General features: G+C 66.2%; 80 protein-coding genes, 1 tRNA gene and 1 pseudogene. 55 read left to right on the top strand and 27 right to left on the bottom strand.

Translation table 11 applies throughout. From position 1 onward, the window contains the following. Positions 1 to 1,756, bottom strand: a 1,756-nt coding sequence (locus HYG95_RS16665; protein WP_181698851.1) for a hypothetical protein, incomplete at its 3' end; no start/stop codon positions are given. A 254-nt stretch (positions 1,757 to 2,010) separates the two neighbouring features. On the opposite strand from HYG95_RS16665, the gene HYG95_RS16660 reads away from it, so the two are divergent. Further along, positions 2,011 to 3,192 (top strand): polysaccharide biosynthesis protein, encoded by a 1,182-nt coding sequence (locus HYG95_RS16660; RefSeq protein ID WP_255495430.1) that lies wholly within the window; start codon positions 2,011 to 2,013, stop codon positions 3,190 to 3,192. Between the two features lie 25 nt (positions 3,193 to 3,217). Here HYG95_RS16660 and HYG95_RS16655 read toward each other — a convergent pair whose 3' ends face one another. Beyond that, the gene (locus HYG95_RS16655; RefSeq protein ID WP_181698849.1) at positions 3,218 to 4,408 is read right to left on the bottom strand and encodes a DUF3068 domain-containing protein; all 1,191 of its coding nucleotides are present in this window, start codon (positions 4,406 to 4,408) and stop codon (positions 3,218 to 3,220) included. A 109-nt stretch (positions 4,409 to 4,517) separates the two neighbouring features. Between HYG95_RS16655 and HYG95_RS16650 the strand changes: the two genes are divergently transcribed. Continuing rightward, positions 4,518 to 5,681: an acyltransferase gene (locus tag HYG95_RS16650; RefSeq protein WP_181698848.1), complete on the top strand. Its 1,164-nt coding sequence runs from the start codon at positions 4,518 to 4,520 to the stop codon at positions 5,679 to 5,681. Positions 5,682 to 5,759: 78 nt separating this feature from the next. Here the strand turns inward: HYG95_RS16650 and HYG95_RS16645 are convergent, their stop codons facing one another. From HYG95_RS16645 to HYG95_RS16630, 4 genes are all read right to left on the bottom strand, one after another. After that, positions 5,760 to 10,358 (bottom strand): alpha-(1->3)-arabinofuranosyltransferase, encoded by a 4,599-nt coding sequence (locus HYG95_RS16645; protein ID WP_255495429.1) that lies wholly within the window; start codon positions 10,356 to 10,358, stop codon positions 5,760 to 5,762. Between the two features lie 34 nt (positions 10,359 to 10,392). Further along, the gene (locus HYG95_RS16640; RefSeq protein ID WP_181698846.1) at positions 10,393 to 10,563 is read right to left on the bottom strand and encodes a DUF2613 domain-containing protein; all 171 of its coding nucleotides are present in this window, start codon (positions 10,561 to 10,563) and stop codon (positions 10,393 to 10,395) included. A gap of 67 nt (positions 10,564 to 10,630) precedes the next feature. After that, positions 10,631 to 11,749 (bottom strand): isochorismate synthase MenF, encoded by a 1,119-nt coding sequence (locus HYG95_RS16635; RefSeq protein WP_181698845.1) that lies wholly within the window; start codon positions 11,747 to 11,749, stop codon positions 10,631 to 10,633. A 57-nt stretch (positions 11,750 to 11,806) separates the two neighbouring features. Then, positions 11,807 to 12,274, bottom strand: a complete 468-nt coding sequence (locus HYG95_RS16630; RefSeq protein ID WP_181698844.1) for a universal stress protein — start codon at positions 12,272 to 12,274, stop codon at positions 11,807 to 11,809. Positions 12,275 to 12,379: 105 nt separating this feature from the next. On the opposite strand from HYG95_RS16630, the gene HYG95_RS16625 reads away from it, so the two are divergent. The 3 genes from HYG95_RS16625 to HYG95_RS16615 all read left to right on the top strand — a co-directional run bounded on the left by HYG95_RS16625 (position 12,380) and on the right by HYG95_RS16615 (position 15,446). Then, on the top strand, positions 12,380 to 13,549 hold the full coding sequence (locus tag HYG95_RS16625; protein ID WP_181698843.1) for a glycoside hydrolase family 3 N-terminal domain-containing protein: 1,170 nt from the start codon (positions 12,380 to 12,382) through the stop codon (positions 13,547 to 13,549). An 85-nt stretch (positions 13,550 to 13,634) separates the two neighbouring features. After that, entirely contained in the window at positions 13,635 to 14,231 is a 597-nt protein-coding gene (locus HYG95_RS16620; RefSeq protein WP_067497168.1) for a TetR/AcrR family transcriptional regulator, read from the top strand. 66 nt (positions 14,232 to 14,297) lie between these two features. Then, positions 14,298 to 15,446 carry a DUF5685 family protein gene (locus HYG95_RS16615; protein ID WP_181698842.1) on the top strand — a complete coding sequence of 383 codons (1,149 nt, stop codon included), beginning with the start codon at positions 14,298 to 14,300 and terminating at the stop codon, positions 15,444 to 15,446. Positions 15,447 to 15,453: 7 nt separating this feature from the next. Here the strand turns inward: HYG95_RS16615 and HYG95_RS16610 are convergent, their stop codons facing one another. Next, positions 15,454 to 17,301: a VanW family protein gene (locus HYG95_RS16610; RefSeq protein WP_181698841.1), complete on the bottom strand. Its 1,848-nt coding sequence runs from the start codon at positions 17,299 to 17,301 to the stop codon at positions 15,454 to 15,456. 306 nt (positions 17,302 to 17,607) lie between these two features. Here HYG95_RS16610 and gnd point away from each other — a divergent pair, with 306 nt between their 5' ends. The 4 genes from gnd (at position 17,608) to HYG95_RS16590 (ending at position 20,894) form a co-directional block, all read left to right on the top strand. After that, positions 17,608 to 18,633 carry a phosphogluconate dehydrogenase (NAD(+)-dependent, decarboxylating) gene (gnd, locus tag HYG95_RS16605; protein WP_181698840.1) on the top strand — a complete coding sequence of 342 codons (1,026 nt, stop codon included), beginning with the start codon at positions 17,608 to 17,610 and terminating at the stop codon, positions 18,631 to 18,633. 234 nt (positions 18,634 to 18,867) lie between these two features. After that, positions 18,868 to 19,569, top strand: a complete 702-nt coding sequence (locus HYG95_RS16600; RefSeq protein ID WP_181698839.1) for a hypothetical protein — start codon at positions 18,868 to 18,870, stop codon at positions 19,567 to 19,569. Beyond that, a complete protein-coding gene (locus tag HYG95_RS16595) occupies positions 19,569 to 20,552 on the top strand; it encodes an alpha/beta hydrolase family protein (protein WP_181698838.1) in 984 nt (327 codons plus the stop codon). The genes HYG95_RS16600 and HYG95_RS16595 overlap by 1 nt, the downstream gene beginning before the upstream one ends. Positions 20,553 to 20,675: 123 nt before the next feature. Then, the gene (locus HYG95_RS16590; RefSeq protein ID WP_181698837.1) at positions 20,676 to 20,894 is read left to right on the top strand and encodes a hypothetical protein; all 219 of its coding nucleotides are present in this window, start codon (positions 20,676 to 20,678) and stop codon (positions 20,892 to 20,894) included. A gap of 67 nt (positions 20,895 to 20,961) precedes the next feature. On the opposite strand, the gene HYG95_RS16585 is transcribed toward HYG95_RS16590, so the two are convergent. After that, a complete protein-coding gene (locus HYG95_RS16585; protein WP_181698835.1) occupies positions 20,962 to 22,293 on the bottom strand; it encodes an acetyl-CoA C-acetyltransferase in 1,332 nt (443 codons plus the stop codon). Between the two features lie 101 nt (positions 22,294 to 22,394). Here HYG95_RS16585 and HYG95_RS16580 point away from each other — a divergent pair, with 101 nt between their 5' ends. The 4 genes from HYG95_RS16580 (at position 22,395) to HYG95_RS16565 (ending at position 26,164) form a co-directional block, all read left to right on the top strand. After that, a complete protein-coding gene (locus tag HYG95_RS16580) occupies positions 22,395 to 23,750 on the top strand; it encodes a 3-oxoacyl-ACP reductase (protein ID WP_181698833.1) in 1,356 nt (451 codons plus the stop codon). Beyond that, a complete protein-coding gene (locus HYG95_RS16575; protein ID WP_181698832.1) occupies positions 23,750 to 24,619 on the top strand; it encodes a MaoC/PaaZ C-terminal domain-containing protein in 870 nt (289 codons plus the stop codon). The genes HYG95_RS16580 and HYG95_RS16575 overlap by 1 nt, the downstream gene beginning before the upstream one ends. 489 nt (positions 24,620 to 25,108) lie before the next feature. Next, positions 25,109 to 25,564, top strand: coding sequence for a hypothetical protein (locus HYG95_RS16570; protein ID WP_181698830.1), 456 nt, complete (start codon positions 25,109 to 25,111; stop codon positions 25,562 to 25,564). A 111-nt stretch (positions 25,565 to 25,675) separates the two neighbouring features. Beyond that, a complete protein-coding gene (locus HYG95_RS16565) occupies positions 25,676 to 26,164 on the top strand; it encodes a hypothetical protein (RefSeq protein WP_181698828.1) in 489 nt (162 codons plus the stop codon). 68 nt (positions 26,165 to 26,232) lie between these two features. Here the strand turns inward: HYG95_RS16565 and HYG95_RS16560 are convergent, their stop codons facing one another. Further along, positions 26,233 to 26,574: a hypothetical protein gene (locus tag HYG95_RS16560; RefSeq protein ID WP_181698826.1), complete on the bottom strand. Its 342-nt coding sequence runs from the start codon at positions 26,572 to 26,574 to the stop codon at positions 26,233 to 26,235. A gap of 184 nt (positions 26,575 to 26,758) precedes the next feature. Between HYG95_RS16560 and HYG95_RS16555 the strand changes: the two genes are divergently transcribed. Both HYG95_RS16555 and HYG95_RS16550 read left to right on the top strand, forming a co-directional pair. After that, positions 26,759 to 26,914 (top strand): hypothetical protein, encoded by a 156-nt coding sequence (locus HYG95_RS16555; protein WP_181698824.1) that lies wholly within the window; start codon positions 26,759 to 26,761, stop codon positions 26,912 to 26,914. A 543-nt stretch (positions 26,915 to 27,457) separates the two neighbouring features. Next, on the top strand, positions 27,458 to 27,805 hold the full coding sequence (locus HYG95_RS16550) for a hypothetical protein (RefSeq protein WP_181698823.1): 348 nt from the start codon (positions 27,458 to 27,460) through the stop codon (positions 27,803 to 27,805). 51 nt (positions 27,806 to 27,856) lie between these two features. On the opposite strand, the gene HYG95_RS16545 is transcribed toward HYG95_RS16550, so the two are convergent. Further along, positions 27,857 to 28,024: a hypothetical protein gene (locus HYG95_RS16545; RefSeq protein WP_181698821.1), complete on the bottom strand. Its 168-nt coding sequence runs from the start codon at positions 28,022 to 28,024 to the stop codon at positions 27,857 to 27,859. A gap of 180 nt (positions 28,025 to 28,204) precedes the next feature. Next, positions 28,205 to 28,789 (bottom strand): cysteine hydrolase family protein, encoded by a 585-nt coding sequence (locus tag HYG95_RS16540; RefSeq protein WP_181698819.1) that lies wholly within the window; start codon positions 28,787 to 28,789, stop codon positions 28,205 to 28,207. 76 nt (positions 28,790 to 28,865) lie between these two features. Here HYG95_RS16540 and HYG95_RS16535 point away from each other — a divergent pair, with 76 nt between their 5' ends. The 3 genes from HYG95_RS16535 to HYG95_RS16530 all read left to right on the top strand — a co-directional run bounded on the left by HYG95_RS16535 (position 28,866) and on the right by HYG95_RS16530 (position 30,456). Then, positions 28,866 to 29,846 (top strand): helix-turn-helix domain-containing protein, encoded by a 981-nt coding sequence (locus HYG95_RS16535; RefSeq protein WP_181698817.1) that lies wholly within the window; start codon positions 28,866 to 28,868, stop codon positions 29,844 to 29,846. Positions 29,847 to 29,876: 30 nt separating this feature from the next. Further along, the gene (locus HYG95_RS24895; RefSeq protein ID WP_255495422.1) at positions 29,877 to 29,999 is read left to right on the top strand and encodes a hypothetical protein; all 123 of its coding nucleotides are present in this window, start codon (positions 29,877 to 29,879) and stop codon (positions 29,997 to 29,999) included. 118 nt (positions 30,000 to 30,117) lie between these two features. Next, on the top strand, positions 30,118 to 30,456 hold the full coding sequence (locus HYG95_RS16530) for a hypothetical protein (RefSeq protein ID WP_181698815.1): 339 nt from the start codon (positions 30,118 to 30,120) through the stop codon (positions 30,454 to 30,456). A 256-nt stretch (positions 30,457 to 30,712) separates the two neighbouring features. Here the strand turns inward: HYG95_RS16530 and HYG95_RS16525 are convergent, their stop codons facing one another. From HYG95_RS16525 to HYG95_RS16515, 3 genes are all read right to left on the bottom strand, one after another. Further along, positions 30,713 to 31,426 carry a helix-turn-helix domain-containing protein gene (locus tag HYG95_RS16525; RefSeq protein ID WP_181698813.1) on the bottom strand — a complete coding sequence of 238 codons (714 nt, stop codon included), beginning with the start codon at positions 31,424 to 31,426 and terminating at the stop codon, positions 30,713 to 30,715. 118 nt (positions 31,427 to 31,544) lie between these two features. Then, on the bottom strand, positions 31,545 to 32,786 hold the full coding sequence (locus HYG95_RS16520; protein WP_181698811.1) for an SGNH/GDSL hydrolase family protein: 1,242 nt from the start codon (positions 32,784 to 32,786) through the stop codon (positions 31,545 to 31,547). Between the two features lie 26 nt (positions 32,787 to 32,812). Next, the gene (locus tag HYG95_RS16515) at positions 32,813 to 34,003 is read right to left on the bottom strand and encodes an MFS transporter (protein WP_181698809.1); all 1,191 of its coding nucleotides are present in this window, start codon (positions 34,001 to 34,003) and stop codon (positions 32,813 to 32,815) included. Between the two features lie 153 nt (positions 34,004 to 34,156). Here HYG95_RS16515 and HYG95_RS16510 point away from each other — a divergent pair, with 153 nt between their 5' ends. Next, a complete protein-coding gene (locus HYG95_RS16510; protein WP_181698807.1) occupies positions 34,157 to 35,071 on the top strand; it encodes a LysR family transcriptional regulator in 915 nt (304 codons plus the stop codon). 50 nt (positions 35,072 to 35,121) lie between these two features. Here HYG95_RS16510 and HYG95_RS16505 read toward each other — a convergent pair whose 3' ends face one another. Next, positions 35,122 to 36,957 carry an acyl-CoA dehydrogenase gene (locus HYG95_RS16505; protein WP_067497127.1) on the bottom strand — a complete coding sequence of 612 codons (1,836 nt, stop codon included), beginning with the start codon at positions 36,955 to 36,957 and terminating at the stop codon, positions 35,122 to 35,124. 233 nt (positions 36,958 to 37,190) lie between these two features. Between HYG95_RS16505 and HYG95_RS16500 the strand changes: the two genes are divergently transcribed. Beyond that, a complete protein-coding gene (locus HYG95_RS16500; RefSeq protein WP_181698805.1) occupies positions 37,191 to 37,784 on the top strand; it encodes an alpha/beta family hydrolase in 594 nt (197 codons plus the stop codon). A 33-nt stretch (positions 37,785 to 37,817) separates the two neighbouring features. Next, positions 37,818 to 38,282, top strand: a complete 465-nt coding sequence (locus tag HYG95_RS16495) for a flavodoxin family protein (RefSeq protein ID WP_181698803.1) — start codon at positions 37,818 to 37,820, stop codon at positions 38,280 to 38,282. Here HYG95_RS16495 and HYG95_RS16490 read toward each other — a convergent pair. The 3 genes from HYG95_RS16490 to HYG95_RS16480 all read right to left on the bottom strand — a co-directional run bounded on the left by HYG95_RS16490 (position 38,262) and on the right by HYG95_RS16480 (position 41,038). After that, positions 38,262 to 38,918 carry a bifunctional 2-polyprenyl-6-hydroxyphenol methylase/3-demethylubiquinol 3-O-methyltransferase UbiG gene (locus HYG95_RS16490; protein WP_181698802.1) on the bottom strand — a complete coding sequence of 219 codons (657 nt, stop codon included), beginning with the start codon at positions 38,916 to 38,918 and terminating at the stop codon, positions 38,262 to 38,264. The genes HYG95_RS16495 and HYG95_RS16490 overlap by 21 nt on opposite strands. 134 nt (positions 38,919 to 39,052) lie before the next feature. Continuing rightward, entirely contained in the window at positions 39,053 to 40,132 is a 1,080-nt protein-coding gene (locus HYG95_RS16485) for a DUF4185 domain-containing protein (RefSeq protein ID WP_181698856.1), read from the bottom strand. A 162-nt stretch (positions 40,133 to 40,294) separates the two neighbouring features. Continuing rightward, positions 40,295 to 41,038, bottom strand: a complete 744-nt coding sequence (locus HYG95_RS16480; protein ID WP_181698800.1) for a crotonase/enoyl-CoA hydratase family protein — start codon at positions 41,036 to 41,038, stop codon at positions 40,295 to 40,297. A gap of 114 nt (positions 41,039 to 41,152) precedes the next feature. Here HYG95_RS16480 and HYG95_RS16475 point away from each other — a divergent pair, with 114 nt between their 5' ends. From HYG95_RS16475 to HYG95_RS16465, 3 genes are all read left to right on the top strand, one after another. Beyond that, on the top strand, positions 41,153 to 41,464 hold the full coding sequence (locus HYG95_RS16475) for a hypothetical protein (RefSeq protein ID WP_181698799.1): 312 nt from the start codon (positions 41,153 to 41,155) through the stop codon (positions 41,462 to 41,464). Between the two features lie 125 nt (positions 41,465 to 41,589). Beyond that, entirely contained in the window at positions 41,590 to 42,204 is a 615-nt protein-coding gene (locus HYG95_RS16470; protein ID WP_181698798.1) for an NADPH-dependent FMN reductase, read from the top strand. A 5-nt stretch (positions 42,205 to 42,209) separates the two neighbouring features. Beyond that, the gene (locus HYG95_RS16465) at positions 42,210 to 43,670 is read left to right on the top strand and encodes a DHA2 family efflux MFS transporter permease subunit (protein WP_370465822.1); all 1,461 of its coding nucleotides are present in this window, start codon (positions 42,210 to 42,212) and stop codon (positions 43,668 to 43,670) included. 74 nt (positions 43,671 to 43,744) lie between these two features. On the opposite strand, the gene HYG95_RS16460 is transcribed toward HYG95_RS16465, so the two are convergent. Further along, positions 43,745 to 44,245: a hypothetical protein gene (locus tag HYG95_RS16460; protein ID WP_181698797.1), complete on the bottom strand. Its 501-nt coding sequence runs from the start codon at positions 44,243 to 44,245 to the stop codon at positions 43,745 to 43,747. 107 nt (positions 44,246 to 44,352) lie between these two features. Between HYG95_RS16460 and HYG95_RS16455 the strand changes: the two genes are divergently transcribed. The 4 genes from HYG95_RS16455 to HYG95_RS16440 all read left to right on the top strand — a co-directional run bounded on the left by HYG95_RS16455 (position 44,353) and on the right by HYG95_RS16440 (position 51,085). Further along, on the top strand, positions 44,353 to 44,874 hold the full coding sequence (locus HYG95_RS16455; protein WP_181698796.1) for a hypothetical protein: 522 nt from the start codon (positions 44,353 to 44,355) through the stop codon (positions 44,872 to 44,874). Between the two features lie 239 nt (positions 44,875 to 45,113). After that, entirely contained in the window at positions 45,114 to 46,079 is a 966-nt protein-coding gene (locus HYG95_RS16450) for a hypothetical protein (RefSeq protein ID WP_181698795.1), read from the top strand. Between the two features lie 1,197 nt (positions 46,080 to 47,276). Beyond that, positions 47,277 to 48,695 (top strand): alpha/beta fold hydrolase, encoded by a 1,419-nt coding sequence (locus tag HYG95_RS16445; RefSeq protein ID WP_181698794.1) that lies wholly within the window; start codon positions 47,277 to 47,279, stop codon positions 48,693 to 48,695. Beyond that, positions 48,692 to 51,085, top strand: coding sequence for a hypothetical protein (locus tag HYG95_RS16440; RefSeq protein ID WP_181698793.1), 2,394 nt, complete (start codon positions 48,692 to 48,694; stop codon positions 51,083 to 51,085). The genes HYG95_RS16445 and HYG95_RS16440 overlap by 4 nt, the downstream gene beginning before the upstream one ends. A gap of 560 nt (positions 51,086 to 51,645) precedes the next feature. Here HYG95_RS16440 and HYG95_RS16435 read toward each other — a convergent pair. Continuing rightward, positions 51,646 to 52,305: a hypothetical protein gene (locus HYG95_RS16435; RefSeq protein WP_181698792.1), complete on the bottom strand. Its 660-nt coding sequence runs from the start codon at positions 52,303 to 52,305 to the stop codon at positions 51,646 to 51,648. 276 nt (positions 52,306 to 52,581) lie between these two features. Here HYG95_RS16435 and HYG95_RS16430 point away from each other — a divergent pair, with 276 nt between their 5' ends. The 7 genes and pseudogenes from HYG95_RS16430 to HYG95_RS16400 all read left to right on the top strand — a co-directional run bounded on the left by HYG95_RS16430 (position 52,582) and on the right by HYG95_RS16400 (position 58,155). Further along, on the top strand, positions 52,582 to 53,898 hold the full coding sequence (locus tag HYG95_RS16430) for an FtsK/SpoIIIE domain-containing protein (RefSeq protein ID WP_181698791.1): 1,317 nt from the start codon (positions 52,582 to 52,584) through the stop codon (positions 53,896 to 53,898). Then, positions 53,895 to 54,176, top strand: a complete 282-nt coding sequence (locus HYG95_RS16425; RefSeq protein ID WP_056823555.1) for a hypothetical protein — start codon at positions 53,895 to 53,897, stop codon at positions 54,174 to 54,176. Before HYG95_RS16430 ends, HYG95_RS16425 begins: the two co-directional genes overlap by 4 nt. Before the next feature lies 1 nt (position 54,177). Next, the gene (locus HYG95_RS16420) at positions 54,178 to 54,369 is read left to right on the top strand and encodes a hypothetical protein (RefSeq protein ID WP_181698790.1); all 192 of its coding nucleotides are present in this window, start codon (positions 54,178 to 54,180) and stop codon (positions 54,367 to 54,369) included. Next, positions 54,366 to 55,019: a hypothetical protein gene (locus tag HYG95_RS16415; protein ID WP_181698789.1), complete on the top strand. Its 654-nt coding sequence runs from the start codon at positions 54,366 to 54,368 to the stop codon at positions 55,017 to 55,019. Before HYG95_RS16420 ends, HYG95_RS16415 begins: the two co-directional genes overlap by 4 nt. Beyond that, positions 55,016 to 56,803 (top strand): annotated as a pseudogene (locus HYG95_RS25185) (replication initiator). The gene HYG95_RS16415 and the pseudogene HYG95_RS25185 overlap by 4 nt, the downstream one beginning before the upstream one ends. Positions 56,804 to 56,815: 12 nt before the next feature. Beyond that, positions 56,816 to 57,028, top strand: a complete 213-nt coding sequence (locus HYG95_RS16405; RefSeq protein WP_181698788.1) for an excisionase family DNA-binding protein — start codon at positions 56,816 to 56,818, stop codon at positions 57,026 to 57,028. Between the two features lie 80 nt (positions 57,029 to 57,108). Continuing rightward, positions 57,109 to 58,155, top strand: coding sequence for a tyrosine-type recombinase/integrase (locus tag HYG95_RS16400; RefSeq protein ID WP_255495419.1), 1,047 nt, complete (start codon positions 57,109 to 57,111; stop codon positions 58,153 to 58,155). A gap of 96 nt (positions 58,156 to 58,251) precedes the next feature. Here the strand turns inward: HYG95_RS16400 and HYG95_RS16395 are convergent. Continuing rightward, positions 58,252 to 58,322 (bottom strand) — tRNA-Gly (locus HYG95_RS16395). Between the two features lie 99 nt (positions 58,323 to 58,421). On the opposite strand from HYG95_RS16395, the gene dcd reads away from it, so the two are divergent. Continuing rightward, on the top strand, positions 58,422 to 59,021 hold the full coding sequence (dcd, locus tag HYG95_RS16390; RefSeq protein WP_067497111.1) for a dCTP deaminase: 600 nt from the start codon (positions 58,422 to 58,424) through the stop codon (positions 59,019 to 59,021). On the opposite strand, the gene HYG95_RS16385 is transcribed toward dcd, so the two are convergent. Continuing rightward, complete coding sequence (locus HYG95_RS16385; RefSeq protein ID WP_225281509.1) at positions 58,940 to 59,446, bottom strand: hypothetical protein; 507 nt, start codon at positions 59,444 to 59,446, stop codon at positions 58,940 to 58,942. The two genes, dcd and HYG95_RS16385, sit on opposite strands and share 82 nt — an antisense overlap. A gap of 203 nt (positions 59,447 to 59,649) precedes the next feature. Between HYG95_RS16385 and HYG95_RS16380 the strand changes: the two genes are divergently transcribed. The 3 genes from HYG95_RS16380 (at position 59,650) to HYG95_RS16370 (ending at position 63,913) form a co-directional block, all read left to right on the top strand. After that, on the top strand, positions 59,650 to 60,909 hold the full coding sequence (locus tag HYG95_RS16380) for an XRE family transcriptional regulator (protein WP_181698786.1): 1,260 nt from the start codon (positions 59,650 to 59,652) through the stop codon (positions 60,907 to 60,909). A gap of 24 nt (positions 60,910 to 60,933) precedes the next feature. Beyond that, entirely contained in the window at positions 60,934 to 62,187 is a 1,254-nt protein-coding gene (locus tag HYG95_RS16375) for a pyridoxal phosphate-dependent aminotransferase (protein WP_067643759.1), read from the top strand. A gap of 451 nt (positions 62,188 to 62,638) precedes the next feature. Then, positions 62,639 to 63,913 (top strand): YibE/F family protein, encoded by a 1,275-nt coding sequence (locus HYG95_RS16370; RefSeq protein WP_181698785.1) that lies wholly within the window; start codon positions 62,639 to 62,641, stop codon positions 63,911 to 63,913. A gap of 1 nt (position 63,914) precedes the next feature. Here HYG95_RS16370 and HYG95_RS16365 read toward each other — a convergent pair whose 3' ends face one another. From HYG95_RS16365 to HYG95_RS16355, 3 genes are all read right to left on the bottom strand, one after another. Then, positions 63,915 to 65,252 carry an Hsp70 family protein gene (locus HYG95_RS16365; protein WP_181698784.1) on the bottom strand — a complete coding sequence of 446 codons (1,338 nt, stop codon included), beginning with the start codon at positions 65,250 to 65,252 and terminating at the stop codon, positions 63,915 to 63,917. Between the two features lie 67 nt (positions 65,253 to 65,319). Continuing rightward, the gene (locus HYG95_RS16360) at positions 65,320 to 66,642 is read right to left on the bottom strand and encodes a UDP-glucose/GDP-mannose dehydrogenase family protein (protein ID WP_181698783.1); all 1,323 of its coding nucleotides are present in this window, start codon (positions 66,640 to 66,642) and stop codon (positions 65,320 to 65,322) included. Positions 66,643 to 66,820: 178 nt separating this feature from the next. After that, entirely contained in the window at positions 66,821 to 67,519 is a 699-nt protein-coding gene (locus HYG95_RS16355) for a hypothetical protein (protein WP_181698782.1), read from the bottom strand. A gap of 186 nt (positions 67,520 to 67,705) precedes the next feature. Between HYG95_RS16355 and HYG95_RS16350 the strand changes: the two genes are divergently transcribed. Beyond that, a complete protein-coding gene (locus HYG95_RS16350) occupies positions 67,706 to 68,224 on the top strand; it encodes a YdcF family protein (RefSeq protein WP_181698781.1) in 519 nt (172 codons plus the stop codon). Between the two features lie 241 nt (positions 68,225 to 68,465). Here the strand turns inward: HYG95_RS16350 and HYG95_RS16345 are convergent, their stop codons facing one another. Next, positions 68,466 to 71,534, bottom strand: coding sequence for a (Fe-S)-binding protein (locus HYG95_RS16345; protein ID WP_181698780.1), 3,069 nt, complete (start codon positions 71,532 to 71,534; stop codon positions 68,466 to 68,468). Between the two features lie 674 nt (positions 71,535 to 72,208). Between HYG95_RS16345 and HYG95_RS16340 the strand changes: the two genes are divergently transcribed. Genes HYG95_RS16340 through HYG95_RS16320 form a run of 5 tightly spaced genes read left to right on the top strand, consistent with a single transcriptional unit; the run spans position 72,209 to position 78,042 of the window. Further along, positions 72,209 to 73,198, top strand: a complete 990-nt coding sequence (locus HYG95_RS16340) for a ParB N-terminal domain-containing protein (RefSeq protein ID WP_181698779.1) — start codon at positions 72,209 to 72,211, stop codon at positions 73,196 to 73,198. Between the two features lie 42 nt (positions 73,199 to 73,240). Then, a complete protein-coding gene (locus HYG95_RS16335) occupies positions 73,241 to 73,825 on the top strand; it encodes a cysteine hydrolase (protein ID WP_181698778.1) in 585 nt (194 codons plus the stop codon). After that, positions 73,822 to 74,838 (top strand): hydrogenase expression/formation protein HypE, encoded by a 1,017-nt coding sequence (gene hypE / locus HYG95_RS16330; RefSeq protein ID WP_181698777.1) that lies wholly within the window; start codon positions 73,822 to 73,824, stop codon positions 74,836 to 74,838. The genes HYG95_RS16335 and hypE overlap by 4 nt, the downstream gene beginning before the upstream one ends. Positions 74,839 to 74,848: 10 nt before the next feature. Beyond that, positions 74,849 to 77,140: a carbamoyltransferase HypF gene (gene hypF, locus HYG95_RS16325; protein WP_181698776.1), complete on the top strand. Its 2,292-nt coding sequence runs from the start codon at positions 74,849 to 74,851 to the stop codon at positions 77,138 to 77,140. Positions 77,141 to 77,142: 2 nt separating this feature from the next. Continuing rightward, on the top strand, positions 77,143 to 78,042 hold the full coding sequence (locus HYG95_RS16320) for a bile acid:sodium symporter family protein (RefSeq protein WP_181698775.1): 900 nt from the start codon (positions 77,143 to 77,145) through the stop codon (positions 78,040 to 78,042). Here the strand turns inward: HYG95_RS16320 and HYG95_RS16315 are convergent. Beyond that, positions 78,039 to 78,899 carry a haloalkane dehalogenase gene (locus tag HYG95_RS16315; protein WP_181698774.1) on the bottom strand — a complete coding sequence of 287 codons (861 nt, stop codon included), beginning with the start codon at positions 78,897 to 78,899 and terminating at the stop codon, positions 78,039 to 78,041. The two genes, HYG95_RS16320 and HYG95_RS16315, sit on opposite strands and share 4 nt — an antisense overlap. A gap of 93 nt (positions 78,900 to 78,992) precedes the next feature. On the opposite strand from HYG95_RS16315, the gene HYG95_RS16310 reads away from it, so the two are divergent. The 10 genes from HYG95_RS16310 (at position 78,993) to HYG95_RS16265 (ending at position 90,963) form a co-directional block, all read left to right on the top strand. Continuing rightward, entirely contained in the window at positions 78,993 to 80,117 is a 1,125-nt protein-coding gene (locus HYG95_RS16310) for a UbiA family prenyltransferase (protein WP_181698773.1), read from the top strand. After that, positions 80,114 to 81,205 carry an aminotransferase class I/II-fold pyridoxal phosphate-dependent enzyme gene (locus HYG95_RS16305; protein WP_181698772.1) on the top strand — a complete coding sequence of 364 codons (1,092 nt, stop codon included), beginning with the start codon at positions 80,114 to 80,116 and terminating at the stop codon, positions 81,203 to 81,205. The genes HYG95_RS16310 and HYG95_RS16305 overlap by 4 nt, the downstream gene beginning before the upstream one ends. After that, on the top strand, positions 81,196 to 84,393 hold the full coding sequence (locus HYG95_RS16300) for a thiamine pyrophosphate-dependent enzyme (protein ID WP_220139506.1): 3,198 nt from the start codon (positions 81,196 to 81,198) through the stop codon (positions 84,391 to 84,393). The genes HYG95_RS16305 and HYG95_RS16300 overlap by 10 nt, the downstream gene beginning before the upstream one ends. Positions 84,394 to 84,410: 17 nt before the next feature. Then, the gene (locus HYG95_RS16295) at positions 84,411 to 85,127 is read left to right on the top strand and encodes a class I SAM-dependent methyltransferase (RefSeq protein WP_181698770.1); all 717 of its coding nucleotides are present in this window, start codon (positions 84,411 to 84,413) and stop codon (positions 85,125 to 85,127) included. Then, on the top strand, positions 85,127 to 86,551 hold the full coding sequence (locus HYG95_RS16290; RefSeq protein ID WP_181698769.1) for a cytochrome P450: 1,425 nt from the start codon (positions 85,127 to 85,129) through the stop codon (positions 86,549 to 86,551). Before HYG95_RS16295 ends, HYG95_RS16290 begins: the two co-directional genes overlap by 1 nt. A gap of 29 nt (positions 86,552 to 86,580) precedes the next feature. Beyond that, positions 86,581 to 87,210: a trans-aconitate 2-methyltransferase gene (locus HYG95_RS16285; RefSeq protein WP_181698768.1), complete on the top strand. Its 630-nt coding sequence runs from the start codon at positions 86,581 to 86,583 to the stop codon at positions 87,208 to 87,210. Positions 87,211 to 87,283: 73 nt separating this feature from the next. After that, entirely contained in the window at positions 87,284 to 88,000 is a 717-nt protein-coding gene (locus tag HYG95_RS16280) for an ABC transporter ATP-binding protein (protein ID WP_181698767.1), read from the top strand. Continuing rightward, positions 87,997 to 89,160: an ABC transporter substrate-binding protein gene (locus HYG95_RS16275; protein ID WP_181698766.1), complete on the top strand. Its 1,164-nt coding sequence runs from the start codon at positions 87,997 to 87,999 to the stop codon at positions 89,158 to 89,160. Before HYG95_RS16280 ends, HYG95_RS16275 begins: the two co-directional genes overlap by 4 nt. Next, positions 89,157 to 89,969: an ABC transporter permease gene (locus tag HYG95_RS16270; RefSeq protein WP_370465821.1), complete on the top strand. Its 813-nt coding sequence runs from the start codon at positions 89,157 to 89,159 to the stop codon at positions 89,967 to 89,969. Before HYG95_RS16275 ends, HYG95_RS16270 begins: the two co-directional genes overlap by 4 nt. Before the next feature lie 292 nt (positions 89,970 to 90,261). Then, positions 90,262 to 90,963: a hypothetical protein gene (locus tag HYG95_RS16265; protein WP_255495417.1), complete on the top strand. Its 702-nt coding sequence runs from the start codon at positions 90,262 to 90,264 to the stop codon at positions 90,961 to 90,963. The last annotated feature ends 221 nt before the right edge of the window (positions 90,964 to 91,184 follow it).

The following is a 91,184-nucleotide window of genomic DNA, read 5'->3' as shown; positions in this document are numbered from 1 at the left end:
CTTCGTAGGTGAGTTGGGTTGTGGTCAGGGTGGATTGGGAGGCGCCGAGGGGGCCGGGGGTGGTGCGTTCTATGAGGATCCAGCCGACGCCGAGGGCGGCTAGGTCGGTGGCGGGGGCGCCTTCGAGCAGGGCCGTTTCGACTGTGCGGGCGCGGTTTCCTTCGCCTGCTACTGCGTAGCCTCGGACGCGGAGTTCGCCTGTTTGGAGGACGTCGTTGGGGAGGATTCGGGGGGCGGGGTCGAGGACGGGAGCTGTTCCGCTGTAAGGGAATCGGCGGAACATGCCTGCGGGGAGCACGGCTACATCGCCCGGTGCGTCGATGTGTTCGACGACCTTTTCCCAGCCTGCGGGGTAGTGGACGGGGCGCATCTCGCCGCCGACGCCCCAGGCCAGGTCGGGGAGAGGGAGAATCAGCAGTCCGATGAAAAGGGTTGCGACAGCGGCAGTTCCGGTTCGTACGCCGTCTTGGCTCGTCGGCGCGAACCTGCGGGCGAAGGTGAGCACGGTGGTGCAGGCTGCCGCCGCACACAACACATACGCCGGCATCGCGAGCGCCACGTATTTCTGGCTGTCACGCAACAACCCCGCACCGGGCACGTGCACGACCAACCACTCACCGACCGCGATCCCCCCGATGGTCGCACCGAGCGCGGGCACGACCACGGCCACCACCGCGATGACCAACAGCGCCCGGTGCCCCCGCGCCCACACCGCCCGCACTCCGAGCGCGACTATCCCGAGCAACAACATCGTGGCGACGAACGCCACCGGGGTTGTCCGGCTGCCCGGAACCGCCTCCGCGTTCCAGATCCCACCGAGCCCGGCCAGGCTCCCCAACGTCCCCAACCACGGCTCCGCCCGCGCCGCGAACGCCGAAACACCCTCGGGATCCGACGGCTCGGCCCCGGCTCCCAATGCGGTCGCCGTCAACCACGGCGCACAGGTGAGCACCCACAGAACGCCCGCGGGCAGCATCTTCCGCCACCCGATCAGCGCCAGTCCGATGATGGCCGCTAGCAACGACCCGGTCGGCGTCAATCCGGCTGCCGCGAACGCCGCGACCAGCGCAGCCCACGCACCGACACGTGCTCCCGCCCGAGAACGGCGGGCCTGAACACCGCTCCGTGCGCGTCCGACGATCGACCCGGACGTACCACTCGCACGTGCCGAGTCGACCTCGCTGAAGCTGCCCGGTGATCCTCTGCCGCTGCCGGACTCGGCGGTCGACTCTGTACCACGGGCGAGGCTCGCCTCGGTGTGGCCGTGCCCGTACGACCCGACGCCGACTGACGAATCGGCATCCGGCTCGCGCAGACGCGTTGCCGCCAACGCCACCCAGGGCAATGCCGCATACCCCGCGAGCAGACTCCAATGCCCTTGGAGAAGGCGTTCGGCGACGAAGGGGTTCCAGAGGGCCAGGGTCGCGGCGACGAGTTGGGGGCCGGTGGTCGCGCCGACGAAGCGGCGGGCGAGGACGGCGGCGCCGTAGCCTGCCGACCACAGGGAAACGATCAGGATGGTTTTGACGAGGATGCCGCCGTCGACGGCAGGAGAGAGGAACGCGAGCAGGGCGTCTTGGGGCACCGCGCGAGGTGCGGCCGCGCCGAGACCGAGTGCGGAGTCGGTCAGGTAGGAGCGCGGGGTACTCACCGCGTCGCGCAGCAGCAGGTACCCGGAGCCTGCCAGCGGGCCGACGATCACAGCCGTGAGGAGCGCGCAGTACGCGGCAACCCAGAGCCTCGCGCTACCTGTCACATCAGAGCACCCTAGATGCTTGCGGTGAGCGCAGCGGGGCCCGCCCTGATCTGGACCGACCATGGAGTGCGACAACGCGAAGGGCCCGCCTCGAGCGCGCCGGCGCTCCAGAAGCGAAGCGCAGGGTGAGTCCGCTCGGACTCACATTTCGGGGTACCGCCCACCGCATGGGCGATGAGGTGCGACGATGGGGCGTGTCTTCGGTCCGCCGCCCCCCTGTTGTTGCCGATCTGACCTGGGTCACGGCCGGCGCGATGACCGCCAATGTCGCCGGTTACCTGCTGCAGATGTTGGCCGGTCGCTGGCTGGGTGTGGCCGGCTTCAGCGAGTTCGCGAGTCTGCTCGCGGTCCAGTTGTTGTGCGCGGTGCCCGCCTTGGCGATGCAGAACGTGGTGGCGCGCGAAGTGGTGCGCGGTGCCGGTCTGCGCGCGGTGCGGGCGATGCAGTGGCGGTGTGCGGCGCTGGTCGCGGCGGTCGCGGTGGTGCTGATCCCGGTCGTGGCGACGGTGCTGCACGTCAGTGTGCTGGCCTCGGCCGCTGCCCTCGGCGCCGCGCCCGCCCTGGTGATCCTGTCCGGTGAACAGGGAATCCTCCAGGGCGCCAACCAGTTCCGCGCCCTGGCGACGGTGCTCGCGCTGGCGGGAACCGCTCGCGTGGCACCCGCGCTGATCGCGCTCGCCCTCGGCGGCGGTTCGGCGGGCGCCCTGCTCGCCGCGGCGTGTGGACTCGTCGCCGCCGCGTTGGTCGCGGGCCGCATCGTTCGGTCGGCTACCGCGAGCGATTCAGCAGACCTGTCGATCGGTGGGCGAGCCGCTCCCGTCGAACCACACGCGCAGGCGATCGGTGTCCTCCCGGTCCTGCGTGCCGTCCAAGTGCAGGCCGCGCTGATGGCCCTGTCCTCGGCCGACCTGATCGTCGTGCGCATCGTCCTCGACGACGCCGACGCCAGCCGCTACTCCCTCGGCACCATCGCCACCAAGATCGCCTTCTGGCTCCCGCAGGCGGTGGGCGTTGTGCTGTACCCACGCATGGCCCAGCCGACGCATTCCGCCCGCGCCATCCGCGACGCCCTGTCGGTGCTGTCGCTGATCGGCATCGTCGCGGTTGTCGGCGCTGCCCTGGCCGCCCCGCTCGCGCCCCTGCTCGCGGGTCAGGACTACGCGCCCATCCAGGGCATGCTGTGGATTTTCGCGCTGCACGGCGCCATGCTCGCCGTCCTGCAGGGCGCGCTGCTGTCGGCGATCGCGGTGGAACGCACCGGCCTGGCGATGGTCACCTGGGTGGGTCTGGCCGTGGAGGTCGCCCTGATGCTCGCCTTTGCCGACAGCATCGGTTCGCTCATCGGCATCGCGGTCTGCGTTGCCGCCGTCACCACGACGATCGTCGCCTTGGTCGTGCTGCGCACCGCGCGAAACGACGACGGCCCCGGTCGGTGACCGGGGCCGTCGTGAACCGCTTGCCTCAGGGGCGTTTGTTCGTGTCGATCTGTTCGGTCGGCGAATCGTAGTCACCGCGCGGGAACTGGGTGGTCGGCGCTTCGTCGCCGTCCCAGCGGGTGGCACCGGTATCGGCGGCCGTGGGCGCAGGCGTCGGCCGGGTGCCACGCGGCGAGGCGTGGGCCGGGGCGCTACCACCACGCAGGCCGAGGAACAGGCCGGCCAGCAGCGCGATCACGCCGAGGATGCCGAGCACGATCGGCACGACGCGCCCGAACAGCGACAGCTTGTCGGTGTTCTCCTTGGCGATGGCCAGCTGCGACTCGACGGTCGACTCGTCGAACACGATGTGCGACTTGAGCGCGGTCACCTCGGGCTTGTCGGCCGTGCGCGCATAGAACAGGTGGATCGATTCGCCACCCTTGACGACGGTGCCGGTCTCCGGCTCGACCCACAGGTCACGCACGTTGGTGTAGTACCGGGTCATGGTGACCGGCGCGTCGGCGGGCACGTCGGTGACGCCCCACTTGGCGGCGGGCAGAGTGAGCCGGTTGGTCGGTGACTGCACCACGTCCCAGGTGCTGGTGACCGGCGCGATCATCTGGAACCGGTACACCTTGGTGCTGTTGATCTCGGTCTCTTCGATGAAGTTGGCGTCGAAGGACTTTCGCACGTTGATGTCGAAGTACGGGTACGTCTTCTTCTCGGTGCCGATCGGGAAGCGGTAGCCGATGCCGGTGTGCTGCACCGGTTCCATGACGCTGCCGTCCTTGTTGACGGTGACCGCGATGGAGCCGTTGGGCTCCTCGTCGACCGGCATGCCGGTGGTGCGCGAGATGGTGACGCGGTCGATGGCCGCGGTGAGCAGGCCCGTGTCACCCTGCACATCGGTGCGGCGCAGCGTCTGACCCGCCTGCAGCGTCATCTTGTCGGCGTCGGAGGGCTCCTCGACGGTGACGAAACGTTGCGAGATCAGCGGCACGTTCTTGTTGACAACGGCCGGACCGTCACCGGAGGTCAGCGACTTGGAGTCGAGGACGAGACTGTCCTCGCCCGGCTGGTTCTCCGCGATGGTGGTGATCTCGAGGTCGAGCGGAGTCTTGGCCACCTTGCTCACGGTGTAGGTGGGGATCATGAGCGCGGCAACGAGCAATGCCGCGCCCAGACCCACGAGCACGCAGGCGACCGTCCTTCTGGTACCGGCACTCAGTGCCATGCAAACTCTCCTCGTCGTTCGAACACGGATTGAGCCGACACTAACAGCCCATGACGACGGAAGGCGGCGCTGTGCCCGCTAAATCGCCGACACGGCAGACTGGACCCCGATGACGAGCCCGCACGCCCCCGTTCCGCCGCCGCGCACCTTCATCCCCGCCCTGGAAGGAATGCGTGGGATGGCGGCGCTCGGCGTGCTCGTCACCCATGTGGCTTTCCAGACCGCGGCATCCGGAACACCGGTGCTCGGGCCGATTCTGGAGCGCTTCGACATGGCGGTCGCGGTGTTCTTCGCGCTGTCGGGTTTCCTGCTGTGGCGTCCGCACGCCGCGGCCGCGCACGGGGTGGGTGCGGCGCCGTCGACGGGTCGGTACCTGCTGCATCGTTTCGCCAGGATCATGCCCGCGTACTGGGCCGTCGTGGTGTTCGTGCTCGTGCTGCTGCCCGGCGCCGCGCAGACGGCGAACCTGCGGGTGTGGGTGTCGAATCTGTTCCTGCTGCAGGTGTTCGTCCCCTTGACACTCACCGACGGCCTCACCCAGATGTGGAGCCTGTCGGTGGAGGTGGCCTTCTACCTGGTGCTTCCGGTGCTTGCGTTGGCGTTCGTCCGGCTGCGCGGTCCGTCGGCGCGGTGGCGGGTCCCCGTGCTGTGCGCGCTGGCCGCGGTGAGCCTGACGTGGAACCTGTGGCCGGTGCCGACACCCGACGCCATCCACGCCGACAACTGGCTGCCCGCCTACATCCCGTGGTTCGCGGCGGGCATGCTGCTCGCCGAACTGATCTACCGCTTGCGCACCGATGCCCGCTGGCCGAAGCTGCTGGCGAATCAGCCGCTGATGTGGGGCATCGCGCTGGTCGCGTTCCTGATCTCGGCGACGGAGTTCGGCGGACCGGCCGGTCTGGAACGTGCCGAGCCGTGGCAGTACGCGGTGAAAATGCTGCTCGGGGCGATCATCGGCTTCGGCCTGCTGGCACCGCTGGTGCTGCGCCCGGCCGACGCGCCACCGCATCGCTGGCTGGAATCGCGCACGGCGGCGGTGCTCGGCCGGTGGTCCTACGGTGTGTTCCTGTGGCACCTGGTCGTGCTCTCCATGGTGTTCCCGGTGTTCAGCCTGCTGCCGTTCAGCGGCAACTTCCTATACGTCCTCGTGCTCACCACCGCGCTGACATTGCCGCTGGCGGCCGCGAGCTACGCGCTGATCGAGGAACCCGCGCGCCGACTGGTCCGGCGCTGGGACAAGCGGAGGGCTGTGAAAGAAACCGCCCGCGTCTGAGCCGGTGAGCGGCATTGTCGGGCGACATCCCGCCTGTCGTACGGCCCGTCCGGCCCGATGGAGTCGGCCGGCCACAGGTCAGCGCCGGCGTGGAAGTGCGGCGACTCCCACCGCGACAACAGCGATGACCGCGGGTGCCTGCGCCCAGACCGAGCCACCCATATAGGTGGTGCCCGACCGCCACGTGCCGGTCGACAACGCCGCCACAGAGACCAACGTCCCGACACCGGCGACCCAGGGCAGCACCCGACTCGTCACCGCGGGCCGGAAGTGACTGCACGCCACCGCGATAACGGTGCACACCACCCCGAACGGGCCGGAAACCACCGCCACCGCACCGGTGAGCCCGAGTGCGGCCAGGGGGCGGGTACCCCATGTGGTCGGCGCCGGGCCGAGGTCGGGAACCGGTCGCCGACGTGGAATGGCAAGCAGCACAAGCGGAATCAGTAGCAGCAGGCCACCGAAGATCGCCAGCCGGTACCACCGGTCGTCCGGGAACGACACAGTGATCTCCCCGCTCGTCCCCGCCGGAACAAGCCAAGCCTGCTGCCAACCGTCGACCACGACGGGCTTCAACAGCTGCCCGTCGGCGGTGTGTGCTTCCCAGCCGACGTTGGTGCTCAACGGCAGTACCAGCAAGCCTGCCTTCGTCGGATCGGCTGCCGGCGAAGCGGGGCCTTCGTGGGTCGCATCGCGGGTGGGGGCTGAACCCCGAGCGCCTGATTCGCTGGTTGAGCTGTCGACGTCGGTCGGGCTCGCTGGCGCGTCAGCCGCACTGTTCTCGTCGATCGGCTCGCTGGGCCCGCCGGCAGTGCTGTTCTCTTCGGCCGGGCCGGCGGGATCGCCCCTACTGCTGTTCTCGCCGCCAGGGCTCGATTCGGAAGAATCGCTTGTCCCGCCGAGGACCGGGGCGGCCGCGAGATCGGTGCGCGGCAGCCGAATTCGGTCCACCGTGAACAGTTCCGTCGGCACGACGGTGAGGTCGGGCTTGCCGGGCAGCAATTCGATATCGGCCGCGTCCGATTCGCAGGGGCGTGCGGAAACCGGTGCACCCGAACGGAGTTCGTCGGCGGTCGCGGTGACGGTCGTGTGCACTGCGCGCCCGCCGATGGCGATCACCGGCCCGGCCTCGCAGCCGATGGTCACGAGCCGGTCGCCGGGGGCGCGGGCCGGGTAGTCGGGGCCGAGTACTTCCACTTCGGCGAGACCAGCCGGTTGGGTGAGGACGAAGCCGAGCGCGGTGCGGTCGAGCACCTCGTTCCACTGCTGAATGCTCACCTCGACCCGATCGGTGACGGTGGGGTGCAGCGAGATCCGTGCCGGTTCGCCGTGTTCGCGTTCGGGCAGCTCGCGCATCTGCGGCCCGTTGCCGAGGTTCACCAGCACGGAGGTGGCGGTGGCGGGCAGGCCGCCGAGGGCTGTGGTGATGTCGAGCCCGGTTACCAGCGCGGGTTCCGGAAGTTCCAGCACCAGTGTGGGTTTGGCGCCCGCGAGTCCACGGACGGTGGCTTCCGGTGCGGTCCAGGTGGTTCGGGGGTCGCCGTCGGTGGCGGCGAAGGCGGCGCCGCGCAGGTCGGCCACATCGGCCTTACCGCGCGCGATCGGCCTGGTCGGGTCGGTGAGCAGCGCTTCCAGGGCCGGTCCGGGGCGGGTGCGCACGGTCAGGTCGGTGCTCACCCGCATAGGTTCGGGCACCGAGAGTGTCCGCCCGAAGACGCCGGGTTCCTCGGCGGGCAGGCCGAGCCCCTTGCTGCAGTGCACCCGCAGAGGTCCATCGAAACACGCTGTGCGACCGGGGAATTCCTGCCCGAGGTCCCAGCCGGTCACCATGGTGCCCGCCGGAACATCGGGGAGCACGACTCGATGCCGGATATCGACGCGTACCGGCGACTCGCGTACCGAATAGTCGTCGAGGGTGAGCTCGCTGATCCCGAATTGCCCACCGCGGGTGCCGGTTTCGGTTCGCGCGGCGGTGATCATCACCCACTCGGTGCGGCCCGCGGGCAGGGCGACGGTGACCGGCGCACCGGGCTCGGTGATCCGGGCCGACACCGTGCCGCGCGACGTGCGCACCTCCACCCACTTCACCGGATCGCCGAGCGCGGCGGCGGTCGTGGTGAACTGCAGCGAACCGCTGGTGATCGGCTTGTCCAGATCCAGCCGGAGCCACTGTCCCAGTGCGGATTCCGCGCCGTTGCTGATCCATGCGGTGCTCGGATCGCCGTCCACGGCGGCGGCGGTGGAACTGCCGGGTGCCGCGCCGCCGATCTGGGTGGCGTCGGCCGCCGAACTCGAGGTGGTCACCTTCGCGCCGGACCACTGGCCACGGACGAGTTCGGTGCCGTCGACGGGGTAGTCGGGGACGAGGTTGTGGGTTCGGCGGGCGTCGTCCGGAGCGCGGACAGCGGAGTTGTGGTTGTCCACCCGCCCGAAATCCGATTCCCGGTCCATGGGTGTGTCGGTCAGCAGCACCGGTTCGGCCGGGAGTCCGGCGCGCGCGGCATCGGCTTCGAGAAGCACTGGGGCGCTTGCCCCGTCACGACGAACACGCTCGAGCACCTCGGGTCCGCCGCGCACGACGGGCACCGAGTCGAGCCCCACCGTGTAGGCGCCGGGGATCGAGTCGGGCGCGCCGGTGCCGCTGCGCACCTGCGTCGGCGTGCCCGGCGTCGCGGCGTCAACCCGGTATATCTCGATGGCCGGGTACGACGGCAGCAGGTCGTTGTCGACGACCAGCCCGGCGTCGTCAGCGCGCGGTCCGATGGGCGAGCCGAATTCGGCGACCTTGGTGAGCCCCGGCGAACCCTCGATGGCCTGGTGCGCCAGCATCGGCCGGGTGGAGCGGGAGGTCTCCGGGTCGAGGTCGTTGCGCAGCACCACGATTCCGATGCCTTGGTTCGCCAAGGTGGTGGCCAGCCCGGTCGACGGTCGTCCGTCGGCGATGAGCCGCTGCACCGAGTCCATGGCGCGGATGGTGCCCGGCGGATTCAGCGGCACCGAATCGCGCACGGCCCACGGGGTACTCGCCAGCGCCTGCAGTGGTTCGTCACGGGTGAGTCCCCAGATCTGGCTGCCGAAGGGCGCCCCGGGGACGACGAGTGCACGGGTGTCGGCGGCATTGTCGGCCAGCCATCGCGCGGTGTCGGTCCAGTAGGCGGGCACCCGGTCGTAGGCGCCGCGCGGGGCGAGCCTGCCGGTCCACGCCAGCGAAGTCGCGAGGGTGAGCGCGGCCAGGACGAGCGCCGCCACGGCCACGACACGATCGCGCTCGGGATGGGCGAAAGCATTGCGCCACACCGGCATCGGCACCGACGCGGGCAGCGGCACCCGGCCGAGCAGGTGCGCGAGCCCGACCACCAGCGGCAACCGGATCAGCGGCTCGAGCTTGTGTACATTGCGCAGCGGCGCACCACCGGAGTCGAGGAAGATCCGCACCGATTCCGCGAACGGCCCACCGAGCGTGCCGACATACCCGGCGCAGATCCCCGCCAATCCCACGCACAGGATCAGCACGAACCGCCCGCGATACGGCATCGACGACCGCGCGAGCCCCGCCATTCCCGCCGCCGCGAGCAGCCCGGTGGCGAGCACCGCGGCGGGCTGGGTCACCAGCACGGCCCCCGCGATCCGCTCGGGCGACACGAACGGCGTCCAGCTGTCGGTACCGCGCAGCACCTCGCTCAGCGCCGCCCACTGTGTGGTCACGCCCGACGACTCGATGTAGTCGAGGAACGGCGGACTCACCTTCCCGAGCAGCAGCAGCGGCACCACCCACCAGAAGGTGGCGAGCACCAGCAGCGGAATCCACGCCCGTGTGAACCGCCACCACTGCCGATTCGGCCGGTAGGAGGCCCACCACAGCGCGGCGGGCAGGAACGCCGCCACCGTCGCGACAGCATTCACCGACCCCATCAGCGCGAGCGCGAGCGCACTACCGGCGGGCGAGAGCATTCCGCCGCGCGTGGGTCCAGACGCAACCGACTCGCCGGCGCTCGAGCCGCGACCGGCCCGCACCCCTCGGCCACGCAGGCGACCGACTTCGCCGGACTCGGCATTCCCGACCGCGCTCCCCGAAGTGCCGGTGGTGGCAGCCTCGACGACGCTGTCGTCCGGCGCGTTGTCGCCCGGACTGTCGGGCCGCGGACTTTCCGGCGCCGTGTCGACCCGCGTGGACTTACCGCGCAGTGCGACGCCGAGCGCGGCGGGCGCGAGCAGCACCCACGGCGCCAGCATCATCGGCAGCGTTTCCGAGGAGATCGACCCGAGCGTGGTGAGCACCCGTGGCGACAACGCGAACGCGACACCCGCGATCACCCGCGACCCGCGCGCCCCGATGCCGAGCGTTTCGCAGAGCTTGACGATGCCCCAGAATCCGGCGAGCAGCAGCAGCGCCCACCAGACGCGCTGGGTCACCCACGCGGGCACATGCAGCAGGTGACCTGCGGAGAAGAACGCGCCGTGCGGGAAGAAGTAGCCGTAGGCCTGGTTCTGCACCTGACCCATGGGCGCCTGGCTGCTCCACAGGTGCGCGGCGCGCGCGAGGAAGCCGAGGGGGTTCTGGGCGAGGTCGTATTTGGTGTCGGCGACGGTGAGGCCGGGCGCCTGCGCGAAAGTCAGGACGAAGGCGGCTACGACCGAGCCGACGAACCAGCGCCAGCCCAGTGGCGCCTTGTTCAGGTGCCCCGAGGGGCGCGACGCACGGGCCTGCGCGTCAGCGGCTGCCGTATTCAGGAGCGTTGAGCAGCGAGGAGTCCTTGTCACCGCTGCGGTCGATCGAGGGAGCCGAGTTCTGCTGCACCGCTGCCGTGATGGCGAAGACGGCGATCGCGCTCAGCAGGGCGCCGCCGACCGCGCTGGCAACAGCCGGAACAGCAAACTTCATCGCGCACTCCAATACGTCGACGTCGGGGCCTGTCTGGTGGCCAACCTAGCAGGTGTGCGCCGGTAGGTCAGCGTTCGGGCAGTTCGCAACGCAGGGCGGCGAGCAGAGTGCGGAATTTGGCGGTGGTCTCGGCCAGTTCCTCGGCCGGATCGGAGTCGGCGACGATCCCGCCGCCCGCGCTCGCCCGCAGGACGCGCCGGTCGGCCGACAGTTCCCCGCCCCGGATGGCGACCACCCATTCACCGTCGCCGTGGCTGTCGCACCAACCCACGGCCCCGCCGTAGAAACCTCGCCGTTCGTCGGCGGTGACGGCGTCGAGCGCCGCGGCGAAGGGGGTGCCGTTCACGGCGGGCGTCGGATGCAGCAGCAGCGCCAGGTCGAGCGCGGTGGTCGACGGGTCACGCAACACCCCGCTGATGGGGGTGGCGAGGTGCCAGACCTGTTCGGTGCTCAGCAGTTCGGGCCCGTCAGGGATGTGCAGTTCAGCGCACACGGGCGCCAGCTGCTGCCGGATCCACTCGATGACGAATCCGTGCTCGTCGTTGTTCTTGCTGCTGGACAACAGCTTACGGGCCTGCGCCGCGTCGGCTTCGGCATCGGGCAGGCGCGGCAACGTGCCCGCGAGCGGATGCAGGCTCACGCGATCACTGTGGCGCGTGACCAGTACCTCGGGCGTGGCACCGAGCAGTGTCTCCGCCGCCCGGCCCGCCACCGACAGGTCGACCGCGTACACATTGGCCGTCGGATGCCTGGTCAGCAGATACCCCGCGAGCACTTCGGGATCGAGCGGCTCATCGGCTTCGACGACGACGCTGCGCGCGGCGACTACCTTGCGTAACTCGTCGGCCGGATCGGCCAGCCGTTCCACCAGCTTCCGAACACGCGCCACATGCTCTGCCGCACTGGGCGATCGGGCGACAACGCGCATCTGCGGCAACGGCGGCAGCGCGGCCGGACGCCATGGTCCGGTCGTGTGCAGGGCGGTCTCGGGCTGCCACAGCGCGGCGGGTTCACGGGGATCGAACGGCATCGCGCCGACGACCAACCCGGGCGACCCGTCGCGGGCCGATCCGCCGTCGCGCCACCCGCGCAGCGCCGCGACCGCCGCCGTGGGATCGGCGAAACTCGCGCGCACCCCCTCGGCGCGCAGCACCGCGTCCGGCCGGGCCAGCAGAAATCGGTTCATAGTGCTTCGACCATAACGCCGGCTACCCACCGCCGAACCGCGAGAGCGACGCAACTCTCAGTGCTCGGGCGGCACCAGGAACACCGGCCGGTGCCCGTGCTTGAGCACCGCCTCGGCCACACTGCTGTGCAGCAGTGCACGTAAGCCGGTAGTACCACGTGTACCTGCGACGATGATGTCCACATCGAGCTCGTCGGCACAGTCGACGATGGCGTTCCAGATGGTTGTCGTGCACTCCACGGTGCGCGCCTCGGCATCGATACCCGCCTGCTTGGCCAGCTGCACGCCCTCGGCATTGATCTTGCGGGCATCGGTGTAGGCGATGTCCTCGATCTCCTCGTCGGGCACCCATTCCGGTTGCATCACCCCGGCGAGCCCGGAGATGCGGGCGGCTTGGCGGACCATCGGTTCCCAGGCGGTGAGCAGAATGGCGCGTTCGGCGGAGAGGAACCGGCCCGCGTACTGCACGGCGCGCTTGGCATGTTCGGAACCGTCGTAGGCGATGAGCATCCGATCGCACGGCATGACGACCTCCTGCGCAGGGTCTTTCCCCCAGGTTACCCGGCCATTTGCCGCTTGAACCGAACCTGACGACGCCACCGGTTCCGGTCCGGGTCTACCGTGGAGTGCATGCGGAAATCGCCTGTGGTCGTGTTCGCAGTTGTCGCCGCCGTCGCCACCGCGTGTTCGGGAGGGTCGTCGACCGAGACGACCACCGCGGCGAGCAGCAGCGGCACGGCGCCGTCGTCGGAGGCCGGCGCCCCGGTCGCCACCACCGGAGCCCAAAAACCTTGCGGGGCCGACTATCTCGGTACCTTCTCGCAGCGCGAGAAGCTCGCCCAGCTGCTCACCGTCGGCATCACCGGCGCCGACGACGCCACGAATGTGGTGACCACCGAGCAGGTCGGCGGCATCTTCGTCGGTAGCTGGACCGATCCGGGCCTGCTCGATCGCGCCCAGCTCGACGCGGTGAAAGCCCTCGCCAAGGCGCCCCTGATGGTGACGATCGACGAGGAGGGCGGGCGTGTCTCGCGCGCGTCGGCCGTGATCGGTGAGGCGCCCTCGGCGCGGGTGGTCGCCCAGACCCAGACGCCCGAACAGCACTACCAGAACACGCTCACCCGCTCGAAGGCGTTGAAGGACCTCGGCATCACGGTCGATTTCGCGCCCGACACCGATGTGAGCGCCCAGCCCGACAACAGCGTCATCGGCGACCGCTCCTACAGCGACGACCCGCAGGTGGTCACCGAGTACGCCGACGCCTACATCCGTGCCTCCAACGAGGTGGGCCTCGGTTCGGTCATCAAGCATTTCCCCGGTCACGGCTCCGGTTCCGGCGATTCGCACACGGGTGCGGTGCGCACGCCGCCGTTCGACGAGCTGAAGACCAAGGACCTGGTGCCGTTCCGCAATCTGGTGAACTCCGGCGCCGCCGTGATGGTCGGCCACCTCGACGTGCCGGGCCTCACCGAACCCGACACCCCGGCCAGCATCAGCCCGGCCGTGATGTCGCTGCTGCGCCAGGGCACCGGCTACGGCGCCGCGCCGTTCAACGGCCCGATCTTCACCGACGATCTGGGTGGCATGGCCGCCATCACCGACCGCATGACGATCGCCGAAGCCGTCGAAGCCGCGCTTGTTGCCGGGGCCGACAATGCGCTCTGGATCACCACCGATGCGGTGCCGCAGGTACTCGACCGCTTGGAGCTGTCGGTGTCGAGTGGCAAACTGCCCGCTGATCGAGTCGATGCGTCGGTGCTGCGGATGGCCCGCTACAAGGGTGTCGCACTGGGCTGCTGAGCGGCGTGGCGACTGTGCGGCAAATGGGCACGGGTGGAACTTACCTTGCAGTAAGATGGAGTCTCACCCTGCGGTAGGAGAGTGGATGGCAGGCGGGACGAAGCGGCTTCCCCGGGCGGTTCGCGAGCAGCAGATGCTCGATGCCGCTGTCGAGGTATTCGCGCGCAAAGGCTTCCACGACACATCGATGGACGCGATCGCCGCCGAGGCGAAGATCTCCAAACCCATGCTCTACCTGTATTACGGCTCCAAGGACGAGCTTTTTCGCGCGTGCATCCAGCGCGAGGGACTTCGCCTGATCGAGGCCGTCGCGCCTGCGGGCAATCCCAAACTCAAGCCGCACGAGCAGGTGCGAACGGCGCTCGAGGGCTTCCTCGATTTCGTCGACCGCAACCGGCAGTCCTGGCAGGTTCTCTACCGGCAGGCAATCGGTCAGCAAGCATTCGCCGCCGAGATCGAGAACGCCCGCGAGCGCGTCATCGAACTCACCGCGAAGCTGCTGGAATCCAGTGCCAGGCACGCCGAGCCCGGCACCAATTTCGAGGTCGTCGCCGCCGCCGTGATCGGTGCGGGGGAGGCCATCGCCGACCGGGTCGCCGGTGGCCGGATCGAGGTGGCCGAGGCGGTCGACCTGCTCGACGATCTGGCCTGGCGCGGTCTGGCGGGTCGCAAACCCGAGTAGCGGTTGCCCCGGCCGTCGCGACCTGCGATCGTGCTTGTCTGGTAGTTCACGAACGACGGGGTGGCAGTGTTCGGAGTGTTGAAGCCGTGTGCGCACGGTGCGGCGAAGTGCGGCATCGATCCGGACCAGTGGCAGGCGCACATGTGCGGGCTGTGTCTCGGCCTGCGCGACGGTCACGGCCAGCTGGCCCGAGCGGCAACCAATACCGATGCGATCGTGCTCAGCGTGCTCACCGAGGCACAGGCAGGCACCGGTTCCCGGACGAACGCCGCCCCCTGTCCGTTGCGCGGCATGCGCCGGGCCTCGGTGGTCGCGGCCGACGCACCGGGTGTGCAGCTGGCGGCCACGGCGTCACTCCTGCTGGGCGCGGCCAAGATTCGCGATCACGTCGACGACGGTGACGCGGGAGCGTTCGCGCGCCGCCCGATGCGCAAGATCTCCGATTCGTGGGCGACCCGTGCACAACGCCAGGCCGACGCCATCGGCCTGGATGTGGCCCCGCTGCTGACCGCGATCGCCGCACAGCCTGGACTCGAAGCGCGTGCGGCGGAAGGGTGCCTCGAAGACCTCACCGGTCCCACCCAGCTGTGCGCGGCCACCCTGTTCGGTCATACCGCCACCCTGGCCGGCCGCCCGGAAAACGTTGCGGCCCTGCAGGAAATCGGCCGCCACGTCGGCCGCATCGCCCACCTCGCGGACGCGATCGAAGACCTCGAACGCGACCGCGCGCGTGGCCGCTTCAACCCGCTCGACGCGACCGGCACCGACATGCCGCGCGCCTACGAACTGGTCCGTGAGAGCGAGGCGAGCATCCGCCGGGCGGCGGTCGAGGCCGAACTCGACCAGGTGCCGACGGTGCGGTGGGCGCTACTCGATCCGCTCGCGGCGCTCCTGCGCAACCTGGGCCGCGGGCTCGGGCTCATCACCGGGCACACCTGTCGCGCCTCGGCGAATCACGAGCCCTACCGATTCCCTTCCGCGCCGGAGCAGAAGTCGTCCGGGCCCGGCCCGCTGAAGGCGATCGGCCAGATCTGCGGCGTCTACTGCACCGGTGCGGCGTGCTGCGTCGACCACAACAGTCCTTGCGACGGCAGGCGGAAGAAGGCCTGGCGCAAGAAATGCAAGGACTGCTGCGACGCGTGCGAGTGCTGCGGCAACTGCGGCGAGTGCGGCAAATGCTGCGGCGACGGTTGCTGCTGCGACTGCAACTGCTAGGAAAACCTCACTCGCACTTCACGATCGGGATGGGGTCGTACTTCACGGTCCGCGTGTGCCGCGAGATCTGTTGCCCCGTCTTGCGATCGGTGATCACCCGGGTGTCGGAGATGGTGAATCCGGGCGCGCCCTCGGAGGCGATGCAGTCCTTGCCCTTGGGCAGGGTGATCTCGGTCGGCTCCGTCGGCTTGGACTTCTCGCCCGTGATCGACTCCACATCAACGGTTTTCGTTCCCCACAGCCGCACCGTGATGTCGGACCCGGTGGCGACGGCCTGGATGAACACACCGTGTTCGGAGTTGTTGCGGAAGGCCAGGTCGATCGCGCCGTCGAACACCGTCGCCTCGCGCGCGGCGGGGTAGCGCGAGATGTAGTAGCTGTGCTCGGTGTGCCCGGCGTCTTCCATGCCGGCGAAGTAGGCGGCGTTGTACAGCGTGGTGGCGAACTGGCTGATGCCGCCGCCGACCGCCGTGCTCGGCCTGCCCTTGTCGATGATGCCGGACTCGACATACCCTTCCGCGGCGGTGCGCGGACCGGTGAAACCGTTGAGCGAGAACGTATCTCCGGGTTTCACGACGGCACCGTTCACCTTGGCGGCCACGGTACGGATGTTCACCCCGGAGGGTCCGCTGAACCCGCCGGTGGTGAATTCGCCGATGGTTTCGTTGATGCCGAGCTTCTCGGCGGCCTCGGTGGTGAGCTTCGGTTCGATGCGCTGATAGACCGCCTCGAACGCTCGCTCACCCGGCTGGGTGAGCAGCGCGGGCAGCTTCTCCAGCGTCTTCGCCCAGTCGATCTTTTCGCCGACCACGGCAGGTACCACCGTCGGCTTCCCGGCGCCGACGGTGAACGTGGCGTCCTTGGGTTCGATCTCGGTGGTCACCACCTGCGGGCCGAGCAGCCCGATCACGGCGTCGTTGTCGATCTGCGGGGCGAGCCCGCCCTTGCCGTCGGGTACGAAACTCAGCACGCTCGCGATCTGCTCGGGCGTCAGCGCCACCCGGGTGTCCTTGGCCGCCAACGTGATCGGCGAGGCGACAGCGGGCGTGGCGATATCGCGCAACGCCGCCTGCACCGCTTCGGTTCGCACCTCCACCGGCGCCGCGACGACGGGCAGGTCGAGCAGGCTCACCTCGGCCCAGCGCTCGGTGATGGTGCTGCGCGCACCGTCGATGTCGAGCACCCGGCCCGGGACCGGCGGCACCGCGACGGGTGCACCGTTCTCGAAGCGAACGGTGCCTTCCACGGTGGGGTTGTCGTGGGTGCGGAACGTGCTCAGCTGCTGATCGAGCGCCGCGTTGTCAACGGTGCTGGACACGGAGACCTCGCGCGTCCCGAACAGTGAGACCAATCGGCCGACCGGGTTCAGCGGCTGACCGCCGACGGCGTCCCAGGTGGCGTCCCAGTCGATGCCGAGACCGGCCGCCGAGGGCACCATGCTGGCCTGCACATCGCCGATGCGCACCGGCAGCGGTTGGTCGGCGCGCGGTCCGAGGACGCTGCGCAGCTTGGCGTCGGCCTCGCCCTGCTCCATCCCGCCGACCTCGACGCCGGCGATGACGATGCCGCGCGGCACCTCGCCCACGTTCAGCGCTAAGTCGGCCAGGTAGGCGGCGGTGCCGACCGCGAACACGGCACCGACGGCGATCCCGATCCGCTTGACCAGCTGCTGGTCGCCCGGCGGGGTCGGCTGGGGCGCCTGTGGGCGGTGGTCACGGGCGATGGTGCTGATGGGCTGGGTGGGCAGGGCGGTGGTGTCGGCATCGAAAGTGCGATTTGCTTCGAGCAGCTTGCGTAGTCCGACCTCGCCCCGCCCTCGGTCCGCCGGTCGTCCGGCGGTCGACTCGCTGGGCACGGAGGTCCTTCCGTTTCATGGGCCCCGTTGGGTTTACCGGGTGCTCGCCAAGGGTAACGGCCCGGCGCGCACTCGGCAGCCCGGCGAAGTGGGGCAGACAACAGGAAGGCCCCGTGTAGTTGCCGGGTCGGGGGTCTGGCAACTACACGGAGCCGATCTGTTTATCGGCGCCCTCACCGGGGCGTTACAGCCGATTTTCGGCTGATTTCGACCGGGCACACGATGCCGCCGGGCAGGTGGGCTCCGCCGCGCGCGACAATCAGGGGTGAGACTCGCCACCAGGGACCGGACAACGAGGGAGAACTGATGCAGTTGGGAATGATCGGCCTCGGCCGGATGGGCGCCAATATCGTGCGCCGCATCGTGCGTGACGGGCACAGCGCCGTCGGGCACGAGCGCCACCAGGGCCACATCGACGAGCTGGCCGCCGAGCTCGGCGACAGCTTCCGGGGCAGCACCGACCTGAAGGAATTCGTCGGGATGCTCGACGCGCCACGGGTGGTGTGGGTGATGATTCCCGCCGGTGCCACCGGCGCCGCGATCGACGAGCTCGCCGACCTGCTCGAGCCGGGCGACACCATCATCGACGGCGGCAACAGCCGCTACCACGAGGACATCAAGCGATCGAAGGCGCTGGCACCCAAGGGGATCCACTACCTCGATGTCGGTACCTCGGGCGGCGTCTTCGGTCTTGAGCGTGGCTTCTGCCTGATGATCGGCGGCGAGGACGAACAGGTGCGCGCGCTCGAGCCGCTGTTCAAGTCGATCGCGCCCGGCGTCGATGCCGCACCGCGCACCCCCGGCCGCACCGGTGAGCCGACCCCGTCCGAGCAGGGCTGGCTGCACTGCGGCCCCGCTGGCGCGGGCCATTTCGTGAAGATGGTGCACAACGGCATCGAGTACGGCGCGATGAGCGCCTACGCCGAGGGCCTCAACATCCTCAAGCACGCCGACATGGGCGCCGATCACGGCGGCGAGCACTCGGCCGAGGAGACCCCGCTCGAGCACCCGGAGTACTACCAGTACAAGCTCGACATCCCGGAGATCACCGAGGTGTGGCGGCGTGGCTCGGTGGTGGCCTCCTGGCTGCTCGACCTCACCGCGGGCGCGTTGTTCGCCGACCCCAACCTCGATTCCTTCAGCGGCCGGGTGTCCGATTCCGGCGAGGGTCGTTGGACCATCGACGCGGCCATCGACACCGCCGTCCCGGTTCCGGTGTTGTCGGCCGCGCTGTTCCAGCGCTTCTCCTCGCGCGGGGAGGCCGAATACGCCGACAAGATGCTCTCGGCCATGCGCAAGGCGTTCGGCGGCCACATCGAGCTGCCGAAGTAGTCGTCCGCACCCGGCCTCCCGTCACCACGGGAGGCCGGAGCGGGGCACAAACTTCCGGATATTACCTGGTCAAACCAGCCTTCAAGAGTAAAACAAGGATGTTCCACAAATAGTGGAACGTGTTCTTGTTTTCCAGGACAACTGTCCAATTCCACCGTTACCTTGTCGCCAGAGGGGGAGCACCACTCGATGAGGATTCGCCCCACCCGTCCAGGTGGGGCTTTGGAGGAAATCATGTTCCGGACTTCGCGCACCGCCGCGGGAATCGCCACGACCGCGCTGGTCGTCGCCTGCGTGGGCGTTGCCCTCGGCTCCGGCGTCGCCGCCGCCGACACCACCTGCTCGGTGCGTAGCCACGCCGAGAAGCGTGACGCGAGCACCGTCGGCGTCACCCACGTCTACGACAAGATCGCGAGCGCCGAGGAGATCGGCGTCGGCACCACGGTCACCTACAAGGTGGTCGTCGGGACCACCGGTATCGGCAATCCCTACGTCAACACCATCACCGACTTCCCGCCGAGCGGCTTCGGTGCCCCCGTCAAGACCACTGTCACCGCCTATCACGCCATCGGCGGCCAGGTCACCGAGGATGTGACGCCCGAACCGAACGCGGGCGGCTGGAAGGTCACCAGCACCGGCTGGTTCGTGAACTCGGGCAACCCCGTGACCCTCACCATCACCTACCCGGTCCCGTCCTCGTTGCAGCCCGGTCAGCAGGTGACCAGCGGTGGTGTCGGAGTCGCGGGCACGGTGGGCGTGAGCAACGAAATGCCCAACCTCACCGCGTGTTTCACCGCGCGGGGCGCCAATGCGGGCGAGACGGTGATCGGCAGTCTCGGCGAGAACGGCCTCGGGTCCTCCGACGGTCAGCTGAGCTCCACCGGTTCGGCCACCGACATCCTCTCCGACGTGCTGCGCAACCTGATCGGCAGCTGATGTTCGCCCGGCTGTGTTCGATCGTGGCAGCGATCTCGGCGTCGATCGTGCTCACGGTCGGCACCGCCGGGGCCGACGTCTCCCGCCTCGACAGCGTCGAGCGGCCCGGCCAGCGGCAGCAGACGCTGCACGTGTACTCCGCGTCGATGGACCAGGTGATCCCGCTGCGGGTCATCACACCCTTCGACACCAGCGAACCCCGCCCGACCCTGTATCTGCTGAACGGGGCGGGCGGGGGTGAGGACCTGGCGAACTGGTACGACCAGACCGACATCGTCGAGTTCTTCGCCGACAAGAACGTCAACGTCGTCACACCCGCCGCGGGCGCGTTCTCCTACTACACCGACTGGCAGCGCGACGATCCCAAGCTCGGCCGCAACAAATGGCAGACCTTCCTCACCGAGGAACTACCGCCTATCATCGACGCCACCCTCGGCACCACCGGGGTGAATGCCGTTGCGGGCCTGTCCATGTCGGCCACCGCTGCCCTGAACCTGGCCATCGCCGCGCCCGACCTCTACCGTGCCGTCGGTGCTTTCAGCGGCTGCGCCACGGTCGAAGATCCGATGAGTCGCGCGTTCATCGATCTGGTGCTGGCCCGAGCGGGTGCCGATCCGGTGAACATGTGGGGCCCGCCCGACCACCCCGACTGGCGCGCCAACGACGCCTACCTCCACGCGGATCGACTGCGCGGCAAGACAATCTACTTGTCCAGTGCCTCCGGGCTCCCCGGGCCGGCCGAAACCCTTCCGCCCGGCGCGACTCCCGGCAAAGCTCTCGGCCTGGCCAACCAGATCATGCTCGGCGGCGCCATCGAAGCGGCGGCAAACTTCTGCACTCAGCGGCTGGCCGCTCGCCTCACCGAGTTGAACATCCCCGCGCACACCGTCTTCCGGCCTGCGGGCGCGCACACCTGGCACTACTGGGAACAGGATCTGCACGCTTCCTGGCCGTTGCTCGCAGCCGCCATCGGCGCGGAATAGTCAGTTACACAATAAATTTCGGCGAGTCAAGCCCCCACAAGTTTCGGAAACGCTCTCGCTGAAACCCCCGATGTGACAGTTAGCTCTGCTCAGTTACCCGAGAGGTTCCCCATGCACCGTCGAATGATCCGAGTCCTCGTCACCACCGCTGCCGTCGCGGGCATCGCCGCGGGCGCCACCTCCCCGGCCCTCGCCGCCCCCGCGCAGCCTGCGGTCATCGCCGAGTCCGGCTCCGCGGGCACCGGTTCCGCCCTCATCGACTTCCCCCTCGGCATCATGAAGCTCATCATCTGCGGTCCCTGGGGCGCTGCCGAGCCGCACCCGAACCCGATGTGCCGCTGACAAAGGCCCGAAAACAACTGCGGCGGCCCCGGATTCCGGGTGCCGCCGCAGCTGTTTCAGCGTGTGACTACCGCTCGATGATCGCGACGACGCCCTGGCCGCCCGCGGCGCAGATGGAGACCAGCGCGCGGCCGGAACCCTTCTCCGCCAGCATCTTCGCCGTCGAGGCGACGATGCGGCCGCCGGTCGCGGCGAACGGGTGGCCCGCGGCGAGCGAGGAACCGTTCACGTTGAGCTTGCTGCGGTCGATCGAGCCGAGCGCGCCGTCGAGACCCAGGCGCTCCTTGCAGTAGGCGTCGGACTCCCACGCGGCGAGCGTGCACAGCACCACCGAGGCGAAGGCCTCGTGGATCTCGTAGTAGTCGAAGTCCTGCAGGGTAAGGCCGTTGCGGGCCAGCAGACGCGGCACCGCGTAGGTGGGCGCCATCAGCAGGCCGTCGGGACCGTGGATGTAGTCCACCGAGGCCACCTCGGAGTCCACCAGGTGCGCGAGCACCGGCAGCTTGCGCTCGGCGGCCCACTCGTCACTGGACAGCAGCACCGCCGACGCGCCGTCGGTGAGCGGCGTGGAGTTGCCCGCGGTCATGGTGGCGTCGCCCAGCTTGGTGCCGAACACCGGCTTCAGCGTGGCCAACTTCTCGACGGTCGAACCGGGACGCAGGTTGTCGTCGCGGGTCAGGCCGAGGAACGGGGTGATGAGGTCGTCGAAGAAGCCACGGTCGTAGGCGGCGGCCATGTTCTTGTGCGAGAGGTAGGCCAGCTCGTCCTGCGCCTCGCGGGAGACGCCGAATTCCTTGGCGGTGATGGCGGCGTGCTCACCCATCGACAGCCCGGTGCGCGGCTCGGCGTTGCGCGGGATCTCGATACCCAGCATCGAGGGCCGCAGCTGCCCGACCAGCTTGAGCCGGTCCTTGTTGGTCTTGGCGCGGTTGGCGTCGAGCATCCACTCGCGCATGTCCTCGCTCACGCCGATCGGCGCGTCGGAGGTGGTGTCGGTACCGCCGCCGATGCCCGCTTCGATGCGGCCCATCGCGATCGCGTCGCCGACGGTCGCCACGGCCTGCAGGCCGGTGCCACAGGCGAGCTGCAGGTCGTGTGCGGGGGTGTAGGGCGAGAGCTTGGAGCCGAGCACGCTCTCGCGGATCAGGCTGTGCTCGCCCACGCGCTTGAGCACGGCACCGCCGACGACCATGCCGAGGCGTTCGCCCTGCAGGCCGAAGCGGCTGACCAGCCCGTCGAGGGTGGCGGTGAACATGTCCTGGTTGGACGCGTGCGCGTAGGCCTTGTCGGAGCGCGCGAACGGAATTCGGTTACCGCCAACGATCGCGACCGGGCGCTGCGTCTTCGCGGTTTTGGCGGTACTTGCCTTGGCCGCCGTCGAGCGGGCTTTGCTTGTCACTCGAGTTCTCCATGGTCTCGTCGGGTGATCGGTTGTCATCCAACTTACTCTGGAGTAAGTTCGTTGTCGACACCGTACCCGCGAATGTGAAGGTAGGAACAGTGGCAGCCAAGAGCAAGGGCGCACCCAACCTCTACGGATCCTTCATCCACTCCGCCCCCGGCGCGTTCCTCGCGAGCAAGCTGGGCCTGCCCCAGCCCGCGGAGCTGCGCCGCTACAAGGCAGGCGAGCCCGCGCTTCCGGGCCCGGTGCTGCTCGGCGGCAAGGGTCGCCTCGCCGAGCCGATCCGTGCCCTGCTCACCGATTACACCATCGCCGACTCGCTCGAGTCCGGAACCAAGTACGGCGCGCTGGTCTTCGATGCCACCGGCATCGACTCCATCGAGAAGCTGTCGCAGCTGTTCGAGTTCTTCCAGCCCGCCATGCGCAGCCTCGCCCCGTCGGGCCGCGTCGTGGTGCTCGGCAGCACGCCGGAGCTGGTCGGCTCGGTCGACGAGCAGATCGCCCAGCGCGCGCTCGAGGGCTTCACCCGGTCCGTGGCCAAGGAACTGCTGCGCGGCGCCACCGCCCAGCTCGTCTACGTACACCCCGAAGCCGGCTCCTCGGCCACGGGTGTCGAGTCGACCCTGCGCTTCCTGCTCTCGGCCAAGTCGGCGTTCGTCGACGGTCAGGTCATCCGCGTCGGCAAGGCCGACTCCGTGGCCCCCGCCAGCTGGGACAAGCCCCTCGCAGGCAAGGTCGCCGTGGTCACCGGTGCCGCGCGCGGTATCGGCGCAACCATCGCCGAGGTGTTCGCCCGTGACGGTGCCACCGTGATCGTCGCCGACATCCCCGCCGCCGGTGAGGCGCTGTCGGAGACCGCCAACAAGGTGGGTGCCACCGCCCTGGCGCTCGACGTCACCGCGCCCGACGCCGCCGAGCGCCTCGCCGAGTTCGCCACCGAGCGTTTCGGCGGCATCGACATCGTCGTCCACAACGCCGGCATCACCCGCGACAAGCTGCTCGCCAACATGGACGAGGGTCGCTGGAGCTCGGTCATCAACGTCAATCTCGCCGCCCCGCACCGCATCACCTCCGGCCTCGTCGCCAAGGGTGTGCTCAAGGAAGGCGGCCGCGTGATCGACGTGTCCTCCATCGCGGGCATCGCGGGCAACCGCGGCCAGACCAACTACGGTGCGTCCAAGGCGGGCGTCATCGGCATGGTCGATGCCGAGGCGCCGCTGCTGTCGGAGAAGGGCATCACCATCAACGCGGTGGCCCCCGGCTTCATCGAAACCGCCATGACCGCCGCCATCCCCGTCGGCACCCGCGAGGCGGGCCGCCTGATGAGCTCGCTGCTGCAGGGCGGCCAGACCGTCGACGTCGCCGAGACCATAGCCTTCTTCGCCAGCCCGGCGTCGAACGCGGTGAGCGGCAACGTGGTTCGCGTCTGCGGGCAGAGCCTGATCGGCGCCTGATGACCCAGACCATCACGCTCACCGAGATCCCGAGCAACGGCGCGCTGTACGCGAAGGCGGCTCTCGGCGCCGTCCCGCTGCCCGCGCCGCTCTCGGGCCGCAAGCCCGCACTGCCCGACCGCCGGGTCGCCATCGAGGGTGTGCGGGTGGACCCCGACCACCTCGCCGCCTACTGCCACGCCACCGGCCTGCGCTTCGGCGACACCCTGCCGCTCACCTACCCGTTCGTCCTGGCTTTTCCGCTGATGATGGAACTGCTCGTGGCACGGGACTTCCCGTTCACCGCGGTGGGTTCTGTGCACTTCTCGAACGTCATCGAACGCACCCGGGAGATCTCGGCGGCCGAGCCGTTGGACTTCACCGTGCACACCGAGAACCTGCGCGAGCACCCGAAAGGCCTGCTGGTAGACGCGGTTACGGAGATCCGCGTCGGCCGCGAACTGGTGTGGCGTCAGGTGGCGACCATGCTGCACCAGCAGCGCACCTCGCTGTCCGGCGGTCCGAAGTCCGCACCCCCGCCGGAGGAGGTACCCCCGCCGCCGCTGCGCGTGCAGCGTGTCGATCAGAAGATCATCAACCGCTACGCCGCCGCTTCGGGCGACCGCAACCCGATCCACGTCTCCGGAATCGGCGCCAAGGCAATGGGTTTCCCCACCACCATCGCCCACGGCATGTGGTCGGCGGCCACCATCCTCGGCACCATCGAGGGCCGGGTGCCCGAAAAGGCCACGTACACGGTCAAATTCGGTAAGCCGATTCTCCTGCCCTCCTCGGTGAACATCTACGCAGAGAAGGCCGACACCGGCTGGGATCTGTCGATGCTGCACCCCAAGAAGGGTTTCCCCCACCTCACCGCCACCGTGCGCTGAGTTCTTCATTGCCGGAAGGCCGCGTATCCCATTCGGGATATGCGGCCTTTTCCGTTGCGCACGTGGTTATATGACGGGCAACCAGTAGCTATACAGTGTCAATCAAACCGGTTGCGCGACAATCGTTCTGGCTGATCGTTCTGTTACCGGCCCTGCGTGTGACATCAATCATGGTGTACGCCAGGTATTAGCTGGGTAACAAGATGAGTTCGGCGCCGTGACGAAAGATCGCGAGCGCGTGGTGCTTCGGGCCGAATCCGCCTCGGAGCCGCAACCGACCGCTTGTACTGCAGTGTTCAACTTTTCCAGCTGGCATCGAGTTCTGGATTCCGAACGATCGTTCTGAAACCCTCGCACCGCTCTCCGGTCACCTCTTCCTTGGCGGCAAATGTTCAGCATTACCCTGGCAAGTGCCCCGAAAACAAGTGTCTGCGGAACTGTCCGCCCCCCGTGTTAGAAACTTTCCAGTCGGCAACGCAGTCGGCAATCATGCTTAATACCAAGGGGTTCCACTTCATGAAGAAGATCCGCACGCTCGGTTTCGGCATCGCCCTCGCGGCCGGTATCGCCATGTTCGGCACCGGCGTGGCCTCCGCCGCCGAAGAGCCCGCAACCGGCTCCTCCGAAAGCCTGGCCGCCATCGTCGAGGCCCTGTCGTCCGGTTCGGCTGCTGCGGAGGACCCGACCGATCCGGCCGACATCGCCGAGGAGCCGGCGGAGACCCCGGACACCGGTTCGGCTGACAGCCTGGCCACCATCCTCGAGGCCCTGTCCTCGGGTTCGGCCGGCGCGGAAGAGCCGACCGATCCGGCCGACATCGCCGAGGAGCCGGCGGAGACTCCGGACACCGGTTCTGCTGACAGCCTGGCCACCATCCTCGAGGCCCTGTCCTCGGGCTCGGCCGGTGCCGAAGAGCCGACCGACCCGGGCACCACCACCCCCTGATTCATCAGCACGTAGAAAACAAATGCCCCGTCCCCCGACGGGGCATTTGCCATACCGGCACAGCATCGGCCGCTGCGTCAGCCGACTGCTCGATCCCGCAGGAGATGCTCGATGCCAGGAATGCCACTCGACCGCCTATCTCCCCATCCGCCGCCAGCGACCCGATGCGGGCCGACCGAGCGGCATGGCAATATCGAAGGGAGCCCGGAGATCGTGGGCAATGAAGCCACTCGAATCGGACCCAAACAGATGGGTTTCGTCCTCGGGTGTATTTTTGCTCAAGCTATAGACGATCGTGAGTTGAGCCAATGGGCACTCAATGTAGTCATGGCGAACGAGGTCGAGGACCTTCCTGAGTACATTTATGATCTCCTCAACTTTCAAGGTAACGCTGGTGCGGCTCTCGAGGTGGTCGGCATGTTCAATAGCACCGGGCCAGGCGAGGCGGTGTCAGATGCTCTGACCGGAATTGCCTACGCTCGCGGCGTGGAAGTTTACGATCCTTCGATAACCAGGAGTCAGGCTGCGGTGGCGCTGCGTAAACGGCCGGATATCCTCGACAAGTTCAAGAAGGTGTTTCCATTCATTTCGATGCACTAATGCAACTTCTGTAAGCGATGGGCAGGGGGTGTCGACGTCCGCCAGGAGGGGCGAAACCTGTGCTACGTCTACATATATGGAGGGATCATCGCGCTGAAGACTTCTTCCACAGCACCGCTCTGCTGATATCCCAAACATATGGACTGACATATACGGATGCCTGCAATCGTCTCGTTGACCGGTTTGTTGGTATGCGGATCGTCGGTGATCATGCAGTACATCAACTGACAGAAGACGAGTGGGCACGCGATATAATTTTCGGCCACCGCTTCGAAGTCGACAGTGCCCGTCCGATGCTGCCAGCGCCGAGCAGAATGCGAATCGTGCTTAATTCGTTGTGGCCGTGGCAGTGCTACTGCTGGCTCCAGCGATGGTGGCGCATCACCAGAATGCTGATGCGTGCGGGACATTTCCCGCTTATGTGGCCCAGACGCTTATGGCGCAAGCTACGCGATCCGTCGCACAGCTCAGATCTCGTAGAGCAGACGAAACGGGGCGAATGGTAGGCATCGGCTCACCACCTCGCAGCAGTAGCGAGTAGTGCTTGGCTGCAAGATAATTCGGCCCCGATGCCTTGCATATATCGTCGGGTCGGTGGAGGGCTTAGCCCTAGCGTCGCTGCTCGAGCTGCTGAGCAGCAGTACGAGTGAGGCCGAGACCGTCGCGAGGGAGCTGGAGGCCGGTTCGTCGGAAGGGCTGCACCTGGTCGCGCTGCTCGAGCAGCTCCGCAGCGGCTCGGGCGAGTCCTGAAAATTGGGCGCAGGGTAACCGGCACGCACAGGGCGCTCGTTGAACATTCGACGGCGCCCTGCCTTGTTTCGTTGTCGGCCATCATCGAACCGGGTTGCGGCCCGCGGCCAATGGCCTCAGATTGGTTCGTGGACGGAACAGGTTGATGTCAATCGATTTCGCTCACGCCACCGTTACGCAGTAATGATGTGACATCTATCATGGTGTGAATCAGGGGTAGCTGGGCATTCACAGGAGTTGCGCACCTTCCGGTGGAGCCCGAGAAAGCCCTTTCGCTCCCGGGTGGAACCGCATACACCGGTGTTCATCGATTGTTCAGCAGGTTCGGTGCGGATCCCCGCCAGCTCCACTGGTTCGACGGCGGGGATGCGATGCATCGATGTGAAAAACTCGTGCTAGCGGTACGGAAAAGGCTACTCCCTGGCTAACGCGCAACCGCTGATCTGAATTTCTGGGGGTTCGCAGCTGTCGGTGCACCGTGTTAGAAACTTTGAGGCTGGCGATGACGTCGGCAAAATTCTTTTCTCACAAGGGGTTCACTTCATGAAGCAGTTCCGCAAGGTTGGGTTCGGACTCATTGTTGCGGCCGGTCTGGTGATGTTCGGTTCGGGTGTGGCCACCGCACAGGACGCCAACACCCCGCCGGCCGACACCGAGGCGCCGACCACCGGTTCCGCCGAGAACCTTGCGAACTTCCTCGAGGCGCTGGTTGCCGGTTCGAGTGCGCCCGACCAGCCGGACACCGAGACCGACGCCGCCGCGATCGCCGAGGAGGAGACCGGCTCGGCCGACCAGTCCGCCGCGGGCTGGGCGAAGATCTTCGAGCAGCTTGCCAGCGGCTCGGGCGACGCGACCACCCCGAGCGCCGATGCCGGTGGCGACGCCGGCTGATAAATCGGGAGAAAGCCGCACACATCGAAAGGTGTGCGGCTTTTGCTTTTTTCAGTTGTTCAGCAATTCCCGAACGGACGGAACGATCACCCCGTACAGGTCGGAAATCGTCGCCAGCGCGCTCGCGTGCATCTCGTCGGCGGTGGCGCACGCGCCGGCGATCACGGTGGGCAGGTGGTCGAGCAGGAACGCTATGGCGGTGACGCACATGTAGGTCATGAACCCCGGCGACCACCAGCGATCCCTTGCCCGCGGCGGTGATTCGGTCGGCGAGTTCGGTGCCGTGGAAGGCGTCGGGTGCCTTTTCGGCGACACCGTTTCGTCGGCGGTGGGCGCGACGGCTGGGTGGATCCGGCCGATCTCGGTGGCCAGGTCGTCCTGGAAGCTGGGGTCCGCTGGTTATCCGGCGGTGAGGTCGGCCGGGGTCGGGACTACCACTCCGTAGATGTCGCCGATGGTGGCGAGGGCGGCGGCGTGGAGTTGAGAGGCGGTGACTTCGGCGAGGGGGCGGGTGGCGCAGGCGTTGGCTACGACGGTGGGTTTGTTGCCGCGGAGGAAGGCGCCTTCGGCGGTGAAGGTGACGCACATGTGGGTCATGAAGCCGGCGATGACGACGGATTCGTTGCCCGCGGCGTCGACCAGGTCGCCGAGTTCGGTGTCGACGAAGGAGTTGGGGAAGGACTTCACCACGACGGCTTCGTCGGCGGTGGGGGCGAGCTTGGGGTGGATCTGACCGATATCGGTGGTGATGTCGTAGGGGCTGCCCTCGCCGCTGTTGTGCATCACGTGGATGACGGTGGCGCCTGCTTGCCGGGCCTGCTCGAGCAGGTCGGCGGCGGCGTCGATCGCCTGCTCCCAGCCGGTCAGTTCCATGACACCGCGGGTGTAGGTGTTCTGGTAGTCGACCAGGATCAGGGTCGAGGTGGCGAGGGCGGCGGGGGTTTCGTCGAGGCCGCTGAGCTGGCGCAGGGTTGTGGAGGTCATGGGTTCCACGCTATGGCCGCGCGGAGATGTCTGCAATGTCATGTAACCTGCAGATTCGGACATGGGCAGGAGGTGGATGGTGGGACGACTCATTGTGGTGGTGCTGTTCGAGGGGGTCGACCTGCTGGACGTGACGGGGCCGCCCGAGGTGTTCTCGCTGTTGCAGCGGGAGATGGACGAGCCGACCGGCTACGAAGTGGTGCTGGCCGCCGAGACGCTGGATCCCGTCACGACCTCGGCGGGTGTCCGGGTGCTGCCCGACGTGACGTTCGACGGGTTGACCGGGCGGCGGATCGACACGATCGTCGTGCCGGGCGCGGTCGAGACCGATGAGCGGCGACAAGTCCGCGCAGTGGTGGAACCTGTTGTGGTCGAGGCAGTTTCGATGATGGCCGCCGGTGCCCGCCGGGTGGCTTCGGTGTGTGTGGGGGCGCATGTGCTCGCGGCGGCGGGGTTGCTCGACGGTAAGCGTGCCACCACGCACTGGTCGACCGCGCACCAACTCGCCGCAGAGCATCCGGCGGTGCGGGTAGACGCAGATCCGATCTATATCCGCGACGACAATGTGTGGACCGGTGCGGGGCTCACCGCCTGTCTCGACCTCACGCTGGCCCTGGTCGCCGACGATTTCGGTGAGGAACTCGCGCTGCGCGTCGCCCGCCAGCTGGTGATGTTCCTGAAGCGGCCGAGCGGGCAGAGTCAGTTCAGTGTTTCGCTCGAGCCGGTCTCCACCACCCGCCGCATCGACGAGCTGCGGCACTACATCGCGGGCAATATCGCGCGACCACTCACGGTGACCGAGTTGGCCGAACAAGCGCATGTGAGTGAACGCCAGCTCACGCGGATTTTCCGGACCGAGCTCGGGATGACGCCTGCCGCCTATATCGAGGCGGCGCGAGTGGAGGTCGCGCGGCAACGGCTCGAGACGAGCGACGAAACGCTGCAGCGCATCGCGGCCACCTGTGGATTCAATACCGTCGATACGTTGGCGCGCGCTTTCCGTCGAAGGCTCGACACCACCCCCGCGGAGTACCGGAATCGGTTCCGCATCGTGTGATCACTAAGCTGTCGACTTTACGGTGAATTGATGAGTAACAAGGGGTTTCGGGTGTTCGGTATCGCGGAAGAATGGCCGACGTGGCCGGTTACGACAATGCTGTGGGCGATGACGGGTCTGATACGCCTGCTGACCAGCGGTTCGGGCGCCTGAGCAAACCCTCGGCTGCTGTCTTGCCCCCCTTTCAGACGTCTGCCGAGCGGTCTGCCGTGGTGTTAGACATCTTGTGCGGCGGAAATTCGCCGCAAATCTGAAAGATGAGGGGTTCACAATGGCAAAGATTCGTGCATTCGGTGTGGCGATGGTCGCGGCGGCGAGCATGTCGATGATGGGCATGGGGGTCGCGGCCGCCGAAGAACCGGCCACCGGGTCGTCGGAACTGCTGAGCGGGCTCACCTCGGGCACCGCGGAGACCGAGCCGGTCGCGGAGGAGCCCACCGGCTCGCTCGAGGGCCTGGACCTGGCGGCTCTGCTCGCGCTGCTGAGCAGTGGTTCGGGCGAGGCCGAGACCGTGGCGGAGGAGCCCGCCACCGGTTCTGCCGAAGGGCTGGATCTGGCCGCGCTGCTCGCGCTGCTGAGCAGTGGCACCGCCGAGACGCCTGCCGAGTAACAACCGGGCCGGGTGCGAACGCACCGACGGGACCGGCCGTCGGTGACGATGAGTTCTTCTCACGTTCATCCGAATTATGTGCTGCGTAATTCGGCACTGATAAGAAGTGACTATTCGTCTAGAAGGAGAAGCATGTTCGACACCCTGGTCCAGATTCTGCCCCTGCTCGCCGCCTTCGCCTCCGGGTCGGCCGGCTGAGCATCGAGGTAGTTCAACGCGGCGCCCGTCGGATTTTGACGGGCGCCGTTTTGTGTGTTTACCGCGACGGGATCATCCGGTACAGCCACCACGGACGGGTGGGGAAGGCCGGGTCGTAGATGCGAAGCAGGTAGCGCCGTTCGACGCCGGTGGTTCGGTCGCGTACGCGGACGTGTCGGCGGGCGACGTCCTGCGGCCGGAGCTCGCTGGCCCACACCGCATCCCAATCGGGTGAGACCGCACAGGCGGTGGTGATCGCGGTGACGCGCTGAGTGGGAGCGAGCGGCGACAGCATGCGGAAGGCATGCACCAGCACCTGGGCTTCGGTGGTCCAGTCGAGCAGCGCCTTCTTGGCGGCCGGATTCAGGAACATCCATTCGAGCAGGTTCACCCCGGCGCCGGTGCCGGGGAAGATGCGCTGGTACTCGGCATTCGCGGCGAGCAGGTCCATGGTGGGGAAGCGCTGGTAGCAGGCCGGGTGAGTGAGACTGCCGAGGTCGGCGAGGTCCTCGGTCGACGGTGCCGTCGGCGCGGCGCCGGTATCGACCGACGGCAGACCGAGCACGAGAATGTGCTTCCGATACCACGGCGGCACATCGAGACTGTCGAAAAGCCGTTGCAGCATCGCGGTATTGGGCACCAGGGCCCCGGTCTCGATCTGCGTCACCAGCAGCGGCGCCATCTGCGCCCGAGCCGCCAGCTCCGCCCGCGCCAACCCCGCCGCCAACCGCCGCTCGCGCAAATACACACTGAGCGCAGAACTTTCAGCCATCCCAACCCCCGAGCCTCACCCCGACGACGGTTAAACCAAGAGTACGCCGCAAAGATCACCCGGAAACAACGAAACGGCCCGGAGCTCGAAAGCTCCGGGCCGTTCAGTAGAGATGAACCTAGAGGGTGTTCAGGTCGATTGCGGCGGCCATTGCTCGGTAACCTGCGGCGTTCGGGTGCTTGTGGTCGCCGGAGTCGAAGGCGGGGTTGAGGCGTTCCGGGTCGGCCGGGTCGGCGACAGCGGTGTTGAAGTCGGCGACGGCGTCGAATTCGCCGCTGGTGCGGATCCATTCGTTCAGTGCGCGCAGCTTCGCGGCGGAGGTGGGGGTGTAGTACTCGGCGCCCTTCATCGGCAGGAGGGTTCCGCCGATGACGCGCAGTCCGGCTCGGTGGGCGCGGGCGATCATGTCGCGGTAGCCCGCGATCAGCTGGTCCACGGTGACGACCGGGTTGGGCTTGTAGGTCGGCAGGTCGACCTCCGAGAAGCCGATATCGTTCAGTCCGCCGAGCATGACGACCGTGCGGGCACCGCCCTGGGCGAGGACGTCACGATCGAAGCGGCGCAACGCACTCTCGCCGTACCAGGGGGAATCGCTGATGATGGTGTTGCCGCCGATGCCCGCGTTGAGGACGGGGCGGGGGGTGCCGGCGGCGGCGAGGCGGTCGGCCAGGGCATCGGGGTAGCGGTTGTTGCCGTCGTTGTCGGAGCCGAAACCGTCGGTGATCGAGTCACCGAACGCGACGATCGCATCCGCGGAGGCGGCGCCGCTCATCTGCACGCTCGACAGGTAGTACCAGGAGTGCGTTGTCTCGGTGAAGGCGGTGGCGTCGGCGTCGGTGGCGTGGTTGCCTGGCGCGCGGTAGGACGTCGCATAGCCCTGGGCGTGGAAGGTGGCGGGCCCGGTGGGTTCGTCCAGATACAAAGTGACCGTGGCGAATTCGAGCGGAGCCAGATGCAGCTCGGCGGGGTCGCTGGTCAGGTCGGCGCCAGGAGCGATGGTGGCGGTTTCGCTGCCGTGGAAGCGGAGGGGGCGCAGTGTGTCCTGATGTACGCGCGCCCCGGAATCGGTGCGGGCGATCGTGGCCGAGGCGATGCGGAGATCGGTGCGGCCGAAGCGGTTGGAGAGGGTGATCCGGGCGGAATCACCACCGCTGGTGACCCGGACGACCTGCCGGAGTGTGTGCTGGGCGAATCCGTCGAGCGACCAGTTCGGCTCGAAACCGGTGCTCGGCTGCTGCATCGGCACCGACCATGCGGTGTTCGCGGTGTCGGCGGGAGCGGCCTCGGTGCTGGTGCAGGCCGCGGTGAGGGTGGCGGCGATCGCGATGGCGGCGGTCATCATCTTCTTCCAGACGTGCATGGGTTCGTCGATTCTCGGTAGTCGGTCTAGCCGCGGCGCTGGAGCGCACGGGCGAACAGGGTGGTGAGCAGGGCGGCGGCGGCCAGAGCCGCGCCGATCCAGGCGGGCGCGGTCAGGCCGAACCCGGAGTCGATGGCGGCGGCGCCGAGCCAGGAAGCCACCGCGATGCCGATATTGAAGGCGGAGATATTGGCGGCCGAGCCGAGCGCCGATTCGCCGCCCGCCGTGTCCAGTACGCGCATCTGGACAGCGGGGACGATGGCGAACCCGGTCGCGCCGAGCGCGAGAATGCTGACGACCGCGCCGACCGGGTGTCCGGCGACTACCGCGAAGATCATCAGCACCACGGTCAACGCGGCAAGCGCGCCGATCAGCGTAGGCAGCAGGGCGCGATCGGCCAGCCGGCCGCCGACGATATTGCCCGCGAACAGGCCGACGCCGAAAACGACGAGCAGCCACGGGACGGCAGCGTCGGGCAGGCCGGTCACCTCGGTCAGGATCGGTTCGAAGAAGGTGAACGCGGCGAAGACGGCACCGAAGCCGAGCGCGGTGATCGACAGCGCCAGCCACACCTGCGGGCGAGCGAAGACAGCCAATTGCTCTGTCAGAGAGTTGGATTCGCCGCGTGGCTGGTGTGGGACCAGCATGAGGACGGCGAGCAGCGCGGCCACACCGACGGCGGTCACTGCCCAGAACGTCGACCGCCAGCCGAATGCCTGGCCGAGCGCCGTGCCCAGCGGCACACCGGCGACATTGGCGAGGGTGAGCCCGGTGAACATGGTGGCGATGGCCGCGGCCCGGCGGTCGGGTGCTACCAGACCTGCTGCCACCACGGAGCCGATGCCGAAGAACGCGCCGTGGGTGAGGGCGGCGACGATCCGGCCGGTGAGCAGCAGTTCGTAGGTGGGCGCCAGGGCCGAGAGGAGATTGCCCGCGATGAAGAGGCCCATGAGTGTCGCGAGCATGGTCTTGCGTGGGACGCGCGAGCCAAGCGCGGTCATCAGCGGCGCGCCCACGGCGACGCCTGCGGCATAGCCGGAGACCAGCAGGCCAGCGGTCGGGACCGAGATGGACAGGTCGTCACCGATCACGCCGAGCAGTCCGACGATGACGAATTCGGTGAGGCCGATTCCGAAGGCGCCCAGCGCAAGCGCGCCGAGGGCGAGGGTGGGCCGGTCGGTCCCCGCCCGGGGCGGGGCGGTCAGTGTCGTGGTCATGTGAGTGTGCAACTCCCTTAGTGGGAAAAGTGTTCCGTTAACGCCATTTGTGTCGGTACCCGGACGTACGGTCTCGAATGGAGTGATTTCAGACTGCCGGTCGCGTTCACGTGCATCAACGGCCGTCGCCGACATGGTCGATTAGCGGGAGTTATGGAACGGCAGGAGATCGAGATCTTCCTGGCCCTGTGCGAGGAACTGCACTTCGGGCGGGCCGCCGAACGTCTGTATCTGACGCAGGCACGGGTCAGCCAGACGATCAAGAAGCTCGAAAGGCAGTTCGGCGCGCTACTTTTCGAACGAACCAGCAGGCAGGTGCGGCTCACGCCGGTCGGCCGGATGCTGCGCGACGATCTGATCCCGATCCGGACGCAACTGAACCGGGCCGTCGAACGCGCGCAAGCGGCGGCGCGAAGCGTGGAAGGGACACTGCGCGTGGGCTATCTGGGCGGGTTGGCGGCGAGCCTGCTGGTCGACACGGTCCAGGAGTTCCGGAACCGCCATCCCGAATGCGAGGTACACGCCCGCGAGGTCCACCTCGGCGATGTATTCGGCCCGCTGCGCCGCGACGAACTCGACCTGGTCATCAGCCACTCCCCGGTCGGCGAACACGACCTGGTCGCCGGACCGGAGCTACTCACCGAACCCACCGGCCTGGTTGTTCCGCGCGATCACGCCCTCGCCCGCAGCAGCTCGATCGACAGCACCACCACGGGCACCGAGGTGATCGCCATCGGCGGCCCCGCCGGCGCGTACTGGCACCGCTACCTCGACGAAACCTGGCACATCAGTCCGGCAGGCTCGAACGGCGCCCAAACCTTCGAAGACGTACTGACCGCCGTCGCTTTCGGAGCCGGGGTCCACCCGGCCGGCGCCCACGCCGAGCGGCACTACCCCCGCCGCGGAGCGGTATACGTCCCGTTCAGCGACGGACAGGGCCACGTGTGGTGCCCGGTATGGATGCCCGGCGCGGAGACGGCGCGCTTACGAGCCTTCGTGCAGATGCTCCTCGAGACGGTCGAGCAGCGCGGCGCGGACCATTACTTCGCACCGGACCGCACCGAATAGAAAAACGGCCCGGAGCAAAAGCTCCGGGCCGTTCGGTCGAGCTGTCAGGCTCAGAACGCAGCCTCGTCCAGCTCCATGATGTCGTTGTCCAGCGTGGTGAGGATCTGGCGGGTGGCGGTCAGCTCCGGCAGGACGTTGCGGGCGAAGAACTGCGCCGAGGCGACCTTGCCGGTGTAGAACGGCACGTCGGAGCCGGTGGCGCCGTTGTCGAGGGCGGCCAGGGCGATCTCGGCCTGGTTCAGCAGCATCCAGCCGATGAACAGGTCGCCGACGGCCATCAGGAAGCGGACCGAACCCAGGCCGACCTTGTACAGCTCGGACGGCTGCTCCTGGGCACCCATCAGGTGGCCGGTCAGGGTGGCGGCCATGGCCTGCACGTCCTCGAGCGCGGTGGCGAGCAGCTTGCGCTCACCCTTGAGACGCTCGTTGGCGTTGTCGGCGTCCAGGAACTTCTGGATCTGGCCGGCCACGTGGGCCAGGGCCACACCGCGGTCGCGGGCGATCTTGCGGAAGAAGAAGTCCTGCGCCTGGATGGCGGTGGTGCCCTCGTACAGCGAGTCGATCTTCGCGTCGCGGATGTACTGCTCGATCGGGTAGTCCTGCAGGAAGCCCGAGCCACCGAAGGTCTGCAGCGAATCGGTCAGGTACTGGTAGGCGCGCTCGGAACCGACACCCTTGACGATCGGGAGCAGCAGGTCGTTCACGCGGAACGCGACGTCCTTGTCGGCACCCGAGACGGCCTCGGCGATCTCCGGGTTCTGGTGCGCGGCGGTGTAGAGGTAGATGGCACGCAGGCCCTCGGCGTAGGCCTTCTGCATGGCCAGCGCGCGACGCACGTCCGGGTGGTGGGTGATGGTCACACGCGGCGCGGTCTTGTCGGTCATCTGGGTGAGGTCGGCACCCTGCACGCGGGTCTTGGCGTACTCGAGCGCGTTCAGGTAACCGGTCGACAGGGTCGCGATGGCCTTGGTGCCCACCATCATTCGCGCGTTCTCGATGACGTCGAACATCTGGGCGATGCCGTTGTGCACCTCGCCGACCAGCCAGCCCTTGGCGGGGACGCCGTGGCCACCGAAGGTGAGCTCACAGGTGGCCGAGGCCTTGATGCCCATCTTGTGCTCGACGTTGGTGACGAACACACCGTTGCGGTCGCCGAAGGTCTCGGTCTCGAAGTCGAAGTGGGTCTTCGGGACGTAGAACAGCGACAGCCCCTTGGTGCCCGGTCCGGCGCCCTCGGGGCGGGCCAGCACCAGGTGCATGATGTTCTCGAACATGTCGTCGGAGTCGGCCGAGGTGATGAAGCGCTTCACGCCCTCGATGTGCCAGGAGCCGTCCTCCTGCTTGATCGCCTTGGTGCGGCCGGCGCCGACGTCGGACCCCGCGTCGGGCTCGGTCAGCACCATGGTGGCGCCCCAGTTGCGGTCGGCGATCTTCTTCGCCCATTCCTTCTGCTCATCGGTGCCGTTGTTGTAGAACACCTGAGCGAAGCCCGCGCCTGCGGCGTACATCTGGATCGGCGGGTTGGCGCCGAGCACCATCTCGGCAAGGGCCCAGCCGATGACGGATGGGGCACCGAGGCCACCGAGCTCCTCGCGCAGCGGAACCTTGACCCATTCGCCGTCCTCGAGCGCCTTGTAGGACTTCTTGAAGGACTCGGGGATGGTGACGGTGTGGGTGTTCGGGTCGAAGACCGGCGGGTTGCGGTCCGCGTCGGCGAACGAGTCGGCCAGCGGGCCCTCGGCCAGGCGGCGGACCTCGGAGAGCATTTCCTTGACAGTGTCGGTGTCGAGGTCGCCGAAGGCGCCCGCGTCCAGCACCTTGCCGACGCCGAGAACCTCGAAGAGGTTGAACTCGAGGTCGCGAACGTTTGCCTTGTAGTGGCCCATGTGAGTACTCACTCTCCGTTGAGTTCTGGTGCGGTCGGTTGTGTGCCGTTCCCGCCCGTCAGGTCGTCCACCGGGTAGCTGTCCGGTTTTCCGCATGCTACTCGCGGGTAACTTATCGACCATATTACCGATGGGTAAGGCTCTCGGCAAAGGGGTTCGCCAGCAATGTGACGTGAAAAACACGCGCGCGTGCCGAGACGTTGCTCGCGGCGACCACGGGGCTACCGTGAGGTGTGCGCATCGAGACGTCAGCCGGACCGGCCGAGATCGAGCTCGACGAGGTGGCCGACCCGGCATTCCTGCTGGTGATGACCCATGGATCGGGCGGCGGCGTCGATGCGAAAGACATTCTCACCGTGCGCGATTCGGCCCTCGCCGCCGGTGCCGCGGTAGCCCGTGTGGTGCAGCCGTACCGGGTTGCCGGTCGGCGAGCGCCGGGCAATGCGGTGACCCAGGACCAGGCCTGGGTCGAGATCGTCACGGCGTTGCGCGAGCGATTCCCCGGTGTGTCGCTCGTGCAGGGTGGCCGGAGCAACGGTGCGCGGGTGGCGTGCCGCACGGCCGTCGAACTGGGTGCGCGCGGGGTGATCGCCCTGTCTTTCCCGCTGCATCCGCCCGGAAAGCCCGAGAAGTCCCGGCGCGACGAGCTGGTGTCGGTGGGCGACGCGCAGGTGGTCGTCATCAACGGTGGCAGCGACCCGTTCGGGATCCCCGATCCCGCCGATGCCGCAGAGGTGCGCGTCATTCCGAAGCAACCTCACTCGTTCCGCACCGGATTCGACGTGATCGCGGCGACAGTGCAACCGTGGTTCGGCCGGTGGAGTTAGGCTTTCGGCACATCGGACCAGGTAGGGGGAGTAATGAAAGCGCTCATCGTGTGCACGTCCAAGGCGCTCGGCAATACCAGGAAGGTCGCCGACGCCATCGGCTCGGTGCTCGACGCGCGAGTGGTTGATCCGGCCGAGATCACCGCCGCCGAGCTGGGTGACTACGACCTGATCGGGTTCGGGTCGGGGGTGTACTGGATGTCGCTCGACGCCCGGCTGCGCGCCTTCGTCGACGCGCTGCCCGCCGGACAGAACCGCGACGCCTTCATCTTCGCGACCAGCGGGCTGCCCGAGCTGCGAGTACGTCCGTACCTGCGCAACCTCGGCGATCAGCTCGAAGACAAAGGTTTCGAGCTGGTCGGTGGGTTCTCCTGCCGTGGGCTCGACACGATGGGACCGCTCGCGCTGGTCGGTGGGCTCAACAAGGGGCGGCCGAGCGCGGACGATCTGGCCTCGGCCAGGGCTTTCGCCGAGCAGCTACGCGGTCGGTTCGACTGACTCGGCAACGACAAGGGCGTCGATGGCGTCGGCGCCCTCGGTGGGGCGGAACACCTCGCGGGCGGTGGTGACGGTGACGCCGGTGCCGTCGAGATCGGCGCGGATGTCGTCGGGAGCGAACAGGATCGTCGGATCCTGGGGGCCGCCGTAACCGTCGGTGATGTTGCGGGTGGCGTGGCCCAGGACCAGCAACATGCCGCCGGGGGCGAGCATCGACGCGAGTTGGTGGAGGAGCGCGCGGCGCTCCTGCGGTGGCAGGTGGACGAAGACCATCAGGATCAGTTCGAACGGACCGCTGACGCCCGCCGCATCGAGGTCGGTGATATCGGCGCAGGTCCACTCGACGCGCGAACGAACCGAACGCGACAGGCGCGCGGCGACCGTTCGCCCCTTGTCGATGCCCACCTGGGCGAAGTCGACGGCCTGCACCTGCCAGCCGTGAGTGGCCAGCCACAGCGCGTGACGGCCTTCGCCGCAGGCCAGGTCGAGGGCGCGCATCGGGGCGGCGGTGCCGTCGGCTTGCAGCGGCAGCCTTCGGTCGAGGCCGTGGACGTATTCGACGACCGTGCTGTTGGGTGGTGCGCCCCAGACCAATTCGCTGCGGGCATAGCGTGCGTCCCACTCCGCCGCGTCCATGCTGTTCCGCCTCCCCGCGAATTCTGGCCAGGCTCAGGTGCGTTCTCGGTTGCGACGCGGCTGGCGGTGTGTCGCTGTCATGTTAGCCCGTGCCCGGTGAGTTACCCATGTGCTTACTTGCGGTGGTCGAACTGTCAGAGGGATGTGCGCATCAGGATGACGTTGTACTGGGTATGGACGGTTGTGAGGAAATAGAGGTCACGGCCGGTCTGGTACGGGAAGATCTGCGGGGCGTAGGCGGTGGGCAGTTCGCGGGCATCGATGAGGATCTCGGGCGGGCTCCACGGGCCTTCCGGTGACGGTGCGCGGCGCAGCACCACCGAATTGGCGGGGTCGGTGGTGAGGGAGACGAACTGGCCGAGGTGCTCGTTGTACATCACCGACAGTTCGGCTGCCCCGGCCATGACGGGGGCCGCGGCGTTCGCGTCGCCGCGCGTCCAGCCGCCGCCGTCCCAGTACTCGTAGGCGGCCAGATTCTCGATCTCGCTCTCGGGCACGCGGGCGAGGAAGGCTTCGTTGTCGCGGCCCGGCGGGGTGCCGAATTCGTAGACGTAGCCGCCGTCTTTCAGGAAGGCGTTCATCTGGAACTTGTTGTGGCCGTTGTCGTTCGGCCTGCGTGTATGGGCAAGGTCCGCCCATGTCTCGCCGTTGTCCGACGACGCGGCCAACCCCGAATAGTTCGTGGTCCACTCGCCGGGCGCGTCCCAGCTGCGCACCGACATCAACGACATGTATTGCACGCCGCCGACCGACACGCCCGCCGTGGGGATCCGGCTGATCTCCTCGCCGTCCTTCGGGCTGAAAACGAGTTCGCGGGCCTGGCCGATACCGTCGCGCACCACGCTGTGGAAATGGATGCCCTCGGCCGGATTGCGGCTGAAACTGCGGGCCAGGAAGTTCGAGCGCCAAGCCCACTTGCTGTCGCGCAGCAGGTTCGGGAGGCCGACGCCCGCGGTGTCGCCGAACGCGGTGAGCATCTCGCCGTGCCCGTTGTCCCACATGATCCCCAGGTCGGTGCCGAGGACGTTGTAGGTGTGCGTGGCGTTCGGGCTCGCCATGCCGGTCACCTGGAACACGGCCTGCGCCCGGCCGTGCAGGACCGGCAGGCCGTAGGTGCCGTTGAGGACCGGGATCGGGTTGATCGCGTTCGGGTCGGCCGCGGCGGGCGCCGTCCCGACGAGCAGCAATGCGGTGGCCCCCGCCAATACGGTCATCGCGAGCGAGTTCACGTCAGCCTCCGGGCACACGGGAATAAGCACACCCAGTTGAATCGGGTGTACTTTTTCCGTCGGATTAGTGAACTGAAACTAACAGCCGGAAGCGCGAGAAAGTACTGTGACGCGGCCTAGAGTTGAGGTTGCGTTTATTTGTCCGCGTCAGCGAAAAATCGCCTTACGCAGCAGCAGAGGGATTTGTGCCGCCCGTTCCGCGGCGAAACTGCCGCGTGCGGGCCGGTGCCAGGAGCGGTCGAACAGGCGCTTGGCGGCGGCGACCGCGCGTGGATCACGGGCCGCGATCCGGTCGGCGAGAGACTCCGCCGCAGCCACCGGATCGTCGGCGATATCGGTGACCAGACCGATCCTTCTGGCGTGATCGGCGTCGACGCGCTCCGCGGTCATGGTGAGCAGCAGAGCCTGATCGATGCCGATGAGCTGCGACAACGACGCGGTGCCCGACATGTCGGGAATGAGGCCGTGCGCGGCTTCCATCACCGAGAACTCGGCAGCCGGGGCGGCGATGCGGAAGTCGGCGGCGAGGGCGAGTTGCAGTCCGCCGCCGAAGCAGCGGCCGTGCACCGCGGCGATCACCGGGACGTCCAGGCGACGCCATGCCCAGCAGGCTTCCTGAAAAGTGTTGGTGCCCCGCCACGGTCGCGGCAGGAATTCACGCACAATAGCGATCGGGTCGCGGGTCGCGGCGGCGATATCCAGACCGCTACTGAAACTCGGGCCGTTACCTGTCACGATGACCGCGCGAATTTCCTTGTGCCCGGACACCGCATCTGCCGCAGCGACTAGGTCACGCAACATTTCCAGAGTCAGTCCATTGTGTTTCGCCGGACGATTCAGCGTGACATAAGCGCGTGCGTTCTCGAACCGCAGATCGATGTGCTCTCCCATGACCCGATCTTACTCGTGAGTCAGTTCGGGGGTGTGGCCCATCCGCCGCCGTTCGGGCATGATCCAACTCGGCCACGCATCGGCCGATGCGTGTCGACCGGGAGGACACACAGAGTGCGGATCTGTCTGATCGCCGCAGCGCTCATCGCGCTGCCGGCACTGTCGGCCTGCGGCAGCGATGAGCCTGCGGTAACCCAGGCGGAACTGTCGAAATCCCTGCAGGACAAGGGCCTCAAGGACGTATCGCTCGCCGACTGCGCCGCCCAGGTCTTCCTCGACTCGGGCATGTCCCAAGACGGCCTGCGCGTGATGGTCGCCAACGGCCAAGCCGGCGAGCAGGCCAAGGAGCTCAACGAGGAAGACGCGGCCAAAGTGGGTGCGGCCCAAGCGAAGATCGCCGCCGAGTGCGTGAAGCTGGGTGGCTGAACAACCCGAGCAAGGCGGGGTGGTCGGGTATGGCCCCGATCACACAGGGTTGACCTGAATTTTGGTTGAGGTTGGAGGCTGTGGGCAGCGCCAAGGCTGGTGCGATAGTCCAGAGGAGGGGCCTCATGAGCAACCACGTCGATATCGAAGGGTCGCAGGGCGGGGCGGTCCCGGTTCCGCTGCGGGTTGCGGTAGTCATCGGCAGTACACGGGAGGGTCGTTTCGGCACGACCATTGCGGACTGGTTTGTCGGTCGGCTGCGGCGACACGACACTCTCGAGGTCGAGATCGTCGATACCCGGGAGGTCGCACTGTCGCACGCGTTCGGTGCGGTCACCGATCACCCGTCGCGGGCCGAGGCCACCGAAACGCTCACCCGTGCTGACGCTTTCGTGGTGGTGACGCCGGAGTACAACCACAGCTACCCGGGCGCGCTGAAGAATCTGATCGACGAACATCATGTCGAATGGCAGGCCAAGCCGGTGGGATTCGTTTCCTACGGTGGGATCTCCGGTGGGCTGCGGGCGGTGGAACATCTGCGGCCGGTCTTCGCCGAACTGCACGCGGTCACCATTCGCGACACCGTCAGCTTCGCGAATCCGTGGCGTCGATTCGATGACGCGGGTGAGCTGGCCGATTCGTCCGACGCGGTTACCGCCACCAAGGCGATGCTGAAGCAATTGACCTGGTGGGGTGAGGCATTGCGTGCCGCCCGTGCCGCCAACCCGTACGGGGCGTGAGGGCCGTGACCACTACCGCGAAGGCTGCCGCGTCGTCCGTCGTCGCTCGCAACCCGATGACGATCGCCCTGGTGCTGGTGCTCGGCACCATCATGGCCACGCTGGACCAGACCATCGTCAATGTCTCGATCAACACGTTGTCCGCGGAATTCGACGCGGGCCTGAACACCATCCAGTGGGTGGCGACCGGCTATTCGCTCGCGCTCGGTGCCGTGGTGCCCGCCTCGGCGTGGCTGGTCGGCCGGTTCGGCGCCAAACGGCTGTACCTGACTGCGGTAGCCGCCTTCGCGATCGGTTCCGTGCTGGCCGGGCTGGCCTGGAACATGGAGTCGCTCATCGCTTTCCGGGTCGTGCAGGGCGCCAGTGGCGGGCTGCTCATGCCGGTCGCGATGACGATCCTGCTGCGCGCGGCCGGGCCGGATGGGCTCGGCCGGTTGATGAGCACCCTTGGTCTGGCCATTCTGGTCGGCCCGCTGCTCGGGCCCGTGATCGGCGGCTACCTGATCGATGAGGTGTCGTGGCGGTGGATGTTCTTCATCAATCTGCCGATGGGCGTGTTGGTGCTGGTCTTGGCCGCTCGGATCGTGCCCGACGATGTGCCGGAACCGCGGCACGCACTCGACCTACCTGGACTCCTGTTGATGTCACCAGGTCTGGCCCTGCTGATCTACGGGGTGACCGCGGCTGGTGAGCAGGCCGGATTCGCCACGCCCGCTGTGCTTGTCCCGCTGCTGGCCGGGGCCGTGCTGATCGCCGCCTTCGTGCGCCGGTCCCTGACCATCGAGGATCCGCTGCTGAACCTGCGGGTCCTCGGCAACCGGATCAGCGGACCCGCCGCGCTGCTGCTCGCCCTGTTCGCAGCCGGCTACTTCGGTTCGATGCTGTTGCTGCCCTTGTATTTCCAAGTGGTCCGTGGCGAATCCGCACTGGTGGCAGGCGCCCTGGGTATCCCGTTCGCGCTTGCCTCCGGTCTCACCATGCAGGCGGCGGGCCGATTGATCGATCGGATTCCGCCCGGCCGCTACCTACCGCTATCGATCACGGTGGCGCTCATCGGTTTCGTGTCGTTCATCGTCCAACTGGACGCGGACGCGCCGTACTGGGCACTCGGCGCGAGCATGCTGCTCATGGGCGCCGGTGGCGGCGGCACCATGATGCCGGTCATGACCACCGCGACCCGGTCGCTGAGCCGCGCCGACCAGCCCGCGGGATCGACGGTGCTGAACATGATCAGCACCACCGCCCTTGCGGTCGGCACCGCGGTCTCCTCGGTGACCCTCGGCGCACTCCTCCCGGTGACCGGCGGCTTGCAAGCCCTGCACGACATGGCTCCGGCCCAACGCAGCGACCTCGCTCCCGCCCTGGCCGAAGCGTTCCAGCACACCTACCTGCTCGCTCCGATCATGATCGCCCTCGCAGTGATCCCGGCCTTGCTGCTACCGCGCCGGAATGATCATCACCGGTGATCAGCGTCGTGCCGCGGCCTGCGTGATTCCGCGGGCCGCGGCATCGGCGGACGAACCCACACACCCCAGCTCGATCATGAGAATCCCTGTACTTCCAGATACCAGATCGTTCGATCCCCGCCGATAGCCTTGGTTACCGCCGACTTCGGGCTCACGATCGAGTCCGGAGTGGCGTAGGTCAGCCTCTTGACGATCGGCCCCCGCTCCCTGTCGTCATAGGCGAGGACAACTTTGCCGTCATGTACGAACACCTGCGTTGTCGATTCGGAGTGGGTGTGTAACCCGGTCCATGTCGCTCCGTCGGTGCCCAGTGCGCGATTGAGTTCGTCGCTGGTGTTGGGTGAGCTGAAGCTGTACATGCGGTCCCACGAACCGATCTGAGCACCGGATGATGCGACGATCTCGCCCAATCGTGCGCTCCGCTTTTCTTCCAAGAGCCGAGCGAAAGTTGCCGTCAATGCGGGACTTCCGTCCTGAACGGTGATTTGTTCACCGTCGTGGGAACTACATCCGGCGACCGGGGTGATGGCTACCAACGCCAGCAGCAGGCAACCCATCCGTTTACGAGTACGCACCGCTACAGCTTGCTACGCGACACTCGACTGTTGGCCGAGTCGGCGTGGATGAGATCTGGGCGAGGCGCCAGGGCGCGCCGAGCGATCTCTGTGACTAGCATGCCGTCATGTCGTCATCGAGCGTCTGGGCGCGCGTTTTCTCCGGGCTCGGGGCCTGTGTCGCTGCTGTTCTGGTGTTGGTCTACTCGTTCCTGCTGATGGTCGAAGGGATGCCCGACGAGGAGGTTTCGGCGGGTAGTCATGCCCTGCTCGTCACCAAGGTGGGCGTCGCGGTTGTCGCGGGTGTGGCGTTGCTCGTTGGTGGTGTGAGTGGGTGGAGGTGGGCGATCTTCGGCGGTTGCTTGTTGTTCGCCGCCGATTTCGCGCTCTGGCTTGTGTGGTACTCGGGAGTTTTCAGGCTGCCGAGCTACGAGCACCCCGAGCCCGGCCCGGTCGCGCAACCACCGGTGTTCTGGCTCGTGCTGATCATCGTCTGGGGAGTGTTCCCCGGTCTGCTCGCGGCGCTCGCGTGGCGGGGGCGGCACAAAAAGCCTCCCCGCGTCCAGGGCTGGCCTGAGTTCGCGGGGGAGGCGGGAGAGCCGATGACGGGAATCGAACCCGCGCTACCTGCTTGGGAAGCAGGCGAATAGGCGAGAATTACGGTCTGACCTGGGCTACCGGATGCGTGTAAGGTACCCGGATCGACCCCTGTTGACCCTGGTTCATGGCGCGTGTGTGGCACGGTGGGGGATCGTTACCTGTCTATAAAATAGTAATCGCAGCCGGTGTCGTCGCTCTAGCTGGATAGCGACCGCTTGGTACGGAAGTACTTGACTGTTAATGGCGAGTAATCGATGGTTTGGCAAACGTTGACTGAATGGAATAGGTAATGGTAGATAGTCTCGAATGGCGAAGCCCGCTGGAAGTACATTGGCTGTGCGATCAGGAATTAATCGGCAGCGATATGCAGACAACCATTTCCGGATATCCGGTTGTGGTTCATTTTCCACATGATATCGCTGGCCGCGATGCAGACAGAATGCTCCAAAATCCTCCGCAACTTATCGGGCAGGTGCCGTATCAGGATTGGGGCATTGCTCGGGCAGCCCTTCAGGTTGCGATAATTATGCGCCTGGGGTTTACGGCAATAGTCCCGACGGGTTCGAAGTCGGAGATGATGAAGACCGAAATTCTTAATTCACTTGATGCATGGCTTGACATAGCCATTGATTGGCTAAGCGTCCTAACTGGAACGCATACGCGAAACGTTGGTCCGCAGTTTGATCTGGCTTTCGAAAATAGAACCATGATGTTCGATATATCAAACTGTGTGCCGACGTTTTCTCCTGGATTTAGGCCAATACCTTTCCCGTCGTCGCTACCAGGAAAAATTGCAACCAAGGAGGCCGTTAGATACTGCTTTGAACGCGCAGCCTCAGGAGATCCAGTCCCGCTGGCCTGGTCTCTGATCAGCGAGGCGAGGGCGCTGCATCGGGCCAGGCAGTATAGGCGTGCGGTAGTCGACGCTGGGAGCGCTGCAGAAATGGCAGCCTATGCGCTGGTGCAACTTGAATTTGCGAGCAAGACACCTCCGGGTGTAGCAAAATTGCTAGTCGAATCTCGAGGAAATCTTACACTGGGCACATTAGTCGGATACTTGAAAGCTACCGACTATTCGCTCCCAGCCAATATTTTTGACGACCTTGTAACGATTCGGAACAAAGTGCTTCATTCTAATAAAGGGGCCGGACCTGTCCTCCCGACCGAATCCGAAAGTGTCACGGCAATAGAAATAGCCACAAAAATAGTCAAGGGTGCGTATCCACTTGCAGCAGGTACTCCCCTGCTCTGGTAGTGGCTGCATGAGGAAATACGTCGGCCACAGGATTCTCTGGATGGCTTGCCTCGGAAACCGCAGTTCCCCACGGATGGCCCTGGTCTTGGGTTGGGCTGCACATGAAACGGGCTGGCTACCCGCCTGCCCCGTAGGGCCTGACCGCTTCATTACGAGTAGAAAGCTCGTGTCTGCTGGCGATCTGCTGACGTCCGTACCCCCTCCGTGAAGTGGTGAAATGCTTCCGTGGGGGTCCTGCTGTGTCCGGGGCCGTTTGGGTGAGATGTGGCAACGCCGTGACAACTTCGCGTGTCCGGAGACGTCGGTTATGAGTAGTGATCACAGTCGGTGTGCAGAGGTGGGGTGTAGGTCGTCGTGGCGCAGTCTCGGCATGTGTGCGTTCGATGGTGACCACCGCTCCGGAGGCAAGGCACTGCACCGACGAGAACCTGGCCTGGACCGAGCCGGTGACCGTTCGGGCAGTAGCGGGGAGCCGGTTCCGTCCAACGCCCGTTGCGCAGGTAGAGCCGGATAGAATCGCACATACGTTTGATTATCATTCGATCTGTCAGCAGATTCGATCCGGCCTCGGCCAAGCCCGTAGTCGCTACAAACTCGATGGAACCGTTTGCTGTTCGGCAACGTCTAACCAGGCATCACACAGACACAGCACGTAGAAGTTCGGCCAGCGCCGCAGTACGAACCGGCGCTGGGATCGGAACCGAGCGGCGATACCGCGGCGATCTGGGCACGGTATCTGGCCACTCTGGCCGCGGTCGACCACGCCAAGGAGCAGTAGCCGGCGGATTGGTGCCCTGCCGTCCACGCAAGGAAAACGACTCCACGCGGACGGCACTCGGCAATCGAACGTCCGCTCATGCCGATGCGCGTGCGTCGAACAGCGGCAAGGTGCCGCCCAGAACGGCAGGTGCTCCCCCTGCCGCTGATGTGCTGATGTGCCTTTCACGGGAGGGTTTTCGGTTTACGTGGCGCGGAGTCGAGCTACCTTCGATGATCGGTCGAGAGACGCGATGTCGTCGCGTGGTCGATACTGACAGAGACTGCGGCGATAACTAGCGGTTCGTCGTCCTCACTCATACTGGGCGCGTAGGATTCTCGCGTGACATCGACGTGGGAGACACGACCTGCAGAGCCGATGTCCGTTTCTGAGGTGTCGCTCGATGGCGATACAGTCAGGCACGGCAGACAGGACATCCGTTGGTAGAGGACACCCCCGATTGGCACCTGCCGGAGGCAGTCGAAGACGAGGCGGTGCCGACTTCTCTCAACGCCGACCTACAGGATGTGTTCACGCCATTCGATTTCAGAAATGCGAAGCTGAATCTGCATCAGCAACGCGGCCGTAGGCCAACTTCCGTGTTCGTGTTCGTGCACGGATTCATGGGGCAAGGGTATAACACCTTTCAGGACTTTCCGAAATATATATTCGAGGGTTCGCATCCGGAGGGTCGCGCGGATATTGCGATTTACGACTACTTCAGCGGGCACCGTCAATTCTTTCTGGGCAGGGCGTCGCTCGATAAAGTGGCAGCAAATCTTGCGGAGAGCTTTCATCAACTAAGTCGGCTGTACGATGATATATATATTGTTGCTCATAGCATGGGTGGCCTGATCACGCTAGATGCCATTCGAAAATACTTGCAGGACTACGACCCTCAATTCAATCTACTTAAACCGATAGCCGGAGTGATATTATTCGACAGCCCGCTTGAAGGTTCGATATGGTCGGTACGCTTCCTCGGCCTGTTAGTCAGGGAGTTCAAAATACTGAGCTGCGGCGCCAAACTTCAGCGTGACTTGCGTAAATATTTCGATAGCAACGTCGATGTGAATGACGGTCCGAATGCCGGAAACAGCCACTACTCGATTCCACTCTTTGCCGCTTGGGCGGAGCTTGGCATAAAAGTTGTATCGACGGCTAGCGCCACTGCGGGGATACCGCAGCACCAGCAACGCTGCATTGCGGCCAACCACTCGGGCTGCGTCAAGCCGAAGTCTTCATCCCATCGACCGGTAAAGGTCGTAATGGAAGCCGTCGGCACTATTTCGCGCAACCGGGCGACGCGGCGTAAGACGTGGTCTGAGGGGAACCATCAGGCAATATCGGAAGTGGGGTTCAACGGAGCGACTAGGCCGAAGCCTAGAAATGTTCTGGTGGTCGAATTGCATCTCGATCCGGATGCCTTCGGCTGGAAAATGGTCTATGACGAGGTGCTCAGGTTGGTCTCGGAAACGTCCCCGGAGATCCGAGCCATCGACGCTGCAGAAGGGGAGACTGGCTGGCACCCTGACTTACTGCTTTCGATTCACAAGTCAGTCAAGATTGTGACTGGGGACGAGGCAGCGGCTCGTGCTGTGAAACGGGTGCGGGAACGATATGAAGGCTTGGACGTTCGGACATGGTTCGTCTCGGTCGGTAATTGCAACGATGACGCCGTACCGAGAATCGAGGCGTTAGCCGGTCTTGAGATGTCCGGGGTCCGACCCAAACGGCAGTTGATCATGATAGCTGGCGCCAGCGGCGATGCAGAACTACGCCAGCACCTGACCCTAATTGTCGAGAGTGCAGTCTCAGATCTCAAGCGTAAGCTCGAAGAGCCGAAGGATATTCTATGAACCTCGCCTGGCTTGTCGCAATTTTCAGTCCGCGCGAGATTGCGGATCATCCCAATTTCAAGGAGGGGCCACCACGGCCCGAGGCTGAGCTCGCCACGATACTGCTCAATCGGACCCCGCCAAGTAGAGGGTTGGAGTTCCCAGGTCAGAATCGGCGGTTGAGCGCTGGCGACGGTGCGATTGATCTTGTTTATGACCTCATTTTCGGATCGACCACAATGAGCAGTCGACAGTCACTTACCCGCCTAATTCTCGACGCAGGGCCCTCCGACGACATCGCAAGAATCGTTGCTTTGTCCGTGGTCCTCTCTGCTGTGACAGGGGAATTGGACGAGTACGACACTGCCGATCGAGTTCTAACACAGGCGCTGGGACTTACAAGAGATCAGAACTCTCCAGCGAAACTCTGCAGAGTAGTCCTGTTGCAACAAAAGGCGCTACGGCGTCGCGACTTCGGATTCGATTTCGCTGCCGATGTCCTCGATGCAGCGCGACTTCTGGATGATATCGAGATCGAGGACTGCACCGAATTCGAGCTCAACGGAATAACTCGATATACTCAAAACGAGGTGATAGAATTCGTATACGAAGGACTTCGCAAATCTGTATGGAGTCTATTTCCAAATCAAGAATTCGATAGGTCGATAGACTCTGATAGCAGAATTCCTTCACGCTCCGAACAGCTTCGTCAGCCGCGCCCTCTGATTATGCTGCCCATTGCACAGGGAGAGTCCAGAGAGCTCGGCCTGTTCCTGGGAGATTCGTACCAGGAACAGCTAAAGAGCACACCGGCTCGTACGATAGGCAAAGCCCCTCCAGATTTGTATTTCCAGGTACTCGCCTACAGCCTTCTCGGAAATACCGCCGTATACGAATCGCGCAAGGAAATGGCCATGTTGCGAATAGTTCGTCATATGCCGGATCTCAGCCAGTTCGATGTCTCCCTATGCCTTCGGGCGTTGAGGCTGTCTAATGCAGATGCCGAACTTCGCCTCCTGATACGGACACTCGTATACGACGGCCCCTTGAATGCTCTCGTTACCGATGCTCGTCATATCCTGGACAACCGAACAGATTGGAGGTCGATACGCGCCGGTGAACTACAGGTACTAAGTGCCGCTGCGGAGCTTCTCTCGACCGCAGAGGCTGATCGAGCGTTCAATCTCGCATTAAATGTCTTGCGCGAAGACGGCCCGACCCTGCCACCCGGGCATTGGCAGTCACCGGCGACAAGGAGCGAACCCGCATGGGTGGCAGCCGCAGATATCGCCGCCAACCTCGGCGAGGACGCCTCGTTTGCAAGATTTTTGCTCGACTCAATGGCCAACGCGAAAAACCACCACGACCTCTGGGATCGCGCCTTTTCCAGGGTCATACCCAAAGTCCATTGGGGGTCAGTCGGCGATGATTTGCGAAGCGAATGGGCACAACTTTTCGAAGCGCTGCCAGAGGATGTATTCGAAGAATCCCGAAATGCACTGACTCGCGCGGCGGTGCTGGAAGCCAGCACGCCTAATGCGGAAGATATCAGCGATTCGAGGTCTGAACTTGCGAACGCATTAAATTTCTATCTCCGACGGGAAGAAGAGCCGCCAGCTGAACTTCGAGAAAAAATATCCAGCCGTGCAGTAGTTGGCATGCGAGAGGTACGCCTTCAAGCCCAGCGGGGGGAGTTTCGTGGTTCGACTATAGATTCGAGCACGCTTGCGGCATTTTTGGCAAAGTTCAGTCCTGACCCGGTGCTCATCGATGAACTTCTGATGTTCTTGACCGATCGACAAGTTGATCGGTCCGTGCGATCTCACGCATTGGAAATCCTCTCGGATCCCAAGGTTGATCTCCCCGATTTCGTCGTGCATCGGCATCGTGAATCAATAATTGCGTTGATAACTTCCCCAGGAGTGGATATCACGCCTCGGCCTAGCGACTCTGAGAGTGACGCAATTTTTCTACCCGCATTGACGTTTGCAGTTGTACACAAACTTCTCGACCAAGCTGCGGCCATGCGCATGATTTTGCCATCGGTTGCATCGTATGATCATTCAGTTCGAAAAGAGGCAGCGGGCGCTATTTCTACGTTTGCCTCGGTGCAGTCAGGTCCGCTTCCGAAAGCGATAGCGCTACAATTGAGTTTTGATCGTAAAGCCGAAGTCAGAGCCGCCGTTGTTCCGGCCTTGGTTTTATTCGCGCAGCCGCAAATGGCGTCTCCGGACGGCTTTCGTACGCGACTTCAGGAGATGCTGTACGACGATGGAATCCTGGTCCCGCTCACGGTGCTCCGGCACATGTCCAGAGCTGACAATCTCGTCTCACCGGCCAAAAAGACAATCGCAGAGATCCGTTCTAATCACCCGTCCCGAAGGGTCCGTGAGTCCGCTGCAAGGGCTTGACCGGGTTGGTGCAGGCCACTGCGACCCGGGGATGCACCGGACCGCGCAACTTACGCTCCCGTTTGAAGGGACGGGCTCGCCACGCCGGGCAGGTAGGACCGCACTGACGATCTCGCGGACATGCGCGAGCCGTACGCCGGGGGATTTCAGCACGCACGATAATGCCGTTTTCCGCGTTCTCGGTGACCGGCGTGGAATCGAGCCTTGATTGCGGCACCTGCAGCGGTACGCCGAGGACGACCCACACGCGCTGGTAGAACCGCTGATCACCATGTTGATGATGAACACCGTTCCTGGCGTTTGTGCTGGTGGGCTGGTTATGGCTCGGTGTGCTTGACCTGGGGTTTCCGGGTTGCAACGTTGGCTGAAATGGGCACCGGTTGGCGGCACTGCGTACTCACTGCGTACCAGAACGCGGCTAATGCGTTGGCCGGAAGCGGCCCTTGGTGGGGCCGCTGCGTATGAACTGCGTATGAGAGTCGCGCAGCGGTGTTTGTCGGGATGCCTGTGTTACGCGGACCTGTCGTCGAAGGGCCGCCACGACTCGGGGGTCCTCGGCGTTAGTTTGTGGGCTCTGTGACCGTGATCTTGGCGAGGCTGATGTCGTCCGCAATACGCTGCAGTTCTACCTCGTACCGGACACCGGTGGGTGAGTCGAGCACGACGGTCGATCGCAGAGACTGGAGGTCGGATGTGACGCTCACGAGACTGAGTGCGCTTTCCGGCCCCAGTTGGTAGCGCACGGTGACAAGTCGGACTGCCTCGCGCTTGGCGGAGTCATCGGTGATCGGCAAAGTCTCGTCGGTCTCAGCGCTGCCCCAAAGGCGTGGCAGTCGCTTCGCGATTCCTTTGATTCCGTCCCATGCGGCATTACCGACAACACCGGTCGCAATCACGGATCCCACCACAGGTGCCATCTCAGCGGCGAAGGACCAAACCATCGCTGAGCTGCCCCAGGAGTACTGGTAGCGGCGCTCATCCAGTACGAACTGGTCCTGCTTTGGGAACTGGCCCTCGATGAACTGCCGCACTTCGACCTGGTCGACGCTGCGCGCGCGGAACACGAGTGTCCAGTCGTCGCTGGGCGGATCGTCCAAGTGGTTGTGGATCCGAAGGTTGATTCGTACTTCATCGGGGTGTTCTTTCACTGGGAAAGTATGCCGCCCTTCGGACCTGTGTCTGTGCACATTCTCGGCGACTTCCTTCTCCGGCTTCCTCATACTGGCCATCCCTGAACTGAGGGAGGTCGTGTCAAGGGCGCTCTTCCCCTTGACTCGGCTGAGCGAGGTCAGACAATCGGGCCATGAGGAGCCAGCTCGACCCACGGGTTCCCCACCAACCTTCCCGCGGATTCCGTTCAGCAATTCGCCCCGTACCTGACGGCTGGCGATCCGGAACGGTGCGAACGGCGACTCTCAGATCCTCTGACCTGCGTGTTCGGTGCTCGTCGTCCAGGCGGTGACGGACCGATTTTCGTTCAGCAAGGCGGTGCGGTGATGGGCACGACTGTTGTTGCGCTGTCGACGATCCTGGCCACCGGGATGATGCTGTGGTGGCGTCGCCTCGACGGGGTGAGCCCCGCGGCTTCGGTCTCTGCTGTGGAATCTGATCCGTTGTCGCATGTGCCGGCCGAATTGCGAGTCGCGGTCATGGTGATGACCGACGTCCGCCAGCTCGCCTGCATGTGGATTGCGATCGGTCTCGGAGGCCCGGACAGCGGTTGGCCGAACGTTCTGACCATGACTCGGGTGCCTTCCGGTGCTGTCGCTGAGGTGCAGATGCTCGGCGGTCAGAAGGTCTCGGACTGGACCAATGACGACACCCGAGACCAGCTCGCCCAATACCTCGGTGTTTCGAAAGTGGTTCTCACACAAACTGATCCTGGATTCTTGACTCTGGATCTGCGGTGCTGGGACACCCTGGCCGATCCTGTCGTCGTCCACCCGAACGCGTTCGTCGCGACCGGTGTCGACCTGTCGGCCGTCCCTGTGGGTGTGCGTGAAGACGGCCGGGATTGGCTGGTACGGCTGCTCGGGACTCACATCCTGCTCGCCGGTGCGACCGGTTCGGGTAAGGGCTCGGTGCTGTGGTCGCTGGTCGCCGGGGTCGGTCCTGCCATCAAGGCCGGGTACGTCGAGGTGTGGGTGGCAGATCCCAAGGGCGGCATGGAATTTTCGCGCGGTGAGGATCTGTGGACCCGCTTCGAGTGGACCGCTGCCGGGATCCTGGGGATGCTCGCCGACGCCGTGGCGCAGATGCAGGAACGCACCGCCCAGCTCAAGGCAGCACGCATCCGCAAGTTCACGCCCTCGCCGGACATGCCATTGGTGTGGGTCGTCATCGACGAAGGCGCTGCGTTGTCCTCGTTCGCCACCCGCGACGAGCAGGAACAGTTCCGCCAGTACACCGGCCTGCTGCAATCCCAAGGCCGTGCGGTCGGCTACTCGGTCACCGCGGCTGTGCAGGACCCGTCGAAAGAAACGATGCCGAACCGGCAGCTGTTCAACGTCCGCGTTGGCCTCCGCCTGGAGGAAGTTACTCAGATCCGGATGGTCCACGGCGATTCCGCCAAGGACAAAGGTGCCCGCTGCGACGAGATCCCCGCTGACACACCCGGTGTCGGCTACGTCGCCGAGGACGGCAAAGACGGGTTCGTGCGGGTCCGAGCGTTCATGGTCACCGACGACGACATCGACACCCTGGTAACCGCCTACGGGCCAGAAAAGCCGGACTACAGCCCGCAAGCCGACTACACCGGCTTCGATCCCGACTACATCCCAGGCGAAGACGACGAGCAAGGGATGGCGGCATGAAACGCGGAATGGTCACCGAATCCCATGTCGTCATCTACTGCGATACCTGCGGCGACATCCTCACCGACGCCGATGGGGAATCGATCTGCTTCGACACCACAAACCAAGCCGTGTCGTTCCTGGGCGCTGACCGTGCGAGTGGCTGGGTCTACGACGGCGACACCGTCCGCTGTGACATCTGCGTAGCGACTCAGCAGTGCCAGCGCGATGGCCACCAGTTCACCGAACTCGAATGCACCGTCTGCGGCATCTTCCCCGCCGATCACAAGGAGTACTGACATGGCACGCAAGAACACCACCCGCACCGGCGACGGTCTCGCCGACGTCATCGACTTCCAGACCCGCAGCCGCTGCCGGTCCGAAGCCCGCGGCCTCGACCCCCTCTCAGTCGCGGTCACGATGCTCGCCGAGACCAGCCACGCCCCTGCCTGGAACGACTACGGCACGGATGGATGGGACGACGCAGCATGACTCGCACACAGAAGATCACCATCACGACCACCACTGACTTCGCCGACGTCGTGATGGACGCCATCGGCCGCGCCATGATCGCCGTCGTCGTCGCCGGTTTTCAACTGGTGTGGTGGGCGGCCCTGTTCCCGATGGTCTCGGTGCCCGCCGGCCTTTCTCTCGCCTCTGGTTGGTGGTTCGGCTGGCCGTTCGGGGTCGGGGTGGCCGGTGTGGCTGCCGCGGGGATGGTGTTGTGGCGAGCGTCGAGTCCGCAGACCTTCGAGCGCTGGCTCACCGGTCGTATCCGGTCCCGGTGGATGACTTGGTTCCGCTACCGCCGCCGCTGGGCAACCGTGATGGCCGCTTGCCAGCTCACCAAGACCGACAACAACGACCGGGTGATCGTCCCTGCACTGGCTGGTGTCCGGATCGGTGAATCCCTCGACGTCGTGAAAGCCAAGATGCTGCCCGGTCACTCTCCAAGCGACTGGGAGAACCGCGTCGAGCACCTGGCCCACGCCTTCGGCACCCGCCACGCCCAAGCCGCCATCGTCGGTGCCAGCCTCGTCGAAATCACCTTCCGCCGCTCCGATTCGCTCGCCGCTCCGATCGCCGTCGACTTCGAATCGATGGCCGGATTCAAAACCTTGCCGTTGCGCAAGGCCGCATGAACATCACCACCGATCACCTAGCTGAGGGAGGCCGCACCATGGACACCACCACCAACACCGCCCAATCCGTGCTCGCGGCTTCCCTCGGCCGTACGACTGCCGCCCAACGCCGCGCGATGCCCTCGCTCAAGGGCATCGCCGAATCGGCCGCCGACAAAGAAGGCGTGTGCGCTCGGGTCATTCCCATGCGTGCCGTCGACGATTCCACCGGCAAGATCTCCTACATCGGCGCCCCGTGCAAATGCCGCTTCGAAGCAATCTGCCCGGCCTGCGCCAAGACCTACCGCACCCTGCGGATGAACCAACTCCGCGAAGGGTGGTGCCTGAGTGAGGAACCGGTCGACGAGACCGTTGAGCCCACCCAGGAACAAACAGACTTGCTCACTGCCCGCGCGCACCTGTTCGACCAGTTCCGTCAAGCCCATGAAGATAACGACACCGGCCTGGCCGACTCGATCCGCACATTGGTCGCCGAGATCGACGCCGAACTGCGTGACCTGGGTGTCAAAGGTCGGTTCCCGTCGCTGGATGAGAAGCCACGCCGTAAGGCCAAGTCCACTCGTCGCCGCCAGGACGTGCCGAACCTTCCTCGTCGGAAGGTCGAAAAGCGCACCCTGGGCCAGGTTTACAACGGCTACCAGCCCTCAACCTTCCTGACGGTCACCCTCGGCAGCTACGGCGCAATCAACCAGGTATGGGACCCCAAGGCAGGCAAAGACGGCAAGGGCGCGATGGTCTCAGATGGTTCCCCGGTCGACGCCGAAACCTACGACTACTCCCGCGCTGCCCGTGACGCCATCCACTTCGCCGCCCTGGTCGACCGCTGGGTTCAGAACCTGCGACGGGCCGTCGGCTGAGACGTGCAGTACTTCGGCAGTGTCGAACCGCAGAAACGTGGTGCCCCGCACGCCCACATCGCTATTCGCGGGTCGGTGTCGAACAAGATGCTCAAGGCGGTCACCGCGGCGACCTACCGCCAGATCTGGTGGCCGCACTTCGACAAGCCGGTCTACCGCGACGGGCAGATGCCCGAATGGGACTACGTCGCCGGCACTTTCGTCGACCCCCAAACCGGCGAACCACTGACTTCCTGGGACGACGCACTGGCCGTGATGGACGACGTAGACGACCTCGAACCCGCGCACGTGATCCGGTTCGGTGTGCAGGCCAAACCGATTCAGATCCTCGGTGGCACCGACAAGATGGAACGACGGGTGCGCTACCTGACCAAGTACCTCACCAAGAGCGTCGCTGACCTGCTCGAACCCGATTCGCGTCGTGTCGCCGAACACTACGACCGCTTGCACGCGGAGATGTGCGTGACGCCGTGCTCCCAGAGCTGCGGGGTGTGGTTGCGCTACGGCATCGTGCCCAAGGGCGCCACCGAGAAGACACAGCCGGGCTACTGCAAGCGCAAAGCCCACCGGCGCGACACCCTCGGCGTTCCCGGTCGCCGGGTCCTGAACTCGAAGAAGTGGACCGGCAAGACCCTGCCCGACCACAAGGCCGAACGCGCGGAGTTTGTTCGGCAACAGCTCGCGGCCGTGGGCATCGTCAAACCCGATACCTCACATGTGCGGGTGTATCCGGTCCCGCCTGGTGATCCGGACGCACCACCCCGCGAAAACCTGGTGATGGCACTCGTAGCGGCCCGGTCGAAGTGGCGCGCTGAGTACAACACGGCCCTTATTGCGCTGGCGGAGAATCCACCTGGCGATCAGGTTGTTTCGCATGATCCGGTTGTGCCACAACAGATTTCAGCAATTCAGCAAGCGGCAGCTTAGGGAGGCAGACAGATGGCAATTGACATCGGTGCGGAGTATCTGACGGTCGAACAGGCCGCCGAATATCTCGGCACGGGCGTTCGGTTCATTCGCCGAATCGTGGCGGAGCGACGGGTAGTGTTCTACAAGGTCGGCAGCTACGTGCGGTTCATGCGATCGGATCTTGACGCATTCGCACAGGCCGGTCGTGTGTACGTGGCCCCGAGCGACCAGGTGGTGGCGTGATGGGAAAGCGTGGATTCGGTAGCGTCCGCAAGCTGGTCTCGGGTCGGTGGCAGGCGCGTTACCGCGGCCCGGATGGTCAAATGCGTCCTGCACCAAGGACGTTCGAGACCAAGAAGGCGGCCGAGCGGTGGTTGTCCACGACCGAGGTACAGATTATCCAAGGTGACTGGATCGACCCGGAGCGGAGCAAGATCACCGTTCACGAATACGTCGAACGGTGGATTGACCAGCGTCCCGGGCTGAGGCCCAAGACCCTGTCGCTGTACCGCTGGCTGCTGCGCGCGCACGTGAAGTCGACGGCAATGGGCGGTACCCAGCTCGGCACGCTCACCACGCCGATGGTTCGGCAATGGCGGTCCGAACGGCTCGACGTTGGTGCCTCGGAGATCACGACGGCGAAGGCGTACCGGCTGGTCCGAGCGGCGTTGAACACCGCCGTGGATGAGGACAAGATCATTCCGCGTAATCCGGTCCGCGTGAAGGGCGCCGACAAGGAGGACAGCCCAGAACGTCCGGTGTTGTCAGTGGCTCAGGTGTTCGCGCTCGCCGGTGCCGTGCCGGAGCGGTATCGGGTGGTGATCCTGCTGACCTCGTTCCTGTCGCTGCGATGGGGTGAGGCATCTGCGCTGACTCGGGCCGACATCACCGACGGCGCGGAGAGTGTGCGAGTCGGCAAGGCGATGGTCGAGGTCGCCGGGCTCGGTCTGGTGGTTTCTCGCCCCAAGTCGCGGGCAGGTGTTCGAACGCTGACGGTTCCAGAAGCGATCCGGCCCGACATCCTGGCTCACCTCGAGAAGTACGTCGACAACCGGCCAGATGCCTACGTGTTCACCGGGCTGAGGGGGAATCCGTTGCGACGGTCCAACTTCACCAAGAACGTGAACTGGAAGACGGCCACCATGTCGGTCGGGCTCGCTGGCATCCACATCCACGACTTGCGCCATGCCGGGAACCTGTGGGCCTCGAAATCGGGGATGTCGACCAAGGATCTGATGTCGCGGATGGGCCACGACGATATGCGGGCCGCGCTGATCTACCAGCGGGCGACTGACGACGCCGAACGTCGCATTGCCAGCGATCTTTCGCAGATGGCCAAGGACTACCGCGACGGCCGTTCCAGTGCCTAAGTGGCACGTGTGTGGCACGGCGGCCCCTTGGGACCACCTCGGCCAGACCGACAGAAACAACAAAACCCCCAGGATGACCTGGGGGTTTTGTCTTTGAGCCGATGACGGGAATCGAACCCGCGCTACCTGCTTGGGAAGCAGGAGTTCTACCATTGAACTACATCGGCAGTTGTGCGATCGCGACTCTATCAGAACTGGCGTGCGGGGATGCAAGTCTTCGGGGGCTCGGTCGGGTGGTGGGGGCGTCACCTGCTTAAACTGGGCCGGTGCTGCTCTCCGATCGTGACATTCGCGCCGAGATCGCCGCTGGGCGGCTCGGGGTCGAGCCGATGCTCGAGTCGATGGTTCAGCCGTCGAGTATCGATGTTCGGCTCGACGGCCTGTTCCGGGTGTTCGACAACAGCCGGTACACCCATATCGATCCGGCCCAGCAGCAGGACGAGCTGACCAGTCTGGTCGAGCCGAAGCCGGGGGAGCCGTTCGTGCTGCATCCGGGAGAGTTCGTGCTCGGGTCGACACTGGAGATGTGCACTTTGCCCGACGACCTGGCCGGGCGGTTGGAGGGCAAGTCGAGTCTGGGCAGGCTCGGGTTGCTCACGCATTCGACGGCGGGGTTCATCGACCCGGGGTTCAGCGGGCACATCACGCTCGAGCTGTCGAATGTGGCGAATCTGCCGATCACCCTGTGGCCGGGGATGAAGATCGGGCAGTTGTGCCTGATCCGGTTGACGAGCCCGGCCGAGCATCCGTACGGGAGTGCGGCGGCCGGGTCGAAGTATCAGGGTCAGCGGGGGCCGACGCCGTCGCGGTCGTACCTGAATTTTCCCCTGTCGCCCGATTCGCTCAACGCGGTCGAGACACGCTGAGGACCGACTTCCAGAGCGATCCGCAGCACCTTCGTGAGCGGGGGGAACACGTCGCCGGGGCACGGCGGGCGCACCCAGTGGCAGCCCTCGCGGCTCCAGCGGCCGAGGCTGGTCGGCAGCATCACGGCGCTGCCGATGCCTGGTACGTCGATATCGAGGCCCGACAGTTCGGCGGCGAGATCGTCGGTGGGTCTGGCATCGGGTGTGGCGAGCACGCTCCAGCGGATCTGACGGGCGAGCACCGGGCCTTCCGTTCGTTGCTCGTGTAGCACCGCGAACACCTTCTCGGCACGCGCGGTCGGCAGATGGACCACACACAACCGATCGGTGATCGGCAACATCACGAAGCCACCACGCTCGCGCACGGGCAGCCCGAATTCGCGCTGGTAGCAACGCACCCAGTCATCGACAGTCCTGGCTTCCACCCCTTCAGGATCACCCCTCACGGCGGTCGGTGACCACTGCCCCGCACCGCCCTTTCGCTGCCTCAGGCAACCGATTCGGCGAACATGTGGTGTGTCTCACTGTCGCGCTCGTACTCTGGAAGGTGTTGTCCATCGGATGAGGTGACGTCGTGGTCGGGGAGTGGACGGGTAGAGAGGCCAGAGCTCTTCGCGATGCCAAACGAATGAGCATCCGGGAGTTCGCGGCTCATCTGGGCGTGCACGAACGGCTGGTGTCGAAATGGGAAGCCGGTGGGGCGCGGGTGAAGCCGCGGCCGGTGAACCAGGCGGCACTCGATACGTCGCTGGCCCGCTCCGACGAGGTGGTCCGCGCCAGATTCACGGCGCTGCTCGCCCCGGCGGGCGAGACCGACCTGCTCGCCTTCGTCGACGCGGGGGTAAGCAAAAGCGCTGTGCCCGAGTTGATGTCGGAGAGGGAGTTGATCATGGCGGCTGCGCACGAGGCCAGCGAACACGCGGCCGCCGCGGAGAGCACCAATGTCGGACCGACCACGTTGGCCCAGCTCGATGCCGACGTGCGAAGGATCGCCACCGAATACGTCTATGCCGCACCGGCTCCCATGATGGTGGAGATGTTGCGGGTGCGGCGGCGGGTGTACCGACTGCTCGACGGACAGCAGAAGCCGGTGGACACCTCGCACCTGTATTTGCTGGCGGGCACCCTGTCCGGCTTGCTCGCCAACGCGAGCACCGACCTCGGCTATCTCGATGCCGCGGGCGAACAGATCAGGGCCGCTTGGGCTTACGCCGAACTCAGCGGGCACAACGGGTTACGCGCGTGGACGCGCGGCATGCACGCGCTGATCGAGAACTGGTCGGATCGTCCCCGCAACGCTGTCCAATTAGCCCGTGGCGGACAGGAATTCGCACCCGGCGGGCTGGCGCGCGTGCGGTTGCTCAATATCGAGGCACGGGTGTGGGCGAGGCTGGGCAACGACTCCGAGACCGACCGATGCCTGCGCGCGGCCGAGTCGGTCGATCCGGACCGGCGCGAGGAGCTGCACGACGAGATCGGCGGGGTGTTCGGCTTCCCGACGGCCAAGGCCGCCTATTACGCGGGCGCCACCTGCATCCAGCTCGGTCGCGCCGAGCAGGCGCTCACGGCCACCGAACGCGCGATCGCGCTGTACTCGAGCGGGCCGCCGCTGCAGCGCTCCTACGGTGCCGAGTCGCTGGCGCGCGTCGACAACGCAGCCGCGCACCTCATCAACGGGAGTATCGACGGCGCGGCCGACGCCCTGCGTCCGGTGCTCGGCCTCCCGGAGGACCGGCGCATCGCTCAGCTGGGCGAACGGCTGGTCGGTCTGCGCCGCCGGATCGCCGCCCCGAACTACCGCAATGCGGTCGAAGCGCGCGGGCTCGACGAGCGCATCGAGGAGTTCTGCCTGGAAACGGCGGCTCAGGCGGGCAAACCCCGGCTGTGAATGTTGTCGGCAACCATCCCTAACATGGGGTGGGTGAGTCCACAGCATCCGCATGTCGCCCCGCGCGTCCTCGAGCAGTCGAAGAAACTGCAGGACGTGGTCTACGAGATCCGTGGGCCGGTACACGCGCAGGCAGCACGCCTGGAGGCCGAGGGCCATCGCATCCTCAAGCTCAACATCGGCAACCCGGCCCCGTTCGGGTTCGAGGCGCCCGATGTGATCATGCGCGACATGATCGCGGCGCTGCCGTACGCGCAGGGGTACTCCGAGTCCAAGGGGATCCTGTCGGCGCGACGCGCGATCGTCACCCGCTACGAGCTGGTGCCGGGCTTCCCCGAGCTCGACGTGGACGACGTCTACCTGGGCAACGGCGTGTCGGAGCTGATCACCGTCACCATGCAGGCGCTGCTCGACAACGGCGACGAGGTGCTGATCCCGGCGCCGGACTACCCGCTGTGGACGGCCATGACCAGCCTCGCCGGCGGCACCCCGGTGCACTACCTGTGCGACGAGGAGAACGGCTGGCAGCCCGATATCGCCGATATCGAATCGAAGATCACCGACCGCACCAAGGCGCTGCTGGTGATCAACCCGAACAACCCGACGGGCGCGGTGTACTCGGCGGAGGTGCTGCAGCAGATCGTCGACCTGGCGCGCAAGCATCGGTTGCTGCTGCTCGCCGACGAGATCTACGACAAGATCCTCTACGACGACGCCAAGCACATCTCGCTGGCCTCGCTGGCCCCGGACCTGCTGTGCCTGACGTTCAACGGCCTGTCCAAGGCTTATCGGGTGGCCGGGTACCGCTCGGGCTGGCTCGCGATCACCGGGCCCAAGGACCACGCGGCCGGGTTCCTCGAGGGGATCGATCTGCTCGCCTCGTCCCGGCTGTGCCCGAATGTGCCCGCTCAGCACGCCATTCAGGTAGCGCTCGGCGGCCATCAGAGCATCGAGGACCTGATCCTGCCCGGCGGGCGGTTGCTCGAGCAGCGCGATGTGGCGTGGGAGCGGCTGAACATGATCCCCGGCGTGTCGTGTGTGAAGCCGCGTGGCGCGCTGTATGCCTTCCCCCGTCTGGATCCGAATGTGCACGAGATCCACGACGACGGGAAGCTTGTGCTCGATCTGTTGTTACAAGAGAAGATCCTCATGGTGCAGGGCACGGGCTTCAACTGGCCCGCCACCGATCACCTGCGGATCGTGACATTGCCGTGGGCACGGGACTTGGCCGTGGCGATCGAAAGGTTCGGTAACTTCTTGTCCAGTTACCGACAGTGAGTGTCACAGTGTCAGGGGCCTTGACGGGGACGGCATAGGGTTAGACCGGCTGAAACCAACTCGGGGTTGGGAAATCTCGGGATTTTGAAGATGCACTAGCGCAAAAGTCCAAGTTTTGTGTACAGTGGGCATCGGCGCTTCGGCGCCCCGGCCCGGTCGTCTACCCCCCCTGGACGACCGAGAGCCCTAGGTACGAGCGCCTACCCCCCTGGGCGCCTGCCTGACGGGCGGCGGAGACAACCCCCTGCTCTCCGCCGCCCTGTACCTTTCCGCCTCTCCGCGAATTTTGGCCGGATTCACGCGCGGGGTTCTTTGCGTTGGCGGCCAGACTTGCGTTGTTGGGGCTGGTAGCCCGTGCCCGGTGAGTTACCCATGTTCTTGCGAGATCTGGGGTTGCGTTCTTCGGCTGCGTGAGTCGTTCTTGAAAACGGGTTCCCTTAAGCTTCTCCGGGTGAGCGATCATCATCACCATCATCACCACGATCATTCGGGGCCCATCGCTATCGGGGCTACCGCGGCCAAGGTTGTTGTCGGGCTGTTGGCGGTTATCGGGGTGGCGGTGTTGATTGCTACCGCGCTGTTGTGGCCGAGTAAGCCCGAGATCGATATTCCCGCGCCGATGGGGACCGTCAGTGGTGGGGCGGTGCAGACCGAGGCGGGGACTGTCGTCATGCAGGAGGTGGGGCTGTGTGGGAGTCCCTCGCACGGGAAGGCGTTTCCCGACAAGCCGGTGCAGCCGCAGGTGGGGTACTCGTGTCAGCGCAGCATCATCGACATCCGGTCGGGGCCCGACAAAGGTAAGAAGACGCTGTTCGAAATCGCGCCGGGGCCGGGACAACCCGATCTACGGGTGGGCGACGAGATCCGGATCGTGCGGGCCGCCGACCCGAGCGGCGGGACCATCTACGGGTTCGAGGACTACTCCCGCGGGTTGCCGCTGACATTGATCGTGATCGCGTTCGTCGCGGTGATCTGCATCGTCGCGCGGTGGCGTGGCTTCCGGGCGCTCGTCGGTTTGTGTTTCGCCTTCGGCGTCGTGGTGATCTTCCTGCTGCCCGCGCTGCTCGACGGAAAACCGGCGATCCCGGTCGCGCTCGTGTCGGGAGCGCTGATCCTCTACGTGGTGCTCTACCTCGCGCACGGACTGAATCTGCGGACCAGTTCGGCCCTGCTCGGCACGCTGGCATCGATGCTCGTGGCGGCGGGGTTGTCGTGGCTGACGTTGAAGGTCACCCACCTCACCGGGTTGTCCGAAGAACAGAACACCAATGTGGCCACCTACATCCAGCACGTCAGCATCACCGGGCTGCTGCTCGCGGGATTCATCATCGGCTCGCTCGGCGTGCTCAACGACGTCACCATCACCCAGGCCTCGGCCGCCTTCGAACTCGCCGCCCTCGACGAAGGGGCCTCGCGACGCGAGATCTTCACCGCCGCCATGCGCGTGGGACGCGACCACATCGCCAGCACCGTCTACACCCTCGTGCTCGCCTACGCCGGTGGCGCGCTACCGCTGCTGCTGTTGTTCAGCGTGGCAGGGCGATCCATCACCGACGTGCTCACCGGTGACGCCGTCGCCATCGAGATCACCCGATCCGCGGTCGGCGGTATCGCCCTCGCCCTGTCGGTCCCGTTGACCACCGGCATCGCGGTGCTGCTCGCCCGGCCCTTCGGGGGGCAGAAGGCGACCGTCGCGCCGCCACGCGCCCGGCACGCCAGGAACTGAACTACCGCCCGGGCGGCGGCATACCGGGCAGCACCACCGGCGGCAACGTCGGCACGATGATCGGCGGCAGGCCCGGCACCACGGTGAAGGTGTTGGGGCCCTGCGTCGGTGCCGGTTCCTCCGTCGGGGAATTCGGCGGAAGCTGGACGGGCGGAGCCGCCACTGTGCCGTGCACCGCTTCGGTGGTAGACGGCGGCGCCGTGGTCGGTACGGTCGGGCGCGGCGTCGAACTGGCCGGTACTGCCTGCGAACCGTCGCTGGAATTACCGCTCTCGAGCACTTCGGGGCCGTAGCCGAGGCCGATACCGATCGCCGCGACCACCGCCAGCGAACTGACCGTGAGCACCGCGCCGTTCAACTCCCGGCGATTGTGCCCGCGACCGGTCAGGGCGGCGAGCGGGCGCCTGCCACGGGTCGGGGCGGTGAGCCAGGCGGGCGTCACCTCGTCGAGCTGCTCGATGGGTGCGATCGGCGCCGCGACCGGCGCCTGTGCGACCTGCGCGGGCCTGGCCAGCAACGCGGCACCGCGCGCCAACGCGGTCTCCGGCTCGAGCGGGACGATCACCGGCACCCCGATCGTGCGCTCGAGCACCCGCGCGATCAGCGGGATCCGGGCCCCGCCACCGATCACCAGCACCGCCTGCACCGGATGCTGGGCCCGGATGATGACATCGCGGGTCATCCGCGCCGACGACTCGATCGCCAGCATCATCAGCGCTTCGAAGTTCTCCTGGGTGAGCAGCACCAGCCCCTGCTCACTCGGCAACGCCACCGCATTGCTGCTCGACAGCTGCTCCTTGGCCGCCCGGCACAACGCGTCGAGCGCGGCCAGGCCGGCCGGATCGGCGGGGTGGGCGATGCGGCCCGACGCGATCTGCTGCTCGCGGATCAGCGAATCGAGGTAGTCGCCGCTGATGTCGCTGATGCGTTCACACTGGCGCACATCGCTGGTTCGCGCGTCGACCACGCTCACCGTGAGACCAGAACTGCCCAGGTCGTAGACGGCGAGCGTGGAAACTTCACGCAGGTCGGCGGTGGCGTGCGCGAAATGCACGGCGGCAACGGCTTCGGGAATCAGCTGGTAGTTGGTGAGTTGCCTGCGGGCCATGGCGGCGCGGATGGCACGAGCCTGCGGTTCGCTGCGGAAGGTGACAGTGGTCGCCGCGACCTCGGGGCCCGCGGCGAGGGTGGCGGCGATCGCGTCGGCCGCCGATTCTTCCGCGTGTTGTTCGGGGACCGGAAGGGTATGCACCTGAAAGGAATTCGGTGCGCCACCGGGCTGCGGGCGCGCCAGGCGCACCGTCGCCGCTCCGACGGAAACTCCCAAAACCGCACTCATCAGCTGCCCATCTCGTTGCACGACATGCGGAGCCTGCACAACCTGCCAGCCCCCGCCCGCCGTAACTCTACGGGGTGCCGAGTCCGGCGTACACCCACCCGGCATCACGCCAGGCGTGACGATCCAGACAATTGCGACCATCGATGATCGAGCGGGAACGTACCACCGGTTCCAGATCGGCGGGCGTCAAATCCGTGAATTCATTCCATTCGGTAAGGACCAGAACTACATCGGCGCGATCACACGCCTCGGCGACGGATGTCGCGTAGTTCAGAGTGGGGAAGACGCGACGCGAATTCTCCACCGCTTTCGGGTCGTACACGGTGACCACGGCGCCGTGCAGCTGGATCATCCCGGCCACGTTGAGCGCGGGCGAATCGCGCACGTCATCGGACTCCGGCTTGAACGCCGCGCCGAGGACGGCGACGTTCGCGCCGAGCAGGGAGCCGCCGCAGGCGCGGGCGGCCATGTCGACCACTTTGGTGCGGCGCCGCATATTGATGTTGTCGACCTCGCGCAAGAATGCGACCGCATGATCGGCGCCGAGTTCGCCCGAGCGGGCCATGAAAGCGCGAATGTCCTTCGGTAAGCAGCCGCCGCCGAAACCCAGTCCGGCATTGAGGAATCGACGGCCGATGCGTGCGTCGTAGCCGAGCGCATCGGCGAGCATCGTGACATCGGCGCCCGTTGCCTCACAGACTTCGGAAACGGCGTTGATGAACGAAATCTTTGTGGCCAGAAAGGCATTCGCCGAAACTTTCACCAATTCCGCGGTGGCTAAATCGGTGAGCAGGAAAGGGATTTCGGCATCGATGAGATCGGCGTAGATGTCGCGAATGTGTTGTTCGACCCAATCTGCGCGCTCGCGGGTGCGGTCGAGGCCGAGGACGAGGCGGTCGGGACGCAAGGTGTCCTGCACTGCGAAGCCCTCACGCAGGAACTCGGGGTTCCAGGCCACCTCCACGTCGACGTCGGTGAGTGCGCGAGCCCGGATGCCGAGGGCCGCAGCGGTTCCCACCGGGACGGTCGACTTGCCGACGATCATCGCCGGACGTTCCAGCATCGGGACGAGGGTGTCGACCACGGCGTGCACGTACTTCAGGTCGGCACCGTACTCGCCCTTCTTCTGCGGTGTGCCGACACCGAGGAAGTGGACATCGGCGTGCGCGGCCGCGTCCTCGTAGTCGGTGGTGAACCGCAGCCTGCCCGCCGCGAGGTTGCGCTGCAGCACCTCGTCGAGCCCCGGTTCGTAGAACGGCACCACCCCGTCGGCCAGTTTGGCCACCTTGCCGGGATCGACATCGACCCCGACCACATCGTGCCCCAGCTCGGCCATACACGCTGCGTGCGTGGCCCCCAGGTACCCCGTTCCGAAGACTGTGCATCGCATACTCTCGTTGGTAAGCGGCGCGCGTGGCTACGCCGCGTCAGCGAGGCAAGGGCGGGCGCAACATCTGGTGTACAGGGGGGAACGTGAGTTCGTCCCGCCGTTGTATGGGGCTTCTACCTGCGGTGATATGTCGCTGCTGTGTGCATGGTTCGGTTCGTGGGCGTGCATCGAGCAGTGGCTAGCTCGGTTTGTGGTGCTCGGCCAGGAGCTTGATGAGGGTCATGACCAAGCCGAGGTTGCGGATCTCGTCCAGTCCGATCAGGGGGATGGACTTTCGAGAGCGGGTGTAGCACCAGAGCATGCCGTCGGCCGCGGTCGCTTTCACAAGGTCGGACCAGGCCCGTGACTTCGAGCCCACGTGCAGCTCGGTGGCGCTGATCGCGATCTTGTGGAAGTCCAGCGTCTTGCCGCGCTGTAGGTCGGACCAGGCATCGGGGAGCTGGGTGCGGGCGATGCCTGCCTGCACCTCGGGTCCCCACACGCCTTCGAAGACGAACGGGGCGCCGCGCTGGATATCGGTGACGCGTCGACCCTCGAAGCGCGGGGTGGTGACGTGGGCGCCGCGGCCGATCGCGAACGCGCGGCGGTCGTCTCCGACGAGCACCCATCTGCTGTCGGTGAGACCGCCGTTGATGGAGCGGTTGTAGTTCCAGACCGAGGTCGAGCGCCAGGCGAAGGCGGTGGGTGGGTGGTCGCCGGTGAAGGCCAGACCGTCCTCGTAGACGTAGAGGCGGGCGTTGTTCAGGCGGGTGAATACCCAGCGTTGATACGGGCCGAAGACCTCACGCAGCGCACCCAGGTTGTGTTGTGCCGCAAGCTCTTCGATCGCGGCTGGTGTTGCTTCGCGGTTTTGTATGCCGCGCAGCTCTGTTCCCACGGATTCCCCCCCCCCCGGTGTCACCAATGCTGTTGTTCAGCACGATGTTTGATCCTGTGGCACAACCTATCCGGGATCCGGCCGCTCGGCCAGTGGTGTTGCCTCGGTCGGGTGGGTGCTCGGTCGATGTTGCTCGAGGCGGGGTCAGCCGGGCTCGGTGACCGGATGGGGGCCTACCATCGGCGGATGCGCCGCAAAGTGGTGGTGGGTTGTGTGGTCGCCGTGGTGTTGTTCGGGGTGGTGCTGTGGCCGGTGTACGGGCGGCCGCAGACGGATGAGCCGCGGCGTGCGGATGCGATTCTCGTGCTCGGTGGGGCGCATGACGGGCGTGAAGAGGTCGGGTTGCGGTTGGCCGCAGAGGGATTCGCGCCGCGGGTGTTGATATCGGATCCGTATGAGGGCAGTGCGATGGTGAATCGGATCTGCCACGGGGGTTACTCGTTCGAGGTGATCTGTTTCGATCCGAGTCCGCGGACCACACTCGGCGAAGGCCGCGCCCTCGCCCGTCTCGGTGCCGACTGGGATCGCGTCATCGTCGTCACCTTCACACCCCACATCTCCCGCGCCCGCTACATCCTCGGCGAATGCTGGCCCGGCGAACTCCTCTTCGTCGACCCACAACCCCACCTCTCACCCGCCCGCTGGGCCTGGGACTACGTCTACCAATCCGCTGGCTACGTCAAGGCCTGGTTCGCCGACTGCTGACTCAACTGGTCGACAGCCGGGTCCTCCGGGACCCCGCAGCCGCAGCGGATTTCCACGCTGCCACAAGCACGCCGGGAGCACTTGCCGCCGCATGCCATCTCACCGCCCTCGAGATCGGGTATTCGGCGCGAACGCTGCAACGAACGGATCGGTCTGCGGATATCAGGAGCCTGGCAGTGTCTTCATAAACAGCAGTGAGGCGCGGATTCTTGGAATCCGCGCCTCACTGGGTGTTCAGTTGTCAGTTCTTGCGGCCGGGAGCCTTTGCTCCGGACTTGAAGCCGAGGCCGCCGGGCTTGGCGGTCGGCGGGGCCACCGGTGGGGTGCCGTTGCCGTTGGAAGGTGTGGGTTCGGAGGCCGTGTCTTCCTGGGCGGTGGGCTCAGCCGGGGCTTCCGGTTCGGCGGGGGCCGCTGCCGATTCCGCGGGCTTCGGGGCGCCGGGGGCCTTCGGGCCGGGGCGCTTGAAGCCGGACTTCATCGCGAGGCCCTTGGCGGCGACCGTGGGCTTGGTCTCCGTGGCAGCAGCTTCGGCGGGAGCTTCCGCAGCCGGAGCCGCATCAGCAGCCGTATCGGCGGCCGGGGCGGCAGGAGCCTTGGCGCCGGGCGCCTTCGCGCCGCCCTTCATGCCGAGTCCGCCACCGGGTGCCTTGGCGCCACCCTTCATGCCGAGACCCTTGACCGGGGGAGCGGTGGTCTCGGGGGCCGATTCGGCGGCCGGAGCTTCGGCAGCGGGCGCCTTCGCACCCGGCGCCTTCGCGCCGCCCTTCATACCGAGTCCGCCACCGGGCGCCTTCGCCCCGCCCTTCATACCGAGACCCTTGGCGGGCGCGGCCGGGGCCGACTCCGCTTCGGCGGCAGGGGCCTTCGCGCCGGGCGCCTTGGCGGCACCCTTCATGCCGAGACCGCCACCGGGAGCCTTCGCGGCACCCTTCATACCCAGGCCACCACCGGGCGCCTTGGCAGCGCCCTTCATGCCGAGTCCGCCACCAGCCGGTGCGGCCTTGGGGGCTGCTTCGGCGGGAGCCTCGGCGACCGGCTCCGGCTCGGCTTCGGGCTCCGGCTCGGGTTCGGCCTTCGGCTCCTGGACGACGAGCAGGTTGGCCGACAGCTCGGCGGCGTCGATGCGGGTGATCGAGTCGAGCATCAGCTGCGACACGTCGACCACCTCGACGCCCTCGCCCTGGCCCTGCTCCTGACGCGCGGTGACGCCGTCGTTGAGCATGACGCGGCAGAACGGGCAACCCGTGGCGATCTTGGTCGGGTTGGTGGACAGCGCCTCGTCGACACGGTCGACGTTGATGCGCTTACCGAGCTGCTCCTCCATCCACATGCGGGCGCCACCGGCACCACAGCACATGGAACGTTCGCCGTGGCGCGGCATCTCGACCAGGGTCGAACCGGAGGCTTCCATCAGCTCACGCGGCGCGTTGTAGATCTTGTTGTGGCGACCGAGGTAGCAGGGGTCGTGGTAGGTGATGTTCTGCGACACCGTGGCCACCGGAACCAGCTTCTTCTGCCGCACCAGGCGGTTCAGCAGCTGGGTGTGGTGCACGACCTCGTAGGTGCCACCGACCTGCGGGTACTCGTTGTTGAGCGCGTTGAAGCAGTGCGCACAGGTGACGACGATCTTCTTCTTGGACTGCTCGACACCCTCGAACACCGAGTTGATGACCTCGATGTTCTGCATCGCGAGCTGCTGGAACAGGAACTCGTTGCCCGCGCGGCGAGCCGAGTCACCGGTGCAGGTCTCCTCGGCGCCGAGCACCATGAACTTGGTGCCCGCGGTGGCGAGGAGCTCGGCGACGGCCTTGGTGGTCTTCTTGGCGCGGTCCTCGTAGGCGCCGGCGCAACCGACCCAGAACAGGTACTCGTAGCCGTCGAAGCTGTCGGCGTCCTTACCGAAGACCGGGATGTCGAAGTCGACTTCCTTGATCCAGTTCAGGCGGTCCTTGGAGTTCTGACCCCACGGGTTGCCCTTGTTCTCCAGGTTCTTGAACAGGCCGGCCAGCTCGGAGGGGAACTCCGACTCGATCAGCACCTGGTAGCGGCGCATGTCGATGATGTGGTCGACGTGCTCGATGTCGACAGGGCACTGCTCCACGCAGGCACCACAGGTGGTGCAGCTCCACAGCACCTCGGGGTCGATCACACCGTGCACGTCCTCGCCGCCGACGAGCGGGCGCTCGGCCTCGGTGCGGGCTTCCTCGGCGATCGCGGCGAGCTTGGCCTCGTCGGGCTTGCCGTCGGCGTCGACCAGACCGATCTCGTCGCCGCCCATGTCCTTGCGGCCGCCGGCCAGCAGGTAGGGCGCCTTGGCGTAACCGTGGTCGCGCAGCGACATGATGAGCAGCTTGGGCGAGAGCGGCTTACCGGTGTTCCAGGCGGGGCACTGCGACTGGCAGCGGCCACACTCGGTGCAGGTGGTGAAGTCCAGCCAGCCCTTCCAGGAGAAGTCCTCCATCTTGCCCGCGCCGAGGATGTCGGTGTCGGGGTCGACGTTCTCGATGGTCAGGACCTTGCCGTCCGACATCATCGGCTTGGCGGCGCCGAGGGCGACGCCGCCGTCGGCCTCACGCTTGAAGTAGATGTTGGGGAACGCGGCGAAACGGTGCCAGGCGACGCCCCAGTTGACGTTGCGGCTCACGACGACGACCCAGACCAGCGCGGCCATCAGCTTGAAGAAGGCGAAAACCGACACCGCTTCCGCGCTGGCGGGCAGCACCGAGGCGATGTGCATGCTGACGAAGTCGCTGCTGGCGTGGGATTCGCCGGTGTAGGCCAGGACGAGGGACTTCGCGCCGAGCATGCTGATGCCCTCGACGAGCACGATGAGCTCGACGAAGTAGGCGGCGAAGAAGTTGGAGCCGGAGAAGCGCGACTGCCGTGCGGGCACGCGGGGGTGGTTCAGCTGACGGATGACGATCAGCACGATCGCACCGATGATGGTGCCGAGGGCGAGCAGTTCGTCGAGCAGGTGGTAGACGAAGGTGTTACCGACCAGCGGCCAGGTGAACGTGGGGCTGAAGATCTGCCCCTGCGCCTGGAAGACCGTGACGAAGCCGAGCATGAAGCCGACCATGACGAGCCAGTGCGCCCAGCCTACGGTCCGGAACTTCACCATGCGCGTGTGCGCGGCGAACTCCTTGATCATGGTGGCGAACCGCGGCACGAACGGAGTGAACCGGTCGGGGGCGGGCTGCCCGAGCATGATCGTCCGAGCCATCTTCCGGATGGCGAGGCCGAACCCGATCCACGCGGGGACACCGACCAGAATGGAGATGATGCCCAACGTCAAAGATATGGGGCTCATGCTGTGGCCTTTCGTTCACGAAGCGACGCGGTGCCGCTCGTCCCAGGTCGCATCATAGTACGGTCCAAGTTACCCGCCAGTAGGGGTAGGGATTCTATGTTACCGGTGGGTAGCTTCGATGTCTTCCCGGAGCTGAGGATCATCCTAACGTTGCAGTTCAGGGGTTGATTTGGCGCCTGGCCGTTGCGGCCTGTTCCGGGATCGCCGCGGGCGGGGCCGCGTGTCGATGGGGCTTGCGCGGCGGCGGGTGCGACAGCCGGGGCTCGTCCACCGGGGCCCGATGCTCGGCGGCGATGTGAAACAAGATGGAATTAATCTATCGTCCAGTTTGTTCGGTCCGTGGAAATAATTCCCAGCGAATTCACATTCTCACCTGAGCGGGCTCACGGCTGTGAGTTGCATAGACCATTCTATTCTCGGCGCGCCGGCTGGGCGGATCGTGACTTCGGGGCATGAACATGCTTGTCCAACTGTGGGTTTCACCAGTTGGACACCGTCAGGTCGGTTCGTTACCGGCCGGTCGGGCAGGGCGCCGCACGCCCCTGACCGGCGCGGCGACCCGGGCGAGGGTCTCGGATCGAACACTTGCCCGAATTGGCTCACTGCGATATTTTTTTACGCGGCTCTTGATCTTGATATCGATGCACAGCTTGAAAGACTGGGGGGCTTGATAGGTGAATCGCCCGCTGAAATCCAACCGGGTAAAACAGTCTGTGGAAATTGCCTCGCTCGTCATGGCGGGCTCCCCCAGATTCGAGGGGGAGGACCCCGCTCATATCGAGCGGCTGGTCGAGGCGGAATGGCCTTTGCCGCCCATTCTCGTCCATCGTCCGACGAATAGGATCATCGACGGATTTCACCGGACGAGCGCGGCGCTACGCAAAGGCCTCACGCACATCGACGCGTATATGGTCGAAGGTTCCGAAGAATTGGCGTTCATTCTCGGGGTACAAGAGAATGTGCGGCACGGCCTGCCGTTGTCGCTGGCCGATCGCCGAGCTGCGGCGGAACGCATCATCCTTTCCCATCCGCACTGGTCGAATCGGTCGATCGCCACCGCTGCGGGGCTCTCCGCGAAAACCGTGGCCTCGATCAGAAGCGGTACCGGCGATACGTCGCAAGCGAGTCATCGGCTCGGCAGTGACGGCAGGCTCCGGCCGGTCGACACGAATTCGGCGCGCAAAACGGCCGCCGAACTCCTGCTGGCCCGCCCCGATGCCTCGCTGCGTTCCATCGCACGCGAAGTCGGCCTCTCGCCGTCCACCGTCCGCGACGTCCGGGCCCGGCTGGAAAGCGGCATGGGCCCGCTCGTCCAGCCCGACGACGCCAGGACCCCGGCGCCCGGCGGACCGGCGGAGAACGACCGCCTGACGCCGACACCGCACAAGAAGCAGGTGGACCTCGACGCCCTGCTCGCCGTGCTCTCCCGCGACCCGGCGCTACGGATGAGCGTCGGCGGGCGCGAATTGCTGCGGTGGCTGCATCAGCACGCGGTGAACGCGGGTGACGCCGAGAAGATCGTCGAATTCGTGCGACCCCATTCCTCCTACCATGTGATCGAACTCGCCAATCAATGCGCGGCCAATTGGGCGAATATCGCCCAGGCCCTGCAAGCCGCTTCCGATAATGCGTACGGTAATTCGCCGGACGCCCGTTCGGCCTGAATTTCCGACCTGTTTCCCATTCTTACGGACCTAAGGATCGGCATGTCCAAAATCGCCGTTGTCACCAGTGGATTGCAATACGACATCGTCGGGAAGAATCCCGATCGGGAAGCCGCTATCGCGGCCGCGACACCCCGCGTGAACGAATTTCTGACCGAAATGCGCAAACGAGGTTGCACGGTGTATCACCTGCAACTCCTCAATCAGCCCGACGACCCGCTGGCCGAGCGTTACGACGGTCGAGTACCTGCCCTGCGCGGAACTCCCGGCGCCGAGGTGATCCGGGAATTCGTCGACCCCGACGACGTGATCCAGGAACGCAGCAAGGACAGCGGTTTCTACGAAACCGACCTGCACGACCGGCTCCAGGCTGCCGGCGTGGAAGCTCTGGTGCTCATCGGCTTGCAGACCCAGATCTGTATCCAGACCACCGCCGCCGACGCCTTCTTCCGCGGCTACATCGTCGCGGTGCCCGGTGACTGCGTGTTCTCGGCGCAGGAGGCCGACCGGGTGCGGGCGCTGGATTGGCTGGAGAGCTACTGCGCCACCGTCGCCGACTCCGCCGAGATCCTGCGGCTCATCGACACCACCGGCGGCATCCCGCGCAAGGAGACCAAGACACCATGACCGTGGCCACGCAGCACATCCAGCTCGACCACGGCACCGGCGCGGTGCTCTCGGGCGAGCTGGTCGACTTCATCGCCCGCACCCTCGGCGACGTCTACGTGGGGGAGATGGAGGACAGTGCGGTCCTGCCCGTGGAGGGCGACCGGATCGCGATGACCACCGACAGTTTCGTGGTGGACCCGCCGTTCTTCGGCAACGGCGACATCGGCAAGATCGCGGTCTGCGGCACCGTCAACGACCTGGCCGTCTCGGGTGCGGTGCCGCGCTATCTCACCCTCGGGCTCATCCTCGAGGCCGGATTGTCCTTCGACCGGCTCGAGCGCGTGCTCACGTCGGTGCGCGAGACCGCGCGCGAGGCGCGGGTGCAGATCGTGTGCGGCGACACCAAGGTCGTGCGAACGGGCGAGGCCGACCAGCTGTACCTCAACACCAGTGGTGTCGGGTTCTTCCTGCGCGAACCACTGCGGATGGACGCGGTCCGCCCCGGCGACGCGGTGATCCTGTCGGGCCCGATCGGCAATCACACGGTGCACCTGCTCTCCATCCGGGAGGGTCTCGGCTTCGAGAGCCGGGTGCTCAGCGACTGCGCGCCGCTCAACCTGATGATCGACAGCGTCTTCGCGGCGGTGCCGCGCGAGGCGGTGCGGTCGATGCGGGACGTGACGCGCGGTGGGCTCTCGGCGGTGCTGCACGAGTACGCGGGCCGCATGGGCAAGGCCATCACCATCGATGAGCAGTCGCTGCCCATCCAGCACGAGACCGCGATGGCGGCGGACATGCTCGGCATCAATCCGCTGAACTGCGCCAACGAGGGCTGCCTGGCGATCTTCGCCGATCCCGCCGCCGCCGCCGACATCGTGGCCGCGCTGCGCGGGCACGAGTACGGCAGGCATGCCACGGTGATCGGCGAGGTGACCGGCCGGGACGGCGCTGCGGTCGTGCTGCGCGACACCGCCGGACGCGAATCGACACTGCAACCACTGCGGGGCGCCGAGCTGCCCCGCCTGTGCTGACCGGGCCGCCATGACCGCCACCTGGCAGATCAGGGTCACCGGGGTCGTGCAGGGCGTGGGATACCGCCCGTTCGTCTACAAACTCGCCCGCGAACGGCAGCTCACGGGCTGGGTGCGCAACGATCCCGAGGGCGTACTCGTCGAGGCGAGCGGCGCCGAGGCCGCGCTGGAATCGTTCTGCGCGGAGCTGGCCGACCGGGCGCCCGAGCTGGCGCGTGTGGACCGGGTGGTGGCGCTGAGCCGGGTGGCGGGCGGGTCGGGCGCGTCGACTTTCGAGATCGTGCACAGCGAGCACTCGGGGCAGAAGGTGGCGCTCGTCCCCGCCGACACCCACGTATGTGCGGACTGTCTCGCCGAGCTGCGCGACCCGGCCGACCGGCGCTATCGCTACCCGTTCATCAACTGCACCAACTGCGGGCCACGGTATTCGATCATCCGCGCGCTGCCCTACGACCGATCGCAGACCACCATGCGCGCGTTCACGATGTGCGCGAATTGTGATGCGGAATACCGGAATCCGATGAGCAGGCGCTTCCACGCACAGCCGAACGCGTGTGCGGACTGCGGGCCGAGGCTGTTCCTCGCCTACCCCGACGGCACGGTGCACGAGGACGCGCTGCGCCGCAGTGTGCGTGAGCTGTCGGAAGGTCGGATCGTCGCGGTGAAGAGCGTGGGCGGTTTCCATCTGGCCGTCGATGCGATGAATGCCGCGTCGGTGGCGTTGCTGCGGAAACGCAAGCGGCGCGATTCGAAACCGTTCGCGGTGATGGTGCGGGATCTGGATACCGCGCATCGGATCGTCGAACTGTCGGCTGCCGAGGAGCAGGTGTTGCGTTCGCCCGCGCGACCGATTCTGTTGGCACGCAAGCGAACCGGCGCGGTGCCGGAGAGTGTCGCGCCACGGAACCCGAACCTGGGGGTGATGCTGCCCTCCGCGCCGCATCACCACCTGCTGCTCGACGAGGCCGACACCGATGTGCTCGTGATGACCAGCGGCAATGTGTCGGGTTACCCCATCGTCCACCGCAATGACGATGCGCTGGCGCACCTGTTCGAGATCGCGGACGCGATTCTGTACCACGACCGCGACATCGAGTCCAGGGTGGACGATTCCGTGGTCCGGGTGTCGATCCACCCGGATCTGGACGGGCCACTGCTGACCTTCCTGCGCCGTGCGCGCGGGTACGCGCCGTACCCGGTGGAGGTGGGTCGTCCGCTGCGGCCGCTGGTCGCCTACGGTGCCGAACTCAAGACGACGGTCGCGTTGTCGGCGGGCACGCGGGTGTATCTGAGCCAGCACATCGGTGATCTGAAGAACGACGAGACGTTCGAATCGCACCGCCGAACCGCTGCCCACCTGGCCTCGCTGTACGACCTGCGGCCCGAGGCGGGGGTGTACGACATGCATCCGGACTTCCGGATCAATATGGGCCACAGCGGTATCGGTGAGACGGGTGAGCCGATCGCGGTGCAGCACCATCACGCGCACATGGCCGCCTGCATGGCGGAGAACAAGCTCGACGGCTCCGCGATCGGCGTGGTGTTCGACGGGGCCGGGTACGGCACGGACGGCACCATCTGGGGCGGTGAGTTCCTGGTCGGTGACTACGGCAAGGTCGAACGGGCAGCGCACCTGCGGCGTGTGGCCCTGATCGGTGGCGATCAGGCTGTGCGCGAACCGATCCGGACGGGTGTCGCTGTGGCTGTCGACGCGTTCGGAGCCATCGATGCTGCGGTGCAGGCCTTTCCGGTGCTCGAGGCGCTCGATGACGAACGCAGGCACGTCTACGCGACCATGTGCGCTCGTGGCATCAACTCGCCCGAGGTGACGAGTATGGGCCGGTTGTTCGACGCGGTGGCGGCTCTGCTCGGCGTGTGTTCGCGGGCCGAATACGAGGCGCAAGGCCCGATCGAACTCGAGGGTCTGCTCGATCGCGACCTCACGCTCGTCGACGGGTACGAATTCGGCTATACCGCAGTAGAAGTCGACCACCGGACGGTGATTCGTGCGATCGCGGCCGACCTGGCCGCCGGGACCGCGCTCGACCAGATCAGCAGGCGGTTTCACAGCGGGGTCGTCGCCATGGTCGTCCGGCAGTGCCTGCACCTGGCCGACACCACCGGCATCCGGCAGGTGGTGCTCTCCGGCGGTGTGTTCCTCAACGAATTCCTGCTGGTCAACTGCATGGTGATGCTCGAACGCGCCGGACTGGCGGTGTACAGCCACCGGCAGGTTCCACCGAACGACGGTGGGATCGCCCTTGGGCAGCTGCTGGTGGCCGACCGGGCGAAACAGGAGTGATGATGGGTTCTTCGCAATTCGCGGTGGTGCTGCCGATCGCGCTCGTGGTGGTGATGCTCGGCCTCGGACTCACCCTGACACCGGACGACTTCCGGCGGGTGGTTCGCCATCCCAAGGCGGCGGCCGTCGCCCTCGTCTGCCAGCTCGTGGTGCTGCCGCTGATCTGTGTGCTGCTCGTGCTCGCCTTCGGCCTCACCGGGGTGCTCGCGGTCGGCATGATGCTGCTCGTCGCCTCGCCGGGCGGCACCTCGGCCAACCTGTTCAGCCATCTCGCCGGTGGCGACGTGGCGCTCAACATCATGCTCACCGCGATCAATTCGGTGATCGCGGCGTTCACCATGCCGATCGTGATCACCTTGTCGGTGGCGGCGTTCATGGACGGTGACGCCTCGGTCGGATTGCAGCCGGCCAAGCTGGTGCAGGTGATCGTCATCGTGCTGGTGCCGGTGGCCGTCGGGATGTGGATCAGGCACGCGCGGCCCGCGTTCGCCGACCGGATGGGTAAACCGGTGAAGCTCGGTTCCATGGCGGTGTTGGTGCTGGCGGTGAGTGTGGCAGTCGGCTCCGAATTCGACACGCTGCGTGCGAATTTCGGCAAGCTCGGCGCGATCACGCTGCTGCTGTCGGTGCTGAGCCTGGCTGTCGGCTACTACGTGCCCCGCTGGTTCGGGGTCGATATCCGGCAGGCCATCGCCTCGTCCATGGAGATCGGGATCCACAACGCGACGCTGGCCATCGCGGTCGCGGTGTCGGCACTCGGCAGCGAGGCGATGGCGGTGCCCGCCGCCACCTACGGGATCGTGATGGGTGGGCCGGCGGCGGTCGCGGCGTTCCTGCTGGCGCGGCGACCCCGCGCGGAATCGGATGCGCCCGCGCCGGTCGCCGCGACCGCACTGCCCTAGGGGAACCGTTTGGCGATGGCCTCGGCGATCTCGACGGGGGCGTGCTCCTGGATGAACTGGCGGGCCTGTGGCAGTTCGACGACCTCCACGTCGGTGAAGGTCGACACCATGCGGGGGATGTGGGCCTTCGGTCGGTACACCATGTCCCGCATGCCCCAGACCAGCAGCGTCGGCTTGTCGGCGAGGACCGCGGGCACGTCGCGGGCGAGCTGAGCCATCAGTGGGCGGGCGTCGACGATCTGCTTGGCGATCACCGCGAGTCCCTTGCGTGCCTGCGGTGACGGCTGCACCAACCGGTAATGGTCGATCTCGGCCGGGCTCAACGTCTTACCGAGCTCCGACAGCAACACGCGCTCGACGAGGAAGTTCTGCTCGAGTACCCGGCGCTGCATCGGTCCGGTGCGGATGGCCTGGGCGAAGACGCGATTCGCCATCGCCTCGATGGGCCAGAAGATGGTGTTGCCCAGCACGATTCCGCGCAGGCGTTCGGCTCTGGGGATGCTGGCACCCAGGCCGATCGGGCCACCCCAGTCGTGCCCCATCAGCACGTAGTCGTCGAGGCCGAGGTGGTCGATGAGATCGCCGAGGATGCCGGTGTGCTCGGCGACGGTGTAGCCGAAACCCTCGGGCCGCTCGGACAAGCCGAAGCCGAGATAGTCGACGGCGACGCACCGGTACCTGGTACGCAGCTCGGCGATGACGTGGCGGTAGAGGAAGCTCCAGGCGGGGACGCCGTGGCAGAACAGAATCGTCGGCCCCGATCCCTCATCGATGTAGTGGACACGGCCTGCGGAGGAGTCGAACCAGCGTGACTCGAAGGGGTAGAGGTTCTTGTCGGGCACGAAGTCGATCAGCATAGGGAAACCTATACCGCATTTGTGAAACGGCCGGAGTGTGCAACCGGAGAAAGCGCCGGTTGCACACACTGCCGCTCTTTTCGAAACTCGGGTATGGTCGCCCCAGCCGCCTCTTCCGCGGCCGGGCCGCAAACGGGTGACGAGTGGGCTTTGATTGTGACTGGAACAATTCCTGAACCGACGCTTGACGAATTTCTGCATAAATCGGCGGAGAAAAGAATCGACTGGGTGAACTCGTCCGACGGGTTCACCACGGGCTTGGTGGAACGGGTCGGCCTGTTTCTCTCGTTCGCGCGGCCGCGCACCTGCCTGCCCGGCATGCTCGCGTTTTATCTGGGGTGTGTACTGCTGGACGTGCCGATGGGTATAGATGTTCTGCTCGGCTTCTTCGTCACGTTCCTCTACAGTGCCGTGGCCAACCTGTTCAATGCCTATTCCGATATCGCGGAAGACAATCAGAACATCCCGGCCCGGCTGTACCTGCTCGGCCTGTACGGGCGCCGGCGACTGCTGCGGAGCAGCTACGCCGCCGGTGCGGTGATGCTCGTGGCCGCAGCCGTGGTGAGCCCGGCATTCCTGCTGCTCACAGCCCTGTGCCTGCTCATCGCTCATCAGTACTCGTTGGCACCGCTGCGGATGAAGGCGCGGCCGATGGGTTCGCTCGTGTTCTTCGCGCTCGATGTGGCATTGCCGTTTCTGATGGCGCCCGCCGTCGCGGAGAACGGTCCGGCGATCGCGGGAAATTGGTCCTTCCTCAGTATGGCCGCGTATTTGTTACTCTGGTTCGTCGCCAAGGGATTCGTGAAGAACCTGCCGGATTTCGAGGGTGACCGGGAAGCCGGGTTGTCGACCTCGGCCACCATTTTCGCGACACGGCAGCAGGCGGCTGTCGCTGCTGCCGCCGCCACTGTTCTCGTTTATCTCGGGCCGCTTTTCCTGGTGGTCGCCGGACAATTCGAAGCGAAGTATTTGTTCGCTTTGGCCTGGTTCCCGGTGGCATGTGTGCAGGGCGCGCGGATGATCCTGCGCGACGACAATCAGTCGGCGAACAACATGCTGCGATTCGACATGATCGTATCGACCGGATATCTGTCGACCTGGGTGTTGCTGGCCGATCCCTCGATTTCCTCGCTGCTGGTCGTCGCTGGATCTCTGGTGGTCATTTTCGCTATGGACGCGCTGAAACTCGATACCCGGAAAAAGGAAGACATCGGGTGACGGCGGAAAGGATGACGGTGGTGCGCGACACGGTATTACTCGACGAATATCGATCCGGTGAGGAGGCCGATACCTCGGCGGCCGCGCTCGACCTGTCCAACAACGCGCTGCCCTTCGCGCCCCTGCCGAGCGTGCGCACCGCGATCGCCGACGAGGTGGAACACGCGGCCGCCTACCCTGCCGCCGCGTACGGCGATTTGCGCAGTGCCATTGCTGAATTCGCCGGCTGCACCCCAGATCAAGTCGTCGTCGGGCCGGGCAGTGTCGGCGTGCTCGCCTATCTGCTGCGCTGGGTCGCCGGCCACGGTGGCCGGGTCGTGTACGCGGTGCCCGCCTTCGACGCCTACGAACGGGTGGTCCTCGGCGCGGGCGGTATCGCGGTGCCGGTGACCGGGACACCGAATCGATGGCAACCCTTGACGGAGATGGTCGACGCGGCGGGCGACGACGCGGCCGCGATCCTGATCTGCTCACCACACAACCCGACCGGTGAACAGGTGACGCCCGAGGAGATCGAGCAGGTACTGGCGCGGGTGCCGGAGCACACGGTCGTCGTGGTGGACGAGGCGTATATCGAATTCGACCGGGACAACGACCGGTCGGCGGCCCTGCGAATGGCCAAGGAACATCCCAATCTTGTTGTGCTTCGTACTTTTTCGAAGGCGTATGGGCTGGCGGGCCTGCGCGTGGGTTACGCGGTCGGACACGGTGACCTGATCGGCGCCTGCCGCTCGATGGCGATGCCGTTCGGGGTGAACCGGCTCGCGGTGGCCGCGGCCGTCGCCTCGCTCGGCGTGGTGGACGAGCTGGAGGCGCAGGTCGATTCGGTGATCGCGGTGCGGACTGAATTCGTCGCGGCCATTCGCGGCCACGGCATCGACGTGCCCGATTCGTCCGGCAACTTCGTCTGGGTGCCGACACCGAATCCGGCGGCACTCGTGGCGCACCTCGCCGAATCGGGCATCGCGGTGCGCTGCTACCCGGACGCGGGCGTCCGGATCACGGTTCCTGCCAGGGGGCACCTCGCCGACGTCGTCGACGTACTCGCGCGGGGATACAGACGAGTGGAGGCACTGACATGCAGATGAACACCAACCTGGGCGCCGACGTGCTCGGGCGGCCACGGTTCGCCGACGCCCTCGTCGACCGGCTGATCGGCCACGACGTGCGCTACCTGTTCGGCATGCCTGCCGAATCGGTGAACTGCCTGGTCGACGCGGTAGGACGGCGGCCGGAAATCGAGCTGATCGCGGTGCGTCACGAAAGTGCCGCCGCCTGGATGGCGGTCGGTTACGCGCAGGGGCCGGGCACCCTCGGAGTGTGCTTCGGCACGGCCGGTCCAGGCGCCACCCACCTGTTGCCCGGCGTGTACGGCGGGCTTTACGACCGGCTGCCGGTGCTGGCCATCTCCGGGCAGGTGGCGCGTGCCGAGATCGGCACGAAATCGTTCCAGGAGATCGACTCGGCGCGACTGTTCCGTGACGGAACGTGGCGCTCCACCGACATCGTCTCGCCCGATCAGCTCGCCGTCTTCGATCAGACAGTGCTGTCGGTGCGGCTCGAACAGACCTCCGCGCACCTCGCCGTGCCGTCCGATGTGCTCAACTCCCCCATCGAGGGGCTCGAGCAACAGAGCCCGTACCGGTTCGGCGCACGGACAGCGCCCGACGTGGACAAGAAGCGCGTCGAAGATCTGGCCGAATACCTTTGCTCCGCACCGGGTGTCATCGTGCTCGGCGCGGGCGGCACGGCGGTCGCGGACTGTGCGCTGCTGCTCGCGGACGCGCTGGGTGTGCCGATCGCAGCCCTGCCCGAAGCGGGGATTCCGGACTGGTCGGTGCCGCCGATCGAGGAGTCCGACGCCCGGCAGGTGCTGTTGATCGGCAGGCCGACCGCCGGTGTGGCACGGCACTTTCCGTCGCTCGAGCTGCTGCTCGAGATCACCGATGTGGCCACGTCGGGGTTCGACGAGGAGAGCAGGCGGATCGGGATCGCGGGGGAGGTCCCGCAGATCCTGCACGCGCTCGTGTCGGCCGTGTGGAGCAGGCGCGGTACCCCACCTGCGGCGAGTGCCCCTGTCGCACCGGCGGATCCGAACGCACCCGAGGGCTGGGGTGTGCTCGCCGACGCGCTCGCCGGTGCCTCGGTGGCCGTCGATCCCGGGGCGACGAGGGAGCTCGCCCACCGCTACCTCGGTGAGCGCGCGCAGCTGCACAGTTCCTGGAATTTCGAGGCGGAGGGTTCCGCGCTGCCGCTGGCCATCGGCCTGGCCCTCGCGAACGGTGCTCGCTCCTACGCGCTCACCGACCTGGACTCGCTCGACCAGTACATCTCCGAATTCTCCACTGCCGCAAGGTATGACGTGCCCGTCACCGTGGTATGCCGGGCCGAGCCCGGTGTGCCGGTGAGCGACCTGGCCAAGGCATTCGGTATCGGGGTGTTCTGGGCCGGTGACGCCACCGAACTGCGGTCCCGCCTGAGCGAGGACCGGCACGGTCCGGCGCTCGTCCTCACCTCGGCGCTCGAGGACGACCGGCCCGCTCCGGCACCGGATGTCGATGTCGTCGACTACGTCACCGATCTGTTCGCGGCACTCGCGCACCGGGGCGTCGGCTCCGCGTATCTGTCGAAGAACAGCCGCGCGCGGCTAGGTGCCACGGCTGAGCTGGACCTGCATGTCGTCGCCGATGTGCAGGCCGCGGCCATGCGGGCGACCGCGGCGTACAAGGCCGACGGAACCACCTCCTGCGCGGTGGTGACCTCGCCCGCCGAACTCCTCGGCCAGCTCAACGGGCTCTACGACGCCGCCTTCGACGACGCGTCCGTGGTGCTGGTCTCCGTCGAGACCACACCCTGGCTGCTCGATCCCGTCGACGTGCTCGCCGATATCGCCGCCGTCTCGGTGGTTCTCGACGGTGGTGCCAAGGACGCGGTCCGGTTGCGCGACGCGTTCGCGACCATCGCCGGTGGTGGCCGCGGCGTCACCCACATCCACGTGACACGCACGGCCATCGCCGCCCGCGACAGCGGCGCCCTCGTGGACAGCGCTCGGTCGTTCGCGATCCCACCGTCGTTGATCGGGCTGCCCGGCCGCGCCACCGCCGCACCCGAGGACATCGTGCGGGCCGCCGAACTCATCGGCGCCGCCGAGGACATCTCCATCATCGTGGGGCGCGGGGCGGCGGGTGCGCGACGTGAACTCGTCGAATTGGCCGCCCGCACAGGCAGTCCGCTCTACTGCACGATGGGTGCGCTGGCGGCCGACGTGGTCGGCGAACACTGCGCGGGACTGGTCGGAACCTCCGGGACCGACGACGCCATGCAGCGGGTCCGGCGTAGCGGGCTCGTCATCGTGATCGGAGTGTCCTGGCGCGGTTCGGCTTTCGAGATGGTCGGCCACAACCCGGTGATCTCGGTGAACACCGATCCGCTCACCTTCCTTCGCCTGCCGTCGGATTCGGTCGGGCTGCTCGGTGACGCACGCGAAACTCTCGAAGCACTTGTCGGTCTGCTCGGCGAGAAACGCGGCGCACCCGAAGCCACCGAACGGCCGCGCCGCAAGCCGAGGGAGAGCGCACGCAAGCTGCGCGCCGCCACGGTTGCCCAGATCATCGACAGCGAACTGGCGCACCTGGACAAGCCGTCCACCCTGAGCGTCGACGTCGGCATCAACACGCTCTGGGCCTACCGCTACGTGCGCTCGGCCCACCGCTACCTGTGGACCGCCTCGTTCGCGACCATGGGATTCGCGGTGCCCGCCGCCGTCGACGTGGCCGTGCGTCACCCCGACGAGGTGTCCGTGGCGATCGTCGGCGACGGTGGTATCGGCATCACCCTGGCCGAACTGCGCAACGCCGCCGACGTACGTTCGCCGCTGGTGATCGTGGTGTTCAACAACAACGCCCTGGCCGCGATCAAATTCGAGAGCTGGATCATGGGCTGGCCCGACCGTGCGTCGGGCTTCCACGAAATCGACTTCGCCGGGTTCGCCAGGCACTGCGGCGTGCGCGCGACAACGGTGCGCTCCGCCAAGGAGTTCGGCAACGCCTTCCGCACCGCACTCGCCGGGGACGGGCCGACGCTGATCGACGCCAGAATCCCCGCCGCCGAAGCACCCGTGCTCGCCGGCCGCGCGCACATCCGCCAATTCGCCGGCCTGCTCACCGGGTGGGCCCGCGACGGCAAGAACGCCCGCACCGGCGCCCTGTCCACCCTGCTGGCCTTCGGCGCGGAGAAGGCGGTGCGCGTCGCGCGCCGCGCCGACCCGCGCCGGTGAAACCCGAGGAGATCGCGATGGCCGGAACACGCCCCGCCACCCCGCAGGCCATGTTCACCCGAATCGCACCGCGCTACGACGCGGTGAACTCGCTGCTCACCCTCGGCGGCGACAAACGGTTGCGCCGCCGCGCCGTCCGCGCGCTCGACCTGCGGCCGGGCGCGGAAGTGCTCGACATCGCCGCCGGAACGGCCGAGATCGGGGCCGCGCTGGCGGCCGTGTACCCGCTTCGCCTGTCGTATGTGGCCGTCGACCTCAACGAGCAGATGCTCGCCGTCGCCGCACAGAAGTTCGCCCGGCTGCGGCGCAAGCGGCCGAGCAACGACTGGCAGCTCGCCCTCGGCAGCGCGGAATCGCTCGACTTCCCGTCGTCGAGTTTCGACGCCGCCGTGATGTGTTTCGCCCTCGACGACATGGACGACCCCGCCGCCGCGCTCGCCGAAACGGTGCGGGTGCTGCGCACCGACGGGCGGTTCCTGCTGATCGAACTCGCCATGCCCGACAGTCCGCTGCTGCGCAACCTGCTGAAGCTGCGGCTGCGACTCATCCGCGGTGCCGCCGCCATCGCGGGCATGGATTCCGTCGCCCACATGACCAGAGAAGTCGAACTCGATCGCGGCGTCGAACACACCCTCGCGCGCTGCGAGAACGCCGGCCTGGAACTGGAATCCACGGCCCGGCACCTCGGCGGGCTGGTCCGTGCCCACGTCTTCCGTAAGAGGAAAGGTTTGTGATGACCGAGAAATGTCCCCACGCCACGGCGGAGAAGGTGCCATCCGTCACCGGAATCACCAGTCGCAGGCTCTCCAACCGGCACCTGCCCGGTCCGCCCGGCCACCGGATCATGGGCTCCTATCCGGAATACGCCAAGGACCGCAACAAGTTCCTGCGTGACGCGGTGCGCCAGTACGGCGATGTGGTGCGGATCAAACTGCCGCTGCGCGACCTGGTGGTGATCGCCAATCCCGAAGACGCGCACGCGGCGATGGGCGACACCTCCGGCGACTACAGCAAATTCGGCAACTACCACCCGGCAATTGCCAAGCGGCAGAACGGATTGTCCTTCATCGAGGGCGAATTGTTCCGCGAGCGGCGACGCATCGTCAGCCCGCTGGTGACCCGCGACGGCCTCAAGAGCACCTTCCACGCCAATGCCGATGCCTACCTGACCAGCCTCGAGTCGAATATCGCCGCCGCGACCGATGCCGACGGTGTGACCGACCTGCAAGAGGCTATCTTCCAGACACTGCTGCGCGGCGTGCTGGCCCAGACCTTCACAGAACCGTTCACGCCCAAGGAAATTCACGATCTGCACGACGGTCTGTCGACGTTCACGAAATTCCTCGGCTCCACGCTGAAGATCGCGGATCCGCCGAATCTGGTTCGCCCCTGGGGCCGGTACAAGATCCGGCCGTGGGCGGTGTACTCAGCCGGCAAGATCGTGCGCGACCGGGTGGTCGAACGGCAGAACTCGCCGTCGCTCGGCACCTACAACGACGTGCTCGACGGCATGCTCGCCGGATACAAGAAGCTCAAGACCCCGATGACGTTCTGGGACCTGTGCTTCGACGTGGCGACCATGACCAGTGCCTCCTACGGCACGACGGCGGGCGCCATCACCCAGACCGTCGTGCGCACCTGCCTGGCCGAGGAAGCCAAGAACCGGCTGGTCGAAGAGGCGAGCTCGGTCGACCTGTCCAAGCCGACCATCGAATCGGTGCGCAGCATGCACTGGGTGAAGGCGTGCTTCGAGGAAGGCATGCGCATGCAGGGCCTTCCGCTGCTGCTGCGTTTCACCGCGCGGGGCGCGAACTACCAGGGCTACGACATCGCGCCCAACACCATGCTCGGCGTGCCGATCTCGACGATCCACCGCGACCCGCGCTGGTGGACCGACCCCGATGTGTTCGACCCCGAACGCTTCTACGACCAGAGCAAGCGGGTCGACCAGCCGCGCGTGCTGCACTACCTGGCCTGGGGCGCGGGCCCGCACCGCTGCACCGGCGCACAGCTCGGCTACCTCATCGCGCCGTACCTGGTCGCGCTCATCTTCAGCCGCTACAAGATCGAGCTCCCGCCGAACTGGCAGCTCGTGGAAGACCCCGGCCTCGCGCCGATGATCAAGGGCGGCTTCAACGTCCGGCTCACCCCCCGATAACCCACCGACGAGAGATCTGAGAGATTCGCATGAAATTCGCAGAGCGGTACGACATCGCGGCCCCCATCTACGACCGGACGGCGTGGTTCCTGTCGCTCGGTGGCATCGACAAACTGCATCCGGGCCTGGTCGAAGGCCTCGACCTCACCGGAAAGAAGGTGGCCGACCTCGGGTGCGGCACCGGCCTCGCCTTCCCGGCGCTGCTCTCCGCCGTCGGACCGACCGGGCACGTGATCGGGGTGGACAACAACGCCGCCATCCTCGCCAAGGCGCAGAAGCGGGTCGACGAGAACCATTGGCCCAACGTCACTCTGCTCACCGAGGACATCGCCGAACTGCCCGTGAACCAGGACGTGGACGTCCTGTTCAGCTGCATCGCGTTCAGCTGTGTGCCGCACCCGTCGGACAAGCTGGCCGAACTGCTCGGCAACCTCACGCCGGGCACCCAGGTGCGCATCATCGACGCGCTGCCGCGCACGTCGGGGCTGAGCCGGTACCCGATCAACGGCTACAACTTCGTGAAGTCGGGCATCGTCGGATCGCATTTCCGGGAGCTGCACCCGTTCGAGCAGGTCTTCCGTGACCGGCTGACCGATGTGGTCGTCGACTACCTGCACGGCGGCATGTACACCCGCCTGACCGGCGTCAAAGGCGCGTAGGCACTCCGCGCGCACCGGCGCCGACGTCGGTGCGCGCGGCCCTTGGTGACACTTTTCTCGAGAGACGGCCGAATTGAGTATCTGGGAACTGAAAGTCGACGGCGGTGGCAAGACATTCGGCGAAAGCACCGTGCTCGACGACGTGGACTTCCACGTAGACCGCGGTGAATTCCTCGCCGTGCTCGGTCCGAGCGGCAGCGGCAAATCGACGCTGCTGCGCGTGCTGGCCGGACTCGAACAGCTGACCACCGGAACCATCAGCTGGAGCACCGACGGCGCCCGCCCGCGTACCGGGGTGGTCTTCCAGCAGGCGCTGCTGCTGCCCTGGCTCACCGTCATCGACAACATCTCGCTCGCCGGCCGGTTCGCCGCGCACCGGCGCGAGTTCGACAAGGACTACCCCGAAATCCTGCTTGCCCGTTTCGGATTGGGGGCGCTGGCGCAGCGGTACCCCGGCGAGCTGTCGGGCGGGCAGGCGCAGCGCGTCGCAGTGCTGCGCGCCGCCGCCACCCGGCCCCGGCTGCTGCTGCTCGACGAACCGTTCAGCGCGCTCGACCCGGCCACCCGCCTGGACCTGCGGAAGTGGCTGGCCGAACTCGTCTCCGAGATCGAGGCGACGGTCGTGCTCATCACCCACGACGTCGACGAGGCGATGGATCTGGCCGACCGCATCGTGCTGCTCGACAAGGGCCGCATCCGGCGCGAATGGACCGAGGTGCGCGACGGCGGCGACGCGTTGCGCGCCGATATTCTCGGGCAGTACCACCCGGACGAAGTAGTGGTGTCGTGAGCGGGCTTTCACGACGTCACCTGCTCGCCGGAGCGGCCGGACTCACCGCGGCCGCCGGGCTCTACGGGTCGGCCGACCTGGTCCGCAGCGCGGCAGGCGCCGGGCAACGGCGCGAACAGGCACTGCGGATCGGGTACCTGCCGATCACCGACGCGGCACCGCTGCTGATCGCGCACTCGGCACACCTCTACCCCGCAGGGTCGGTGAGCAGCGCCAAACCGGTGATGTTCCGCAGCTGGTCGGGGCTGGCGGAAGCGTTCGTCTCACGACAGGTGGATGTGGCGCACCTGTTGATGCCCATGGCGATTCAGCTGCGGCAGGTGCTCGGGGCGAATGTGCGGGTGCTCGGGTGGAACCACACCAACGGGTCGGCGCTCACCGTCGCACCCGACATCACCGAGCTGGAACAGCTGATCGGCACCCAGGTGGCCATTCCGTTCTGGTGGTCGATCCACAACATCGTGCTGCAGAAACTCCTGCGCGCCCACGACATCACACCCGTGGTTCGCCGGACTGCCTCGCGCGCCAAACGGACCGTCGAGCTCATCGTGATGAGTCCGTCGGACATGGTTCCCGCCCTGGCCAACAGGTCCATCTCCGGCTATGTGGTCGCCGACCCGTTCAACGCCATCGCCCAGATCAAGAAGATCGGGCGCATTCACGTGTTCCTCGGTGACGTGTGGCGTGAACATGCCTGCTGCGTGTTAGTGACCCGCGACGACGTGATCGCCGAACGACCGCACGCCGTCCAAGCCGTCACCGACGCGGTGGTCGCGGCGCAGCTACGCATCGGCACCGACCGGCCGCGCGCCGCGGAAGCGCTCACCACCGGCAGCTACCTACCGCAACCCTTGCCCGCCGTACGGACCGCGCTCGCCTACCCCAACCCGCCCTATCAGTTCCAGCGGCCCGACTGGTCGCCGCAGCTGGTGGGGTTCCAGCCCTACCCGTACCCGAGCTTCACCCGGCGGCTGGTCGAGGAGATGCACGAGACCGTCGTCGACGGCGACCGGGGCTTCCTCGACACCCTCGACCCGGCCCGCGCGCACAGCGAGCTCGTCGACGACACCTTCGTGCTGAATTCCCTTGCCGCACAGGGTGGGCAACAAGCGTTCGGGCTCACCGGCCTCGACCGAACTGAACAGGTGCACCTGCTGTGACTACAACGACCCAAGCCCCACCGAAAACCGGCTCGACCGTCTCGCGCTCGGTCCTGGCCAGGGTGTGGCCGCCGGTGCTCGCCGTGCTCGTCACCGTCGGGTTGTGGTGGACGGCGACCACGGTGTTCTCCCCGGAACACTCGCTGCTGCGCCGCACCGCGCCTCAGCACGTGCTGCCCGCCATCGCCGATCTGCACGAACGCGGTGTGCTCGTCGCCGACGCGGGAATCAGCCTGTGGCGGTTGTTGATCGGGCTCGCGATCGCCACCGTGCTCGGCGTGCCGATCGGGTTGCTGATCGGGCTCAGCACCCGGATCGAACAGGCCGCCTCGCCCGTGGTGCAGTTCCTGCGGATGATCTCGCCGCTGTCGTGGACCCCGATCGCCATCGCCGTGTTCGGCATCGGCAACCAACCGGTGTACTTCCTCGTCGCCGCGGCGGCGGTGTGGCCGATCATGCTGAACACAGTGGCGGGGGTGCACGCCATCGATCGCGGCTTCCTCGACGTGGCGCGCTCGTTCCACGCGACCCGGGCCGAGCAACTGCGCGTTGTCATCATTCCGGCCGTGCGCGACCACATTCGTACCGGGCTGCGGCTCGGGCTCGGCACGGCCTGGATCGTGCTCGTGCCCGCCGAGATGCTCGGTGTGCGATCGGGACTCGGGTACCAGATCCTCAACGCCCGTGACCAGCTCGCCTACGATCAGGTGGTCGCCATCATCCTGGTGATCGGTGTCCTCGGATTCGCCGTCGATTTTCTTGCGGGCAGGTTGCCGGGGCGGTCCCTGAACAGCCGTACGTACCGCTGATTATGTGATGTATGTCACTAGCATGTTTGACCCGGTCGGGTCGTGTTTGTGATTGAGCATGGGAAACCTCGTCTGCCGACGCGATGGGTTAGGGCAGCCTCACCCATGCCCCTGGAAACTGTGCTGGCATCAGGGGTTTCGGTCTACTAGGCTCCAGACGTTCTGTCTGCTGTGCCGGTCTTCACACTGCTCGGGGAGAAGTTGGGAGCATCTCACAAGGGTGCGTCCGCTTGACGAGTCTCGCGTGTCGCTTGATCGCACGCCGCACCACACCTGATGGATAGGAACTTCAATGAACATCCGTAAAACCGTTGCGGGTGCCGCCTTGGTTATCGGGGCCATGACGGTGGCCGCTGGGACCTCGCATGCTGAGCCCGTGGCGCCCGAGGGCATCAAGTACTCGGTGAAGCTGGTCGACAAGACCGTGGTCGCCACCCTTCAGAATGGCACCTTCTCGATTGTCGAGCAGGAGGGCGAGACCCCGGAGGCGCCGAAGACCAAGGTCGCCGAGATCAAGGACACCACAGGCAACGTGGTGGTGGCGCTGCCGATCAACTTTGCCATCAACGGCACCGACATCCCGACCAAGGTCGAGGTTGTCAAGGATTCCAAGGTGCTCGAGCTGACCCCGGAGAAGCCGCAGGGTGTCGAGATCGTCGCCGCGCCGGTCGCCGCCAAGCCGGTCAAGCCGGTCCTGCAGGGCCAGGAGATCGCGTCGGCGCAGGAGAACCAGAAGGCGATCAACGACTTCTCCTCGAAGTTCAGCATCGGCACCGCGATCGGCACCTTCGTCGGCACCGCCATCGGCGCGGTGATCGGGTGCGTCGTGACCATTCCGCTGTGCATTCCCGGCTTGACGGTCGGTGCTGCCGTTGGCGGCATCGTCGGCATGATCGCCGTCGGTGGGCCTGTTATGGGTGTCGCTGGCTGGGAACTGCTGCAGGTGCTGCAGGCGCCGGACGGTACTACTGTCTGGGCTGACAAGCCGAAGTAGAGGCTCGCTGTAGAAGCCCCGCTCCATTCGTGGAGTGGGGCTTTTTCGTGTGGTTGGGGTGGTTCGGTTATGTGCCGGGGTTGCAGCTGAAAGGGACCACCTTGGTGTTTTGTGCACCAGGGAGGTGTGGAAACCACCTTTGTGTTTTTGTGCACCACGGAGGTATTGGGCTGTGTTTGTTGGAGCGCTGGCGCGCTCGAGCGCGGCCCCTGAGGGGCCGC

It is taken from the genome of Nocardia sp. GTS18 (assembly GCF_013839555.1).
GTDB classification, from domain to species: domain Bacteria; phylum Actinomycetota; class Actinomycetes; order Mycobacteriales; family Mycobacteriaceae; genus Nocardia; species Nocardia rosealba.
The sequence above is the reverse complement of the archived record's forward strand: the minus strand, read 5'-3'. Positions and strand labels throughout refer to the sequence as shown.

Excerpts from the sequence above, each read along its gene's own strand:
- HYG95_RS16625 (WP_181698843.1), top strand. The coding sequence starts at position 12,380 with ATGCGGAAATCGCCTGTGGTCGTGTTCGCAGTTGTCGCCGCCGTCGCC.
- HYG95_RS16375 (WP_067643759.1), top strand. The coding sequence starts at position 60,934 with ATGGGGTGGGTGAGTCCACAGCATCCGCATGTCGCCCCGCGCGTCCTC.
- HYG95_RS16425 (WP_056823555.1), top strand. The coding sequence starts at position 53,895 with ATGAAACGCGGAATGGTCACCGAATCCCATGTCGTCATCTACTGCGAT.
- HYG95_RS16400 (WP_255495419.1), top strand. The coding sequence starts at position 57,109 with ATGCGTCCTGCACCAAGGACGTTCGAGACCAAGAAGGCGGCCGAGCGG.
- HYG95_RS16285 (WP_181698768.1), top strand. The coding sequence starts at position 86,581 with ATGAAATTCGCAGAGCGGTACGACATCGCGGCCCCCATCTACGACCGG.
- HYG95_RS16640 (WP_181698846.1), bottom strand. The coding sequence starts at position 10,563 with ATGAAGTTTGCTGTTCCGGCTGTTGCCAGCGCGGTCGGCGGCGCCCTG.
- HYG95_RS16300 (WP_220139506.1), top strand. The coding sequence starts at position 81,196 with ATGCAGATGAACACCAACCTGGGCGCCGACGTGCTCGGGCGGCCACGG.
- HYG95_RS16560 (WP_181698826.1), bottom strand. The coding sequence starts at position 26,574 with ATGTCCCGCACGCATCAGCATTCTGGTGATGCGCCACCATCGCTGGAG.
- HYG95_RS16655 (WP_181698849.1), bottom strand. The coding sequence starts at position 4,408 with ATGGCACTGAGTGCCGGTACCAGAAGGACGGTCGCCTGCGTGCTCGTG.
- HYG95_RS16405 (WP_181698788.1), top strand. The coding sequence starts at position 56,816 with ATGGCAATTGACATCGGTGCGGAGTATCTGACGGTCGAACAGGCCGCC.
- HYG95_RS16520 (WP_181698811.1), bottom strand. The coding sequence starts at position 32,786 with ATGCACGTCTGGAAGAAGATGATGACCGCCGCCATCGCGATCGCCGCC.
- HYG95_RS16575 (WP_181698832.1), top strand. The coding sequence starts at position 23,750 with ATGACCCAGACCATCACGCTCACCGAGATCCCGAGCAACGGCGCGCTG.
- HYG95_RS16440 (WP_181698793.1), top strand. The coding sequence starts at position 48,692 with ATGAACCTCGCCTGGCTTGTCGCAATTTTCAGTCCGCGCGAGATTGCG.
- HYG95_RS16650 (WP_181698848.1), top strand. The coding sequence starts at position 4,518 with ATGACGAGCCCGCACGCCCCCGTTCCGCCGCCGCGCACCTTCATCCCC.
- HYG95_RS16525 (WP_181698813.1), bottom strand. The coding sequence starts at position 31,426 with ATGGCTGAAAGTTCTGCGCTCAGTGTGTATTTGCGCGAGCGGCGGTTG.
- HYG95_RS16295 (WP_181698770.1), top strand. The coding sequence starts at position 84,411 with ATGGCCGGAACACGCCCCGCCACCCCGCAGGCCATGTTCACCCGAATC.
- HYG95_RS16365 (WP_181698784.1), bottom strand. The coding sequence starts at position 65,252 with ATGAGTGCGGTTTTGGGAGTTTCCGTCGGAGCGGCGACGGTGCGCCTG.
- HYG95_RS16345 (WP_181698780.1), bottom strand. The coding sequence starts at position 71,534 with ATGAGCCCCATATCTTTGACGTTGGGCATCATCTCCATTCTGGTCGGT.
- HYG95_RS16570 (WP_181698830.1), top strand. The coding sequence starts at position 25,109 with ATGCTTAATACCAAGGGGTTCCACTTCATGAAGAAGATCCGCACGCTC.
- HYG95_RS24895 (WP_255495422.1), top strand. The coding sequence starts at position 29,877 with ATGAGTAACAAGGGGTTTCGGGTGTTCGGTATCGCGGAAGAATGGCCG.
- HYG95_RS16490 (WP_181698802.1), bottom strand. The coding sequence starts at position 38,918 with ATGGACGCGGCGGAGTGGGACGCACGCTATGCCCGCAGCGAATTGGTC.
- HYG95_RS16455 (WP_181698796.1), top strand. The coding sequence starts at position 44,353 with ATGTCGTCATCGAGCGTCTGGGCGCGCGTTTTCTCCGGGCTCGGGGCC.
- HYG95_RS16630 (WP_181698844.1), bottom strand. The coding sequence starts at position 12,274 with ATGCCGTGCGATCGGATGCTCATCGCCTACGACGGTTCCGAACATGCC.
- HYG95_RS16430 (WP_181698791.1), top strand. The coding sequence starts at position 52,582 with ATGGGCACGACTGTTGTTGCGCTGTCGACGATCCTGGCCACCGGGATG.
- HYG95_RS16420 (WP_181698790.1), top strand. The coding sequence starts at position 54,178 with ATGGCACGCAAGAACACCACCCGCACCGGCGACGGTCTCGCCGACGTC.
- gnd (WP_181698840.1), top strand. The coding sequence starts at position 17,608 with ATGCAGTTGGGAATGATCGGCCTCGGCCGGATGGGCGCCAATATCGTG.
- HYG95_RS16310 (WP_181698773.1), top strand. The coding sequence starts at position 78,993 with ATGGTCGCCCCAGCCGCCTCTTCCGCGGCCGGGCCGCAAACGGGTGAC.
- HYG95_RS16380 (WP_181698786.1), top strand. The coding sequence starts at position 59,650 with ATGAGCATCCGGGAGTTCGCGGCTCATCTGGGCGTGCACGAACGGCTG.
- HYG95_RS16530 (WP_181698815.1), top strand. The coding sequence starts at position 30,118 with ATGGCAAAGATTCGTGCATTCGGTGTGGCGATGGTCGCGGCGGCGAGC.
- HYG95_RS16595 (WP_181698838.1), top strand. The coding sequence starts at position 19,569 with ATGTTCGCCCGGCTGTGTTCGATCGTGGCAGCGATCTCGGCGTCGATC.
- HYG95_RS16435 (WP_181698792.1), bottom strand. The coding sequence starts at position 52,305 with ATGAGGAAGCCGGAGAAGGAAGTCGCCGAGAATGTGCACAGACACAGG.
- HYG95_RS16350 (WP_181698781.1), top strand. The coding sequence starts at position 67,706 with ATGCGCCGCAAAGTGGTGGTGGGTTGTGTGGTCGCCGTGGTGTTGTTC.
- HYG95_RS16535 (WP_181698817.1), top strand. The coding sequence starts at position 28,866 with ATGGTGGGACGACTCATTGTGGTGGTGCTGTTCGAGGGGGTCGACCTG.
- HYG95_RS16510 (WP_181698807.1), top strand. The coding sequence starts at position 34,157 with ATGGAACGGCAGGAGATCGAGATCTTCCTGGCCCTGTGCGAGGAACTG.
- HYG95_RS16635 (WP_181698845.1), bottom strand. The coding sequence starts at position 11,749 with ATGAACCGATTTCTGCTGGCCCGGCCGGACGCGGTGCTGCGCGCCGAG.
- HYG95_RS16335 (WP_181698778.1), top strand. The coding sequence starts at position 73,241 with ATGTCCAAAATCGCCGTTGTCACCAGTGGATTGCAATACGACATCGTC.
- HYG95_RS16315 (WP_181698774.1), bottom strand. The coding sequence starts at position 78,899 with ATGCTGATCGACTTCGTGCCCGACAAGAACCTCTACCCCTTCGAGTCA.
- HYG95_RS16620 (WP_067497168.1), top strand. The coding sequence starts at position 13,635 with ATGGCAGGCGGGACGAAGCGGCTTCCCCGGGCGGTTCGCGAGCAGCAG.
- HYG95_RS16505 (WP_067497127.1), bottom strand. The coding sequence starts at position 36,957 with ATGGGCCACTACAAGGCAAACGTTCGCGACCTCGAGTTCAACCTCTTC.
- HYG95_RS16450 (WP_181698795.1), top strand. The coding sequence starts at position 45,114 with ATGGTAGATAGTCTCGAATGGCGAAGCCCGCTGGAAGTACATTGGCTG.
- HYG95_RS16515 (WP_181698809.1), bottom strand. The coding sequence starts at position 34,003 with ATGACCACGACACTGACCGCCCCGCCCCGGGCGGGGACCGACCGGCCC.
- HYG95_RS16320 (WP_181698775.1), top strand. The coding sequence starts at position 77,143 with ATGGGTTCTTCGCAATTCGCGGTGGTGCTGCCGATCGCGCTCGTGGTG.
- HYG95_RS16660 (WP_255495430.1), top strand. The coding sequence starts at position 2,011 with ATGACCGCCAATGTCGCCGGTTACCTGCTGCAGATGTTGGCCGGTCGC.
- HYG95_RS16360 (WP_181698783.1), bottom strand. The coding sequence starts at position 66,642 with ATGCGATGCACAGTCTTCGGAACGGGGTACCTGGGGGCCACGCACGCA.
- HYG95_RS16470 (WP_181698798.1), top strand. The coding sequence starts at position 41,590 with ATGAGCAACCACGTCGATATCGAAGGGTCGCAGGGCGGGGCGGTCCCG.
- hypF (WP_181698776.1), top strand. The coding sequence starts at position 74,849 with ATGACCGCCACCTGGCAGATCAGGGTCACCGGGGTCGTGCAGGGCGTG.
- HYG95_RS16550 (WP_181698823.1), top strand. The coding sequence starts at position 27,458 with ATGAAGCAGTTCCGCAAGGTTGGGTTCGGACTCATTGTTGCGGCCGGT.
- HYG95_RS16485 (WP_181698856.1), bottom strand. The coding sequence starts at position 40,132 with ATGACCGTATTGGCGGGGGCCACCGCATTGCTGCTCGTCGGGACGGCG.
- HYG95_RS16265 (WP_255495417.1), top strand. The coding sequence starts at position 90,262 with ATGAACATCCGTAAAACCGTTGCGGGTGCCGCCTTGGTTATCGGGGCC.
- HYG95_RS16540 (WP_181698819.1), bottom strand. The coding sequence starts at position 28,789 with ATGACCTCCACAACCCTGCGCCAGCTCAGCGGCCTCGACGAAACCCCC.
- HYG95_RS16480 (WP_181698800.1), bottom strand. The coding sequence starts at position 41,038 with ATGGGAGAGCACATCGATCTGCGGTTCGAGAACGCACGCGCTTATGTC.
- HYG95_RS16545 (WP_181698821.1), bottom strand. The coding sequence starts at position 28,024 with ATGACCTACATGTGCGTCACCGCCATAGCGTTCCTGCTCGACCACCTG.
- HYG95_RS16290 (WP_181698769.1), top strand. The coding sequence starts at position 85,127 with ATGACCGAGAAATGTCCCCACGCCACGGCGGAGAAGGTGCCATCCGTC.
- HYG95_RS16495 (WP_181698803.1), top strand. The coding sequence starts at position 37,818 with ATGAAAGCGCTCATCGTGTGCACGTCCAAGGCGCTCGGCAATACCAGG.
- HYG95_RS16415 (WP_181698789.1), top strand. The coding sequence starts at position 54,366 with ATGACTCGCACACAGAAGATCACCATCACGACCACCACTGACTTCGCC.
- HYG95_RS16590 (WP_181698837.1), top strand. The coding sequence starts at position 20,676 with ATGATCCGAGTCCTCGTCACCACCGCTGCCGTCGCGGGCATCGCCGCG.
- HYG95_RS16600 (WP_181698839.1), top strand. The coding sequence starts at position 18,868 with ATGTTCCGGACTTCGCGCACCGCCGCGGGAATCGCCACGACCGCGCTG.
- hypE (WP_181698777.1), top strand. The coding sequence starts at position 73,822 with ATGACCGTGGCCACGCAGCACATCCAGCTCGACCACGGCACCGGCGCG.
- HYG95_RS16565 (WP_181698828.1), top strand. The coding sequence starts at position 25,676 with ATGCCAGGAATGCCACTCGACCGCCTATCTCCCCATCCGCCGCCAGCG.